We start from the raw sequence: 112,653 nt of genomic DNA, 5'->3' as shown, positions 1-112,653 counted from the left end.
GTCGGGCGAGTTCAGCGGAATCTCGATCGCCTCGAACCCCGCTTCCATCAGCGTCGCCACGGCGGGCTCGATCTCGTCCGGGCCGATGCCCCGCAGGATCGCAACGAGCGAGCGCTTCAGCGTCGGCCAGGGAACGGTTGCGGTGAAGCTCATGCGGGCGTTTCCGTCGAGGCGAGCGAGAACAGGGTGCAAGCGGCGGCGTGCAAGCCATGGCGCACGCAGCGGTCGGCGTCGAGTGGCCGGAAGGTCCCGAACCCGGCCACCGCGAAAGCGGCATCGTAGAGCGCGGCGATCGGCCCCGAAGCGAGCAGCGCGGCGCCTGTCAGATCGCCGTAACGCGCCTGTGCACCCGCGATCTCCAGTCCGATGAGCGTCCCGGACAAGCGCGCCAGCTGATCCCCCGCAGAACGCCCGGCCAACAGCCAGCCGGCCCGGATCTGGAAGAGCCGGTTCGTCGCCAGCGCCGGCTCCTCGAGAACGTGGCGGACGGCCTCGGTGAAGGCGGGCAGCGTGGCATCCACCGCCGTCGCCGTCTCCACCGCCTGCCGCAGGATCGAATGGGTGCGCAGATGCTGGAACAGTTCCCCTGTCATGAAGGTTGAGAACGATTCGATCGTCCCGTCCTCGAGCCGCACCCATTTGGAATGCGTGCCGGGCATACAGACGAAGCCGGTGCGCAGCCCGTCGGCGACGACGCCCAGCAGTTGCGTCTCCTCGCCGCGCATGACGTCGGGCTCCACCGGGCTGCGCTGTGCAAGGCCTGGCAGGATGAAGACCGGGCGCGCCGAAGCCGGCACGGGCGTCGCCTGCGCGGCCAGTCCGTCCAGCCCGATCGGCGTATCGAGATAGGCGGCCTCGACCCAGCCGGTGCGCGAGCCCACCATGCCGCACATGACCACCGGCGCGGAGGAGCCGAGGCCGAGGGCCGAGAGATGGCCTTCGAGCACGGTCTCGAAGCCGCGATCGGCGGCCGAGATCAACCCGTCGGCGGCGCGACGCTCGCCGAGAACGGTGCCGTCCGCCGCGCAGGCCCAGGCCCGGAAGGAGGTCGTGCCCCAGTCGATCGCCGCATAGGCCGGTTCGCGGCTCACGAGGCAAAAGCCTTCACGCGCGCCTCGGGCTGGCCCCGAACCGGCAGATCGACGAGGAACGTCATCCCGCCCTGCGGATCGGCGCTTCGCTCCGCTTCGCTCATGCCTTCGGTGGCGGATGTCACGAGGATGCGGTCGAGCTTCGGCCCGACGAAGATCGGGCAGGTCGGGCGCGTGGCCGGCACGGGAATCGTTCGCAGGCGATCTCCTTCGGGCGAATAGACGTCGACGCAACCCGCGCCCCAGCGCGCGTTCCAGATCCGGCCCTCGGCGTCCACGACGGCCCCGTCAAGGCCGCCCACGCCGCCCCGATGATCGACGAGCGCCGTCGGCTCGCCGGTCGGCAGGCCGGTGAGCGGATCGAGCGGAACCCGGTAGAGGATGCCCTCATGCGTGTCGGCGAAGTAGCCGGTGCCGCCATCCGGCGAGAAGGAGATCGCGTTGGGAATGGTGATGCGCGAATAGAGGCGTCGCAACTCGCCCTCGCGGAACCAGTAGATCGAGCCTGCGCCCTCCTCGGCCTGGCGCCCCATCGTGCCGATCCACAGCGAGCCGCTGGGGTGCACCCGCCCGTCGTTCGAGCGCGTCGTGCCGTTGTCGTCCTCGAGGCGCGTGTGAAGCTCCATGCGGCCGGAGGCGACGTCGCGCACGTAGAGGCCGTCGGCGGTCGCCACGAGCTGACGGGCGTCGTCGATGATCGCGAGTTCGCTCGCCATCATCGGCAGATCGTGGATCTTCGTCTCGCCCGTGGAGACGACGGCTTCGAAGAGTTTCCTCTCCAGAATGTCGAACCACCAGGCCGTGTCCGTGCGAGCGTCGTAGGTCGGACCTTCGCCCAGATGGCAGCGGTGCTCCGACAGGACGCGGATGCGGACGTCGTCCATAGGCTATGCTCTCCCAGCAGCGCGATGGGCGCACGCGTCGCGTGTCGTCCGGCCATCGAGATGCCAGATCGTGCCCATGTTGAAAAGGGCCGGCGCGAGGCCGGCCCGGTTGGTCGCGGCTCAGTGATTGTCGCGCGGCACGCCCTTGGTCTGCGCCAGCCGCTGATACTGCACGGCGTTCTCGAGCACCGCGCCGGTTTCCATCTGGCCGACGAGCGTGCGCTGGATTTCCTGCCACGGCGTCTGGTGCTCGGGATACTTGTAGCCGCCCTCGCTCTTCAACGCCGCGCGACGTTCGTTCAGCTCCTCGTCGGAGATGAGGATGTCGGCGGTGCCGCGTCCGAGATCGATACGCACCCGGTCACCCGTCTTCAGCACGGCAAGGTTGCCGCCGGCGGCCGCCTCGGGCGAGGCGTTGAGGATCGAGGGCGAACCCGACGTGCCGGACTGGCGACCGTCGCCGATGCAGGCGAGCGAGGTGACGCCGCGCTTGATGAGGTAGTCGGGCGCCCGCATGTTCACGACCTCGGCCGCTCCGGGATAGCCGATCGGGCCGGCGCCGCGCATGAAGAGGATCGTGTGCTCGTCGATCGCCAGCGCCGGATCGTCGATGCGGTGGTGGTAGTCCTCCGGTCCGTCGAACACGACGGCGTTGCCCTCGAAGGCATTGAGGTCGGCCGGGTTCACGAGGTAGCGCTCGCGGAACTCGGGCGAGATCACCGAGGTCTTCATGATCGCCGAGGAGAACAGGTTGCCGCGCAGGACGAGGAAGCCGGCCCGGTCCTTCAGGGGGTTGTCGTAGGTGCGGATGACCTTATCGTCCTCGATCTTCGCGCCGCGGCAATTGTCACCGATGGTGCGACCGTTGACGGTCATCGCGTCCTCGTTGATCAGCCCCTGCTCCATCAGCTGGTTGACCACCGCGGGTACGCCGCCGGCATGATAGTAGTCCTCGCCGAGATACTCGCCGGCAGGCTGCAGGTTCACCAGCAGCGGGATCTCCTCGCCGTAGGTCTGCCAGTCGTCCACCGTCAGCTCGACGCCGATGTGGCGGGCGAGCGCGTTGAGGTGGATGGGCGCGTTGGTCGAGCCACCGATCGCGGAGTTGACGCGGATGGCGTTGACGAAGGCGTCCTTCGTCAGGATGTCCGAGGGCTTCAGGTCTTCGTTGACCATCTCGACGATGCGGAGACCCGTGCGGTACGACACTTCCTGCCGGTCGCGGTAGGGCGCGGGGATCGCCGCCGAGCCGGGCAACTGCATGCCCAACGCCTCGGCCAGCGAGTTCATCGTCGTCGCCGTGCCCATCGTGTTGCAATAGCCGGTGGAGGGCGCCGACGACGCGACCAGCTTGACGAAGCCGGCATAGTCGATCTCGCCCTTGGCCATCAGCTCACGGGCCTTCCAGACGATGGTGCCCGATCCCGTACGCTCGCCGCGGAACCAGCCGTTCAGCATCGGGCCGACCGAGAGCGCGATCGCCGGAATGTTCACGGTCGCCGCCGCCATCAGGCAGGCGGGGGTCGTCTTGTCGCAGCCGATCGTCAGCACCACGCCGTCGAGCGGATAGCCGTAGAGGATCTCGACGAGGCCGAGATAGGCGAGGTTGCGGTCGAGGCCCGCAGTCGGGCGTTTGCCGGTCTCCTGGATCGGATGCACCGGAAATTCGATCGCAATGCCGCCGGCCTCGCGGATGCCCTCGCGCACGCGGGTCGCGAGTTCCATGTGGTGGCGGTTGCAAGGCGAGAGGTCGGAGCCGGTCTGCGCGATGCCGATGATCGGGCGGCCGGACTGCAGCTCTTCCTGGCTCAAACCGAAGTTCATGTAGCGCTCGAGATAGAGCGCGGTCATGTCGGCATTGTCGGGATTGTCGAACCAGGCGCGCGAGCGCAGCGTCGTCGCCGCGCGTCCGTGGCCGCGATTGCCCTTCGGGCTCGTCAGGTCGCCCGCGACTTTCGTCAGGTCGTTGCCCATGGTCGTCTCTCCTCGTTCGGCCTCGAGCCCGAAGCGGGCGAGGCGGTGGATCTCAGATGGTGGAAAAGCGAAAGATCGAATGGTGGCGATAGACGCCGCCGGGGTCGAGACGGGCGGTCGGGAAATCCGGCCGGTTCGGCGTGTCGGGGTAGCCTTGCGGCTCCAGGCAGAAGGCGTCGCCCATCCGGTAGGACTGGCCGCCCTTGCCGGACACCGTGCCGTCGAGGAAGTTGCCGGAATAGAACTGAACGCCCGGCTGGTCGGTCAGGAGTTCGAGCACACGCCCGCTCGCGGGATCCTCGACCCGTGCCGCGAGACGCGGCTCGCCGCCGGACGTCCCGTCGACGCACCAGTTGTGATCGTACCCCCGTCCACGGCGGATCTGCTCGTAACCCTCGCGGATGCGCTCGCCGATCGGGCGGGCGGAACGGAAGTCGAAGGGCGTACCGGCGACGGGTGCGGGCCGGCCCTCCGGGATCGAAACGGCGTCGATCGGCAGGTAGGTCTCGGCCACCAGCGTGATGCGGTGGGAGAGGACGTCGCGAACGTCCGCAACGCCACCGAGATTGAAGAAGCTGTGGTTCGTCAGGTTCACCACGGTCGGGCGCGTCGTGCGTGCCTCGAACGCGATCTCCAAGGCTGCCTCGCCAGCGAGACGATAGGTCACGGAAACCGATAATTCGCCGGGGAAACCGCCCTCGCCGTCCGCGCTCGTCCGCTCCAGCCGCACGAAATCAGTGCCGGTCTCGGCAATCGTCCAAAGCTGGCGGTCGAAGCCGTCCGCCCCGCCATGTAGCGCGTTCGGACCGTCGTTCGGTTCGATCTCGACCGTCTGCCCATCGAGATCGAAACGCCCGCCGGCGATGCGGTTGGCATAGCGCCCGATCGTGGCGCCGAAGAAGTCGCGCGATGCGAGGTAGCCGGCGAGATCGTCATGGCCGAGCACGACGTCGGCCACCTGCCCGTCCCGATCCGCGACGTGCAGCGCCTGCAACACCGCGCCGTAGCTGATGACGCGCGCCTCAAACCCGGACGCCGACCGTAGGCTCACGATTTCGACCTCGCGGCCATCCGTGAGCCGTCCGAAAGCCTGTCGCGTGACCGCGGTGTTCATGCTCACGCCTCCACGAAGGCGTCGACAACGTGGCGGCGGCCGAGCAGGAAGGCGTCCGCCACATGCTGGAGCGGCGACAGGTCGACGTCGATGGCGCCCGTCTTCGTCAGCTCGACGAACCGGCGGTAGATGCCGGCGTATTCGGCATCAGGCTCGTTCACCATCGGCTGCCCGTCCAGCGCCAGCTTCTTGCCACCCTCGCTCAGCGTCAGCTTGCCCTTCGCCGTCTCGACATGGACGCTCCAGGTCTCGCCGCCGGTCTCGCGCCAGTCGAACTCGGCGCGCACGGCCAGACCCGTGGCATCCGTGAATTCGAGATCGGCTGCGATCGGCGCCGCCCGGTTCTCCGGGAATTGCAGATCGGAGCGACGCAGGAACATCGGCCGTGGCAGAATGGCGGTCACGATCGACAGCGCGTTGATGCCGGGATCGAACACGCCAAGGCCCCCCGGCTCCCAGATCCAGGCCTGACCCGGATGCCACTTGCGCACGTCCTCCTTCCACTCGACGTGGACGGAGTGGATGTCGGTATCTGCCAGAAAGGCCCGTGCCGGCTCGACCGCGGGCGCAAAACGCGAGTGCCACGTCGCAAAGAGCGTGACGCCCTTCTCCTGCGCCAGTGCAACCAGCGGACCCATCTCGCTGACCGTAGCGCCCGGCGGCTTCTCCAGCAGCACGTGCTTGCCGGCCTGGAGCGCAGCGACGGCCTGGGCATGCCGGCCCTGCGGCGGCGTGCAGAGCGCCACCGCGTCCACCGCCTCGTCGGACGCGAGCAGCGTCTCGATATCGGGGAAATGCGACATGCCGTCGATCGAGGCGTTGCGGCTGGCGATCGACGTCAGCTCCACACCCTCGGTCTTGGCGATGGAGGGCACGTGCTGGTCGCGAGCGATCTTCCCGAGACCGACAATGGCGAGACGAAGGGTCATGCCGTTCTCTCTCAGAGCGCGCGCACGGCAACGGGCGCGGCCTCGGCCGTCGCCAGCGTGTTGACGAGCGGCAGGCGGAAGGGCCGCGCCTCGATCTCGAAGCGATCGCCATTCTGCGTCGTCACGCCGTGCGAGACCGACAGCGTCGCCGTGCCGAAGAAGTGGACATGCAGGTCTCCCGGGCGGCGGAAGAGCTCGTACTTGAAATGGTGGTGCTCGAGATTGGCGATGGAATGGCTCATGTTCGCCTCGCCCGACAGGAAGGGCTTGTCGAAGATCGTCTCACCGCCGCGCGAAATCTTCGATGTGCCCTCGACGCTCGCCGGGAGTTCGCCGACGAGAAGCTCCGGCCCGAGCGAGGCCTGACGCAGCTTGGAATGGGCGAGCCAGAGATAGTTGCCCCGCTCCGTCACGTGGTCGGAGAACTCGTTCGACAGGCAGTAGCCGAGCCGGAAGGGCGTGCCATCGGGGCCGATCAGATAGACACCCGCAAGCTCGGGCTCCTCGCCGCCGTCGAGCGCGAAGGCAGGCGAGGTCAGCGCCTCGCCGGGGCCGACGAGGCAGGAGCCGTCGCCCTTGTAGAACCATTCGGGCTGCACGCCGGCCTCGCCGTTCTCCGGCTTGCCGCCTTCGACGCCCATCTGGAACATCTTCATCGAGTCGGTGACGTGCTCGCCGGCCTGCGCCTTGTGCATCTTGTCGCGCCCGTCGGCGGAGCCGAGATGGGTCAACCCCGTGCCCGCCACCACGAAATGCGCGGGGTCGGCGTGGTGGATCGGCAGACCGATCCGGCCCTCCGCCAGCGCCGCGTCGAGATCGACCGCTTCGCCGCGTCCCGCCTTCGCCACGGCGTCGGCCAGCGAGTGCCCTGCGGCGATCGCCGACATCGCGAGATCATAGGTCGAGGCGACGCCGGGCAGCACGTGAGCCGCGCCGTGATCGTCGCTCGCGACGACCTGTAGCGTGCCGTCGCGGTCTTTCACCTGAAGAAGCCGAAGTGCCATGGGATGTCCGAACTCGTGCCTGACGGGAGGGCGGAACCGCGTCGCGCGGCGGGAGCATCGCCCCCTTCTCGAACGACTCCAAAGTGCCGGTCAATTGTCTGCTTTATTTCGAACGGCTCCGATCTTGTCAATCGGACGGGCCGCTTGTCACACCCCTTCTCGACACCGCAGCGCAGCACGATCCTGATCGCGCCTCGCCGAGCCGGACGCAGTTTGCAAGCCGTCATCGGCTGGACAAGTCGGCATGCTCTCACTACCCGTCACCGCATTCGACAGACCCGAACCATCATCGCCGGAGGAGGCGACATGACCACGCTCGCCGCCCCGCACGCCCGCTCGATCCCGCTCTCCTGGGCCGGCCATGCCAAGGCGATGATCCTCCTCGGTCTGCCGCTCGTCGGCGCGCAGCTCGCGCAGGTCTCGATCAACGTCACGAATACGGTGATCGTCGGGCAGCTCGGCACGGTCGAACTCGCGGCGGCGGTTCTGGCGACGCAGACCTTCTACCTGTTCTGGATGTTCGGCTCGGGCTTTGCCTATGCCGTGATGCCGATGGCGGCCAGCGCCAATGGGCGGGCCGACATTCGCGGCGTACGCCGCTCGGTACGCATGGGGCTGTGGGTCGTCTGCGCCTATGCCGCGATCACGATGATCCCGCTCTGGTTCACCGAGGCGATCCTCGTGGCGCTGCGCCAGGACCCCGGCGTCTCCGCGATGGCCGGCGACTACGCCCGCGTCCTGCAATGGTCGATGCTGCCGTATCTCTCGACCTTCGTCTTGCGGTCCTATCTCAGCGCGCTCGAGCGCCCACGCGCCGTTCTCGTCATCACCGTGCTCGGCGCGCTGGCGAATGCCGGCCTCAACTACGTGCTGGTGTTCGGCCATTTCGGCGCGCCGGCGCTCGGTCTCGCGGGATCGGGCATCGCCTCCGTCTCGACCGCGATCCTGACGGTCGCGTTGCTCGTCGCCTTCACGCTGCGCGACGGTGCGCTCCAGCGCTACGATATCTACGTGCGGTTCTGGCGTCCGGACTGGAGCGCCTTCCTCGAAGTGGTCCGCCTCGGCTGGCCGATCGGCGCGACGATTCTCGCCGAAGTCGGGCTGTTCACCGCCGCCTCCGTCATGATGGGCTGGATCGGCACGGTGGAACTCGCCGCCCATGGCATTGCCCTGCAGATCGCCTCCGTGTCCTTCATGGTGCCGCTCGGCCTTGCCAGCGCTGCGACCGTTCGGGTCGGCACCGCTTATGGCCGCGACGACCGGCTGGGCGTCGGCCGCGCCGCGCGAACCGCGCTCGTCGTCGCCACCGCGATCTCCACCGGGGCCGCCCTCCTGTTCTGGACGATCCCCGTTCCGCTGATCTCGCTCTATCTCGACCTGCGCGCACCCGACGCCGAACGCGTTCTCCAGGCCGCGGTGCCGCTTCTGGCCATCGCCGCGGCCTTTCAGATCGTCGATTCCATCCAGGTCACGTCGAGCGGCATTTTGCGGGGGTTGAAGGACACGCGCACCCCGATGATCTTCGCCGTCCTGTCCTACTGGGCGGTCGGCATGCCCGTCGCCTACACGCTCGCCTTCGTCTTCGAATGGGGCGGGGCCGGCGTCTGGTGGGGCCTCGCCATCGGCCTCGGCGTCGCCGCCGTGCTGATGACAGGCCGCTTCTTCGTCAAGGAGACCCACGGACGGACGGTCATCGACGCGTGAGTTTCGCTGGCGCGGACGGATCGGCCGGGTCGGGATGTCGAGCCCAACCCGACGTCCACCGGCAGGCGCCCCGGACGCCCCGTCTCCCTTCAACCGCGAAACGTATGCGCCTCGATCGAGGCCTGCTTCATCGCGATCGAGAAGCCGGGCGCGCGCGGCGGCATGTAGCGCCCGCCGCGCACGTCACAGGGATCGACGAAATGCTCGTGCAGGTGATCGACATACTCGGCTACCCGTCCCTCCATCGTGCCGGAAATCACAAGATAGTCGATCATCGACAGGTGCTGGACGTATTCGCACAGGCCGACGCCGCCGGCATGGGGACAGACCGGCTTGCCGTATTTCGCGGCCATCAGCATGATCGCGAGGTTCTCGTTGAGACCGCCGACCCGCGCCGAGTCGATCTGCACGACGTCGATCGCGTCGGCTTGGAGGAACTGCTTGAAGAGGATGCGGTTCTGGCACATCTCGCCCGTCGCGACCTTCACGGGATGCACGCCCTCGCGGATCGCCTTATGGCCGAGAATGTCGTCCGGTGAGGTCGGCTCCTCGATGAACCAGGGCTTGAACTCGGCAAGACGGTTGACCCACGGAATGGCCTCGCCCACCTCCCAGACCTGGTTGGCGTCGATCATCAGCGTGCGGTCCGGGCCGATCTCCTCGCGCACGATGCGGCAGCGGCGGATGTCGTCTTCGAGGTCGCGCCCGACCTTCAGCTTGAAATGGGTCCAGCCCTCGGCAATGCCGTCCTGGCAGAGGCGGCGCACCTTTTCGTCGGGATAGCCGAGCCAGCCGGCGGAGGTCGTGTAGGTCGGGTAGCCCTTCGCCTCGAGGATTCCGCGCCGCTCGGCCTTGCCCTCGGCCGCGCGCACGAGGATCTCGCGCGCCTCCGCCTTCGTCAGCGCGTTCGTCAGGTAGCGGAAATCGAGGAGCGCCAAGATCTCGTCCGGGGTCATGTCCGCGACGAGCTGCCAGACCGGTTTGCCCGCGGTCTTGGCCCAGAGATCCCACACCGCATTGACGACGGCGCCGATCGCCATGTGCATCACGCCCTTGTCGGGCCCGAGCCAGCGCAGCTGCGAGTCGCCGGTCATCTCGCGCCAGAAGCCCCCCATGTCGGCGGCGATGTCCTCGATCCGGCGGCCTACCACGCGCTCGGCCGCGGTGGCGATCGCCTGCGTCACGAGGTCGTTGCCGCGCCCGATCGTGAAGGCCAACCCATGGCCGGCCAACGCGTCGTCGCCGGTCTCCAGCACGACATAGGCCGCGGAGTAATCCGGGTCCGGGTTCATCGCATCCGATCCGTCGAGCTTCTGCGAGGTCGCGAAGCGGATGTCATGGGTGCGGAACGACTGAATGGTGGTGGACATGGCGGCGATCCTGTTCATATATGAAACGAGAAATCATGGACACGAGACCCTGTCAATGAGCGAACGCGGTCCCCCTTCCTCAGACGGCGCGGCCGGGCGCTACGCGGCGCCGGCGTTGGAGAAGGGCCTCGACATTCTCGAACGCCTGTCCGACGAGCGGCGCCCGCTCTCGCTCGGCGACCTCGCCGACGCCCTCGGTCGCACGCGTAGCGAGATCTTCCGCATGGTCGCGGTGTTGGAGGCCCGGGGCTACATCGAGCGCGAGGATGCCGACCGCTTCGTGATCGCCGACAAGCTCTTCCGCCTCGGCCTCAACCGGCCTCGTCATCGCGGCCTCGTCGAAGCGGCCCTGCCGGTGATGCGCGGCTTTGCCGAGAGCACCGGCTATTCCTGCCATCTGGCGGTGGCGAGCGAGACGCAGATGGTGGTGATCGCCCGGGTCGAAAGCGTCTCGCATATCGGCTTCTCGGTGCGCATCGGCTACCGGCAACCCCTCGCCCTGACCGGCTCCGGCCACTGCCTCCTTGCCTTCATGAACCCGCGCCGGCGCTCGCGCATCCTCGTCGCCATCGCCGCGGAAGAGCCGCTGCGCGACCTCGAGACGCTGGCGGCCGATCTCGACGGGTTCCGCGCCGCCGGGCGTGTGGTTCGGGCCTCCCGCATTGCCGAGAGCGTGACCGACGTGTCGGTGCCGATCCTGAGCGCGGGCGAAAACGGCGCGGTCGCCGCCCTCACCTCGCCGCACATCCGCATGCGCCAGTCGCCGACCGAGCCGGACGCGCTGGCCGATCACGTCGCGGCCGCCGCACGCCAGATCGCCGAGACGATTGAATTCGACTGACGCGATCCGTATGAAACCGGAGTTCGCTGATGAACTCAGCTGGGAGGACGAGCATGGCAGGACGCCTGGACGGACAACGCGCGGTGGTCACCGCGGCGGCACAAGGCATCGGACGAGCGACGGCTCTGGCGTTCGCCGCCGAGGGTGCCGAGGTGATCGCCTGCGATATCAACGAGGCCAAGCTCGCCGAGTTCGACGGCGCCGCGGGCATCAACACGCGCGTGCTCGACGTGCGCGACGCCGCCGCGATCGCGGCCTTCGTCGCCGAGGCGGGTCGCACCGACATTCTCTTCAACTGCGCCGGCTTCGTGCATGCCGGCACGATCCTCGAATGCGACGAGGCGGCGTTCGACTTCTCCTTCGATCTCAACGTGAAATCGATGTACCGGATGGTCCGCGCCTTCCTGCCCGGCATGATCGAGGCCGGCGGCGCGTCGATCGTCAACATCGCCTCGGTCGCCTCCTCGCTCATCGCCGCGCCCAACCGCTTCGTCTACGGCGCCTCGAAGGCCGCCGTGATCGGGCTCACCAAGTCGGTGGCGGCCGATTTCGTCGGGCGGGGCATTCGCGTCAACGCGATCTGCCCCGGCACGGTGGAGAGCCCGTCGCTGGAAGACCGCATGCGCGCCACCGGCGATCTCGACGCCGCCCGCCTCGCCTTCGCCGCCCGCCAGCCGATGGGCCGGCTCGGCAATGCCGAGGAGATCGCCGCGCTCGCCGTCTATCTCGCCTCGCGCGAATCGGGCTTCGTCACCGGCCAGGCCATCGCCATCGACGGCGGCTGGACCAACATCTGATCTCTTGAGGGGAACGAGTTCATGAAGCTTCTGCGCTGGGGCGAGAAGAACCACGAAAAGCCGGGCATCCTGGCGGCGGACGGAACGATCCGCGACCTGTCCGGCCATGTCGACGACCTCGCCAGCGACTGGCTGACGGATGCGGGCCTCGCGAAGATCGCCGCCATCGACGTCGATGGTCTGCCGAGCGTTCCCGCAGCCACCCGCATCGGCCAGTGCGTCGGGCGCGTCGGCAAGTTCATCTGCATCGGCCTCAACTATGCCGACCACGCGGCCGAGACGGGAGCGGCGATCCCGGCCGAGCCGATCATCTTCATGAAGGCGACGAGCGCCCTCACCGGCCCGAACGACGGCATCGTCATTCCCCGCAACTCCGAGAAGACCGACTGGGAGGTCGAGCTCGGCGTCGTGATCGGCACCGAGGCCCGCTATGTCGAGGAGGCCGACGCGCTGAACCACGTCGCTGGCTATTGCGTCATCAACGACCTCTCGGAGCGCGCCTTCCAGACCGAGCGCGGAGGCCAGTGGACGAAGGGCAAGTCGGCCGACAGCTTCGGCCCGATCGGCCCCTGGCTGGTGACGCGCGACGAGGTGCCGAACCCGCAGAACCTGAAGATGTGGCTGTCGGTCGACGGCGTGATGCGCCAGGACGGGTCCTCGAAGACGATGATCTTCGGCGTCGCGCATGTGGTCTCGTATCTGTCGCAGTTCATGAGCCTGCAGCCCGGCGACGTCATCTCGACGGGAACGCCGCCCGGCGTCGGCATGGGCATGAAGCCGGAGGCGGTCTACCTGCGGCCAGGCCAGGAGGTCCGCCTCGGCATCGAGGGCCTCGGCGAGCAGACCCAGAGCGTCAGCGCCGCGCGCTGAGGTTCACGTGGCCGGCGGGTCGGCGGCATCCGCCGCTCCGCCGGGGATCGACTGAAGCAACGTCTCGCGCGCCGAGCGCAGGTGGCGGCGGCAGTAGAACTCCGCCTCCATCGCGTCGCGCGAGCGCAGCGCCGCGATATAGCGGAGATGCTCTTCCAGGGCCGCGCGGTTGCGCTCCCTCTCGCCGGTCTTGTTCCACTGGTAGTGGTAGTGGAAGATCATTGCGATGACGTCGTAGAAATCGATCACGAAGCGGTTGGCGGACGCCTGGTGGATGAGCCGATGAAACCGCTCGTCGAGTTCCGAGAAGGTCGTGTAGCGCCGGTCGATGGCCGCCAGCATCGCGTGATGCTCGGCCTCGATCGCATCGAGCGCCTCCCAGGCGGGATGGGCGGCGCCGAGTTCCACGAACCGCTGCACCGAGCGCAGTTCGAACATCTCCCGCACGTCGTTCAGTTCGAGGGCGAAGTCGCGCGTGAAGCCCTTGAGCACCCATTGGCTGTTGCGTCGCTTCTCGATGAGTCCGAAGCGGGAAAAGCGGATGAGGAACTCGCGGACGGCCGAAACGCCGACGCCGAGATCGCGTGCGAGATCGGCCTCGCCGATCATGTCGCCGGGTTCGGCGCCGCCTGCGAGAATGCGGCGCATGAAGCCGCGCTCGATGATGGCGTCGAGACTGTCCGTCTCGTCGGGCGGATAGGCGTCCGACGCGCCTGGCATGCGCAGAACGAGTTTGGTCCGGTTCTCCCACCGGATGAGGCCGATGTCCTGCATGCGTCCCAGCACCGCGCGCACGGTGGTGCGGCTGACGTCGAGCCGCGTCGCCAGTTCGCTCTCCGAGGGCAGCGCCTTCTCCTGCGCGAGCAGATCCAGCGCCCGGTTGAACGCATCCTTGAACAGGGTTCTGGGCTTGGACATCGCTTCTCCGTCCGTCTCGGCACGGCCGTGGACATGCCCCTTGTACCGACAAACTTTGTTTCTTGTCGATGAGAGACGGCCGACGGCAGCGCGAACTGGCATCTCTGCCTAGGTAGGCGGAATCATTTCGTCATGGCCAGCGAACGAGGGAACCAGAAGTCTGGGACAAGGCTACCGTCGGGACCCGCTGCGCCGCCAGCCTTCGTAAGCGCAGCGTTCCGAAATCGACTGTTAATCTCCGTTGGTTGATCACGCCGACGAAGAGTGCGGCCATCGCCAAGGCTCGGATTTGCGGCGATAGGACAGGAAGATTCCCGCTAAAAATCGGCGAAATTCGGCGGCCGCGTTCTGAAAATTTCGAAATCGAATAGACATTCCATCGTATTTAATCTTCACTGTTGCAACCCGACGCAGGATTGGCTAGCGTGCTCTGTATCAAATCCAGAAGAAACCGGATCAACCGGTCTGTCGTCAACGACGGGAGGACCCCCGATGCATAGCCTTTCCACCACACGCCGCCTCATGCTCGCGGGCATCGCCCTCGCCGCCGGCTCATTCGCGTTCCCGTCGCTTCCCGCGATGGCGCAGACGACGACCATCCCGATCATCGTCAAGGACACCACGTCCTTCTACTGGCAGATCGTGCTCGCCGGCGCCCGTCAGGCTGGCAAGGATCTCAACGTCCAGGTGCCCGAGCTCGGCGCGCAGGCCGAAACCGACATCAACGGCCAGATCTCGATCCTCGAGAACGCCGTCGCCGGCAGCCCTGCCGCCGTCGTCATCGCGCCGACCGAGCGCTCGGCGCTCGGCGCGCCGATCACCGAGGCCGCAAAGTCCGTGCCGATCATCGGCATCGATTCGTCTGCCGAATCGGACGCCTTCACCTCGTTCCTCACCACCGACAACGTGCAGGGCGGACGCATCGCGGCCGATGGTCTCGCCGCGGCGATCAAGGCCAAGACCGGCAAGGAAGAAGGCGAGGTCGCGCTCATTACAAACGCGCCGAACGCCGGGTCGTTGGAAGAGCGCAAGAAGGGATTCGTCGAGCAACTCGCCAAGTATCCCGGCCTCAAGCTCGTCGCCGACCGCTACGCCGACGGCCAGGCCGCGACCGGCCTGAACATCACCACCGACCTTCTCACCGCCAACCCCAATCTCGTCGGCATCTTCGCGTCGAACCTGATCATGGCGCAGGGCGCAGGCCAGGCCATCGCCGAGAACGGCGCGAAGGACAAGGTCGCCCTGATCGGCTTCGACAGCGACGATCGCCTCGTCGGCTTCCTCAAGGACGGCGTCATTTCCGCCCTCGTGGTGCAGGACCCCTACCGGATGGGCTACGACGGCATCAAGACGGCGCTCGCCGCCTCCAAGAAGGAGACGGTGGCCAAGAACGTCGACACCGGCGCCAACCTGATCACGACGGCCAACATGACCGAGGCCCGCTCGCAGGAACTTCTCAACCCCAAGGTGAAGTAGTCTCCCGCAGCGTCGCGGCAGCACCTCGCCGCCGCGACCGTCGATCTCGAAACCTCGGTCCGGAAGCGCAGTTTGCGGGTCCGGCCCGAGGGTTTGCGCGAAGGATTCCGCCGTGGCCTCCCCGTCTCTCGATGCCGTGATTCACCCGACCGACGATCCCCTGCCGCAGGCGGGCCAGCCGATCCTCGAACTGCGAGGGCTGGAGAAGAGCTACGGTCCGGTGCTCGCCCTTAAGCCCTCGACCGTCACCTTCCTCGCCGGCGAAGTTCACGCGATCGTTGGCGAGAACGGCGCGGGCAAGTCGACTCTCATCAAGCTGTTGACCGGCGTGATCCGACGCTCCGGCGGCGAGATCGTGTGGCAGGGCAAGCCCGTCGCGCTCGCCACGCCGCAGGAGGCGATCGACCACGGCATCAACGCGGTGCATCAGGAGGTCGTGCTTTGCCGCCACCTCAGCGTCGCCGCCAACATCTTCCTCGGCGACGAGACCGCGCGCTACGGCCTGCTTCAGAAGCGCGAGATGAACCGCGCGGCCCAGCGCATCCTCGACGACATGGGCTTCCAGCTCCCGGCGGAGGCCGAGCTTGGCTCCCTCACGATCGGCCAGCAGCAGCTCGTCGCCACGGCGCGCGCCTCCCTTCGCGGCACCCGCTTCATCATCTTCGACGAACCCACCGCCTATCTCACGCGCTCGGAGGCCGCACAGCTCTTCGCGCTCATCCGCCGCCTGAAGGCCGAGGGAGTGACGATCGTCTACATCAGCCACCGGATGGAGGAGATCTTCGAACTCGCCGACCGGGTGTCCGTGCTGCGCGACGGAACGCATGTCGGCACGCGGCTGATCGGCGAGACCGACGACGCCGAACTCGTGTCGTTGATGATCAATCGTTCGCTCGACCAGATCTACCACAAGGAAGAGATCCCGATCGGCAAGCCGCTGATCGAGACGCGCAACCTTTCGGGCAAGGGGTTCGAGGACGTCTCGCTCACTGTGCGCGCCGGCGAGATCGTGGGCCTCTACGGGCTGATCGGCGCCGGACGCTCGGAATTCGCCCTCAGCCTGTTCGGCCGCAACCCCAAGACCGGCGGCGAGATGCGCTGGAAGGGTGCCCCGATCGACGTTTCCAGCGAGCGCCAGGCCATCGACCTCGGCATCGCGCTGGCACCCGAGAGCCGTCGCGACCAAGGCCTCGCGCTCAACCTGCCGATCGGCCTCAACCTCAATCTGCCGATCTACGACCGGCTGACGAAGGGCATCACGCTCAGCCGCCGCGAGGAGGCCGAGCATGCCGACCGCCAGATCAAGGACCTGCAGATCAAGACGCCGAGCCGTCGCTCGCTCGCCTCCTCCATGTCCGGCGGCAACCAGCAGAAGATCGTGATCGGCAAGTGGCTGAACCACGGCGCCGAGCTGTTCATCTTCGACGAGCCGACCGTCGGCGTCGACGTCGGCACCAAGGCCGAGATCTACCGTCTCTTCGCCAAGCTCCTGAAGAACGGCGCCGGCATCCTGCTGATCTCGTCCTACCTGCCGGAGGTCTACGAGCTCTCCGACACGCTGCACGTCTTCCGCAGCGGCCGCCTCGTCGGCTCGAGCGGTTTCCACCAAGCCACCCACGAGGACATCCTCGCGCAGGCCATCGGCGTTTGAGCCGTCCGCCCGTTTTCTTCGTCGCGCCAACGCACCGAGGCGATCCATGACCATCGAGAGCAACAACGCCGACACGCTCGCCAAGGCCGTTCGGCCGAGGCGAAACTTCGGTTTCCTCTTCGCCTTGACCCTTCTCGGGCTTCTCGTGGCGTTGTGGGTCTTCCTCGCCTTCGCGACGCCGACCTTCGCCACCGGCAACAACGTGACGAACCTGCTGCGGCAGGGCTCGATGATCGCGATCCTGGCGATCGGACAGACCTTCGTCATCATCACCTCCGGCATCGACCTTTCGGTCGGCGCTGTGGTCGGCTTCTCCACCACCGTCATCGCCTACCTGCTGCAGGCCGGCTTCCCGGTGTGGGCCTCGGTGATTCTGACGCTGGTGATGGGCCTCGCCATCGGCATGTTCCACGGCTTCGGCATCGTGCGGATGGGGCTACCGCCCTTCATCATCACGCTGGCGACGCTGACGGCGCTGCGCGGCATCGGCCTCGTCATCACCAACGGCTCGACGATCTCGATCACCAATCAGGCCTTCAACGAGTTCTCGCGCAACAGCTTTCTCGGCATCCCCAACCTGTTCTGGATGGTGATCCTCGTCGCCGTGCCGGCCTTCGTCTTCCTCCATATGAGCCGCTGGGGCCGCTACCTCTTCGCCGTCGGCTCCAACGCGGAGGCGGCTCGCCTTTCCGGCGTCAACGTGCCGAAAATGATCTATCTCGCCTACTCGTTGTCGGCGATCTGCGCCGCCTTCGTGGGCGTGCTCCTCGCCGCGCGCATCGGCGTCGGCAACGCCACGCAGGCCGAGGGCTGGGAACTCCAGGCCATCGCCTCCTCGGTCATCGGCGGAACCAGCCTCTTCGGCGCCGTCGGGTCGATCCACGGCCCGCTGATCGGAGCGTTCATCCTCGCCACCATCAACAACGGCGCCAACCTCTTGAACGTCAACTCGTTCTGGCAGCGCATCATCACCGGCGGGCTGATCATCGTGATCGTCTATTTCGACCAGTTGCGTCGCCGCCGTCAGTAGCGGCCAGATCGGCCCGACCCTCCGAAGGCCGGCCCGAGCGGCCGGTCTTCATCGCTTGTCCAAGGGAATTCGCATGAGAGCCGTCGTCTGCACCGCCCCCGGCCATCTCGAACTGACGACGCGGCCCGACCTCGCGCCGCCGGCGGAAGGCTGGGTCGCCGTCGATATCCGCCATGTCGGAATCTGCGGCACCGACTATCATATCTTCGAGGGCAAGCACCCGTTCCTCGCCTATCCTCGCGTGATCGGGCACGAACTGTCGGGCGTTACCGTGACGGCGGGTGCATCGATCGCCGCCGGCACACCGGTCATCGTCAATCCCTACCTCGCCTGCGGGCGATGCGCCGCCTGCCTCAAGGGCAAGCCCAATTGCTGCATGGCGATCGAGGTGCTCGGCGTCCATCGTGACGGCGGTCTGTGCGACCGAATCCACGTGCCCGAGGGCAATCTGTTTCCGGCCGATGGGATCTCGCTGCGCGACGCCGCGATGGTCGAGTTCCTCGCCATCGGCGCCCATGCCGTGCGCCGTTCCGGCCGCACCGCCGGCTCGGCCCTCGTGGTCGGCGCCGGCCCGATCGGGATCGGCGTCGCGATCTTCGCCCGGCTGGCCGGGCTCGACGTGACGATGATGGACACGAGCGACGAGCGTCTCGCCTTCATGGCGGATGCGCTCGGCTTCCCGTCGCATCTGAAAGCCGGACCGGAGCGCAACCGCTCGGTCGCCGACGTCACGGCGGGCGACGGGTTCGACGTAGTGTTCGACGCCACAGGCAACGGCGCCTCGATCCAGGACGGCATCGTCGATGTCGCCCATGGCGGCGTCTACGTGCTCGTGAGCGTGGTGAAGGACGCGATCAGCTTCGCCGACCCCGAGTTCCACAAACGTGAAATGCAACTCATCGCCAGCCGAAACGCACTGCGCGAGGATTTCGAGACCGTCGTCTCGGCGATCCGCAACGGCGACGTGCGAACTGACCGCCTCGCGACCCACAGCGCCACACTGGACGAAGCCCCGGCCGGGATCGAACGCTGGGCGCATGACAAGGCAGGGCTGGTCAAGGCCATCATCGATCTCTGATCGGCGAGCGAACTATCTCTCCTCAACGGGACTTGATCGCGTTCGGGCTTCGACAAGGTTGTTCTGCGAGGATGATCGGTGGAAAGAATGCAACGGCGATGGCACCCTTTCGCCGTGCCATGCGTTCCATCGTCGGTATTGCGTAACTCGAGGATCCCATCGCATGGTGAATGGCAAGGGACTGGCCGGAAAGAAGGTTCTCGTCGTCGAGGACGAATTTCTGGTCGCGCTCGACCTCGAGACCGAGTTGGAGGAATACGGCGCCGACGTGACCTGCGTCAGCACGCTGTCGCAGGCGAAGGGGATCGCGGAGCGAGGGGGCTTCGACGCGGCCGTCCTCGACCTCAATCTGCATGGCGAACCGTCCTATCCCGTCGCCGACCTTCTCCGCGACCGATCGGTCCCGTTCCTCTTCCATACCGGCCAAGGCGAGAAGTCCGATCTCATGCGCCGCTACCCTGGCGTCGTCGTTTGCAACAAGCCCTGCGACGGCCAGCGCCTCGCCGCCAACCTGCGCGACGTCATCGAACGCAACTGAAGATCGAAATCACCGCCGGCCTCATGCCGGGGCGACGTCCTTCTCGGTGAAGTGCGCGAGGACGGTGCCGTCGCCCGGTAGCCGTCCCCCATCCTGCTTTCGCAGTTCCACTCGTCGGATCTTTCCGGATACGGTCTTTGGCAGCTCGGTGACGAAGACGATGTCGCGGATACGCTTGAACGGCGCCAGTCGCTGCGCTGCGTGCTCGAAGATGGACCGAGCCGTCGCGAGATCGGCGACGCGATCGGCCGCTAGGGCCACGAAGGCGCGGGGCACTGCGAGGCGCAAGGCATCCGGCAGTGGTACCACCGCCGCCTCCCGCACCGCTTCATGCTCCACGAGAACGCTTTCCAGCTCGAACGGGCTGATCCGGTAGTCCGACGACTTGAAGACGTCGTCGGCACGACCGACGAAGGTGACGCTGCCGGCGGCGTCTCGAAAAGCGACGTCGCCGGTGTGGTAGTAGTCGCCATCGGCGCCGGCGAGAACGCCGCCGTCGCGTAGGTAGCCCGCCATCAGGCCGGCGGGCCGCTCACCCGTCAGACGCAGGCAGACCTCGCCCTCGGGCGCCGGCCGGCCGTCGGCATCCAGCAGTTCGATCTCGTATCCCGGTAGCGGTCGACCCATCGAGCCGGGAATGCCGGCCGAACCCGGCGTGTTGGCGATCTGTGCCGTGGTCTCGGTCTGGCCGTAGCCGTCGCGGATCGTCAGGCCCCAGGCGTCGCGCACGCGCTCGATCACCTCCGGGTTCAGCGGCTCGCCGGCCCCGCAGACCTCGCGCAGCGTCTGCGGAACGGCGTCGAGATCCTCCTGCACGAGATGACGCCAGACGGTGGGCGGAGCACAGAGCGTCGTGATCTCCAGCACCGAGAGCTGGCCGAGAAGGGCTCGGGCGTCGAAGCGGGGCTGGTTGACGATCACCACCGTAGCGCACGCATTCCAGGGTGCGAAGAACGAACTCCAGGCGTGCTTGGCCCAGCCCGGCGACGACACGTTGAGATGCCGGTCGCCGGGGCGAAGACCCAGCCAGTACATCGTGGAGAGCGAGCCCACCGGATAGGAGCGGTGCGTGTGGAGCACGAGCTTGGGCTTGGCGGTGGTGCCGGACGTGAAATAGAGGAGCAGCGGGTCGTCGGGTCCGGTCGGCCCGTCCGGCTCGAAACGGCTGTCGCAGCCGTCGCGATCGGCGAGCCGCGCCCAGCCGGCGAGCGGCGCGGCACCGCAGAGGATGCGGATGCCCTCGAACCCCGCTGCGTCGAGCTTGGGTGCCTGCGACGCGTCGGTGACGACTGCGCGTACCGCGCCGCGCTCGATGCGATCGCGTAGCTCCTCCGGGGTCAGAAGAACCGTTGCGGGAATGACCACGACGCCCAACTTGAAGGCACCGAGCATCGTCTCCCACAGGGCCACCTCGTTGCCGAGAAGCAGCAGGAGGCGGTCGCCGCGCACGAGCCCCAGCGATCGCAGATGGTTCGCGGTGCGGCTGGACCGCTCGGAGAGATCGGCGAAGCTGTAGTAAGAGTCGGTGCAGCCTTGTGGATCGACGATGCGAAGGGCTGCCTGATCGCGGGTCTCGGGGTCGCGCGCGAGATGGGCGTCGAACCAATCGAGCGCCCAGTTGAAAGCAACCGGATCGGGCCAACGGAAGCCCGCACGGGCGGCTTCGTAATCCGTGCGGTGCGCCAGCAGGAAGTCGCGGGCGGTTCGGAAGTCGTTCATCGCGCCGTCCCTTGCGTTTCGGGCGCCGACCGAGCCCGCAGGAATTCCACCATGGCCGAGAAGTCGCGCCCACCTTCTCCGGCTTCGACAAGCGCCGCGTAAAGATCCAGCGCCGCTCGCCCGAGAGGCGTCTCGGCGCCCGCGTCGCGCGCCGCTTCCTGCGCGAGCGTCAGGTCCTTCGTCATCAGTGCCGACGCGAAGCCCGGCCGGTAGTCGTTGTTGGCGGGCGAGGTCGGCACCGGCCCGGGAACCGGGCAGTAGGTGCTGAGCGACCAGCACTGGCCGGACGAGGTGGACGCGACGTCGAACAATGCCTGATGCGAAAGCCCGAGCTTCTCGGCGAGCACGAAGGCCTCGCAGACGCCGATCATCGAGATGCCCAAGAGCATGTTGTTGCAGATCTTGGCCGCCTGCCCCGAGCCGCCGGCGCCGCAGGGGACGATACGCCGCCCCATGCGCTCCAACAGCGGCATCGCCTGCGACACCGCAGCCTCGGTGCCGCCGAGCATGAAGGTGAGCGTCGCGGCCGCGGCACCGCCCGTGCCGCCGGAGACCGGCGCATCGACCGACAGAAGGTCGCACGCGGCGGCCCGCTCGTGAAGCAGCCGAGCGCTGGCGATGTCGATGGTGGAACAGTCGAGATGCAGCGCGCCCGCGGGCAGAAGCGATGCCGCCTCCTCGAACACTGCCAAGACGTGCCGACCGGCCGGCAGCATGGTGACGAGCGTGCCCGCGCCGTCGAGCGCCTCGGCCAGCGAGCTTGCGACGTCGACGCCGCCGGCGCGGGCCGCCTCGCAGGCTGCCGGCGAGAGATCGAAGCCACGAACGTCCCACCCGGCGCGAACGAGGTGGCCGATCATCGGCGCTCCCATGTTGCCGAGGCCGACGAAGGCCACCCGTGCCGTGTCGCTCATGCGTCCTGTCCTTCTGCGTGTCGGCGGTCGAAATCGTCGAGGAAGGCGTCCCAGTCGGCCGCCCTTTCCGGCGTCCACGGTGCCCAGCGGGGATCGCGGTCCTTGTCGATCAGCGCGGCGCGCACGCCCTCGCGAAAGTCGGCCTCGCGGTGAATGCGCAGCGCCGACGCCAGCTCGCGCTCGAGGCAGGCCGCGAGGTCGGGCGAGCGAGCGCCTCGCTCCAGCAGGTGGCGCGTGACATAAAGGCTGGCCGGCGAGCGCGTCGCGAGCGTCGCCAGCGTCTCGCGCGCGAAGGGGCGATCGTCGGCACGCAGCCGCTCCATGATCGTCTCGAGCGATCCGTCGGCGAACGCCGCGGCGATGAGGGCGCGCGCGTCTCGCAGCCGTCCGGCCGGCGCGGGCAAAGCCTCGCTCACGATCGCCGCCCCGACCTCTGCGCTGCCGACGCCGAGCGGCAGCTCCGAGAGCGCAGTGCGAAGAGCAGAGAGGCGATCGGCCGACACCATCGCATCGGCCAGTCCGGCAAGGATCGCATCGTCGGCGTTCACCGTCTCGCCGGTCAACGCCAACCAATCGCCGATCCGGTCGGGCGCCTGCGGCAGACGCCAGGTCGCGCCGACGTCCGGGAGAAAGCCGATGCCGGTCTCAGGCATGGCGAGGCGCGTCCGCTCGGTGACGACGCGGTGCGAGGCATGCATGGCGAGGCCGACGCCGCCCCCCATCACGATGGCGTCCATCAGCACCACGACGGGCTTGGCGAATGCCTCGATGCGTCGAAGAAGGTCGTATTCGGCTCGCCAGAAGGGTTCGGCGATCTCCTCGCCCGACGCCAGCCCCTGCGCGATGGCGCGAATGTCGCCGCCGGCGCAGAAGGCCCGTTCGCCCGCGCCGGCGAGAATGACCAAGGCGATGGACGAATCGTTCTCGGCGAGACTGAAGGCGCGATCGAGCGCCTCGATCATCTCGAGGTTCAGCGCGTTCAGCGCCTGCGGGCGGCGCAGCTCGACATGAAGAGCATGGCCGGTTCGCGACACCGAAACGGACGCCGGCATGTCCGGCGACGTCGTCATAGCCGGTTCTCCAAAAGCCGGCGGGCGACGATGACGCGCATGATCTCGTTGGTTCCCTCCAGGATCTGATGCACACGGAGATCCCTGACGATCTTCTCGATCCCGGTGTCGTGCAGGTAGCCATAGCCGCCATGCAGTTGCAGCGCCTCGTTGGCCACCGCGAAGCCGGCATCGGTGACGAAGCGCTTGGCCATGGCGCAGAGCATGGTCGCCTGCGCCTCGCCGGCGTCGAGCGAAGCGGCGGCGCGCCAGAGAATGGAGCGGGCCACCTCCAGTTCGGTCGCCATGTCGGCGACGCGGAACTGCAGGGCCTGGTAGCTGTCGAGCGGCTGGCCGAATGCCCGCCGTTCGCGCAGGTACAGCAAGCTGCGCTCCAACGCGTCCGTGGCGCCGCCGAGCGAGCAGGCGGCGATGTTGAGCCGCCCGCCGTCGAGACCGCTCATGGCGATGCGGAAGCCCTCGCCTTCGGCGCCCAGACGGTTGGCGACGGGCACGCGGCATCCGTCGAAGATCACAGCGCGGGTCGGCTGGGCGTTCCAGCCCATCTTGCGCTCCACCTTGCCGAACGACAGGCCGGGGGCGTCGGCCGGAACGAGCACGGTGGAGATACCACGTGGGCCGGCCTCGCCGGTGCGCACCATCGCCACGTAGGCGTGCGCCACGCCCGCGCCGGAGATGAACTGCTTGGCGCCGTCGATCCGGTAGTCCTCGCCCTCGCGCACCGCCCTCGTGGTCAGGGCCGCGGCGTCCGAACCCGATCCCGGTTCGGTCAGCGCGTAGGCTGCGATCGCGTCCATCCGGCAGAGCGACGGCACCCAGGTTTCCCGCAAGGCGGGCGAACCGAACCGGTCGATCATCCAGGTCGCCATGTTGTGGATCGACAGGAAGGCGGCCACCGTCGGGCAGCCGGTCGCCAGCGCCTCGAAGATCAATGCCGCGTCGAGACGCGACAAGCCGGACCCACCGAACGCCTCGCCGACATAGATTCCGCCCATGCCGAGCCCGGCGGCCGTGCGCAGGGTCTCCACCGGAAAGGTGCACTCGCGGTCCCATTCGAGCGCGAACGGTGCGATGCGCTCATTCGCGAAGTCACGCGCCATGTCGCGAATGGCCACCTGCTCGTCGGCCAGCGAGAACGCCGTCATCCGTTTCCTCCCGGCCATCGCACGCCAGCTTCTACGGCCGGTCGGTCGATGTGATTCGATATTCAGACTATCGGGGACTTGCCGCCGTTGCCAGCGAACGATCCGCCTCCTTCTTGGTCTCGAAGAGGGGTCGCGATCACCATCCGGCGATGTCCGGTAAAACTCATCAAGAAAGATGGCACACGACCGGAACTTCCCGTTCATGTGCGTGTTGAGAGGCATCACAGCTTGCGAAACGAGTAGAACGGTTCGCGGATGTGCCAACGCCATTCACCGTTCAGGAGTATCTCATGACCCGCATCGCACTGGCAGCCGCCGCTTCGCTTTCGCTCCTCGTCTCGTCGGTCGCGTTCGCGCAGACCGCCCCAACCGCGACGACCGGCGCAGCCACCCCCACCGTTCCCGTTCCCGGCAACAACTCGTCGATCGACAGCACCATGCCGGCCGCAGCCGCCAGCACTGTCATTACGACCACCGACGCGCCGAGCGTCACGAATGGTCAGAGCACGAGCGCCGTGCCGGTCCCCGGCAACAATTCGGGCATCGACAGCACCATGCCGGCAGCCGCCGCCAGCACGGTCGTGACGAATTCGGACGCCGCGAAGGTGCCGACGAACATGCAGTCGCCCGTTCCCGGCACCAAGGCTGGTGAGACCGCCATCGCGCCTGCCAAGTAACGATCTCAATCCTATGACGATGGGCGTCGCCTTCTGGCGGCGCCTATTTTTTTGCTGGCAACTCGCCGTGTTCCCGGATCCGACGGCGAGCCGTCGCCCTCAAACCTCAGCCGCCGGACGAGCCCGCTCTTCGATTTCGATGAGCGTTCCCCCACAATCCTTGGGGTGAAGGAAGACGACGGGAAGCCCGTGCGCCCCGGTCTTGGGACGACCGTCGCCGAGAATGCGGATGCCACGTTCAACCAACTGGACGAGCGCCGCGTCGAGATCGTCCACCTCGTAGCAGACGTGGTGAAGGCCCCCTGTCGGTTGCCGCAGCAGGAAGTCGGCCAGCGGCGATGCCTCGCCGAGCGGCGTCACCAGTTCGATCCGGGAATTGTCGAGGAGAACGAAGGCGACACTGACGCCATGCTCGGGTAGCGGCTGAACGCCGGAGACGGTGGCACCCAGAATGTCGCGATAGAAGGCGATGCCCCTCGTCAAGTCGGGAACGGCGATCGCGACATGGTTGAGACAGCCGATCATGCCTTGCCCTCCGGTACGGCTTCGTAGGCGTCCGGCGACTTCTGGCGAAAGCCGAGATGGACCTGCAGACGTTCGAGAAGGTCCACGGCCGATCGGGCGATCGGCGTTCCCGGCGGAACGATCAGCACCGCACCCGCTTTCCGCAGCACCTCGTAGTCGCCCTCCGGCACCACCCCGCCGACGACGATGAGGATGCGTCCGCCGCCGCGCCGCTCCAGCGCCTCGCGAAGCGCGGGCACGAGCGTCAGATGCCCCGCCGCGAGCGACGAGACGCCGACCACATGCACGGCCTCGTCGACCGCTTGCGCCGCCGTTTCCTCGGGTGACTGAAACAGAACGCCGGCCACGACCTCGAAGCCGAGATCGGCAAAGGCGGAGGCCACGACCTTCTGGCCCCGGTCGTGACCGTCCTGCCCCATTTTCGCGACGAGAATCTTCGGCTGGCGCCCTTCGGCCTCGCGGAAGGCCCGCGTCAGGTCTTCGGCTCGCGCGACCGCGACGTCTCCCGCCGGCATGGCCGCGCGATAGAGACCCGCCTGCAGCTCGACCGTTGCGGAATGGCGACCCCAGACGCTCTCGATCGCCGCCGACATCTCGCCGACGCTGGCATGGGCACGGGCCGCCTCCACCGCCAGAGCCAGTAGATTGCCACCGCCCTCCCGCGCACCGGCCGCCAGCCGTTCGAGGGCTGGACCGACTGCGCTCTCGTCGCGCTCATGGCGCAGTTGCGCGAGCTTGGCGAGTTGCGCGGCGCGCACGGCGGAATTGTCGACCTTGAGCGTCTCGATCGGGTCGCTCCCCTCCGGCGCATAGCGATTGACCCCGACCACCACCTGCTCGCCGCCGTCGATCCGGGCCTGCGTGCGTGCGGCCGCCTCCTCGATACGACGCTTTGGCAACCCTGCCTCGATCGCGTTCGCCATGCCGCCGAGCGCCTGGATCTCGGCGAGATGGGTGCGCGCCCGCGCCGTCAGCTCGGCGGTGAGCGATTCCAGATAGAAGGACCCGCCCCAGGGATCGATGATCCGGGTCGTGCCGCTCTCGCGCTGCAGCAGGATCTGCGTGTTGCGGGCGATGCGGGCGGAAAATTCGGTCGGCAGAGCCAGAGCCTCGTCGAGCGCGTTGGTGTGGAGAGACTGCGTGCCGCCGGCGGTCGCCGCCATCGCCTCCACGGTGGTTCGCGCGACGTTGTTGAAGACGTCCTGCGCCGTCAGCGACCAGCCGGATGTCTGCGAATGCGCGCGCAGGGCCCGGCTCTTCTCGCTCAACGGCGAAAAGGCGCCGACGAGCTCACTCCAGAGGAGGCGCGCCGCCCGCAGCTTGGCGACCTCCATGAAGAAGTTGGTGGAGATCGCCCAGAAGAACGAAAGGCGCGGCGCAAAGGCGTCGATGTCGAGGCCGGCCGCGAGACCTGCGCGAATGTACTCGACCCCGTCGGCGAGCGTGTAGGCGAGTTCGAGGTCGGCCGTCGCCCCGGCCTCCTGCATATGGTAGCCGGAGATCGAGATCGAATTGAAGCGCGGCATATGCTCGGCCGTGTAGGCGAAAATGTCCCCGACGATCCGCATCGACCCCGCCGGGGGGTAGATGTAGGTGTTGCGGACCATGAACTCCTTGAGAATGTCGTTCTGGATGGTGCCCGACAGGCGCTCCGGCGCGACGCCCTGTTCCTCGCCCGCCACGATGTAGAGCGCGAGGATCGGCAGCACCGCGCCGTTCATCGTCATCGACACGCTCATCTCGCCAAGCGGGATGCCGTCGAAGAGCTGGCGCATGTCGAGGATGGAGTCGATCGCGACGCCGGCCATGCCGACGTCGCCGGCGACGCGACGATGATCGGAATCGTAGCCCCGGTGCGTCGGAAGGTCGAAGGCGACCGACAGGCCTTTCTGGCCGGCCGCGAGATTGCGCCGGTAGAAGGCGTTCGACGCTTCGGCCGTCGAGAAGCCGGCATATTGCCGGATCGTCCAGGGCTGGTTGACGTACATGGTGGGATAGGGGCCGCGCAGGAACGGCGCGAGACCGGGCCTGCCAAGTGGGGGCGTGCCGGCGCGGTCCGCCTCGCCATAGGCGGGGCGCAGCGCGATGCCCTCCGGCAGCGGAACCGGATCGCCCTGCGGCAGAGGCACGGACGCTTCGGAAGGCGGGAGCGACCAGCGGGAAAAGTCCGGAATGCGGCTCATGACGAGTTCTCCCCTCCGCCATTCGGCGTCGGTTGCGCTAGATTCTCGTCGCGGCACGGCGGCCATGGATCGGCGTCCGCAGGGTCGGATCTCACGACGTCGAGGATGCCGGCCGGACGCTCGACTGCGGGCGGAAACAGCGTGACGCCGAGAAGAACGCGCGATCCCGCCGCGAACTCCGCCGCCCGCCGCGCGCGGCTTACCGCCAGACGCTGGCTCCAAGCTTCGCGAGCGTTGGCCCTGCCGAGGCCGCCGCCCTGCTCGATCTCGTTGAGGATCGCCGTCGCCCGCTCGGCCAGCGACTGAGTCAATGCCTCGAACGCTCCCGAGCCGGCCGCGGGATCGCCGACCACGGCCAGCCGGCATTCGTCGACGAGAATGTGCTGGAGGTTGCGCGCGAGCCGGCGGGCGAACGCGTCGGGAAGCCCCGCCGCCGCCGAATGCGGCAGCAGCGAGAGGGCATCGGCGCCGCCCATGCCTGCCGAGAAACCTGCAAGCGTCAGCCGGAGCAGGTTGGTCTCGCCGTCGCGCGTCGTCATCATCCGGCGTGAGGAGCGCGCGTCGAGACGAAGCGGGCGAGGCACCAGCCCGCAGGCGGTCTCCACGCCGGCCCAGACCTGCCGCAGGGCCCGCAGCTTGGCGATGCCGAGGAACTGGTCCTGATCGACCGCCAGGCGAAAATCGAGCGCGGCATTCGCCGCCTCCAACGGCATCCCGGCCGCCTCCAGCATGCGAAGGCCGCAGAGCGCGCTGGAAACCGCCGCCGCGATCTCCTCGGCCTCGGTCGCGCCGGCCTCGTGATGCCGCGCCCCGTCGGCGCGTAGGAGCCCGTTCGCGAATCCATCCTCGTAAAGCCGCCGCGCGAGCATGGCGATCCCGTCCTCGGAAGAGAGCGGATCGAGGCCGAACCGAATGTCGAGCCGGTCCGGCGTCAGCCGCCGCTCCGCTGCGAGCGACCGCAAGGCCTCGACCGTCTCGCGCGCACCACCCGGCGCGGGGTCCAACGCCAGCGACACGAGATCGAGTTCGACACCGGCCATGGCTCCAGCCAGGGCGTCCGCATCGCGAAGGCCGAAGCCGAAGCTGCCCGGCGCGCCGGCGAACACCACGTTCAGCCCGTCTGCGCCGCCTTCGAGATCGGCGAGCGCCAGTTCGTTGGCCGGGCCCGCCTCGGGATGATCGACGCGCTGGACGATGCGCCAAGGGCGATCCGTCCGCTGGCGAAAGGCGCGCGGGCCCGGCGAGACAGTTGGGTAGAGCGGCTCGATGCGCAGATCGTCGGCGGTCCGCGAGACCAGCACCTCATCGAACGAAGCGCCCTTCAGCACCCGCTCGACGCTGGCGCGCCATCGACGGTCGAGATCCGGTTCGTCCTGCATTCGGCCCTCCCTACCGTTTCCCCGACGCGTCAAGCGAAGTCGAGGATCGCTTCGTCCACCGCCAGCACGTCGCCCTCGCGAACATGGACCTTCGCGACCACGCCGTCGCGCTCGGCGCGCAGCAGGTTCTCCATCTTCATCGCCTCCACGACGGCCAGCGCGTCTCCGTTGCGCACGGCCTGGCCTTGCGTGACGAAGATGGAGCGCACGAGACCGGGCATCGGGCAGAGCAGGTGCTTCGACAGGTCGGGCGCGAGCTTCACCGGCATCAGCGCTGCCAGCTCGGCATGGCGGGGCGTCAGCATGCGCAGCTCGGCACTGAAGCCGCCATGCGACAGCGCCACGCCGTTGAGGATCGGGCGGACCTGCATCGCGACCTCCTCTCCGTCGATCGTGCCGCGCCAGACGGGCTCGCCCGGTCGCCAGGTAGAGCGCAGGCGCATCGACGCCGCGCCGTCTGTGATCACTTCGCATTCGCTCCCCTCGCCGTCGTCGCGCCAGACGACGCCGACGGGATGCGGGTCCAGCCCGACGAACACAACCTTTTCCTGCCGCGCGTCGTCGATTGCACGAGGGCGCAGTTGGCCCGACAAGCCGTGCGCCCGCCGCTGAAGTTGTCCGTCGATCGCAGCGGCGACCGCCAGGAAGGGCGCGAGCGCCTCGCCGTACGGTACTGCCTCCGCGAACCCCTCCGGGTAGGCCTCGGCAATGAGGGCCGTCGACAGTCGGCCCGAACGCCACCTCTCGTTGGCCATGAGCGCCGAGAGAAACGGAATATTGTGGCGGATGCCTCGCAAGGCGAAGCCGTCGAGCGCCTGCGCCTGCGCCCTCACCGCTTCGGCTCGGCTCGGTGCGTGGGTGACCAGCTTGGCGATCATCGGGTCGTAATGGACCGAAATCTCGCCGCCCTCCTCGACGCCCGTATCGATGCGAACCGTGACGCCCTCCGTCGTGCCCTCCTCAGGCGGGCGGTACGTCACCAGCCGGCCGGTGGAGGGCACGAAGCCACGTGAGGGGTCTTCGGCATAGACGCGCGATTCGACGGCCCAGCCATCGAGCCGCACGTCCTCCTGCCGGAGCGTCAGCCGCTCGCCGGCGGCGACGCGGATCATCTGCTCCACGAGGTCGATGCCGGTGACGAGCTCGGTCACGGGATGCTCGACCTGCAGCCGGGTGTTCATCTCGAGGAAGTAGAAGCTCTTGTCCTGGCCCGCGACGAACTCGACCGTGCCGGCCGAATCGTAGCCGACCGCCTGTGCCAGCGCGACCGCCTGCCGGCCCATGCGCTCGCGCGTTTCGGGGTCGAGCAGCGGCGACGGCGCCTCCTCCAGCACCTTCTGGTTGCGCCGCTGCACCGAGCATTCGCGCTCGCCGAGATGGATGACATGCCCGTGCTTGTCGCCGAGCACCTGGATCTCGATGTGGCGGGGGTCGGTGATGAACTTCTCGACGAACACCCGGTCGTCGCCGAACGAGGACGCCGCCTCCGAGCGCGCCCGCTCGAAGCCCTCGCGCACCTCGCTGCGCGAATGGGCGATGCGCATCCCCTTGCCCCCGCCCCCGGCGGACGCCTTGATCATCACGGGATAGCCGATCTCGTCGGCGATACGTTCGGCCTCGTCGGCACTTTCGATGACGCCGATATGGCCCGGCACGGTCGAGACGCCCGCCGCCTTCGCTGCGAGCTTAGACTGGATCTTGTCGCCCATGGCGGCGATCGCATGCGGGTTCGGCCCGATGAAGGCGATGCCGGCGGCGGCGAGCGCCTCGGCGAAGGCCGCGCGCTCCGACAGGAAGCCGTAGCCGGGATGCACCGCCTCGGCCCCCGTGGCGCGGCTGGCGGCGACGATCTTGTCGATCACGAGATAGCTCTCGGCCGCGGCGGCCGGGCCGATCGCCACGGCTTCGTCGGCCATGCGCACGTGCAGCGCGCCGGCATCGGCCTCGGAATGGACGGCGACGGTGGCGATGCCCATGCGACGCGCGGTCTTGACGATGCGGCAGGCGATCTCGCCGCGATTGGCGATCAGGATCTTGGAGAACACGGGCGTCAGGTCTTTCGCTCGAGCGCGAGGGTCACAGCGGGATGTTGTCGTGCTTGCGCCACGGCTGCTCGGAGGCCTTACCGCGCAGCATCGCCAGCGCCCGCGCCACCCGCCGCCGGGTGGAATGCGGCAGGATCACCTCGTCGACATAGCCGCGCTCGGCGGCGACGAAGGGCGACATGAAGCGGTCTTCATATTCCTTGGTCTGGCGCGCGATCGTCTCGGCGTCGCCGCCGCGGAAGATGATCTCGACGGCGCCCTTGGCCCCCATCACCGCGATCTGCGCCGTGGGCCATGCATAGTTCACGTCGGCGCCGATATGCTTGGAGGCCATCACGTCGTAGGCACCGCCATAGGCCTTGCGGGTGATGATCGTGACCAGCGGCACGCTCGCCTGACTGTAGGCGAAGAGCAGCTTGGCGCCGTGCTTGATCAGCCCGCCATATTCCTGCGCGGTGCCGGGCAGGAAGCCGGGCACGTCGACGAAGGTGACGATCGGGATCTCGAAACAGTCGCAGAAGCGCACGAAGCGCGCCGCCTTGCGCGAGGCGTCGTAATCGAGAACGCCGGCCAGCACGGTCGGCTGGTTGGCGACGACGCCGACCGTTCGCCCCTCCAGCCGGATGAAGCCGGTCACGATGTTGCGGGCGAAATCGGCCTGGATCTCGAAGAAGTCGCCCTCGTCGGCGACCTTCAGGATCAGTTCCTTCATGTCGTAGGGCTTGTTGGCGCTATCGGGCACGAGCGTGTCGAGCGAGGCCTCGTGCCGCGAGGCCAGATCCGCCGTCGGCCATTCCGGCACGCCCGAGCGGTTGTTGGCGGGCAGGAAATCGACAAGCCGGCGCATCTGCAGCAACGCCTCGACGTCGTTCTCGAAGGCGCCGTCGGCGATCGCGGATTTGGTCGTGTGGACGCGGGCGCCGCCGAGATCCTCGGCCGTGACGCTCTCGTTCGTCACGGTCTTCACCACATCCGGTCCGGTCACGAACATGTAGCTGGTGTCGCGCACCATGAAGATGAAGTCGGTCATGGCCGGTGAATAGACGTCGCCGCCCGCGCACGGCCCCATGATCACCGAGATCTGCGGGATGACGCCGGAAGCTTCCACGTTGCGCCGGAAGATCTCGGCATAGCCGCCGAGCGCGGCGACGCCCTCCTGGATGCGCGCGCCGCCGGCGTCGTAGAGACCGATGATCGGCGCGCGGGCGCGCAGCGCCATGTCCTGGATCTTCTGCACCTTCTCGGCATGCGCCTCCGAAAGCGAGCCGCCGAAGACGGTGAAATCCTTCGCGAAGACGAAGACGAGACGGCCGTTGATGGTGCCCCAGCCGGTGACGACGCCGTCGCCGGGAATCTTCTGCCGCTCCATGCCGAAATCGGTGGAGCGATGCTCCACGAACATACCGAATTCCTCGAAGGAGCCGGGGTCGAGCAGCAACTCGATGCGCTCACGCGCCGTCAGCTTGCCCTTGGCGTGCTGCGCGGCGACGCGCCGCTCGCCGCCGCCGAGCCGCGCCTGTGCACGCCGCTCCGCCAGCCCCTCGATCACAGTCCGCATGCACTGCTCCCGGCTTCGGCCCGAACGCTCAGCGTGTTCCCGCCGGTGTCGTCCACACCTCGGAATCGATCGATTCCACATCGCTGGCGGAAGACAAGCACCCCGCGCGCGATTTGCAAAGCCCGCTTCGAACGGATGGTCGGGTCAGCGAACCAGACGCGCTCGCCCGCACCTCATTCCATGTTGGTGTGATTGGCGCGCATGGCCTCCGGCGACACAGCCAGCCGCTCCTTCAGCTTGAGGATCATCACCTCGAACAGCACGAACAGAGCGCCCTCGAAGAGCGAGCCCATCGGCAGAACGGAACTCGCGGCCGGCCCCTGATCGTCGGCCATGGTCTGCGCGGGAATGGTCACGACGTGGTCGGCCATGCCGGGCACGCGCCCGCCCGGCTGCGCCGTGACGACGACGACCCTGGCGCCCGCGGCCTTCGCGACGCCCACCAGAGCGACGGCGGTGGAGATCTCGCCGGGGCCGCAGACCACGAAGAAGACGTCGCCCTCACTGAGCGCCGGCATGGTCATGTCGCCGACGACCCCGACCTGTCGGCCGAGATGGAAGAGGCGCATGGCGAAGCCCTTGACGGCCAAGCCCTCGCGCCCGCCGGCATAGACGCCGACGCGGCGCGCCGCGGTCACCATGCGGCACGCCTCGTCCACCGACGCGTCGTCGATCCCGTCCATGGCGCGGCCGAGTTCGTCGAGCGCCGTGCGGTAGAGCGTGGTCATCGGGTGGTCTCCGTCAAACGATGCCGCCGCCCGAACCCTTCACGGCCGGCCGCTCGCCCGCCACCTTGGCGCGGTAGCCGCTGGCGCGGAAGGCCGCGATCGGATCGATGGCGCCGCCGGCTTCCAGCCGCGCCTTGGCGAGGATCGGCTCGACGTCGAGCCGGAAGCCCGCCTTCAGCGTCTCCGACGCCATCATCGCGTCGTTGTTCTCCTGATGGCCGTGCAACGCCGCGCGGTCCACCAGCAGCGCCTGCGCGTAGGCGCGGCGGATCTCGTTGGCCGAGCGGATCAGGCTCTCGATGGGGTCGGTGACGTTGTGCGACTGGTCGATCATGTAGGAGGGGTTCAGCGCGTCGAGCCGGACGCCGGCCTCCACCAGTTCGTTGAAGACGAGGAAGAGGCGGAACGGATCGATCGTCCCGGCATCGAGATCGTCGTCGCCATATTTCGAATCGTTGAAGTGGAAGCCACCGAGCTTGCCGGTGCGCACCAGCCGCGAGACGATCTGCTCGATGTTGACGTTCGGCGCATGGTGGCCGAGATCGACGAGGCAGAAGGCCTTGTCGCCGAGCTCCACCGCGGTCAGGTAGCTCGTGCCCCAGTCCTGCACCACCGTCGAGTAGAAGGCCGGCTCGTACATCTTGTGCTCGGAGAAGATGCGCCAGTCCGCCGGCAGGCCGCGGGTGATCTCCTTCATCGCGCCGAGATAGCGCTCGAAGGCTCGGCCGAGATCGCTCTGGCCGGCGAAGTTGGAGCCGTCGCCGATCCAGACCGTCAGCGCCTTGGAGCCGATGGCCTCGCCGATCGCGACCGTCTCGAGATTGTGCTCCACCGCCTGCCGGCGCACGGCGGCGTCGGTGTGCGACAGGGAGCCGAACTTGTAGGAGAGCGGCTGACGCGGATCGTCCGGGTGGTCCTGAAACGTGTTGGAGTTCATCGCGTCGAAGGCGAGTCCGAGCGCCTCGGCCTTCGCCTTGAGATCGGCCGGATCGGCCTTGTCCCACGGGATGTGCAGCGAGACGGCGGGCGTCGCGCGGCCGAGATCGTTGATGACGGCGCAGTCGTCGAGCTTCTCGAAGATGCCGCGCGGCTCGCCGGGGCCGGGGAAGCGGGCGAAGCGCGTGCCGCCCGTGCCGACGCCCCAGGAGGGCACCGCCACGGCGAAGGCCGCGACCTGGCGCGTCACCGCGTCGATCGAGACGCCGCGACGATCGAGCTTCTCGCCGAGCGTGGCGTAATCGCGATCGAGCGTCTCGCGCAGCGGCGCGTTGTGTCGTTCGATCAGGCCGGAATCGATCGAAGATGGCATGGCAGTGCTCCCGGAAACGATGGGGAAGGCATCGAGCCTTCCATGGCGACGCCCTCTCCCTTTCCGGCTGGAAAGGAAGAGCGGCCGCAGGCGTCGATCAGCGCGTGAACGAGATCGGGTTGCCGGCGTCGACGTTGATGATGTTGCCGGTGGACTTGGCCGAGAGGTCGCTCGCCAGGAAGTAGACGGCCTCGGCGATGTCCTCGGGGAAGACCGAGCGCTTCAGCATCGAGCGATTGCGGTAGTGCTCCTCGAGCTGATCGGTCTGCAGCCTGGAGGAGGCTGCGCGCTGCTCGCGCCACTCGCCGCTCCAGATCTTCGAGCCGCGCAGCACCGCGTCCGGGTTCACAGTGTTGACGCGGATGCCGGCCTCCGCCCCCTCCAGCGCGAGGCAGCGCGCGAGATGGATCTCGGCGGCCTTCGCCGTGCAATAGGCGGCGGCGCCGGCCGAGGCCGCGAGACCGTTCTTCGAGGCGATGAACACCACCGCGCCGCCGAGCTTCTGGCGCCGGAAGAGGCGGAAGGCCTCGCGCGAGACGAGGAAGTAGCCGGTGGCGAGAATGTCGATGTTGCGGTTCCAGACCTCCAGCGTCGTCTCCTCGATCGGCGAGGCCGAGGCGATGCCGGCATTGGAGACGAGGATGTCCAGCCCACCGAACTCGGCCACCGTCTCCGCGAAACCGCGCTCCACCGCGCTCTCGTCCGTGACGTTGACCACGACGCCGCGCACCTGATCGGCGCCGAACCCCTGGGCGAACTCGGTTACCGCGCCGTCGAGCGCGCCCTGGTCGATGTCTGCGAGCACCACGCAGGCGCCCTCCTGCAGCAGCCGGCCCGCGGTCGCGCGGCCGATGCCGCCGGCCCCGCCGGTGACGAAGGCGACACGCCCCGCCAGGGCCTTGGGCTTGGGCATGCGCTGCAGCTTGGCCTCTTCGAGCAGCCAGTACTCGATGTCGAAGGCCTCCTGCTCGTCGAGCCCCTGATAGGTGTCGACGCCGGACGCCCCGCGCATCACGTTGATCGCATTGACGTAGAATTCCGAGGCGATGCGCGCGGTCGCCTTGTCCTTGGCGAAGGAGAGCATGCCGACGCCCGGCACGAGATAGATCACGGCGTTGGGATCTCGCATAGCCGGGCTGTTCGCGCGCCGGCAGCGCTCGTAATAGGCGCGATAGCCGTCGCGATAGGTCTCGATGGCGCCGTCGAGGCCGGCGAGAAGCCCGTCGACGTCACCGCTCGCGGGATCGAAGGCGAGCACGAGCGGGCGGATCTTGGTGCGCAGAAAATGGTCGGGGCAGGACGTGCCGAGCACCGCCAGCGGCTCCAGATCGGCCGAACCGACGAATTCGAGCACGGCCGGCGAATCGTCGAAATGGCCGATCTTGCGCTCGTCCATGCCGATGCGCGCGCGGATCTCCGGCATCAGCTTGGCGGCGATGTCACGGCGCGCCGCCGGCTCCAGCGCCTGGACCGTCTCGCCGCCGAAGGCCGTCTTGCCGGCGAGCTGAACGTCGAACCAGGCGATCGCCTTGTTGATGATGCGCAGCGTCGTCTCGTAGCAGTCCTTCGCCGTGTCGCCCCAGGTGAAGAGCCCGTGGCTTTCCAACACGACACCCTTGGCGCCGGGGTTCTCGGCGGCGAACTTCGAGAGGTCGAGACCCAGCTCGAAGCCGGGCCGGCGCCAGGGCAGCCAGCCGATCTCGTCGCCGTAGATCTCCTTGGTGAGTTCGCGCGAGCGCTTGGTCGCGGCGATGGCGATCACCGCGTCGGGATGCATGTGATCGACATGGCGATAGGGCACGTAGGCGTGCAGCGGCGTGTCGATCGAGGCGGCGCGAGGGTTGAGGTCGAAGGTGCAGTGGCTGAGCAGCCCCACCATCTCGTCCTCGTGCTCCAGCCCGCGATATATGCCGCGCAGCGCTTCGAGCTTGTCCTGATAGAGCGTCGCGAAACCGTCGAGCTTCATCGTGCCGACGTCGCCGCCCGAGCCCTTCACCCAGAGCACCGTGACGCTCTCGCCCGTCAGCGGATCGCGCGCCTCGACCTTGGCCGAGGTGTTGCCGCCGCCGTAATTGGTAATGCGCTTGTCGCCGCCGAGAAGGTTGGAGCGGTAGAGCAGCCGCTCCGGCTCGGTCATCGCCGCGGCCTTGGCCTCGTCCCAGCGATTGTCCAAGAGCTTCGTTCCGGGGGTGGCCGACATCGCTTGCGTCCTGAATGGGAGGGAGGCGGGCCGTGACGTCACGTCCCGGTGCCCATTGGGGCCGGACCATCTCGCAGCCGCCGAAACCTGTCAATCGATTTGCTCATTCCCGGTCATGTTGCATCGCATCACGACAATTCATGATCGAACTTGATTGACAGGCCCGCGAGGTTGGCCGACGCTGCGTCTCGGGAGGAACCGGATGCACGAGCGCGAACGCCATCGCATGATCCTGAGCGCCGTGCAGGTGCGCACCGTCGCGACCGTGCAGCAGTTCGCCGAACTGACGGGCGCCTCGGAGGCGACGATCCGTCGCGACATCACCGTGCTCGCGGGGCTGCGCAAGCTGCGCAAGGTGCGCGGCGGCGCTGAGGCGATGACGGCGCCGATGCCCGGCACCGTGGCGGGCGAGGATTTCGGCGCGGCCCGAGGGCGCAACGCCGAGCAGAAGCGCGCCATCGCCCGCGAGGCCGCGCGTCTCTGCGAAGACGGCGACGCGGTGATCCTCAACGGAGGCTCGACGACCTTCGAGATGGTGCACCACCTGACGGCGCTTCGCTTCTCGGTTCTGACGAATTCGTTTCCGATCGCCGACCATCTGCTGCGCCATTCCAAATGCACGGTGCTGCTGCCGGCCGGGACGGTCTATCGCGAGCAGGGGCTGATCCTTTCGCCCTTCGAGGCCGACGGCATCGCGCATTTTCGCGCGCGGCGCATGTTCATGGGCGCGCAGGGCATCTCCGCGGTGGGCATTGCCGAGGCCGACCCGCTGATCGTCCAGTCCGAGCAGCGGCTGATGCGCCAGGCGGACGAACTCGTGCTGCTGGCGGACAGCTCGAAATTCTCCAACCGCTCGTCTTTCGTGATTGCGCCGCTGGAGCGGGCCGACATCCTCGTCACCGACGAGGGAATCAGCGACGCCGACGCCGCCATGGTGGAGGCCGCCGGCGTGACGCTCAAGGTTGCGAGCCGAGAGTCGAGGAACGAAGCATGACGGACGAAACGCTGGAAACCTACGCCTTCCGCATGGTGCTGCATCCCGGCCAGGCCGACGAATACCGGCGCCGCCACGACGCGCTACCGCCCGAGCTCGGCGCCCTGCTGCGCGAGGCCGGGGTGCGCGACTATTCGATCCATCTCGACCCCGAGACGAACCACCTCTTCGCCATCCTGAAGCGCCCGCGCGACCACGCCATGGCCGCCCTGCCCGAGCATCCTGCCATGCAGCGCTGGTGGGCCGCCATGGCGGACATCATGCAGGTGCACCCCGACAACGAGCCGGTTGCCGTGCCGCTCGTGACGCTTTTCCACTTGGCTTGAGAGATGAGCATGCCGCGCCTCGTCGCCGTCGTCGACATCGGCAAGACCAACGCCAAGGTCGCGATCCACGACTTGGTCGGGCAGCGCGACGTCGCCCATCGCTCCACGCCGAACGACGTGTCGAACGACGGCCCCTACCCGCATTTCGATACCGACCGGCTCTTCCGCTTCGTGTGCGACTCGCTGCGCGATCTCGGCCGTGACCACCCGATCGACGCGATCGCGATCACGACGCACGGCGCCTCGGCCGCGCTCGTCGGCGACGACGATCTGGCGCTGCCGATGCTCGACTACGAGCACGATCTCTCGGGGCCGGAGACCGAGGCTTACGAGCGCTTGCGCCCGCCCTTCGCCGAAACCCTGTCGCCGCGCATGGCGAACGGGCTCAACCTCGGCAACCAGATCTACTGGCTGCAGGAGCGCTTTCCCGCCGAGTTCGCCCGCGTGCGCCACATCATGACCTATCCGCAGTACTGGGCGCGACGGCTCACGGGCGTCGCCGCCTTCGAGCCGACCTCGCTCGGCTGCCACACCGATCTCTGGGCGCCGGAGCGCGGCGACTTCTCGATGCTGGTGGACGCGCAGGGTTGGCGGGCGCTGTTCGCGCCGCGCCGCTCCGCCTTCGACGTGCTCGGGTCGCTGAAGGATTCGGTCGCGCGCGAGACCGGGCTGGACGCGCGCGGACTCATCCCGGTCTCCTGCGGCATCCACGATTCCAACGCTTCGCTGCTGCCGCACCTCCTCGCGATGCCGGCGCCGTTCACCGTCGTCTCGACCGGCACCTGGGCCGTCTCCTTCGCCATCGGCGGGCGCACGGCCGGGCTCGACGCGGCGCAGGGAACGCTCGCCAATGTCGACGCCTTCGGCCGGCCCGTCCCCTCCGGGCTCTTCATGGGCGGTCGCGAGTTCGATCTCTTGACCGACCGCGCTCCGGCGACGCCGGGCGAGGCGGACATCGCACACGTGGTCGAGAGCGGCGCGATGGCCCTGCCGAGCTTCGCGCCCGGCAGCGGCCCCTTCCCGTCCGGCGCCGGCCGCTGGACCGTCGCGCCCGAAACGCTGACGGCGCCGGAGCGCACAGTCGTCGCCAGCCTCTACACGGCGCTGATGACCGACACCGTGCTCGGCCTCGTCGGGGCCGACGGGCCGACCATCGTGGAAGGCCCGTTCGCCCGCAACGCGCTCTACGGCCGGGCGCTCGCGATCCTCACCGGGCGCCCGGTGACACCGGCCCTCGGCGGCACCGGCACCAGCGCCGGCGCGGCGCTCCTTGCGCTCGGGCCGCCCGGCGCATCGCCCCTCTCCCGCTCGACGATGGCCCCGGCCTCGGCAGCGCCCGTGATCTACGGCCTCGCGGCCTATGCCCGGCGTTGGCGCGCGTTGGCGGCGCAGGGCGCGGCGCCCGTCGCCGAGGTCGCCTCGTGATCGTCAATCTCGCCCCCCCGCCGCGCCGATCGCCGGAGCGCGCCGCGACGTCCGGCGATCCCGCGCAGGAGGTGGTGATCTGCGGGCCGCGCGAGTCCTTCCGCTGGGCCGTCCACGACTATCCCCATCACCTCGCCAAATGGCACTGCCACCCCGAATACGAGCTGCATCTCGTGCAATCGACGGGCGGCCGGATGATGATCGGCGATCACGTCGGGCCGTTCGAGCCGGGCTGCCTGGTGCTGACGGGCCCGAACCTCCCGCACAACTGGGTGAGCGCCATCGCGCCGGATGTGCGCGTGCGCGACCGCGACATGCTGGTGCAGTTCACCAGCAGCTTTGCCGAGACGCTCGGCTCCGGCTTCGCCGAGTTCGCGGAGATCCGCACGCTCCTCGCCGAAGCCGCGTTCGGCGTCGAGTTCACCGGAGGCACGGCCGAGGCCGGACGCAGGAAACTTTGCGAGATCGGCGAGGCCCACGGAGCGCGGCGCCTCCTCCTGTTCCTCGAGATGATGGCGGATCTCGCGGCGGACCGCAGCGAGCGACGCACGCTCTCGCACTGCGCGCCGGCGCTTGGTCTGCACACGCCCTCGTCCCGGCGTCTGGACCGTGCGATCGCCTTCATCGGCGCCCACTACCTCGACGACCTCGCGCTTCCCGAGGTCGCCGCCGTCTGCAACATGGAGGCGACGGCGTTTTCGCGCTTCTTCAAACGCCAGACCGGGCACAATTTCTCGTTCTTCGTCAACCAGCTTCGCGTGCAACGCGCCTGCACTCTGCTCGCACAAGGCGATCGAACGATCACCGAGATCTGCTACGATGCCGGCTACAACAACACCGCCAACTTCAACCGCCAGTTCACTCTCGTCTGCGGACAGACCCCTTCGGCCTATCGCGAGACGGCACGGGGCATTCGACGCGCCACCGACGTGACAGCCAAGAAAGTTTGGACGATGGCCGCGAAAGGCGTCGCGGCCGGAGCCATCGACGCCTAGCCTCGCCTCGAAATGACGCATGCCGGGACAGGGAGGTCCCGCACCATGGATCACATCGAAAGCCTCAAGACCTCGACCGCCGGCGACCAGCGCGCCCTCGTTCTCGAAGCGAAGGACCGGCTGACGCTGCGCGACTTCGCGATGGACGAGCCGCTCGGCCCCCACGACGTGCGGATCGCCATCCACACGGTCGGCATCTGCGGCTCCGACGTTCATTACTACACGCATGGCGGCATCGGCCCGTTCATCGTCAACGAGCCGATGATTCTCGGCCACGAGGCGTCCGGCATCGTCACCGAGATCGGCAGCGCCGTATCGACGCTGGAAGCCGGCGACCGCGTCTGCATGGAGCCGGGCATTCCCGACCCCAACAGCCGCGCTACCCGCCTCGGCCTCTACAATCTCGACCCCGCCGTGCAGTTCTGGGCGACGCCGCCAGTGCACGGCGTGCTGCGCCCCTCGGTGGTTCACCCGGAGGCCTTCACCTTCAAGCTGCCGGACACCGTCTCCTTCGCGGCCGCGGCGATGGTGGAGCCGCTGGCGGTGGGCGTCCACGCCGTGACCAAGGCGCGGGCCGCACCCGGCAACGTCGCCGTGGTGGTCGGCGCCGGCCCGATCGGCCTCGTCACCGTGCTGGCGGCGCTGGCCGGGGGCTGCGCCCATGTCATCGTCTCCGACATCGACGACACCAAGCTCGAGATCGCACGAAAGCTCGGCTCGGTCTCGACGGTCAACGTCGCCCGCGAGGATCTGGCGGAGGCCGTGAAGGCACGCACGGAAGGCTGGGGCGCCGACGTGATCTACGAGTGCGCGGGCTCGGAGCGCGCCATCGCGTCGATCTTCGAGCCGCTCTGCCCCGGCGGCGTGGTGGTCTTCGTCGGCATCCCGCTGAAGCCCGCGAGCTACGACGTTTCGGCCGCCATGCTGAAGGAAGCGCGCGTCGAGCACGTCTTCCGCTACGCGCACGTCTTCCCACGCTGCATCGCCATGCTGGCGTCGGGCTCGGTGGACGTCTCGTCGCTGATCACACGCACCTTCCTGTTCGAGGAGAGCGTCAAGGCCTTCGAGATCGCCGCGAGCGCGCCGAAGGGCGAGGTGAAGATGCAGATCACGATGGGCCTCGACGGCTGACGCCGCCGGACCACACCGACGAACGGCCGCGGGAGGGGCATCACGTCATGGACTTCACAGGCAAGACGGCGCTGGTCACGGGCGCCGGCAAGGGCATCGGCCGCACGGTGGCGACGCTTCTCGCCCAACGCGGTGCGCATGTCGTGGCGCTGTCGCGCTCGCAAGCCGATCTCGACAGTCTCGCAGCCGAGATCGGCAGCGGCAGCATCGTCGTCGATCTCTCCGATGCGGCGGCCACCCGGCGGGCAGCGCAGGATGCGATGCCCGCCGACCTTCTCGTCAACTGCGCGGGCATCAACATTCTCGAGCCGTTCCTCGAGATGAAGGACGAGTCCTTCGATCTCGTGCAGGCCGTGAACGTGCGCTCGGCCGCCATCGTCTCGCAGGTCTTCGCCCGCGATCTCATTGCCAGGGGCCGCAAGGGCGCGATCGTCAACGTCTCCTCGATCTCCTCCTTCGTCGGCTTCGGCGACCATGCCGCCTATTGCGCCTCGAAGGCCGGGCTCGACGCGCTCGGCCGGGTCATGGCGCGCGAGCTCGGGCCGCACGGCATCCGGGTCAATTCGGTCAATCCCGGCATCACTCTCACCGATCTCGCGCGCGTCGCCTGGGAGGCGCCGGACAAGGCAGGGCCGATGATGTCGCGAACGCCGGTCGGCCGCTTCGCCGAGACGGCGGATGTCGCCGAGGTCGTGCTGTTCCTCCTCTCCGACGCCGCGGCCATGGTCCACGGCATCGCCATGCCGATCGACGGAGGCTTCCGTGCCAGCTGAGACGACACGGGACACGGCGGGAGAACCGATCATCGCCCTGCGGAACGTCGAGAAGGCGTTCGGCCCGGTGAAGGTGCTGCGCGGCGTCGATTTCGACCTGCGCGCCGGCGAGGTTCATGCCCTGATGGGCGAGAACGGCGCCGGCAAGTCCACCATGATCCGCATCATGTCGGGCGCCCACCAGGCCAATACTGGCACCGTCGAGGTCGACGGGCGCACCACGCGCTTCGTCGGCCCACGCGAGGCGCAGGCCGCCGGCATCGCCGTGGTGCATCAGGAGCTTCTGCTGTTTCCTGCGATGACGGTGGCCGAGAACGTCTTTCTCGGGCACCAGCCGAAGACGTCGCGCGGCCTTCTCGACTGGAGCGCCATGCGCACCCGCGCCCGCGCCATTCTCGATCGTCTCGACTGCCCCGATCTCGACGTCGACGAGCAGGTGGGGCGTCTGTCGGTCGCCAACCGGCAGCGCGTCGAGATCGCCCGCGCCCTGTCGCGCGACGCGCGCGTCCTCATCATGGACGAACCCACCGCCGCTCTCGCCGAAGCCGACGTAAAGCGCCTGCTCGACGTCGTGCGCTCGCTGCGCGCTTCAGGCGTCGGCATCGTCTATGTCAGCCACCGCATGAACGAGATCTTCGAGATCTCCGACCGCGTGACGGTGCTGCGCGACGGCAAGACGATCGACACAAGGCCGACGGCCGAGGTGACCGAGGCCTCCCTCGTCTCGATGATGGTCGGCCGCGATATCGACCAGCTCTTTCCGAAGGAGGACATCGCGCTCGGCGAGACCGTGCTGGAGGTCAAGAACCTCTCGCATGCCGGAAAGGTGGAAGGCGTCTCGTTCTCGGTGCGCGCCGGCGAGATTCTCGGCATCGCCGGCCTCGTCGGCTCGGGCCGGACGGAACTCGCGCAGACGATCTTCGGCGTGACGCCGGCCACCTCCGGCGAGATCCGCATCGACGGCCAGCTCGTGACGGTGGGCAGCGTGCGCGAGGCCATCGCTCACCGCATCGCCTACGTGCCGGAAGACCGCGCGCAGCATGGGCTGGTTCGTCCGCAGTCGATCCGCGAGAACGTCTCGATGGCGATCCTGCCGCGCCTCGTGAAGAGCGGCGTGATGGACACCAAACGCGAATGGGCGATGGCGCTCGATGCGATCCAGCGCTTCGCCATCCGCGCGCGGGGCCCCGGCCAGGTCGTCGCGCAGCTGTCGGGCGGCAACCAGCAGAAGGTGGTCATCGCCAAGTGGATCGCCACCGATCCGCGCATTCTCATTCTCGACGAACCGACGCGCGGCGTCGATGTCGGCGCCAAGACGGAAATCCACAAGCTGATGAACCAATTGGCGCGCGAGGGCCTCGCGATCGTGATGATCTCCAGCGAACTGCCCGAGGTGCTCGGCATGAGCGACCGGGTGCTGGTGATGAACGGCGGCCGCATGTCGGCCATCCTGCCGCGCGCCGAGGCGACGCCCGACCGCGTCGGCACCGCCATGATGACGGGACATGCGGCATGAAGGGCCCGACGCTCTCGCGCCGCCTCTCGGCCTCGGGGCAGGAGCTCCTGCTGCTCGCGGCGCTCGTCTCGCTGTTCGCCGTGGTCGGCTGGATCAACCCGCGCTTCGTCTCCACCAACAACCTGACGTCCATCTTCGTCGGCAACGCCTATATCGCGGTGGCCGCCATCGGCATGTCGATGGTCATCATCTCCGGCCATATCGACGTGTCCGTCGGCGCGCTGATCGGCGTTCTCGCGACGATCTCTGGGCTTCTCGTGACCAACGGCTATCCGATCTGGCTGGCTTGGCTCGGGCCGGTGCTGATCGGCGGGCTGATCAATGCGGGCCTCGGTGCGCTCATCGCCTATCTCAAGGTGCCCTCCATCATCGCGACGCTGGCGATGCTCTCGATCCTGCGCGGCGGGCTGATCACGCTCACCGGCGGCGCCTGGATCTCGGGCCTGCCCGCCGGCTTCCAGCTCGCCCAGTTCCGTCTGCTCGGCGTGCCCTCGCCGGTCTGGTTCATGGTCGGGTTGACCATCCTCGCCGCCTTTTTGCTGCGCTCCACCGCCTTCGGCCGTTCGATCTACGCCGTCGGCGGAAACCCGGAGGCCGCGGAAGCCTCCGGCATTCCCTACAAGGCGACGATCGTTAGGGTTTTCGCGGTCCACGGGCTGATCGCCGGCATCGCGGCGATCCTCTTCGCGACACAGCTGCAGGTCATCCAGTCGACGGTGCCGAACGGGCTCGAGCTCATCGTCATCACCGCCTCGGTGGTGGGCGGCGTGTCGATCCTCGGCGGCATCGGCACGGTGACGGGCTCGACGCTCGCCGCGATCCTCTTCGCTGCCATCGGCTCCTCGCTGATCTTCCTCAACGTCTCCGCCTACTGGCTGCGCGCCGTGCAGGGCATCCTCATCCTCGTCACCGTTCTCGCCGACATGGCGCGGCGCGGGCGAGCGGGCTGAGAGAGGAGCTGACCCCATGACCCTTCGCACGCTCCTTCGCCACGAAGCCATTCTCGCCCTCATCCTGGCCCTCGCGCTGGCGCTGCTGGCCAGCGAGAACGAGCGCTTCTTCACCGCCGCCAACCTGCTCAACCAGGGACGGCTCCTCACCGAAGTCGGGCTCATCGCGGTCGTGATGACCTTCGTCATCATCACCGGCGGCATCGACCTCTCGGTCGGCTCGATCCTCGGCCTCTGCGCCATTCTCGTCGGCGTCTTCTGGAAGACGCTCGACCTGCCGCTGCCGGTGGCGATGGGCCTCTCGGTCGTCGTCGGCACGCTCGCGGGCTTCCTCAACGGGCTGATCATCACGCGCTTCCGCGTGCCCCCCCTCATCGCGACGCTGGCGACGCTGGCGCTCTATCGCGGCCTGGCGGAGGGCATCAGCCAGGCGCAGTCGATCCGCGGCTACCCGAAATGGTTCTTCACGCTCGGCCAGGGCAGCTTCGCCGGCATTCCCACCCAGCTCTGGCTGCTCGCCGTGGTCGCGCTCGTCGGGTTCTTCATCCTGCGCTTCACCGCCTTCGGACGCGCCACCTACGCCATCGGCAGCAACGAGGCCGGCGCCGCCTTCTCGGGCATCGACGTGACGCGCACCAAGCTGCTGATCTACTCGGCGTCCGGCTTCGTCTCGGCGCTGGCAGCGGTGGTCTTCGTCAGCCGCGTCTCCACCACGCGCTCGGACATGGGCTCGGGCATCGAGCTCGACGTGATCACGGCGGTGGTGCTCGGCGGCACGTCGATCTTCGGCGGGCGCGGCATGGTCGTCGGCACGCTGCTCGGCCTCTGCCTCGTGCAGGTGCTGAAGAACGGCCTCGCGCTTTCGGGCGTCAAGGGCGACGGCACCATCGTCATCATCGGCTTCGTGCTGATCGTGGCGGTGCTCATCTCGAATTTCCTCAGCCGCTACTCGAACGACTGAGGAGAGACCGGAGCGCCCGGGAGGGGCGTCGCCGGTTCGCATCATCTCAACGGAGGAACATCCATGCGCACCCTGTTCGCCCTGCTTCTGGGCACCAGCCTTCTGACCGCACCCGCCATGGCGCAGAGCGCCTGGACCGGCGGCGACGACCTGCCCACCAATCCGCTGGCCTGCGACGCCAGCGTCACGCCCGTGCCGCCCGGCGAGTACAACGGCGGCATGCCGACGGGCGCGCCCGACCGCAAGGGCAAGCCGCTGACGGTGGTCGACATTCCGAAGCTGGTCGGCGTCGGCTACTTCAACTCCACCGCCTCCGGCATCCAGGAAGCGGCGAAGGAGACGGGCTCGATGACCGTCACGACCGACGGTCCGACGAAGGCGAATATCGACGAGCAGATCACCTTTATCGACAACTACATCACCTCGGGCGTCGACGGCATCCTGTTTGCTGCCAACGATCCGGTCGCCATCGCGCCGGTGCTGAAGCGCGCCTTGGAGGCCGGCATCAACGTCGTCGGCTACGATGCGGACGCCGAAGCCGACGCGCGCCAGTGGTTCGTCAACCAGGCCGAGCCCAACGGCGTCGCCAAGTCGATGATCGACCAGCTCGCCTCGGAGATCGGCGCGGACGGCTCCTTCGCCATCGTGACCTCCACCTTCACGACGCCGAACCAGTCGCGCTGGATCAGCGAGATGGCCGCCTATGCCGAGAAGTGCCACCCCGGCATCAAGTTCCTGGAGACGGTGGAAGCGCAGGAGGACAACATCCTTTCCTTCAACCAAGCGCAGACGCTCATCAACAAGCATGGCGACGATCTGAAGGGCATTCTCGGCATGACCTCGGTGGCGACGCCCGCCGCATCCGAGGCCGTGCAGCAGAACAAGCTCTGCGGCAAGGTGGCCGTGGTCGGCCTTGCCCTGCCGAACGCCATGAAGCCCTACGTCAACGGCGACTGCATCAAGACGACCATCCTCTGGTCGACGGTGGATCTCGGCTACGCCGCGGGCCTTGCCATGCGCGCCGTCGCCGACGGCACGTTGAAGCCCGGCGACACGTCGTTCAAGGCCGGTCGCCTCGGCGACCTGCAGATCGTCAACCAGAGCCAGATCCTGCTCGGCGCGCCGAAGGTCTTCACCAAGGCCGACATCAACGACTTCGACTTCTGATCGAAGGTACATGACGACGGGCGGTGCGGGATCCAACCCGCGCCGCCCGTCGTCGCATTCTGACGCCGGTGCGGCTCTTGATCGCGCCGGCGCTTCCCTGTCATGTCGGCGCACCGCAGATCACCCGAAGGATCCGGCATCGTGACCTCGTCTCCCGTGCCCGCTCGCCCCCGCGCCAATCGCCGGCTCGCCGCCGTCTCGGCGCCGCCCGTGGCGCAGGCCGCCGAGTGGCTCGGCCGCTACGCAGGCGCCGCCGGCCCGCTCGTCAATCTCAGCCAGGCCGTGCCCGGCTATGCGCCGCCAGACGATCTCGTGCGCGAGTTCCTCCATGTCGGTGCGCAGCCTGCCGCCGCGCGATACGGGCCGGTGATGGGCGACCCGACCCTGCGCTCGGCCTATGCCGACCACGTGTCGGAGCGCTACGGCGCATCGATTCTGGCGCGCGACGTCGGCATTACCGCCGGCTGCAATCAGGCCTTCTTCGCCGCGATGATCGCGCTGGCCGGCGAAGGCGACGCCGTGATCCTGCCGACGCCTTGGTACTTCAACCATCAGATGACGCTGGACATGCTCGGCATCGAGCCGCGGCCACTGCGCACCTCCGCGGCCTCGGGCTTCGTCCCCACCGCGGCGGATCTCGAAGCGGCGATCGACGAGCGCGTGCGCGCACTCGTGCTGGTGACCCCGAACAACCCGACCGGCGCGATCTACACGCCGGAGCGGATCGCGGAACTCTACGCCGTCTGCCGCCGCCACGGCATCGTGCTCGTTCTCGACGAGACCTATCGCGATTTCCGACCCGATCCTGACAGCGCGCCGCACGCGCTTTTCGCCGATCCCTCCTGGCGCGACGACCTGATCAGCCTCTACAGCTTCTCCAAGGCCTACGCCGTTCCCGGTCATCGGCTCGGCGCGCTCATCGCCGGCCCCACCTTCATGCCGGAGATCGAGAAGGTGGTGGACTGCATACAGATCTGCGCGCCCCGGCCGAGCCAGATGGCGATCGCGCCGATGATCGAGGGCACCGCGGGCTGGCGCAGCGAAAAGGCCGCCGAGATCCTCGCGCGGGTCGATGTGTTCCGCACGGCGATGAGCGCGGTTCCGGAGTGGGAGATCGAGCAGATCGGCGCCTATTTCGCCTATCTGCGCCATCCCTACCGCGGCCGCGGCTCGGCGGCCGTGTGCGAGGCGCTGGCGACGCGCCTCGGGCTCGTCACCCTGCCCGGCACGTTTTTCGGTCCCGACGGCGAGGACCACGTGCGCATCGCCTTCGCGAACGTTGATTCCGATGCGATCCGAACCTTCGCCGCGCGTCTCGCGGGGGTCAGCGAGACGCTTCTGTTTCCCGGCGAGAGCCCGTCGCGCCGGGCCGGTTGACCGACCTCAACTGCTCGGCTCCACCTGTCCGCGATGCTGCAGCCAACGGGCGGCGGCCCAGCAGATGAGCGCCCAGGCTGCGCCCGCGCACCAGCCCGCGAGCACGTCGGTCGGGTAGTGGACACCGAGATAGATCCGGCTGAGCCCGATGAGCAGCGTCAGAAGGATCGCGACGCCGACGAAATAGGACCGCACGACGAAGCGCTTCTCCGTGCGGGCGAGCAGCACGCCGAGCGTCAGGTAGGTGGCGGCCGACAGCATGGCGTGGCCGCTCGGAAAGCTCAGCGTGTGCACGTCCACGAGATGGGCCACGACATCGGGCCGCGGGCGATCGAAGCCGAGTTTCAGCAGGCTGGAGACGGCCACGCCGCCGAGAACGGCGACCGCCACCAGCAGCGCCGAGGCGTGCTTGCGGCAGATCAGCAGGTATCCGACGACCGCCAGGGTGATGAGGGCGAGAACCGTCATCCCGCCGAGAGCCGTGATGTCGCGAAACGCCATCTCGACCCAAGCTGGGCCAATCGGATCGGCCGTGTCGCCGGGCGTGCGGAACCAGAGCAGGATGGCGTCGTCGAACGCGTGGGTATCGCCTTCGCGCACCTCGCCGGCGATCGACAGAAAGGCGCCGAGCGAGCCCGAGGCGAGCAGCAGGATCACGAGGCCGCGCGCTTCGATGCGCGAGAACAGAGGCTTCCAGCGTTCGAACATCCGGGTGAGAGCGGGGGGCATCGGTCGATCGCTCCTGAAATGTGTGAGGCCAGAAAATAGCCGTGCCCCCGGCAACGGCGAGAGCGCGGTCGAAAGAAGCCGGCGACCTCTTCGGACGCCGGCCTCCCGGTCTCAGGCGACCCCGCGTCTCAAAGCGTCACTTCGCTTCGTTCCGCGCGATCCAATCCTGCAACGTCGCGATCTCGGCCTGCTGCGAAGCGACGATGTCGTTCGACAGCTTGGTGAGCACCGGATCGTTCTCGCCGCTCGCCAGATAGGCCTTCGCCATGTCGACCGCGCTCTGGTGATGCGGGATCATCATCCGGGCGTAGTCGAGCCCTGGTTTCCCGGTCATCGGCATCGAAGCCATGGCAGAATCCATAGTCTGCATCGCCGCCATGTAGGCCTGCGACGGGCTTCCGGGGGCGGCGGTGGTAGCGCCGTGCGCGGCGGGCATCGCATGCCCGCCGTGATCCTGTGCGAAGGCCGGACCGGCGGCGAGACCCCAGGTGAGGATGAGGCCGAAGAGCGTCTGGGACAGGTTCCGGGTCATCGTTCAGGCCGCCATGGCGCGGCAGGTTTCGGCGCAGGCGCGGCAGGCGGCCACGCACGCGTCCATGTCGCCGACACGTTCGCAATCGTCGGCGCAGGCACTGCAGATCTCGGCGCAGGCCCCGCAGGACTGGCGGTGCACGGAGGATCCCGTCAGCATGATATGGGCCGAGGCCCGGCACATCTCGGCGCAGGCCATCATCAGCCGCATATGGTCGGGCTCGGTGTGACGACCGCCCGCTTCCAGGCAGTGGTGGAGAGCGGTGGAGAGGCAGGTCTGGTAGCAGTCGAGGCAGGCGGCGATGCAGGCCTGCATGTCGTGAGTGTGGGAAGACATCGGGAGATCCTTTGACGTTCGGTCGAACGGATGCGGTCGCCGTATGGTCGATGCGTGCCGCGATGAGGGATTGAGACGGAAGCAGCGGCCGTCAGGCGCGCGGAGGCGGAACGACGATCGCCGGCGTCACGCCGCGCGCCCGCTCGTTCTCGCCGAGGCGGACCCGCAGCGATGGGCGCACCGGCTCGGCGACGGGTGCTGCCAGAAGCGGCACGGCGGGAATGCAGTGGAACAGGCAGCAGCTTGGCGCGTCTGGGAGGGGGGCGGCCCGTTGCGCGTCTCCGTCAGGCCCTGCGTGCATGGAAGCGCAGTCAACGGCGGGGGTTGCGGCGGCGGCGGCCGGCATCGGCGTGACGAACCCCGCGAAGCAGAGCGCGACGACCATGAGCGCGCACAACAGTCTCGTTGCCAGGGAGGGCGCGGCCGCGCGGGATCTGAATGGCAGGGATTCGCCGATGCTCATGGGATTGAAGATTTCGCGTGTCGCTTGAATTTCAAGCGGAGGCGACGAACGTTCGCCTTCGGCTTGGCACCGCCCGCACTCCGCCCCACCTCACCCGAGACCCACAGGAGTCCCCTCCCCATGACCGACGACAGCGAGCCCGCTCCCGACACCAAACTGACGCGAACGAAGGAAGGCTGGGCGCGGGAGGGCCGCTTCCTCACCGGCCGCACGAGCCGCCCGGAGACGGAGCGCCTGCCGCCGGGCCAGCATCTCGTGAAGAACTGGCCGGTGCTCGATCTCGGCCTGACGCCCGACGTCTCGACCGATCGCTGGCGGCTGACGATCAACGGCGCGGTGGAGGAGCCGCAGATCTGGGACTTCGCCAAGTTTCTGATGCAGCCTCGCAGCGAGGAGACGACCGACATTCACTGCGTGACGACTTGGTCGCGCTACGACAACCGATGGGGCGGCGTCGCCACGCGCGAACTGCTTGCCGTCGTCCAGCCGAAATCCGACGCGGCCTTCGTTGCCCTCTCCTCCTACGACGGTTACAGCACCAACCTCTCGATCGAGGATTTCGCGGCCGAGGACGCGATGCTCGTCCACGAGTGGGAGGGCCGGCCTCTCGATCGCGAGCACGGCGGCCCGGTACGGCTCATGGTGCCGCATCTCTACTTCTGGAAAAGCGCCAAGTGGCTGAAGGCGATCGAGTTCCGCACGAAGGACCAACCCGGCTTCTGGGAGGTTCGCGGCTATCACAATCGCGGCGACCCTTGGGCGGAAGAGCGCTATTCGGACTGACGCGGCGAACGTGCACCGACCCTCGACGGATGCGGCGACGAGCGACAGGATGGCGCATGGCTGCAAAGGCCGAGTCGTTGCGCCGTCCTGTCACCTCGGACCCATCTCATGACCGATTTCGTCGTTTCGCCGCCTCCCACACCCTTCCTTCCCATCGGCGGCGGGGGCCGGTTTCCGTTGCGCCGCATCTTCTGCGTCGGCCGAAACTATGCCGATCACGCACGCGAAATGGGCAGTGATCCCGATCGCGAACCGCCCTTCTTCTTTACCAAGCCCGCAGACGCCGTGCTGATCGCGGGTGCCGACATGCCCTACCCGCCGCAGACCGAGAGCCTGCATTTCGAGATGGAGTTGGTGCTTGCCATCGGCACGGGCGGCGCCGACATCGCCGCGGCCGACGCCCTCGACCACATCTACGGCTATGCCGCCGGGCTCGACATGACCCGGCGCGATCTGCAGGACGCCGCGAAGAAGACCGGACGCCCCTGGGACATGGCCAAGGGCTTCGACGCCTCGGCGCCGATCGGCGAAATCGCACCAGCCGCGCGCATCGGCCACCCTGCGGCGGGTCTCATCGAACTGCGCACCGGCGACGTGCTGCGCCAGTCGTCGGATCTCTCGATGATGATCTGGAGCGTGCCGGAGATCGTTTCCACTCTCTCCGGCCTCGTACGCCTCGAACCCGGCGACCTCGTGATGACGGGAACGCCCGCCGGCGTCGGCGCCGTGGCGCGCGGAGACCGGCTGGAAGGCCGCATCGAAGGCGTCGGCTCGGTGGTCACGACGATCGTCTGAGGTGTCAGACGGCGGGGCCGAGATAGGTGTCGACCAGCTGCTCGACCCGCGCGTCTCGTGCCCGGCCGCTGATGCCGCCGATCACCACCACGATGACGCCGCGCCCACCCCGCCGCGCCGATGCCACCAGGTTGAAGCCGCTGTCGCCGATGAAGCCGGTCTTCATGCCGTCGATGCCCGGCACTTTGCCGAGCAGCTTGTTGGTGGAGACGTAGTGCCGCCCCGCGTAGTCGAAGGCCGGCGTCGAAAAGAGCGAGACATATTGCGGGAAGCGGCGACGGATCTGCAGCCCGAGGATCGCCATGTCGCGCGCGGTGGTGATCTGCAGCGGATCGGGCAGCCCCGACGGATTATCGAAATTCGTGCGAGTCATGCCGAGCTGGCGCGCCTTGGCGGTCATCTGTCGTGCGAACGCCTCCTCAGAGCCACCAAGATTCTCGGCCGTGACCGAGGCGACGTCGTTGGCCGACTTCACCGCCATGGCGAACATCGCGTCGCGAACGCGGATCGTCTCGCCAGGGCGAAGGCCGAGCTTCGACGGCGGCTTGGCGGCGGCACCGGCCGAGACGACGAAGAGGTCGTCCATCTTGACCTTGCCGTCTTCGAGCGCCTCGAACAGGAGGTAGATCGTCATCAGCTTGGTGAGCGAGGCGGGATGGCGCAGGCCGTCGGCATCGTCGTTGTAGAGCACTTGGCCCGTATCGGCGTCGAGGACGATCGCGGCCGGCGTACGGATCGCCACCTCCTCCGCGCCGAGGGCGAGCACCGGCGCCTTGGAGAGCGGCAGCAGGTCGCCCTTCGAGAGATCGACCGACTGGCAGGCGGTGAGCGACAAGGCCAGCGCGGCGACGGCGAGGCGGTGCAGGATGCGCCCGGCGGCGCGTCGTTCCGTGAGGCGGAGGGACAAGGCGGGATCTCGACTGGTGGAGGAATGACGGGGGACGACGGTCCTGCGAGGCCGCCCGATCGGGAGGCCGACGACGGGTGTTTCGTCGGGGTTCATCGCGCGCGGGCCTTCTGCGGGCCTGTTCGCGGCGATCGTATGTCCCATTTAGCGGTGCGCGGCGGCCGGGAGGCGCTCGCCTCGACGAGGCGCGGCCGGGACGGTGCCGGTTGGAAAAGGATCATCGCATCATGGCATCGGACACCACGCCCGTCTGGTTCATCACCGGCTGCTCCACCGGCTTCGGCCTGGAACTCGCGCGGCTCGTTCTCGCCCGCGGCTGGCGCGCCGCCGTCACCGCGCGCGACAAGAGCCGCCTCGCCGACCTCGTGTCGGGCGCCGGCGACCGGGCGCTCGCGCTCAGCCTCGACGTGACCGACGCGATGGCGATCGACGCCGCGGTGAAGGCCGCGGAGGAGCGCTTCGGCCGGATCGACGTGCTCGTCAACAATGCCGGCTACGGCTACCAGGCCTCGATCGAGGAAGGCGACGACCGCGAGATCCGCGACCAGTTCGACGCCAACGTCTTCGGCCTCTTCGCGATGACGCGCGCGGTCTTGCCGCTCATGCGCCAGCAGCGCAAGGGCCATGTCATCAACCTGACCTCGCAGGCCGGCTTCATTGGCTTCCCCGGATCGGGCTACTACGCCGCCACCAAGCACGCGGTCGAGGGTTTCTCCGACGCGCTGGCCGCAGAGGGTAAGCCGCTCGGCATTCACGTCACCTGCGTGGCGCCGGGCCCCTTCCGCACCGACTGGGCCGGCCGCTCGCTGCGCCAGACGCCCAACCGCATCGAGGACTATGCCGACACCGCCGGCAAGCGCCTGAAGGGCACGTCCGATCTCAGCGGCAAGCAGGCCGGCGATCCCGTGCGGGCGGGCGAGGCGATGATCGCCATCACCGAGCAGGCGCAGCCGCCGCGCCATCTCGTACTCGGCAAGATCGCCTATGAGGGCGTGACGGGCAAGTTGAAGGAGCGCCTCGCCGAGATCGAGGGGTTGAAGGACATGAGCATCGGCACCGACTTCCCCGACGCCTGAGCGGCGCCGCGGCTGGGCAAGGCCAAAGGTCATGCTTAGCCGCCGTTCTGCGAGATGAGGTCTTCGATACTTGTCTCCTCGAGCCCGCCGGACCGCGGCGCGTTGGCCGCGATGCGGCTGGCGTCGAACGCCGGTTCGATGGGGGTTGACTGTCGCACCACGCGCGGCTGTGTTGCTCCCGCCACAACCGGCCGAATGGCGCGCGACTCCGAAGCGGCTGCGACGGCTACGGCGCGTTCGGGCGGCGAGAAAGGCAGGCGGCCTTCGCGCTCGGCCTTCTCTCGCTCGGCCACCATGGTCTGCGTCACCGTGGCGTTCTTGCGCTTCTCGTAGAACGCGTTGCCACCTTGGATCGTAAGGTACTGCATGTTGCTGTAGGGGTAGGAATACCCCGCCGTGTGAAAGAACATCGCCTTCTGCACGCGCGGATGGCGCTGGCCGCGCAGCACCTTGCGCGCCGACTCCACGGCGAGGTCCCGGCCCTTGCCGAGCGGCTTCGACAGGACGCCTGGGGCGAACTGGTTCTTCTGGCCGACGACGCCGCAGACGGATTTGGGATACTTCCCGGACTCGACCCGGTTCATCACCACCGTCCCGACCGCCATCATGCCCTCGGGGCTGGAGCGGTTGGACTCGAAATACATGGCTCGCGCCAGACACTCCTCGGAGCTCATCACTTTCACGCGGGCGCAGCCGCCAGCCAGAAGAAGGGTCGACAGCGCCACGAGGGAGAGGATGGCGCGGCAGGAGATCATCGCATTTCCGGGACTGGCGAACGTCGCCGAATTTTCGCAGGCGATGCTTAAGAGGACGTGAGCGCGCCCGATCTTTCGAGGCGATCCACGAAAAAGGCCGCTCCACGGTCATGGAGCGGCCTTTCGATCACTCGTGAAAGCGAAGGGCTAGAGAAGCGCCTTCACCGCCTCGCGCTCTTCGGCGAGTTCGCCCACCGTCTTGTCCAGCATCTCGCGGGCGAAGCCCTCGACCGTGAGGCCGGTCACCCGCTCGTACCGGCCGTTGGCGCAGGTCACGGGCACGCCGCACATCAGGCCCTCGGGGATGCCGTAGGAGCCGTCCGACGAGATGCCCATCGACACCCAGTCGCCGTTCGAGCCGGAGATCCAGTCGCGCATGTGGTCGATCGCCGCGTTGGCCGCCGAGGCCGCCGACGAGGCGCCGCGCGCCTCGATGATCGCCGTGCCGCGCTTGGCGACGGTCGGGATCAGCGTCTCCTTGTACCAGGCCTCGTCGCCGATGACCTCGGCGAGCTTCCGGCCGTCGGCGGTCGCGTTCGACCAGTCGGCGAACATGGTCGGCGAGTGGTTGCCCCAGACCACGAACTTCTCGATCGCATCGACGCCGACGCCAGCCTTCTTGGCGAACTGGGTCAGCGCACGGTTGTGGTCGAGGCGCAGCATCGCCGTGACGTTCTCGGTCGGGAAGCCCTTGGCGTTCGCCGCGAGGATCATCGCGTTGGTGTTGGCGGGGTTGCCGACCACGATCACCTTGGCGTCGCGCTTGGCCGCCTCGTCGAGGGCGCGCCCCTGCGTGCGGAAGATCTCGGCATTGGCGTTGAGCAGGTCGCGGCGCTCCATGCCGGCGGTGCGCGGACGCGAGCCCACGAAGAAGCCGGCGTCGATGTCGCGGAAGGCGGTGGCGGGATCGTCGGTGATCACCACGTCCTGCAGCAGCGGGAAGGCGCAGTCCTCGAGTTCCATGACGACGCCCTGCACGGCCTTCTGGGCCTGCGGCAGATCGAGAAGCTGCAGGATCACCGGCGTGTCCTTGCCGTAGACGTCGCCGTTGGCGATGCGGAACAGCAGGGAGTAGCAGATCTGGCCGGCCGCGCCGGTGACGGCGATGCGTTTGGGCTGGGTCATCGGATACCTTTCGCTCACGAAACGGGACCGTTTGGTCTCGACGGCTGGCACTACCGCGATTGCGAAGTCCGATCCACGACGAAATGCGGGAAGCGCCGGTGGAGGCTCGCCACGACCCAACTAAATCGATACGAGCGGACATGCCTTCCGGCCCGGACATCGCATGAGCATCGCCGCAGACGAATCGCAAGCCCGGACGGGGCTGAAGGAGACGCTGCGGCGCGTCTTCCGGCGCAGCGAGACGTGGTTCGTGCTGCTGGCGGCGCTCGTCGGCGCCGCGGCGGGCGGCCTCACCGTCGCGATTTCGCCCCTGGCGCATGGTCTGCAAGCCGTTCTCTTCGCGCTACCCGGCGACGCCCGCCTCAGCGCGCTGCCGGACCTGACCCCTTGGCAGCTCGCGGTGCTGCCGATCGGCGGCCTCGCGCTCGCCGGCTTCGGGCTGCTCGTGCGCTCGCGCCAGCGCCCGCTGGTCGATGCCGTCGAGGCCAACGCCCTGCATGGCGGGCGCATGTCGGTTCGCGACAGTCTGGTGATCACGGGTCAGACCGTGATCTCCAACGGGTTTGGCGCATCGGTGGGGCTGGAGGCCGCCTATGCGCAGATGGGGGGAGCGGCGGCCTCGGTCGGCGGGCGGGCCTTCGCGCTGCGCCGCGCCGACTTTCGCACGCTCGTCGGCGCCGGCGCCGGGGCCGGCATCGCGGCCGCCTTCGGCGCGCCGCTGGTCGGCGCCTTCTATGCGTTCGAGATCGTCATCGGCGCCTACACTCCGGCGGCGATCGCGCCCGTCGTGGCGGCCTCGCTGACGGGATCGCTCGTGGCGCAGGCGCTGGGCGCCGAGCCCTACCTCATTCCCGTGGCGCTCGGCTCGGCGCTTTCGAGCGTGGACTATCTCGTCTACGCGGTGCTCGGCGCCGTGGCGGCGCTGGTGGGTATCGCGCTCATGCGCTCGGTCGCGCTGGTCGAGGCGGCGACGCGGCCCGCTTGGCTACCGCGCCCGCTTCGGCCCGTCGTCGGCGGCGCGCTGCTGGTGCCGGTCGCGCTCGTCTCGCCGCAGGTGCTCTCCGCCGGGCACGGGGCGCTGCATCTCGACATCGGCGCCGGGGCCGGGCTCGGGCTGCTCGCGACCGTGTTTCTCGCTAAGTCGCTGGCCTCCGTGATCTCGCTCGGCTTCGGCTTCCGCGGCGGCCTGTTCTTCGCATCGCTGTTTCTGGGCACGCTGCTCGGCCATCTCTTCGCTGGGGCCCTCGCGCTGATGGCCGGAGCCCCCGTCGTGCCGGGCGGCGACGCCGCGGTGGTGGGCATGGCCGCCCTCGCCGTGTCGGTGATCGGCGGGCCGATGACGATGGCGATGCTCGTGCTGCAGACCACGCAGGACTTCGCGCTGACAGGCGCGGTGCTCGCGGCCTCCCTCGTCGCGTCCACCCTCGTGCGCGAGACGTTCGGCTATTCGTTCTCGACTTGGCGGCTGCATCTGCGCGGCGAGACGATCAAGAGCGCGCGCGACGTCGGCTGGGTGAAGACGCTGACGGCCGGCCGCATGATGCGGCGCGACGCGCGTGCGGCACCCGCCTCCACCACCGTCGCCGAATTTCGCCGGCGCTTTCCGCTGGGCTCCACCAGCCGCGTCATCGCGACGGCCGACGACGGACGCTATCTCGGCATCGTCACCACAGCCGCGATCTACGGCGAGGACGCCGAGCCGGACGAGACGATCGAGCGCTTCGTTGGCGCCAGGACCACCGCCCTGACGCCCGAGAGCGACATCGGCCGGGTGATGTCAACCTTCGACGAGACGGGAACGGACGAACTCGCCATTGTCGACCGCGACGGACAGGTTCTCGGCTTTCTCTCCGAAGCCCATGCGCGCAAGCGCTATGCCGAAGAGCTGGAAAAGGCGCAGCGCGACATCTACGGCGAACGCTGAGCCGTCGGTGTCGGCCGGCCACGGGCTTGTGATGACGGCCCGCAATCCCCATCCTGCGCCCCGATCGCCGCCGTCTCGGGACGACACGAGAACACCGAAAGGAACCCGTCGATGTCCGCCGCCCTGCCCCTCGCCGCCCGCTCGCAACTCACCCTCAAGGATCCGACCCTTCTTACCGACCGCGCCTTTCTCGGCGGCGAGTGGATCGCGGCGGGCGCCCGCTCCTTCGCGGTGACCGACCCCTATGACGGCGCGGTCATCGCCGATCTGCCCGATCTCGGCGTCGAGGAGACGCGGCGCGCGATCGACGCCGCCGCTGCCGCCTTGCCGGCCTGGTCGAAGACCCCGGCCAAGGTCCGCAGCGTCGTCCTCAAGCGCTGGTTCGATCTCGTGATCGAGAATGCCGACGATCTCGCCGCGATCCTCACCGCCGAGCAGGGCAAGCCGCTGGCCGAGGCCAAGGGCGAGGTCGTCTCCAACGCCGCCTATCTCGAATGGTTTGCCGAGGAGGCCAAGCGCATCGAGGGCGAGATCATTCCCGGCCCCAACCCGCAGCAGCGCATTCTCGTGCTCAAGCAGCCGGTGGGCGTCTGCGCCGCCATCACGCCGTGGAACTTCCCGAACGGCATGATCACCCGCAAGGTCGGCCCGGCGCTCGCGGCCGGCTGCACGATCGTGCTGAAGCCCTCTGAACTCACGCCGCTCTCGGCCTTGGCCCTCGCTGTGCTGGCCGAGCGCGCGGGCGTGCCGAAGGGCGTCTTCTCGGTGGTCACCACCACCGACGCCAAGGCCTTCGGCACGGAGGTCTGCAAGAACCCGACGGTCGCCAAGATCACCTTCACCGGCTCCACCCATGTCGGGCGCTGGCTGATGCGCGAGGGTGCCGAGACGATCAAGCGGCTGTCGCTCGAACTCGGCGGCAACGCGCCCTTCATCGTCTTCGACGACGCCGATCTCGACGCGGCGGCCGATGGGGCGCTCCTCTCGAAGTTCCGCAATGCCGGCCAGACCTGCGTCTGTGCCAACCGCATCTACGTACAGGAGGGCGTCGTCGAGGCCTTCACCCAGAAGCTGCTCGACCGTGTCGCCGGACTCAAGCTCGGGCGCGGGACGGATGACGGTGTGACGCTCGGCCCCCTCATCGACGAGCGCGCGGTCGCCAAGATGGAGCAGCATCTGGCGGATGCGACAGCCAAGGGCGCGAAAGTGTTGACGGGCGGGCATCGCTCCAAGCTCGCGCCGACGATGTTCGAGCCGACCGTCGTCACGGGCGTGACGCAGGACATGATCGTGACGAAGGAGGAGACCTTCGCGCCGCTGGCGCCGATCATCTCGTTCCGCGACGAGGCCGACGTGATCGCCATGGCCAACGCCTCCGAATTCGGCCTCGCCAGCTATTTCTACGCGCGCGACATGAAGCGCATCTTCACGGTGGCCGAAGCGCTGCAGTCGGGCATGGTGGGCGTCAACACCGGCGCGCTCGCCAACGAGATGGCGCCGTTTGGCGGCGTCAAGCAGTCCGGTCTCGGCCGCGAAGGCTCGCACCAGGGCATCGAGGGCTATCTCGAGGTGAAGTACGTCGCGCTCGCCGGTCTCTGACCGGCCTGCGCACCTCGGCGTTCGGGTTCAGCCGAACGCCGGCAGCGGCTTGGCCTTGCCGCTCAAGGCAGCGCCGAGCGTGAGGATCGGCGGCACCGCGGCGATGAGCCCGCCCGCGACGCAGGCAGTCGAGGGGCGGATCGCGAGCGCCGCGAAGACGCCGGCGGCGCGGATGCGCAGCGCGAACTGGCGCCGCCACGCCGCTTCGTAACGCCGCCCGATCGCGGCCCTCACCTCCGCGTTGCCCGGCGGTGCCGACCCAAGCGCTTCGGCCAGCAGCCAGCCGGACTGGACGGCCATCGAGATGCCCTCCGCGATGATCGGATGCGCTTCGCCTGCGACGTTGCCGACGCGGAAAATGTCGTCGCCATAGCCTGCCCGAAGACCCGGACGGATCGGACCCGCCGCCAGCCAGGGCCCCGCGAGCGTCGCATCGCCGATCGTGCGGGCGATGCCGATCGAGGAGTCCACGAGGTGGCCGTGCAGCGCGTCGGACGCGGATAGGCCGGGCCGGCACCGCCGAATGGCGGCGAGCGCGTCGCGCCGGATGCAGCAGGACAGCGACAAACGCTCGCCATCGGCCCAGACGATGCCGCCGTAGCCGCCGGGAAAGGCCAGCAGCGGCATCATGTCGGCAGAGAGGCTGGCGCCGTGGAAATGCGCCTTGAAGCCGAGAAAGTCGTGGGCGTCATGCTGCCGCGGCAGTTGGCTCGCGAGCTTTCCGGTCTCCCACGATCCATGCGCGGCGACGACCACGTGCGCGCGTAGCGTTCGTTCGCCGGCGTCGGAGACGATGTCGATCGAGGCCGCCTCGCCGTCGCGCCGATGCGCGACGACACGCGCCGGCTGGAACAACGCGACGCCCCGGCGCAGGGCCTCCGCCACGAGCCTGAGGTCGAGAACGTCGCGGCCGAGCGCGCGCCCGAAGCCCTCCCGCGCCGGCATCGACGCCTCGACCACCTGGCGGCCGGAAAACAGCGCCAACCGGCGAACCTCGGGGCCGGCGGCGCCCCGCCAGTCGGTGCCGATGCCGAGCCGATCGAGCACGGGAACGCTCGTCGCCGACAGGAACTCGCCGCAGACCTTGCGCCGCGGGAACACGGCCTTCTCGACCATCGCGACGCGCCAGCCCCGGTTTGCCAGCGCGATGGCGGTGCTCGACCCTGCCGGACCGCCGCCCATCACCACGGCGTCGAACGTCTCGGTCGCGCAGGTCATGGCCGCGCCGCTCCGTCGGTCGGCATAGCCGCGCAGAAGGTGTGGGTGAACAACCCGCGCCGGCGCTCGATCAGCCCGTGAGCGGCCGCTTCCGGCCAGAGCGCCGACAGTTCGGCCGCGCGAAAGCCCGCGCGCACGCTGACGGGCGCATCGTGCCGGGTGACGGCGTTGGTGCCGACGAGGCGCAGCGAGCGGCTGGCGAGGAGAGCGAAGGGCCGGCGCAAGGGCTCGGTGGCGACGAGGATCGGCGTGAGGGCGGCGAGGCGCACGAACAGGAGACGGATCGCGTCGTCGGAGAAATGGTGGAGGACGAGGTTCGCCGCGACGACGTCCTGGCTCGGTGCCGAAGCGGCCGCGGTCCAGTCGAAGACGTCGGCAACCACGGTCTCGACGGTCCAGCCGAGACCCTCGAAGGCCGCGCGGGTTTCATGGGAGACGAGATCCTGCCGATCCAGCAGGATCACATGCACCTGCGGCCAGCGCCGATGCAGCCTTCGCGCCACGCGCAGCATGAAGACCCCGTCGCCGCTGCCGATCTCGAGCAGACGGCGCGGCGGCGCTGGAACGTGATCGCGCAACAGCCCGGCGGCGATGGCGACCTGCCCCATCAGCCCGTTGAGAAGCCGCAGATCACGCCGCGAGGCTACCGCGCGCGGATCATCGGGTTCGAGATGGTCGAGGATTTCGGGCTCGACGTGGCGCTGGTCGAGAGACGTCATTCCACTTGCTCGAAACGCAGCGTCTCGGCGGTGAGGCCGGGACCGAAGGCCATGGCACAGCCGGCCCGCCCGCCGACTTTCTCATGCAGGATCGCTTCCAACACGAACATCACGGTCGCCGACGACATGTTGCCGTTGTCGCGAAGCACCTTGCGCGAACGCTCCAGCGCGTCCGGCTCGAGATCCAGCGCCCGTTCCACCGCGTCGAGAACCGAGCGCCCGCCGGGATGCACCGCCCAGACGTCGATCGCCCCGACGTCGAGCCCCCCCAGAACGGCGTCGCAACGGTCGCGCAACACCTCCTGAATGGCGTTCGGCACTTGGCCGGAGAGCACCATGTCGAAACCGTCGTCGCGCACGTTCCAGGTCATGAGATCGCGGCCACCCGATGCGAGCAGCGCATGGAACCGGTCGAGGCGCAGACCCTCTGCCTCGGCCGTCACCAGCGCGGCGGCGCAGCCGTCTCCCCAAAGGCAGAACGACAGCAACTTCTTCAGATCGTCCGACTCCTTCAGGTGCAGCGTGCAGAGCTCGACGTTGACGACGAGCACGCGAGACGCCGGCTCCGAGCGCACGATGTGGCGCGCCGCCTTCAGCGCATTGATCGCCGCGTAGCAGCCCATGAAGCCGATGAGCGTGCGCTCGACGGAACTTCGCAGGCCGCAGCGCGCAACGATCTCCAGATCGATGCCCGGCGCCGAGAAACCGGTGCAACTCGTGACCACCAGATGAGTGACGTCGCCGAGGCCGTCCCCGAGTCCAAGCCGCTCGATGGCGGCCATCGCCAGCGCCGGAGCGTTCGCCTCGAAGAGATCCATGCGCTTCGCGGTGCCGGGAAAGGCTCCCAGCCGGAAATCGCCGGCCTCGTCGAGACATGCTCCGAACGGGTCGGCTGCAGGGATGAGCGAGGTGTACCGGTGCTCGATGCCCATGCGGTCGGCCATGCGACGGAAGATCGCCTGCCGCCGGGGGTCGTTCGCCAGCCGCGAGGCTGCGAAATCGAGGACGAAGCGGTGAACCTCGTGATCGGGAACGGCAGTGCCGATCCGATTGATGTAGGCGTGCGTCAATGCGAGCCTCGACTGATCTGCAAGGGTTATAACTGGCGTCGGCATCGGGCGGCGCAATGCGCGTCAGGGAACCCTATTGTCGCGGACGTCGGTGCCCGAGAGGGCAGGCTCCTCATGCGCGCCCGAGCTGGAGGCCTGCCTGGGGGTTCGGCGAAGCCATTGCCGCGCCGGCTCCTCGACGCGCCGGTGCAGCAAAACCGACAGCGCCAGCACCGCTGAGATCATCGCGGCGAACACCGCGAGCGAGCCGCCCGTCCCGAGCGCCGCGCCAACGCGCTCGCCGATCAGGATACGGCTGGCGAGATCGACCGCCTCCAAGAGCAGGTAGTGGACCATGTAGACGGAATAGGAAACGAGGCCGAGCGTCACCAGCCACGGGCGCGACAGCGCCCGTGCCACCGCCCCGCGATTGCCGGCGACGAGAGGAACGAGCACCGCGAAGCCGAGCGGCGCCAGAAGATCCCAGGCTTCGAGATGGATGGCGAAAAGTGTTGCCGCCGCAACGCCGAGGATCACCCCGCTGCCGGAGGCACGTTGGAGGCGATCGCTCACGTAGACCCGGTGCGCGAGCATTCCGAGCACGAACTCGCCGCCGCAGCGTAGCGCCCCGAAGCGGGCGGTCTGGTCGAGATTGCGCCCGCCTTCCGAGATGACGAGAAGCAGCGCCACCGCCGCCGCGCCTGCCGCCCAGCACCGTGCCGCGCCGGCGCGCAGCATGGCCACCGACAAGAATGGAAACGCCAGATAGACCAGAAACTCGGCGCCGATCGACCAGGCCGGCCCGTTCCAGGTGGGAAAGGCAAGGATGCCGCTCGTCTGAAGCAGCAGGAGGTTCACGCCGAGCTGCCAGGGCCGCGAGGCCTCGTTGAATGGTGTGCCGACGTCGTGGCCGGCCTGCGTCGCCAGCCACTTGGCCGTCTCCAGCGCCACGAAACCGGCGAGAATGACGACGTGAAGCGGGTAGATGCGCGCGAAGCGGGCCCGCACGAACGAGCCCCAGGCGCCGCGCTCGACCCGAGCGGCAAAGACGGCGCCATAGGCATGGGCCATGACGAAGCCGCTGAGAACGAAGAACAGGTCGACGAAGAGATAGCCGCGCGCCACCAGGCCGGTGTGCGGCCCAAGGTTCAACGCCGGCAGGAAGCCGCCGGTGTAGTGGTAGAGAACGACCATGCCCGCCGCGATGCCGCGCAGCGACGTCAGCGGCTTCAGATCGACCCGTCCGGCAGTCTTCATGCGTGGCCCTGTGCGGATGGGGGAGACGCGCGTCGGCCCGTCGTCGCGACCGCTTCTGACGTGTCGCGGCGATCGCATCAAGCCCGCAAGCCCTAGCCTGTGGCGGAGCGGCAACTTCGGGCGACGATCCGAGGCAGCGAATGAAACATGACTGCAACGATCATGTTATATGCCTTACTGACGGTCTGTCCCTTGTTTCGGAGTCCGTCGATGCCGCGTCCCGCCTTCCCCCTTCTGGCCCTGTTGACCGCAGGGACCGCGCTCGGCGGCCTCTGCCTGCCGGCCGTCGCGCAGACCTCGGTCGTGCTCGACACGGTGACGGTGGAAGCCGACGGGGGTGCCGCCGAGGGCACGGGAACCGGAACGGGCACTGCCGAGAGCGCCACCGGACCGGTCAACGGCTACGTCGCCAAGCGCACCAGCACGGGCTCGAAGACGGACGCGCCGCTCGTCGAGGTTCCGCAGTCGGTCTCGGTGGTCGGCCGCGAGGAGATCGACGATCGCGGCGCGCAGAAGCTCGACGAGGTGCTGCGCTACACGCCGGGCGTGCTGGCCGGCGCCTTCGGCCCGGATTCCGATACGGACTGGATCTACATCCGTGGCTTCGACGCGACCCAGACCGGCATCTTCCTCGACGGACTGCAACTCTTCCAATACGCCTTCGCCGGCTTCATCGTCGATCCGTTCCTCTTGGAGCGCGTCGAGGTGCTGCGCGGTCCGGCCTCGGTGCTCTACGGCGGCTCGAACGCCGGCGGCATCGTCAACTCCGTCTCCAAGCGGGCCGACGGCACCCGGCACGCCTATGTCGAGGGCGGCCTGACCGACGATCCGAACGGCTATCTCGGCGTCGATCTCGGCAACCGCTTCTCCGAGGACAGCCCCTGGAGCTACCGCGTCGTCGGGCGCGTGAAGGGTGGCGACACGCAGACCGACACTGCCGACAACATCCGCGGCGTCATCGCGCCCTCGCTGCATTTCGCGCCGGATGCCGACACCAGCCTCGACATCTACGCGACCTACCAGGCCGACGAGCAGCGCCACACCAACGGCTTCTTTCCCTATGCCGGCACGGTGACGCAGGAGGCCTTCGGCCGCATTCCGCGCTCGCTCTACACGAACGAGCCCGATCTCGACCAGTTCAGCGCCCGTCAGGCGACGCTCGGCTACGATCTGGAACACCGGGTGGACGAGACGCTGACGCTGCGCTCCAACACGCGCTACGCCGACGTGACACGCAGCGAGTACGGCCCCTATCTCTTCGGCTACTACGACGCGGCAAGCGGCTTCGGCGGGTTCGCCGAGCCGGTGAACGGACTGGCCGCGCTCAACCGGCTGAACTTCTTCCACGACACGCAGGCCGGCCTCTTCACCACCGACAACCAGGCCGAGATCCATCTCGACACCGGCCCGCTCGAGCACACGCTGCTCGCCGGCATCGACTACAAGAACTACCGGATCTCGCAGGTCCAGGCGGTGGGCTCGGCCCCGCCGCTCGACATCGTCAACCCGTTCTACTCCAACACGCTGTCGCCGCTCTTCGCGCCCTATCTCGACGAAAAGGTCGAACTCAACCAGCTCGGCCTTTACGCGCAGGACCAGATCAAGTTCGGCGGGGGCTGGATCCTGACGCTGAACGGGCGCCACGATACGGTCTGGATCGACCGCGACGACCGCTCGGCGGGGGACAACGACTACGACGGCAACGACGATGCCCTCAGCGGCCGGGCCGGCCTCGGCTACGAATTCGCCAACGGCATCGTGCCCTACGTCAGCGTCTCGCGCTTCTTCAACCCGCAGGTCGGCACCGATGCCAACGGCAACGCGGTGAAGCCGCAAGAGGGCGAGCAGTACGAGGTGGGCGTGAAATACGCGCCGACGGACATCGACGTCGTCGTCACCGCCTCGCTCTTCGACCTCACCCGCCGCAACACGTTGCAGTCGGATGCGAACTTCGTGCCGCGGGCCGTCGGCGAGATCCGCTCGCGCGGCGTCGAACTGGAGGCCAAGGCCAACCTCACCGACGACTGGAACGTCGTGGGCTCGTTCACGGCCTACGATCTGGAGATCCGCGAGGACGCCAACCCCGCCATCGTCGGCAACCAGCCCTTCCTGGTGCCGGAGGTGATCGGGTCGCTCTGGCTGAATTACGAGGTGCCCACCGGCCAGCTCGAAGGCGTCGAGCTCGGCGGCGGCATCCGCTACATCGGCTCGTCCTACGCCGACAACGAGAACAAGCTGAAGGTGCCGGACGCCACGGTCTTCGACGCGCGCATCGCCTACGAGAAGGATGACTGGGGCGTCTCGCTCAACGTCAACAACGTCTTCGACAAGCGCTACGTCGCGGGCTGCCAGGGCGCCCTCACCTGCGGCTATGCCGAGGGCCGCTCCGGTCTTCTCAAGGCCAACTTCAAGTTCTGAAAGCTCATGAAGCCGATGCCGGGGTGTCCGGCGTCGGCTTCGCAAGACAAGCGACGGCGGCCTACTCGGCCGCCGTCTGCGTTTCGTCTCCGGCGCCGGCCGTCTGCGCCGCCACCAGCCGGCGATAGGCGCCGCCGCGGCGCATCAGCGCCTCGTGGCCGCCCTCCTCGACGATGCGCCCGTCCGCCACCACGACGATGCGGTCGGCATGGCGAATGGTCGACAGGCGATGGGCGATGATCAGCGTGGTGCGGCCCGCCGCGAGTTCGGCGAGCGAGGCCTGAATGGCGCGCTCGGTCTCGGTGTCGAGCGCCGAGGTCGCTTCGTCGAGGATCAGCACGGCGGGGTCCTTCAGGAACATTCGGGCGATCGAGAGCCGCTGCTTCTGGCCGCCCGAGAGCTTGACGCCGCGCTCGCCCACCACCGTGTCGAGCCCGGCGGGGAGCGCCGCGATCGTCGCCGTCAGATGCGCCCGCTCCACCGCCAGCGCGATGTCGGCCTCGCTCGCGCCGAGGCGGCCATAGGCGATGTTGTCGCGGATCGTGCCGGCGAAGAGGAACACGTCCTGGCTGACGACGCCGATGCGCCGGCGCAGCGATGCCTGCGTCGCCTCGCGCACGTCGAGCCCATCGATCAGCACGGCGCCGGCGGTGGCGTCGTAGAAGCGAGGCACGAGCGAGCAGATCGTGGTCTTGCCGGCACCCGACGGCCCGACGAAGGCCACCGTCTCGCCGGGCGCGATGTCGAGATCGACGCCGTCCAGCACCTTGCGCCCGCCGCCATAGGAGAAGCCGACGCCGCGAAACGAGATGGCGCCCGCCATCCGCGTGATCGCGACGGCCGAAGGCGCGTCGAGGATGTCCGGCGCGGTGTCGATGAACTCGCAGTAGCGGCGGAAGCCCGCGATGCCCTTCGGGTAGGTTTCGAGGACGGCGGCGATCTTCTCCACCGGGCGGAAGAAGACGCCGGTCAGCAGCAGGAAGCCGACGAAGCCGCCGTTGGAGAGGTCGCCCGCCATCACGAACCAGGTGCCGGCCACCATCACGAGCAGCTGCGTCAGACGCATCGACAGGTAGTTCAGCGACTGGCTGGCGGTGATGATGCGGTAGGCGTCGAGCTTGCGGGCGCGGTAGCTGCGGTTGTTGTCGGCGAAGAGCGCGCGCTCGTGGTCCTCGTTGGCGAAGGACTTCACCACCCGGATGCCGCCGACATTCTCCTCGATGCGGGCGTTGAAGTCGCCGACCGAGCCGTAGATCCGCTGCCAGGTGTTGGTCATCCGCGAGCCGTAGCGCGTCGTCGCCCAGGTGCCGATCGGCACCACGGCGGCGGTGATCAGCGCCAGCTCGACATGCACCGAGAGCATCAGCACGAAGGCGCCGAGAAACGTCATCACCGCGATGAATAGATCTTCGGGGCCGTGATGAGCGACCTCGCCGATCTCTTCGAGATCCTTCGTCAGCCGGCCGACGAGATGGCCGGTCTTCTGGTTGTCGAAATAGCCGAAGGAGAGCTTCTGCAGATGGTCGAACGCCTTGCGGCGCATCTCGGTCTCGATGTTGATGCCGAGCATGTGGCCCCAATAGGTGACCACCGCCATCAAGCCGGTGTTGAGCACGTAGATCGCCAGAAGGCCGGCGGAGGCGAGAAGGATCAGGCCCATGTCGCGGCCGGGCAGAAGGTCGTCCACGAACACCTTCACCGCGATGGGGAAGCCGAGTTCGAGGAGACCGGCGAGCACGGCGCAGGAGAAGTCGAGAACGAAGAGCCCGCGCCAGGGCGCGTAATAGGCGAAGAAGCGGCGAAGCATGGCATCGGGTCCCGAGGAGACCGGGCACGGCCCGGCCTCGAATGACGTTCGGGCCGGGCGGCAGGCGCCGCCGATCGGCCGGGATATCGCCGGACGCGGCAATACATGAGCGGCAATATCAAGTTTCGTCGCGGCGCGCCACGACGGCGGCGGCGGACGGGCGACCGACGCCCGTCCCCTCTCGCGATCAGCCGAAGATGACGCCCTTCTTGAAGATGAAGCAGCCGTGCGGGCGCGCCTCGCCGGTGCGCACCACCGCATAAGCCGTCTTCGCGGCCTCGTAGAAGGCGAAGCGCTCGACGCCCTCGATGGTCACGGGCTGTCCCTCGGCTGCGTCGCAGGCCTCCTGCATCTCGCGATGCACGTCCGGCACCGCGGTGGGGTCGCCCACCACCTGCATCAGGCGCACCGGCGCGTCGACGTAGCTGTCGAGCGGCAGCAGCGAGAGGATGGCGCGGGCGGCTTCCGTGGTGCCGACGCCGGTGAGCTGGATGCACTGGCCGCTGACGGTCTCGGCGGCAACCGATTCGGCCGGAAAGTTGCGATCGACGAGCACGAGATCGTCGCCGTGGCCCATCTCGGCGAGGATGGACAGGAGGTCCGGCGTGATGAGCGGATGGATGGTCTTGAGCATGGGGCGATCCTCTAGCTGCGGGAAACGGGTTGAGAGCGCATGCGGCCGACCGTCTCGCGTTCGGCGCGCTTGGCGCGCATGGGCGGCAGGCCGGCATCCATCAGCGCGAAATCCTCGAGCACCATCTCACCCATGCGCTGGAAGACGATGTCGAGCGCGCCGGCGCGATGGGCGGAGAGAAGCGTGTTCGGGGTCAAGCGCACCGGATCGTCCGCCGCCACCGGCTCGCTCGGGAAGACGTCGGTGCCGACCTTGATGCGCCCGCTCGCGGCGGCCGCAAGCATGGCCGGGAAATCGACGATGCCGGCGCGGCTGAGCAGCACGAAGGCCGCGCCCTCGCGCATGCGGGCGAAGGCCGCTGCGTCGAAGAGGCTACCGTTCTCGGCGGTGATCGCGGCGGTGACGAAAATCGTGTCGGAGCCCTCCAGCACTTCGTCCAGCGAGGCCGGCGCGACGCCATGCCCACGCAGGATCGAGGCGGGCAGCCAGGGATCGTGGACGGTGACGCGGGCGCCGAAGCCGGCGAGCAGCCGATGCACCGCGCGGCCGAGATCGCCGAAGCCGACGATGCCGACCGTCGAGCCTGAGATCAGCCGAGCCGAGCCGTTGCCGTCGAGGCCGTAGCGCTCGGTTCCGTTGCGAAAGGCGGCGTCCGATTCGGCAATCGAGCGATGCAGCGACAGCGCGATGCCGAGGCCGAGTTCCGCTACCGGCTCGGCGAAGACCGCGCTCGTCACGAGCACGTGGATGCCGCGCTCGAAGCAGCGCTCATACGGCATGTTGTCGAGGAAGTTGCCCTCGACGTTGACGATCGCCCGCAGCGAGGTCATCGCCGCCAGCGTTTCGTCGCCGATCGCAGGCTGGCCGACGAGGTAGCGGGCGCGCGCCAGCACTTCGGGCGCCAGCGACGCCAGCGCCTCCGGCGTCGACTCCAGCACCTCGTAACGCCTTTGAAACTCAGCGAGCGACTCGGGCGCGAAGATCGTGTCGAGCGTGCGCGGCTGCGGCACAGCCAGCACGAGCGGGAGATCGACCATGGACCCTCCTCCGTCCGGCCTTGCCGGAGATCGATGTTCGACGTCGCCATAGCGCCGTTCGCGATCTCGTCCTACCCGGAAACGACACCGACACGGTCCGGCCGATGCTGCAGCGCAGCGTAGAGGTGGACTGCCAAGGTGCAATTGCCGGTTGACGAACGGCGGAGAGCGTTTCACAAACGGTGAATTGGTCAGATCAATTGGCCAGTCGGGATGCTTTGGGAGGGGCAGAACGACACTATGCCCCTTGCTACCATCCAACCCCGGCGCCTCTACCGGCAGGTCGCCGATCAACTCCGCGGCCTCATCGATGGCGGCGAATATGCGCTGGGCGACCGGCTGCCGACCGAGCGCGAGCTAGCCGAGAGCCTCGGCATCTCGCGCCCGACCGTGCGCGAGGCGCTGATCGCGCTGGAGGTGGAGGGCCGCATTCGCATCCGCGTGGGATCGGGCATCTACGTCACGACGCCGCCGCCGCCGCAGATCGTCCCGCCGGACGTGATCGAGGGTCCGTTCGAGCTTCTGCGGGCTCGCGAGCTCATTGAGAGCGCCGTGGCCCGCGAGGCCGCCACGCGCGCATCCGCTGCCGATATCGCAACCCTCGACGTCGTGCTCGCGCAGATGGAGGACGGCACCCATCCCTCACCCGAGACGATCGCGCTTGACCGCATGTTCCATGTCACCGTCGCCGCGATCCTCGGCAATGCGGTCGTGGTGCGCTTCGTCGGCGAACTCTTCGACCAGCGGATGACGCCGTATTTCGAGCGCCTCTCGTCCTATTTCGAGACGGGCGAAAGCTGGCGCATCGCCCACCACGAGCACCGCGCCGTGCGCGACGCCATCGCGGCGGGCGATCCCGCCGCGGCCGACGCCGCGATGCGCCGCCACCTGCAGCGTTCGGCCGAGCGCTTCCAGCGTGGCTTCGGCGAAGCCGCGAACCCCGCGCCGAACGACCTCGCAACACCCAAGAAGCCGCGGCGCCCCGCCGAAGGCTCGAAGTTCCAAGACCGGGAGGATATGAGATGACGACGACGAAATGGATGCTGGGGGCGCTCGCCGCCTTCGCGATGACGCCGGGCCTCGCGCAGGCGCAGACGAAGCTCACCTGGGCGCATGTCTACGAGGTGACAGAGCCCTTCCACACCGAATCGGTCTGGGCGGCCGAGGAGATCAAGAAGCGCACCGAGGGGCGCTACGAGATCACCGTCTATCCCGCCTCGCAGCTCGGCAAGGAAGCCGACCTCAACCAGGGCCTGACGCTCGGCACCGCCGACATCATCATCTCCGGCTCGTCCTTCGCCTCGCGCGAGTACCCGCCGATCGGCGTGACCTACTACCCTTACATCTTCCGCAGCCCCGACCATCTCCTCGCCTACACGAGGAGCGACGTCTTCAAGACGCTCGCCGCCGGCTACGAGGAGGCCTCCGGCCATCACATCGCGGCTGTTACCTACTACGGCACGCGCCAGACCACGGCGAACAAGCCGATCAAGACCTGCGCCGATCTCGCGGGCGTGAAGATGCGCGTGCCCGACGTGCCCGCCTATCTCGCCATGCCCCGCGCCTGCGGCGCCAACACCGCGCCCATCGCCTTCGCCGAGGTCTATCTGGCGCTGCAGAACGGCACGGTCGAGGCGCAGGAGAACCCGCTGACGACGATCGAGGCCAAGAAGTTCTACGAGGTGCAGAAGTACATCGCCCTCACCGGCCACATCGTCGACCACCTCAACACCGTGGTCTCGCAGACGCGCTGGGCCTCGCTCTCCGACGCCGACAAGCAGATCTTCTCGGATGTGATGCTGGAGGCGGCGGCGCGCGCCACGAAGATCGTCGAGGAGCGCGAGGCTGCTCTCGTCCAGACCTTTAGGGATCGCGGCGTCGATGTCGCCGAGGTCGACAAGGCCGACTTCGAGAAGACGGTGCGCGAGAAGGCGCCGCTCGAAACCTATGGCTACCGCCAGGCCGACTACGACGCGATCCGCGCCGTTCAGTAGACCGCAGCGCATCAGGCTTCGGGCGCTCCGTGCCCGAAGCCGCCCGTCCCGAAGCGTTTCCCATCGCCTGCTCCGCCCCGGCCGACCGTCGTGTCTCCGGCCTGCCGGAGGCTTGCGCCCGGAAGGACCATCGCCATGGCAGCAGAGCATCACACGCAGGTCACCACCGAAGAGATCGCGCAGGCATTCGACGAGGACACTGGCCCCGCCGACCTCTCGCCCTTCTCGGTCGAGGACTGGGTGGCGCTGGCCGTCTTCTGGGGCATGGCGCTCTGCGTCTTCCTGCAGTTCTTCACCCGCTACGTGATGAACGACAGCCTCGCCTGGACCGAGGAGATCGCGATCAACTGCCTGGTGGTCGTCGTCTTCCTCGGCGCGGTGATGTGCGTTCGCATGTCGCGGCACATCCAGGTCGACGTGCTCTACCACTACATTCCCGCCCGCCTCGGCCGCGCGCTCGCCATCATCGTGGACGTGGTGCGCATCGCCTTTCTCGCCTACGCCGTGAAGCTGCTCTGGCGCTATGTCGGCATCGTCTCGCGCGAGCGCATGGTCACGATCGACCTGCCGCGCTCCATCGTCTTCTACACCGTCTTCGCCGCCTTCGTGCTCATGCTGCTGCGCGCCCTGCAGGTGGCCTGGGGCAACTGGCGCCGCGGCTATTCGGTGCTCGAACGCCCCGGCGCGTTCGACGGCTTCGGAGAATAAGGGCCATGCTGCTTCTCATCGGATCGTTCCTCGGCTTCATGGTGATCGGCGTTCCCGTCGCCATCGCCATGTTCGTGGCCTCCGGCCTCTATCTCCTCGTCTACGGCATCGCCCCCGACATCATCATCGCGCAGCGGATGATCGCCGGCGTCGAGAGCTTCCCGCTGCTCGCCGTGCCGTTCTTCATCCTCGCCGGTAACCTGATGAACATCGCCGGCGTCACCGGCCGCATCTACGCCTTCGCCGTCGCGCTGGTCGGCTGGATGAAGGGCGGCCTCGCGCAGGTGAACATCATCGGCTCGGTGATCTTCTCGGGCATGTCCGGCACCGCGCTCGCCGACGCCGCCGGCATCGGCACGATCGAGATCAAGGCGATGCGCGACCACGGCTATCCCGTGGAGGCCGCCGTCGGCGTCACCGCGGCCTCGGCGACGCTCGGGCCGATCTTCCCGCCTTCTCTGCCCTTCGTCATCTACGGCATGATGGCCAACGTCTCGATCGGCGCCCTCTTCATGGCCGGCATCGTGCCGGGCGTCGTGATGACGCTCCTGATGATGATCACCGTCGCGATCATGGCCTATCGCAAGGGCTGGGGCTCGGACGCGCCCTTCGAGGTGCGCAAGCTCTTCGCCGCCTCGCTCGAGATCGTCGTCGTGCTCGCCGTGCCGCTCTCCATCTGGCTGCTGACGCTGACCGGCCTGTCGCTGAACCTCTCGGTCGGCGTCGCGCTTCTCGCCCTCATCGCCGTCGACTGGTATTTCGACTTCTCGGCCGTGATGGCGCTGATGACGCCGGTGATCCTCATCGGCGGCATGACGATGGGCTGGTTCACGCCGACGGAAGCGGCCGTCGCCGCCGTCATCTGGTCACTCTTCCTCGGCCTCGTGCGCTACCGCTCGATGACCTTCCGGGGCCTCGCCAAAGCGAGCTTCGACACGATCGAGACCACCGCCTCGGTGCTCTTCATCGTCACCGCCGCCTCGGTCTTCGCGTGGCTGCTGACGGTGAGCCAAGCCGCGCAGCTGCTGTCGGACGCGATCCTCGCGGTCACCGACAATCCCTGGATGTTCCTCCTCCTCGTCAACATCCTCGTCCTCATCGTCGGCTGCTTCCTCGACACGATCGCGGCGATCACGATCATCGTGCCGATCCTCCTGCCGATCGCCCTGCGCCTCGGCATCGACCCCGTGCATTTCGGGCTCATCATCACGCTCAACCTGATGATCGGCCTCCTCCACCCGCCGCTCGGCATGGTCCTCTTCGTCCTGTCGCGCGTCGCCAAACTCTCCGTCGAGCGCACCACGATCGCGATCCTGCCGTGGCTGATCCCGCTCTTCGTCGCGCTCTTCGTCATCACCTTCGTTCCCGCCGTCACGCTCTGGCTGCCGACGCAGATGGGGCTGATCCGATGAGCGGCGCGAGCGCACGAGCCGCGACGATCTTCGCGGCCGAAGACCTTCGCGTGGTGGAGCGCGAACTCGGGGATCTCGCCCCCGGCGCGGTACGCGTGCGCTTCGGCGCCGGCGGCATCTGCGGCTCCGACATGCACTACTTCCGCCATGGGCGAACCGGTGACTTCGTGGTCAAGGAGCCGCTGATCCTCGGCCACGAGGTGGCGGGAACGATCGATGCGGTGGGCGCCGACGTCTCGGGCCTCGTGGTCGGGCAGCGCGTCGCCATCAATCCCGCTCGCGCCTGCGGCCATTGCCCGCGTTGCCGCGAGGGCCGCGCCAACCTCTGCGAGAACGTCTTCTTCATGGGCTCGGCCTCGAAGGATCCGCACATGCAGGGCGGCTTCGCCTCGCTCTTCGACACGACGCCCGGGCAGTGTTTCGCCGTGCCGGACACCGTGCCGGTCGAGGCGGCGGCGCTCGCCGAGCCGTTGGCGGTCTGCCTGCATGCCGTCCATCGCGCCGGCGACCTCGAAGGCCGGTCGGTGGCGATCGTCGGCGCGGGGCCCATCGGCCTCCTCACGTTGCTGGCCGCCCGGCTCGAAAGCGCCGCATCGGTCGCGATGATCGACGTCGCCGCCGCGCCGCTCGCCTTCGCCGCCCGCCTCGGCGCCGATCGTACGATCGACCTCTCGGCCGAGCCGGACGGGGTTGCGACGCTCGGTGCGCCCGACATCGTCTTCGAGGTGTCCGGCACGGCGGCGGGCCTCTCCTCCGCGATCACTGGGGTCCGGCGTGGCGGCATCGTGGTGCAGGTCGGCAACCTGCCGGGCGGGGCCGTTCCCGCGCCGATGAACGCGGTGATGGCGAAGGAGCTCGACCTTCGCGGCACGTTCCGGTTCGATCGCGAGTTCGCGGAGGCCGTCGAGCTCATCGTCTCGGGCCAGGTCGACGTTCTCGCCATCGTCACCGCGCGTCGTCCGCTCGACTTGGCGCCCGACGCCTTCCGTCTGGCGCTGGATCGGACGCGGAGCGTCAAGGTATTGCTGACGGCTGGCTGACACCGCCCTTGCAAGAGAAAGACGAATGATGCCCGAGACATCCGAGCGAGACCTGCGGCAGACGATCATCGACCTCTGCCGCGAGATGAACGCCAACGGCCTGAACCAAGGCACCTCCGGCAACATCTCGCTGCGGCTCGGCGACCGCATGCTGATCACGCCGACGGCCACGCCCTACGATTCGATGACGCCCGAGATGATCGTCTCGATGCCCATGTCCGGCGACGGATCGGACTGGCAGGGGCCGATCGCGCCCTCCGTGGAATGGCGCTTCCACCGCGAGATCCTGCGCCGCCGGCCGGACATGAACGCCGTCGTCCACGCCCACTCGACCTTTTGCACGGTGATGGCCATCGCCCGGCGCGACATTCCGGCCTGCCACTACATGGTGGCAGCCTTCGGCGGCAGCGACGTGCGCTGCGCCGGCTATGCCCGCTATGGCACCGCGGAGCTTTCGCAACTGGCGCTCGAAGCGCTGGAGGGGCGCACGGCCTGCCTCCTCGCCAACCACGGCATGATCGCGATGGGCGAGACGCTGGACAAGGCGATGTGGCGCGCGGTGGAACTGGAGACGCTCGCCAGGCAGTATTTCCACAGCCTGCAGATCCCCGGCGGCCCGGTGATCCTCTCCGAAGAGGAGATCGCCGAGACGCTGCAGGGCTTCGGCACCTACGGCTTCCAAAGCGACGCCGCCTAGCCGGTCCGCCGCGCCCGTTCGCGAAGCGCCGCGCTCGACGAGAATGCCCGTCCGGCTGCATCGGGTGAACGCGTTCCTCCTCGCTGTCGGCCGTCGAGTGCGGCTTCGGGACCGTGCGGCGGCTTGCCGAGCCAAAACGTAAGAAAAATCTTTCGTTTACTATGGCGTGCTGACGGATTCGCATTCTAGGATGGGCTCCGAGGGGGAGCCGCCGTGAAATCCAGCCTTGAGCGAAGAGATGCGGTGGTCGCCGTTCTGGCCCGGCAGGGCCAGACGCGGGTCGAGGATCTCGCCGACCGCTTCGGCGTCTCCACCGTCACCATCCGATCCGACCTGAACGTGCTGGAGCGCTCGGGCCATGTTGTGCGCCGGCATGGTCAGGCGCTGCTGTCGAACCTCGCGGCGGCCGAACTTGCCTTCAACGAGCGTCGCAAGCTCAACATGGAGGCCAAGGCGCGGATCGGTGTCGAGGCCGCCCGGCGCGTCAAGGACGGCGACACGATCCTTCTCGACGCCGGCACCACGACCCATCAGATCGCGCTGAACCTCAAGGACCGCCGCGAACTCGTGGTGATGACCAACGGGCTCGACATCGCGATGGAACTCTCGCATTGCCCCGGCATCGACATCATCCTCCTCGGCGGGCACCTTCGAAAGTCCGCGCTTTCGCTTTCGGGGTCACAGGCCGAGCGGAGCTTGCGGGAATATCGCTTCGACACGCTTTTTCTCGGCGTCGACGGGTTCGATTCGCAGATCGGCATCACGACCTTCAACGAGCGCGAGGCCAGCCTCAACCGGATCATGTGCGAGGTCGCGCGCCAGATCGTCGCGGTCACCGATTCCTCGAAGTTCGAGCGCGGCGGCCATCATCTCGTCTGCGAACTCCGCCGGCTCGACGTGCTCGTCACCGATGCCGGCCTGCCGCCCGCGCTGCGATCGACGCTCGCCGCTCAATCCCATCCCCATCTCGTCGTCGTCTGATCGAGACCCCAGCGAAAGCTTCCGCCATGACGCATTTCACCGGCCTGTCGAACGAGGAACTGGAGGCGCGCAAGGCCGGCTGGACGGCACGCGAGATCGCCCAGCAGCCGGGCGTCTGGCGGCAACTGGCGGGAGCGCTGGCGGGCGAGCGCTCCCGCATCGAGGCCTTTCTCGCGCCCCTGTTGGCGCAGCCGAATTTGCGCCTGATCCTTTCGGGGGCCGGCACGTCGGCCTTCGCCGGCCAGATGCTGGCGCCGCTTCTGGCCGCATGGCTCGACCGGCGCGTCGAGGCGATCGCCACCACCGACATCGTCGCCTGCCCGCAGCAGGTCTTTCCGCAGGACGAGCCGGTGCTGCTCGTCTCCTTCGCCCGCTCGGGGTCCAGCCCCGAGAGCGTGGCCGCGACGCAGATCGCCGATGCCCTGTCGCCGGACGTCCACCACCTCGTCGTCACCTGCAACGCGGACGGCGAACTCGCCCGTCGCCACGCGGCGCGCGACGATTCGCTCGTGCTGCTGATGCCCGAAGCCACGAACGACCGCGCCTTCGCGATGACCTCGAGCCTCACCACGATGATGCTGGCGACGCTGCTCGCCTTCAGCGGCGGCACCGACGACGCGGCGCGCGTGGAGCGGCTGGCAGCGGCAGCGGAGGCGGTGATCGCCACGCAGGGCGAGGCGATCCGCCAGCTCGCCGAACGGCGCTTCGCGCGCGTCGTCTATCTCGGCAGCGGCGCGTTGAAAGGCCTGGCACAGGAGTCCGCGCTGAAGCTCCTCGAACTGACGGCCGGCCGCGTCGTCTCCTATTTCGACACGCCGCTCGGCTTCCGGCACGGGCCGAAATCGATCCTCGACCGCGAGACCCTCGTCGTCGTCTATCTCTCCAACGACGCGGCGACGCGCCCCTACGATCTCGACCTCCTCGCCGAGCTTCGGGGGGGCGGGCTGGCCGGCGCGGTGCTCGCCATCTCGGGCGGCGAGAGCGGGCCGGGCGAGGGCTGGGCGCTGCCGGGGCTCGGCGATCTCGACGACGGCGAGATGGCGCTCGTCGCCGTCATCCCCGCGCAGATGCTGGCGCTCGCCCTCTCGCTCGGCCACGGCCTGACGCCCGACAATCCCTTCCCCGCCGGCGAGGTCAACCGCGTGGTGCAGGGGGTGACGATCCATCCGACGCCCGCCCGGACGAAGGGCTGAGACCATGGCGTCGACCGTGTTCCTCGGCGTCGACGGCGGTGGCACGAAGACCGCCTTCTGCCTTCTGGACGGCGACGGGAACCGTCTCGCCGCGATCGAGACGCGCAGCTGCTACTACTTCTCGGCGGGCATCGGCCTCGTCGCCGAGGTGCTGCAGGACGGCGTCTCGCAGGTCTGCGACGCCGCCCGTCTCGCCCCCGCCGACATCGCCTTCGCCTTCTTCGGCCTGCCCTCCTATGGCGAGGTCGCCGGCGACGTCGCGGCGCTCGACGAGGCGCCGGCCGCCGCCCTCGGGCACCGGCGCTATCGCTGCGACAACGACATGGTCTGCGGCTGGGCGGGATCGCTCGCCATGGACGACGGCATCAACGTCATCGCCGGAACGGGCTCGATGACCTACGGCGAGAACCGGGGTCGCAAGGCGCGCTGCGGCGGCTGGGGCGAGGTCTTCGGCGACGAGGGCTCGGCCTACTGGATCGCGATCCGAGGCCTCGGCGCCTTTACCAAGATGAGCGACGGACGGCTTCCCGAAGGACCGCTGATGGCGCTGATGCACGGGCGCCTTTCACTGGCCGACGATCTCGAGGTCGTCGACATCGTGCTCAACCGTTGGAAGGGCGAGCGCGGCTCGATCGCCGCCCTGTCGCGCACCATCGCCGAGGCGGCCGAGGAGGGAGACGAGGCCTGCCGCGCCATCCTGCAGGCGGCTGCCGACGAACTGGCGCTCGTGGTGGAGGCGACGCGCCGGCGCCTCGGCTTCGCCGACGAGGAGCGCGTGCCCGTGTCCTATTCCGGCGGTGTGTTCTCCGCCGGCGCCGCTCTGATGGACCGGTTCCGCCGCGGGCTGGACCTCGCGCCGGGCGCCTACGAACTGCGCAAGCCGCTGTTCGCGCCCGTCATCGGTGCGGCGCTCTACGCCGCCGGCCTCGCCGGCACACCGCTCGGGCCGGCCGCCCTCGACCATTTGAAAGAGACCGCAAGCCGCAGCTGACACGCGGCACGACACGGGAGGACCAACCATGACAACGAGGCCGAACGGCAGCTGGATCTTCTACACCTTCATGCTCGTGCTGTTCTGGGGCGTCTGGGGAGCGTTCTCGGCGCTGCCGACGCAATGGTACGGCTATCCCGACCAGATGGTCTACGTCGTCTGGGCCTTCACGATGCTCATCCCCTGCGCCGTCTCGCTGCGCGGCGTCGCCCTCGATCGCCGCGCCGTCGCGGCGGGCTACGGGCTCGCGACCGGGCTGACCGGCGCAGGCGGCCAGTTGCTGCTCTTCAAGGCGCTGACGGTGGGGCCGGCCTATCTCATCTTCCCCGTCATCTCGATCTCGCCGGCGATCACGGTGGTGATGGCGTTCCTCATCCTGCGCGAGCGCATCGTCCCGCTCGGCCTTCTCGGCGTCGTGCTGGCGCTGGTGTCGATCGTGATGTTCTCGATCTCCGGCGGCGACGCCAACACGGCCGACACCGGGGTCTGGCTGCTGATGGCGGTGGTGATCTGCCTCTGCTGGGGCGTGCAGGCCTTCCTCATGAAGAAGGCGGCGCTGGCCGGCGTCAACGACGGCACGACCTTCGCCTACATGACGCTGAGCGGGCTGCTCCTCGTGCCCGTCGCGCTCGCGATGATGACCGCGCCCGCCACCGGCTACCCTTGGGCCGCCATCGGCCTCACCACGGCGACGCAGCTTCTCAACGCGGTCGGCGCGCTCTTCCTCGTGATGGCGCTCAGCCGCGGCAAGGCCGTGATCGTGGCGCCCTGCACCAACGCGCTGGCGCCCGTGCTGACGATCGTGCTCTCACTCGCCTTCTACGGCACCCTGCCCTCGCTCGCGAGTTTCGCGGGCATCGTGCTGGCGCTCATTGGCTCGACGCTCATGGTCTACAGCGAGGAGCGCAGGGCTTGACGATCATTCGTGATCGTCGGCCTCGTCGTCGCCCTGCAGCCGGCCCCGCCGCCAGTAGGCGACCGCTAGATGCTGGCCTTTCTTGAGGCCACGCTCCTTGCGGCAGTGATGCCGGATCTCCTTGAACGCCGCGAACTCCGCGGCCGCCCAGACATAGACGCCGCCCTCGTCCGGCCACGCCGCCGAGCGAGCGGCCTCGATCAGGAGATCGGTGGTCCCAGGCGGCCGGTCGCCGCGATGCAGCCAGTGCACCTCGAATCCGGCGGGATGGCGCAGCGCCTGCTCCTCCCCGGCGTCGGCGACCTCCAGAAAGGCCTGTCCGCGAGCATTGGCCGGCAGGGTCTCCAGCATCCGCGCGATGGCCGGCAGCGCCGTCTCGTCGCCGAGCAGCAGCGTCCAGCCGGCCGGCTTGGTTCCGTCGCCGCCCGGCCCGAGAATGCCCACGCGATCGCCCGGCCGGGCCTCGCAGGCCCAGCGGCAACCGACGCTCGGCGGCTCGTGTAGCGCGACGTCGATGTCGAGATGCCCTGCATCCGGGTCGATCGCCCGGATCGTGTAGACGCGCGTCGCCAGCGTATCCTCACCCGTCGGCCAGACCGGCAGCGCGGCGGCGCCCGCATGCGGCCAGACGGGTGCACGTCCCGCCGGCGGAATCGCCAGCCGGACGTGCAGGCCGCCGGTCGCGAATCGCGCGAGCTCGGCACCGGCCAGCCGCACGCGGCGCATGCGCGGCGTCACGTCGAAGGCCGAGACCACGCGCATCTCGCGAAAATGGGCGAGATCGCGCGTGCCGGCGCCGTCGCCGCTCCAGCGAAGGTCCGGGCACCGGTCGCCGAGAATGTGCTGCACGTAATAGGCGGCGGTTCCCTTGGCGATGCCGAGCGCCCCGGCCTCCTCGCCCTCCACGTCGATCCGCAGCACCGAGCCGCGAAAGTCCAGCCGGGTGCGCGCGCCGTAGAGATCGATCACCGTCGCCTCGCCGAGGACCGCATCCGTCGGGATCGCGTCCGGCAGATGCGCCTTCAGGTGTTCGAGAAAGCCATGAGGGTCGTCGAGCGGCACATCGAGCCGCGAGGTCAGCACGCCCATTCGCCGTCTCCTTCCCCGCGGCCGCCGTGCCGTTCGTCGATCCGCAGGCCTCGCTGTGACATCGCTGTTCCTCGCTCGCTGCTCTGCTCGTAATCAAACATGACCAGCTCCGTCAACAATCACGCCCGCCCGGCGCAGAACCGTTCGGCCTCGACAATCGCGCCGGGTTATGATGGCTAGGCGCGCCTTCGGGCCTCGCGGCCCAGATGGTCCGCCCTTTCTCGACGACGGAGTCGCCCTCGATGCGCCAACATTTGCGAACCGCCCTCGTCTCGGCATGCTTCGCCCTCGCGACCATGGCGGCAGGCGTCCCGGTTCCAGCCGCAGCAGCGCCGCGCGACGACGTGACGATCGGCATGGGCATCGAGCCCGCCGGCCTCGACCCGACGATCGCGGCACCCGCAGCCATCGGCCAGGTCGTCTGGCAGAACGTCTTCGAGGGCCTGACGCGCATCGACGAGAGCGGCGCGGTGCGCCCGCAGCTCGCCCGCGAGTGGACGGTTTCGCCGGACGGACGCACCGTGACCTTCCGGCTCGTGGAAGGCGCGATCTTCCACAATGGTGCGGCCTTCGATTCCGCGACGGCCAAGTTCTCGCTCGACCGGGCGCGCGGCGAGGCCTCGACCAACCCGCAGAAGCAGTTCTTCACGGGCATCGAATCGATCGAGACGCCCGACCCCGCGACGCTGGTGCTGCAGCTGAAGGCGCCCTCCGGCAACCTTCTCACCTGGCTCGGATGGCCCGCGAGCGTGATGGTGGAGCCCGGTTCGGCCGAGACCAACCGCGCGCAGCCGGTGGGCACCGGCCCCTTCCGCTTCGCCGAGTGGCGGCAGGGAGACCGGGTCCGCCTCGTGCGTAGCGAGACCTATTGGGACAAGTCGGCGGCCCCGGTGCTGGCGAGCGCAACGTTCCGATTCATCACCGATCCGCAGGCGCAGGCCGCCGCCATGCGCGCCGGAGACGTCGATGCCTTTCCCGAGTTCGGCACGCCCGAACTCTTCGCCGCCTTCGAGACGGACGGGCGTTTCGCCGCCGTCGCGGGCAACACCGAACTGAAGGTCGTCGCCGGCCTCAACGAGCGTCGCAAGCCGTTCGACGATCCGCGCGTGCGCCGCGCGCTGATGATGGCGATCGACCGGCAGGCGCTGGTGGACGCGGCCTGGGGCGGCTACGGCACGCCGATCGGCAGCCACTACACGCCGAACGGTCCAGGCTTCCGCGACCTCACCGGCGTCGCCCCCTACGACCCGGACGCCGCGAAAACCCTGCTGGCGGAGGCCGGCTATCCCGATGGCTTTACGATGACCATTCGCAGCCCGCAGATGGCCTACGCCACACGGTCGGCCGAGATCCTGCAAGGGTTCCTCGCCGAGATCGGCGTGACGCTGATCATCGTGCCGACCGAGTTCCCCGCGGTCTGGGTCGATCAGGTGCTGAAGGGCCACGACTTCGACATGACCATCGTCGCCCATGCCGAGCCGATGGACATCGGCATCTACGCCCGGCCCGACTATTATTTTGGCTATCGCAATCCCGAGTTCGACGCGCTGATCGCGCAGGCCGAGGCCAGCGTCGACGAGGCCCGTCGGCTGTCGCTCTACGGCGAGGCACAGGCGCGTCTCGCCCAGGATCTTCCCGCCCTCTACCTCTTCGTGATGCCGAAGCTCGGGCTGTGGGACAAGCGGCTGGACGGGCTCTGGCACGACGAGCCCATCCCCTCGAACGACCTCACCGACGTGCGCTGGCGCGAATAGGCGCCACGGGTGGCTTCTCGCGCATGATGGCCTCGCTCGCGCGGCGAACGGCGATCCTCCTCGCCCTTCTCGTCGCGGTCTCTGCGATCGTCTTCGCGGTGATGAACCTCCTGCCGGGCGATCCGGCGGCGGTGATGCTCGGCACCGCCGCCCGCCCCGACACGCTGGCGGCGCTTCGCACCGAGCTCGGCCTCGACCAACCCCGCGTGCTGCGCTGGCTCCGATGGCTGGCGGGGGTGGTGCACGGCGACTTCGGACGCTCGATCACCTACGGCGTGCCGGTGTCCGACCTCGTCGCCCAGCGACTGGTGGTGACGCTGCCGCTCGCGGCCTCGGCGCTGCTGCTCGCGGTCGGCATCGGCCTGCCGCTCGGCATCCTCGCAGCGTCGCGGCGCGGGTCGCCGAGCGATCACCTCGCCGCGGTCTTCGCGCAACTCGGCGTCGCACTGCCCAACTTCTGGATCGGGCTTCTGCTCGTCCTCCTCGTCTCGTCGCATCTCGGCTGGCTGCCGGCGGGGGGCTTTCCCGGTTGGAGTGCCGGAGCGTCCGCCGTCTCGTCGCTCGCTCTGCCGACGCTCGCGCTCGCGCTGCCGCAGGCGGCGGTGCTGACGCGCGTCACGCGCGCCGCCGTGCTGGATACCGCCGGCGAGGATTTCATGCGCACGGCGCTCGCCAAGGGCCTGTCGCGACGCGCCGCGCTTCTGCGTCACGGCGTGCGTAACGCCCTCATTCCCGTGGTCACCGTGATCGGCCTGCAATTCTCCTATCTCCTCGCCGGAACGGTGCTGGTGGAGAACGTCTTCGCCCTGCCCGGCCTCGGGCAGCTCGCCTATCTCGCTCTGCAGCAGCGCGATCTCATGACGGTTCAGGCCGTGGCCCTGCTGTTCGCCGGCAGCGTCGTGGTGGTCAACGGGCTCGTCGATCTCCTCCATCTCTGGATCGACCCGCGCCTGAGGTCGCAGGCATGAGCCGCCGGCTCAACGCCCGCCTCGTCGCCGGCGGCGGCCTCGTCGGGCTGCTTGCCGCGGTCGCGCTTCTGGCGCAGGTCTGGACGCCCGTCGCCCCGCCGCTGCGCATGCGCCTCGCCGCCCGCTTCCACGCTCCGATCGAGAGCGGATGGCTCGGCACCGATCAGCTCGGACGGGACATCCTGTCGCTCGTGATGCTCGGCGCCGGAAACTCGCTGCTCGTCGCGGTTCTCGCGGTGTCGGCGGGGGCGCTCGTCGGTTGCGCGGTCGGGCTCCTCGCCGCCGAGCGGCCGGGCTGGGCAGATGGGCTTGCGATGCGCTGTATGGACGTGCTCTTCGCCTTTCCGCCTGTGCTCTCGGCGATGATGCTCGGCGCGGCGCTCGGCACGGGGTTCGCCAGCGCGGTGACGGCCATCGCCGTGTTCATCGTGCCGGTCTTCGCGCGCGTGACGCGGGCCGGCGCCCGGCGCATCCTGGCGCGGGATTTCGTAGCCGCCGCCCGCTCTCTCGGGGTCGGCGGCGCCGCCATCGCGCGCCGGCACGTGCTGCCCAACATCGCGGGAGATCTTGCGGTGCAGGCGTCGATCCAACTCGGCCTCGCCATCGTCACCGAGGCGGGCCTCGGCTTTCTCGGCCTCGGCCTGCCGCCGCCCGCGCCCTCCTGGGGCCGGATGCTCGCGGACTCGCAGACCTATCTCGCCAGCGCACCCTGGCTCGCGATCGTGCCGGGCTGCGCCATCGCCCTCGCCGTGCTCGGCTTCCAGCTGCTCGGCGACGGCCTGCGCGACGCGTTCGACCCCCGCCAAAGCGGCGGGCGTCGCTAGTTGCTCGTGCGGCGCAGATCAGCGATGACGGGCCAATGGTCGGATGCGGCGCGGGCGCCAACGGGCGGCGCAACGGCCGTGAGTGAAAGGCCGGCGCTCGCATAGATCCGATCGAAGGCGACGAGCGGACGTCGCACCGGCCAGGTCAGCGACCGCAGCGACACCGGGAAATCTTGCGCAAGACGCCGGTGGACGCCGCCGTCGCTGCGCCATTCGTTGAAGTCACCCAGCGCGACGGTTGCGCCGCCGCCGCGCGGCAGCGACAGCAGGAAATCGGCCTGCGCCCGCCGCGCGGCCGGCCTCAGGCCGAAATGGGCGGCAAGCACCCGCAGCGGGCCGATCGGCGTGTCCACCGTGGCGTCGATCAACGCACGCGGCTCCAAGCCCGGTCCGGGCAGCAACCGAACCTCGGCGCCGAGGATGGGCCAGCGACTCCACAGGGCGTGGCCGTAGGCTTTCTCGCCCGAGCCGAAAAGCCGGGCCTCGACGATCCCTTGCGGCCATCGCCTCGCCAAGCGCTCGAACGCGCCCGGCAGGCGCCCGAGATGCGAGCGCCCGTCCACCTCCTGAAGCGCGACGATGTCGGCACCGAAGCCGTCGATCAGATCGAGCGTGCGGTCGGGGTCGGGCCGCCGGCCCTCGCCCTTGAAGCCATGAATGTTCCAGGTGGCCAGTCGAATGGCCGGCCCATCGTCAGCGGGCGACATGGTCGCCGACGCCGCGCCCCGTCACCGTCTGCAGGATCAGGACGAGATCGCCGAGGAAGGAGCGCTCGGCGAGGTAGCGGGCATCGGCCTCCGCAAGGCGCCGGGGATCGGCCATGTCGATGTCGTGCACCTGCGCCAATCCCGTGATGCCCGGCCGCAGCGCGTAGACCCCGCGCGCCGCCCGCTCATGGATCACCTCGGCCTGCATGGGCAGGCTCGGTCGAGGGCCGACGAGGCTCATCTCGCCCTTCAGGACGTTCCAGAGCTGCGGCAGCTCGTCGAGCTTCCACTTGCGCAGGGTCGTGCCGAGCGGCGTCACGGCCGAACTCGGCGTGTCGTGCGTCGCGGCATTGGCCGTGTCGGCGCGCATGGTGCGCAGCTTGTAGCAGACGAAGATCCGCTGGTGCCGGCCGACGCGCGCCTGCGCGAACAGGCCCGGCCCGTCGCTGTCGCGGCGGATGCGCCAGGCGAGGATGGCGATCGGCAGCGCGAAGACCAGGAGGCCGCCGAGACTTGCCACGATGTCGAACACGCGCTTCATGGCGCCAGCGATTGCAGCAAGAACGCCGCCGGGGCAAGCGCCGGCGCAGCGAGGACCAGTCGACCCATGCGCATTCTCGTCTCCGGCGCAGCCGGCTTCGTCGGCCGAACGCTCGTTCCCACCCTCCAAGCGCGCGGCCACGAGGTCGTGCCGCTGCGCCGGGGCGAAGGCGGCGTGCCGGCAGATCTCGCCGAGATCGGTGCCTGGACGGGCTGGCCGACCGGGATCGACGCGGTGGTGCATCTGGCCGCGCTCAACCCGCAACGGGGCGAGCGCGCGGCCGATGACGACGCCGCGCTGATGCGCGCCAACGGCGCGGGCACGAAGGCGCTGGCCGCGCGCGCGGCTCGCGAAGGCGTCGGGTGCTTCGTCTTCGCCTCCACCAATCTCGTGCACGCGCCGAGCACGGCTCCGGTCGACGAGGACGCAAGGCTCGCGCCGCAGAACGCCTATGCCGCCTCGAAGCGCGCGGGCGAAGAGGGCCTTCGACAGGCGCTGGCGGGCACGCCGACGCACGCCGTGGTGCTGCGCCTGCCGCCGGTCTACGGGCCGGGCGGGCGCGGCGGGCTGGCGATGGTGCTCAAGCTCGCGCGCAGCCCGCTGCCCCTGCCCTTCGCGCGATCCTCGGCCCGGCGCTCGCTCCTCTCGGTCGCCAACGCCGCGGATGCCCTCGCGATCGCCGTCGAGCACGAGACGCTGGCGGGCACGTTTCTCGTCGCGGACGGCCCGCCGTGGCGGATCGGCGATCTCGTCGCCTACGTTCGCCAGCTGAAAGGGCGCTCGCCGCGGCTGGTCGGCGCGCCGCTGCCGCTGCTGCGGGCCGCCGCCGGCGCCCTCGGTCAGCGCGCCACGTTCGATCGGCTGTTCGCCGACTTCGTGATGGACGACCGGCGCTTCCGTGCGGCCACCGGCTGGCATCCCCCGCAAAGCGTCGAGACGGCGCTGCGAGAAACGGTGCGAACGCCTTGAACCCGCCTGCGTCCCTTCGGTATCCTGCTGCGATGAGCGACCACGCGCCGATCGACCCCGCCAAGCTGCAGCGCCAGAAACGTCTGGAAGAGACGCTGAAGGAGAACCTGAAGCGCCGCAAGCAGCAGGCGCGCGCCCGCTCGGACGCCCCACCCGTCGCCCCGGCCAACGAGGTGCCCGCCGGCGAAGACGAACGTTGAAGGCCGCGAGCCATGCAGTCTCCGCAAGGCAGGCGCAGCAGGCTCGCCGCAGGCTTGGACATTCTGTCCGTGGACTTTGGAAACGCTCGATCTTAGAACGCTTCTCACGAAGGAGTTCTGGATGATCGACTATCAATCCCACTTCGAGTCCGCGATCGAAGCGCTGCATGCCGAGCGTCGCTACCGCGTCTTCGCCGAGCTCGAACGGATCGCCGGCCGCTTTCCTGCCGCGCTCTGGCACCATGACGGCGGAACGCGCGAGATCACCGTCTGGTGCTCGAACGACTATCTCGGCATGGGCCAGCACCCGTCCGTCATCTCGGCGATGACCGAGACTGCGCAGGGCATGGGCTCGGGCGCCGGCGGCACGCGCAACATCTCCGGCACGCACCATCCGATCGTCGCGCTGGAGCGCGAGCTCGCCGATCTCCACGGTAAGGAAGCCGCGCTCGTCTTCACGTCCGGCTTCGTGTCCAACGAGGCGTCGATCTCGACCATCGCCAAGCTGCTGCCGGACTGCCTGATCCTCTCGGACGAGCTGAACCACGCTTCGATGATCGAGGGCGTGCGCAAGTCCGGCTGCCGCAAGCAGGTGTTCCGGCACAACGATCTCGGCCATCTCGAAGAGCTGCTGAAGGCCGCCGACCCCGCGCGGCCGAAGCTGATCGTCTTCGAGAGCGTCTATTCGATGGACGGCGACATCGCGCCGATCGCCGAAATCTGCGATCTCGCCGAGCGCTACAACGCGATGACCTATATCGACGAGGTGCACGCGGTCGGCATGTACGGCGCGCGCGGCGGCGGCATCAGCGAGCGCGACGGCGTGGCGCATCGGCTCGACGTGATCGAGGGTACGCTGGCCAAGGCCTTCGGGGTTCTCGGCGGCTACATCGCGGGCTCGCGGGCGCTGGTCGACTCCGTGCGCTCCTACGCGCCGGGCTTCATCTTCACCACCGCGCTGCCGCCGGCGCTCGCCGCCGCGGCGGTCGCCTCGATCCGCCACCTCAAGGCCTCCGGCACCGAGCGCGAAGGCCAGCAGCGACAGGCCGCGCAGGCCAAGCGTGCCTTCGCGGTCGCCGATCTGCCGGTGATGGCGTCCGACACGCATATCGTGCCGATCCTCGTGGGCGATGCCGAGCTCTGCAAGAAAGCCAGTGACCGGCTGCTCGAAGTTCACGGCATCTACATCCAGCCGATCAACTACCCCACCGTGCCGCGCGGCACCGAGCGGCTGCGCGTGACGCCGACGCCGCTCCACGACGACGCGCTGATCGCGGCACTGACGGCGGCGCTGGTCGAGACCTGGAACGCCGTGGGAATTCCCTTCGCCAGCGAACAGCAGCCCGCCGAGACGCAGCGCGAGCGCACGCCTGCGCTTCTGGTGGCGCAGGCCGGCGGCTGATCGCCTTTACGGCGATCGGGATGAGGCACGAGGGCCGGACGTCGTCCGGCCCTTTTTCGTTCAGCGCGGCGGATCGCCGTCCTCGGTATCGCGCGCCGCTTCCGCCGGGGCCCCCTGCCGGGCGACGATGCTGGCATTGCTGACGGTGCGCGGCAGGCGCCGCGCCAGCACCGGCACGAGCAGGGCGAGCGCGACGAAGCGCACGACGTGGTGGGCCGCGACATAGGCGGGATCGAGATCGAACTGAAAGGCCAGCACCGTCAGCGCCTCCAGCGCGCCCGGCGCGTAGGCCAGCGCGATCTTGCCGAAGGAGATGCCAAGAAGGGCCAGCGCCGCCAGCCCGGCCAAGCCCGACAGCACGATGCCGATCGCGAAGGCGCCGAGCGAGGCCGGCAGCAGTTCCACCATGGCGCGCCGATCCTCGCGCCGCAGCCGGCCGCCGATGGTGCAGCCGAGCACCACGAGCGCGGGAATGGCGATCCATTGCGGAATGGCGACGGGCGCGATCTCGGTGCCGTGCAGCAGCGCGCTGCCGATGAGCGCTCCGAGGATCAGCCCGCCGGGCACGCGCGAGCGGATGCCGATCCACGCGAAGGCGAGGCAGACGCCGACCAGCGCCGCATATTGCCAGGGCGCGCCCACGATGCCGCCGCGAAGGCCGGTCTGCAGCGCCTCGCCGCCCTCCAGCCAGCCGAGAAGTGGCGTGAGGACGCCGATGAGGAGCAGGAGGCGCGTCGATTGAACCACGATGATGCGGGTCATGTCGGCCCGCGTCTCGGTGGCGGCCGCCAGCACGAAGGACATGGCGCCCGGCAGCGACGCGAAGAGCGCGGTCTCGCGGTCCCAGCCGAAGACGCGCTGCAGGAAGAGATTGGTGGCGACCACCACGCCAGCGACGCCGATCATCTGGATGGCGAAGGACAGCGGCCAGAGCGTCAGCTGGTTCACCACGTCCGGCGTGACGCCGGATCCCGCCTGAATGCCGAGCACGAAGAACGTCGCGTCGCGCACCCGCGCGGGAATGTGGATCGGCACGCCCGCGAGGCTCGCGGCCGCCACGGCGACGGTGGCGCCGAGCAGCCAGGCGACCGGCAGGTCCACGAAGGCCGCAAGCGCGCCGCCAGCGCCGCCAAGCACAAGCGTCAGAGCCAGACGACCGAGGGAAGCGACGGCCGGCTTCACCCCTGGCGCCCGATCCAGTCCGCGATGCGCCGGGCGGCCTCCTCCACCTCGTCCAGCCGCCGGTGGAAGCAGGCGCGCAGGTAGCGCCCCGTCGTCGGCGCGAAGGCGGTGCCGGGCGCGAGGCCGACGCCGGCCTCGTCCACCAGCCGGAAGGCCGCGGCATAGCCGTCCTCGATCCCGTCGATCGCGAAGAAGGCGTAGAACGCGCCTTCGGGCCGGGAGATCTGCACCCGGTTGGTGGCGAGGAGGATGTTGCAGAAGATGTCGCGCGCCTTGTGCGCCCGCGCGATCTGCTCTTCCACGAAGGCCTCGCCGCCCTCGACCGCCGCCACCGCGCCGCGCTGCATGAAGGCCGCGACGCCGGAATTCGAATACTGAATGAGGTTCTCGATGAGATTGCCGAAGCTCTCCGGCGCCTCGATCCAGCCGATCCGCCAGCCGGTCATCGCCCAGTTCTTCGAGAAGGAATTGATGAAGATCAGCGGATCGCCGTCCTGCATCTCGTCGTGGAACGACGGCGCGCGGGCGCCTGCATAGTAGAAGCGGGAGTAGATCTCGTCGGCGATCACGAAGATGCCGCGCTCGCGCGCCAGTTCGAGGATCGCCGCGATGGTGGCCCGGTCGGCGGTCCAGCCGGTGGGGTTGTTCGGCGTGTTGACGAAGATCGCCTTGGTGCGCGGGGTGACGGCGGCGCGCAGCCGGTCGAGATCGAGGCTCCAGCCGGCCTCGCCGAACTCCAGCGAGACCTCGACGGGCGTCGCGCCCGACAGCCCGGCGGCGGCCGCGAAATTGGGCCAAAGCGGCGCGACGAAGAGGATCTCGTCGCCCTCTCCCACCAGCGCGGACACCACCGTCTGGATCGCATGCATGCCCGATCCCGTGACGAAGATCCGCTCGGCGCTCGTCTCGCGGCCGTAGAGCCGCGTCGTATAGTCGGCCAGCGCACCGCGCAGCTCGGGAATGCCGCGCTGCCAGGTGTAGAAGGTCTCGCCGCGCTTCAGCCCCTCGGCGGCGGCATCCGCGATGAAGGCGGGCGTCGGCAGGTCGCCCTCGCCCGCCCAGAGCGGGATCAACCCTTCGCGCAGGCGGCCGTGGTTGATCACGGCGACGATGCCGCTTTCCGGCGCTGCGAGGGCGCCGGGACGAAGTCGATGCAGATGGCTCATCCCTAGGGGTCTCACAGATCGTTCGCGCCGCCGACGATCCGGTGGCCAATGACGCTCCGACTCGATCTTTCAAAGGCGTGCGTCAACCCCTCGCGGACGATGCATGACGATCGGCGAGGCGCCGTCAGAAGTCGGTGCCGGGCACCTGACCGGGCCGCGCGGTGCCGCCCTTGGCAAGGAGATCGCGGATCTCTTCGAGGAGCTTTTCCTCGCGCGGCACGTCCTTGGCCTCGGGGGGCTTGGCCTCCTCCTTGCGCTTCAGGCGGTTCATGCCCTTCACCACCATGAAGAGGACGAAAGCGACGATGAGGAAGTTGATGAGCAGCGTGAGGAAGTTGCCGTAGGCCAGGACCGGACCCTGCTCGCGCGCCTGCGCCAGCGTCGCCGCGGTGACGCCCCCGCCGAGGCCGACGAACTTGTTGGTGAAGTCGACGCCGCCGGTGGCGAGCCCGACGATCGGCATGATGAGATCGGCGACGATCGAATTGACGAGCCCCGAGAAGGCGGCGCCGATGATGATGCCGATCGCGAGATCGACCATGTTGCCCTTGAGGGCGAATTCCCGGAATTCCTTCAGCATGGATCTCGCTCTCCTCGCCCCGTCGCATCGTCACGACGGCGTGAGGATGCCGCCGCTTCACACGCGCCGCAACCAGCACGAGCGCGCGCCACGCCTCAATCGCGTGCCGTCCCCAGGTAATGCAGCACGACGTCGCGCACATGGCGCCGGGAGCGATGCTCCACGACGTAGAGCCCCTGCCAGGTCCCGAGCACCATGCGCCCGCCCTCCACGGGAATCGACAGGCTGGTGTCGGTGAGTGCGGTCTTCACGTGCGCCGGCATGTCGTCCGGTCCCTCGATCGTGTGGATGTAGGGAGCGTCGGCCGGCGCGAGCCGGTCGAGGGTGTCGAGAAGATCGACCCGCACGTCCGGGTCGGCGTTCTCCTGGATCGTGAGCGAGGCCGAGGTGTGCCGGATGAAGACGGTGAGCAGCCCGTCGCGGGCGCCCTGTCGCCGCAGCACGTCGGCAACAGTGGAGGTGATCTCGCGCATCTCGCGCCCGCGCGTCTCGATCGAGAGCCGCTCGAGGAACTGGCGGTCGGGTGTCTGCATGTCGCTCTCCGGTTCGGCGCGCAAGGCGGCTTCGCTGCGCCGCGCGTGCTGCTACAATGCGCCGAACGCCGAGAGCGTTCACGAAAGAGACCTACCCGATGCCGACCCCCGACGCCTTCGGGCCCGACGACCCGGAACTCGCCGCCATGAACGCCGAGATCGCCGCCTTCCAGGCCGCTCGCCCCTCGCCCTGGAGCCTGCCGCTCGACGTCGTGCGCCAAGCCCGCCGCGAGGGCCGCGGCGTCTTCCCGGCGCTGGTGCCCGATCCCGCGGCGTGCGAGAGCCTTCTGCGTGGGCGCGGCGGGCATTCCATTCCGCTGCGCGTCCTGCGGCCCACGTGCCGGCCCGAGCGCGGCACCTATCTGCATTTCCACGGCGGCGGCTGGGTGTTCGGCGAAGCCGTCGAGAACGACCCGCGCCTGCGGGCGCTCGCGGAGGCGACGGGCCTCGCGGTGGTGTCGGTCGATTATCGCCTCGCACCCGAGCATCCCTTTCCGGCCGGACCGGACGATTGCGAGGATGCCGCGCTCGCGCTCGCCGCCGGGAGAATCGACGATCTGCCCACCGGCTTCCTGGCGATCGGCGGCGAATCGGCGGGCGCGCATCTGGCCGCCGTCACGCTCCTGCGTCTGCGCGACCGGCACGGACTGACCCCCTTCGCGGGCGCCAATCTCGTGGCCGGCTGCTTCGACCTGTCGATGACCCCAAGCGTACGCCGCTTCGGCGGAGAGCGGTTGATCCTGAACACCGGCGACGTCGAGGCCTTCGCCACGCGCTTCGTGCCGCCCGAGTTCGACCGGCGCGACCCCGCCGTCTCGCCGCTCTACGCGGATCTAACCGGCCTGCCGCCCGCACTTTTTACGGTGGGAACGCGCGATCTGCTGCTGGACGACACGCTGTTCATGGCCTCCCGCTGGCAGGCGGCGGGGAACGGGACGACGCTCTCGGTCTGGCCCGGCGGATGCCATGTGTTCCAGGCCTTCGCCTCGCGGGCCGCCGATGCGTCGATGGGCGAGATGAACCGCTTTCTCGCCGCGAGCTGCGACGCCCATGCGACACGTTCGGCCGCAGCGCCCGCGGCGGCGCCGCGAGATTGATTTTCGCGTCCGTCTCTGGCACGCGAATCCCATGGTTTCACACGCTCCCATCTACAAATTGACGCCGCGCGCGGATTGGCTCGAAGCCGAGGCGACGGGCCGCTTCGAGGGGGCGCCGGTCGATCTCGCCGACGGCTTCATCCATCTCTCGACCGGCGCCCAGCTGCGCGAGACGGCGCGGCGCCATTTCGCTGGCGTCGTACCGCTCGTCATGGTGGCCGTCGATCCGGCGCCCCTGGGCGAGGCGCTGCGCTGGGAGCCCTCGCGCGGCGGCGACCTCTTTCCGCATCTCTACGCCCCCCTGCCGCTCGATGCCGTGCTCTATGTCGAGGACATTCCGGTGGATGCGGACGGCGCGCATGTGTTTCCTGCGAGCGTTCGATGAGCCGGCTCTACCGGGCGGCCCGCCCGCTGCTCTTCAAGCTCGACGCCGAGCGCGCGCACTGGCTCTCGGTCGAGGCGTTGAAGCGCGGGCTGGTGTCGCGCCGCGACATTCCGCTCGATCCGCGTCTGAGGGTGAGCGTGGCCGGCCTCACCTTTCCCAATCCGCTCGGGCTCGCCGCAGGTTACGACAAGAACGCCGAGGTGCCCGATGCGGCGCTGCGGCTCGGCTTCGGCTTCGTGGAGATCGGCACCGTCACGCCCCTGCCACAGGAGGGCAACGCCAAGCCGCGGGTCTTCCGGCTGCCGGAATCCTTCGCCGTCATCAACCGGCTGGGCTTCAACAACGAGGGCCATGCCGAGGTCGCCGAGCGGCTGGAGGCACGGGCGCGCAAGGCCGGCATCGTCGGCATCAATGTCGGCGCCAACAAGGATTCGACCGACCGGGTGGACGACTACGTCACCGGCATCCATCGCTTCGAGGCGCTCGGCAGCTACCTGACGATCAACATCTCGTCGCCCAACACGCCGGGCCTGCGCAACCTGCAGAAGGGCTCGGACCTCGACGACCTGCTGAAGCACGCCGTCGCCGCGCGCGACGGCGCCGCCGCGATCGCCGCGACGGAGCGCAAGCCGCTGTTCCTCAAGGTCGCGCCCGACCTGTCGCTCGACGACGTCGCCGCGATTTCGGAGACGGCACTAAAGCGCGGCGTCGACGGGCTGATCGTCTCCAACACGACGCTCTCGCGCCATGGCGTCGAGGGCCGGCGCAACGCCGACGAGCAGGGCGGCCTGTCGGGCCGGCCGCTCTACACGCGCTCGTCCTATGCCGTGGCCGCCTTCCGCCGGGCGCTCGGGCCGGACTTCCCGATCATCGGCGTCGGCGGCGTGGAGAGCGCGCGCACGGCGCTCGGCAAGATGGAGGCGGGCGCCGATCTCGTGCAGCTCTACACTGCGCTCGTGTATTCCGGGCCGGAGCTGCCGATCCGCATCCTCGACGGCATGAGCCGCTATCTCGACAAGTCCGGCGCCGACACGATCCGCGAGATCCGCGACACGAAGGTGGACGAGATCCTCGACCGCGAGCCGCCGCTCGGCTGGGAGGTCGCGCGCGCCTGACCGCCCGACAATCCAGATGAAGCGACTGGGCTTCATACCGGAGACGGCGGACGAGATGGTGCGAACTCGCTGTCTCGCCGGGCGGGGGTCATCGCCAACAGGAAAAGACCGCGCGCGCCAAGAAACAAAGTCAGCGCTGCCCACAGCCCATGATTGCCGAGGATCGGCACCAGCAGATAGGCCGCCGCGACGAAGACCGCGACGGAGGCAAGCATCATGTTGCGCATCGTGCGAGACCACGTGGCGCCGATGAACACCCCGTCCATGACAAAGGCGAGGGCCCCCGCCAGCGTCGCCGCCGCCGTCCACGCGACGAAGGGCGCCGCGCCCTCGCGCAGCGTCTCGTCGGTAGTGAGAAGCCCGACGAAACCGGGACCGCCTGCGAAAAGCAGCAGGCCGATGGCCGCTGCAAACGCGATGCCCCAACCGATCGAGAGCTTCAGCGCCCGGTCGAAGGCGGGGCGCCAGAAGGCCCCGACCGCGCGCCCCACCAGTTGCTCGGAGGCCGTCGCCAAACCGTCGAGGAAGTAGGAGCCGGTCATCAGCAGGTTGAGAAGGATGCCGTTCACCGCAAGCGTCACCGCACCGAGCCCGGCCCCGAAGCGGGTGAACAGCGCGTAGGTGCCGACGAGGCAGAAGGAGCGGATCATGATATCGCCGTTCAGCGCCAGCATGCGAGTAAAGCCCGCGCGACGCAGGATGTCGGCCCGCCCGACGCTCGGACGCCGCCGAAAATCCGCGACGACCAACATCAGCCCGAGCACCGCGCCGATCGCCTCGCCGGCCACGGCACCGAAGGCGACGCCGCGCACGCCCCCGCCGAGCACGAGGCCGAACATGATGGCGAAGCCGATATTGCCGAGATTGATGGCGATCTGCAGGCCGAGCCCACGCCCCGAGCGGCCGAGCCCCAGGAGATGGCCGAGCAGCACGTAGTTCACGAGGGCGAAGGGCGCCGCGAGAAGGCGGATCTCGACATAGGCGCGCATCGCCGCGGCCACCGGCGGCTCCGGCGCGATGGCGAGAAGCCCGAGCGCGATCACCGCCGGCGCCGCGACGACAAGCGCGAGGCCGATCAGCCCGGCGAGCACGAGCGCCCGCCAGAAGACCGCGACGATCTCACGCTCGTCGGCTTCGCCCAGCGCCTGCGCCGTCAGGCCGGTGGTGCCCGCGCGCAGGAAGTTGAAGCTGGCGAAGGCGACATCGAAGACGATGGCGCCCACCACGAGGCCGCCAAGCGCCGCCGCATCGCCCATGCGCCCGACCACGGCCGTGTCGACGATGCCGATGAGCGGCGTCGTCAGGAAGGCCAGCGTCATCGGCAGGGCGATCCGCCAGATCTCGGCATGCGTCACGTCGAAGGGGCGCGCGATCCGGGCCGTGTCCTGCACCTGCATTGCCGATCTCGACTCACGCTCGGTTGTTCCCGATACGTTCTTGCCACCGACCGCCGCGACATTCAAGCCGTTGCCGGTTCGCCGCGCCATGCCCTATTTCCTGCCGGCATGGCCCTTCCCCTCGTCCACCATTCCGCCTTCGACGCGCAGTTCAGCGCCGCGCACCGGTTTCCCATGTCGAAATTCACGCGGCTGGCCGAGATCCTGGTGGCGGACGGGCTGGTGCCACATGGCTTTCACGTGCCTGCGCCGGCGCTCGTCGGCTGGCTGGAGCTGGCCCACGACCCGCGCTACGTCGAGGCCGTGCTGACCCAGACGGTGGAGGCCGCGACGGAGAAGGCGATCGGCTTTGCCGTCGACGATCGCGTCGCCATGCGCTCTCGCTGCGCCACCGGCGGCACGCTTCTCGCGGCGCGCCTCGCGCTCGACGGCGGCATCGCCTGCAACACGGCGGGCGGCAGCCACCATGCGTCCCGCGAAGGCGGCGCCGGCTTCTCGGTGTTCAACGACGTCGGCGTGGCCGCGAGCGTGCTGCTGGCCGATGGCGACGTCGGCCGCGTCCTCGTGTTCGACTGCGACGTCCACCAGGGCGACGGCACGGCGCGGATCTTCGCCGACGATCCGCTCGTCTTCACGCTGTCGATGCACGGCGAGAACAACTACCCGACCGAAAAGGCGCGCTCCGATCTCGACGTGCCCCTGCCCGACCGGATGGAGGACGCCGCCTATCTCGCCCTCCTGCCCGCGCTTCTCGAAGAGGCGCACCGCGCGGCGCGGCCGGACGTCGTGTTCTACAATGCCGGCGTCGATCCGCATGCGGACGATCGCCTCGGTCGGCTTTCGCTGACCAACGAGGGGCTCGCCGAGCGCGACAGGCGGGTCATCGGCTTCTTTCGCGAGCGCGGCATCCCGGTGGTCGGCGTGATCGGCGGCGGCTATTCGCGCGACATCGAGACCCTGGCACGGCGCCATTCCATCCTGCACCGCACCGCCGCCGAGTTCGTCTGATCGGCGGTCAGCCGCGCGAGGACTTCAACAGCCGCGACAGGAAGAAGATGGGCACCACGATCACGGCGCCGAGAATGAAATAGTCGAGCGCGCGGTTGAGCGAGCCGAAGACGCTGAACCAGGCCCAGCGGACGAGATCGACAGCGCCGTCGATCAGCTCGGCGGGTCGAATGTCGAGCCACGACAGAAGCACGCCGACGAGCAGCGAGATGACGACGAGGCGCACGGCCACCGACAGCGGCGACCCGCCCAGAAAACTCGAGACCCGACCGGACATCCGCATCCTTTCCGACGTTCGACGGACCCGAGTTAGGACGGCGATCCCGGCGACACAAGGGCGGAGGATCGCCGAGGCCGGGCTCGCGACAGCCTCGGGCCCGGCTCAGCCGAGCATCGCCTGCAGCGTTTCCAGCCGGTCCGCCTCGAAGGCCGGCTTGTCCCAGCGAAGGCGCGAGACCCGCGGAAAGCGCATCGCGACGCCCGACTTGTGCCGCGTCGAGCGCGCCAGCCCCTCGAACGCCACCTCCAGCACCAGCCCGTGGTCCGGTTCGGCGCGCACCGAGCGCACCGGCCCGAAGCGCTCGGTGGTGTTGTCGCGCACGTATTTGTCGAGCAGCTTCAGCTCCTCGTCGGTGAAGCCGAAATAGGCCTTGCCCACCGGCACCAGCTCGGGGTGATCCTCCGGCCCGGTCCAGACGCCGAACGTGTAGTCGGAATAGAAGCTCGACCGCTTGCCGTGGCCGCGCTGGGCATACATCAGCACGGCGTCGATGAGATGGGGGTCCTGCTTCCACTTGAACCACGGGCCCTTCGGCCGACCGGGCACGTAGGTCGAATCCCAGCGCTTGAGCATCAGGCCCTCGATCACCGGATGCGGCGGCTCGCGGCGAAAGGCGGCGAGGTCCTTGAACCCTTCGAACGCGACGAAGGGCGAGATGTCGAAGCGTGTCGGCTCCAGATGCGCGACGAACGCGTCGAGCCGTTGGCGCCTTTCCCGAAAAGGCAGCGTGCGCAGGTCCTCCGCGCCGTCCTGCAGCAGGTCGTAGGTGCGCATAAAGACCGGATGCTTCTTCATGACGGCCGCCGACACCGCCTTGCGGTTGAGCCGCTGCTGCAGGTCGGAGAAGGTGCCGACCACGATGTCGTCTCGCGGCGGCCCCTCATGCGCGGCCACCTTCGGCGCCCCTTTGGCCGAGGACGGCCGGGCCACCAGAAGCTCGCCGTCGAGCGAACCCTCGAAGGTCATGACATCGAGAAGGTCGGGGAAGGCGCCGGAAATGTCGTCGCCGGTGCGCGAATAGAGCCGCCGCACGCCGCGCTCCACCGTCGCCTGCACGCGGATGCCGTCCCACTTCCATTCGGCGGCGTAGTCGGCGGCGGTGATGCGGCCGTAGTCGGGCTCCTCCAGCGGCTGCGACAGCATCACCGGACGAAACGGCGAGGCGGCGGCCGAGACCGGCTTCTCCGCGCGGCCCTCCAGCCAGGCGAAGAGCATCTCGTAGGGCGGCGAGAGCCCGTGCCAGAGCTCTTCGATGCCGGTGATGTCGGTCTCGCCAAAATCGGCCAGCGCCTGCTTGGCGAGGCGCGACGAGACGCCGATGCGAAGCCCCCCCGTCACCAGCTTCAGAAGCGCGTAGCGGCCGGAGGAATCCAGCCGGTCGAGCCACTCCTCCACCAACCTAGGCCCTTCCGCCCGCGTCGCGGCGTCGAGTTCCGTCACCACGTCGGCGAGCGTCGGAACGTCGTTGCGCCCGCGCGCCTCGCCGTCGTGCGGCGAGGGCCAGACGAGCGCGATCGTCTCGGCGAGGTCGCCGACATAGTCGTAGGAATAGCCGAACAGCACCTCGTCCATGCGCTCGACCATGAGAGCGCGCAGCATGGCCGGCTTCACCGAGCGGATGTCGAGCCCGCCGGTGATCGCCGCCAGCGCATAGCCGCGCTCGGGATCGGGCACGGCGCGGAAATAGTCCGCCATCAGCTTGAGCTTGCCGTTGCGCGACGGCGTCAGCACGAGGCGGTCGAGAAGTTCGGCGAAACGCTGCACGAGATCCCAGCCCTGCGATCGCCCGCCCCCATCGGCGGACCCGCTCGCAGATAGGGGCCAGGCGGCGGCGAACCAGCGGCCAGCCCGTCAGACCGTCGCGGGCATCGGCCGGGCGATGGCGTCGATCTGGCGCTGGGTGCGCCGTTCGAGATGATGGCGGGCCGTGTAGAGGGCGTCGACGTCCATGTCCGGTTCGCGCACCAGCCATTCGAGATAGTCGGTCGGCACGTCGCGGATCGGCACGCCCTTGTGCTTGCCGAAGCGAAGCCGGGCGAGCAGCGCCGGCTCGTTGGACACGCGTTCTGCGCGCGCCAGGAAATCCGCGAGATCGGCGCATCGCGGCATCAATTCGGCCGCCGTGCGGCGCAGGAGCACCGCGGTGCAGAGCGCGTCGAACAAAGCGCGGTGCGGGTGCAGCCCGGCGAGATCGGGCGCGACGTCCGAAAGGTCGAGCGGCACGTATTTCACGAGGGATTGCAGCCCGTGCGCCCGCACCTCGGGAAAGGCGCGCAGCGCCAGCTTGTAGGTGCAGAGCCAGGTGCCGGCGAGCCGCAGCCTGGACCGATCGAAGCTCGCGCGCTGCGCGGCGAAGAGGCGCGACGTCGCGAACGGCCGGACGGCCTCGGCGAAGGGCGGCGCCCCCTCCAGCATCTCGTCGCTGATCTTGTGCACACGGCGGGCGTGCGGGTTGATCTCGACCCCGCCGGGGCTGGCGAGGCTCTGCATCGGATTGAAGATCCGACCCGTCGCGAGATCGAGATCCACCGATCCGATCTCGATCACCGCATCGTCCTCCAGCCGATGGCCGGCCGTTTCCGTGTCGATGACGCGGACGACCGATTCGGGGACGACGGGGAACAATTGGGGGGCGACCGGCGCGGCAGGGAAAAGCTCGTTCATCTCAGGCGAAGATCGGCGAGCGGGGCCCATCTGGCAAGGGTGCGCGCGGTGCGCCCCCTCGTCTCAGGTTCCGGAAATGGTGAGGATCGAAAAGAACGTGTCGTCCGCCGGTTGCATGCCGAGTTCGGCGCCGCCGAACAGGTGGATCTGCCCGCCCGAGCGCGTCGCGAGCCCCACGACGTTGCCGAAATTGCCGTTGCCGGCATTCAGGGGCGCCTCGAGGTCGTAGGCGCGCTCGGGCTGATCGGCGAGGAACGACCGTCCGACCGTGAGGGAGAGGCGATCGTTGAGCGGCAGAAGGCGCAGGCGCAACCGCTCCCCCGTCAGCTTCTCGATCGTCACCGACCCGTCTGCGGCGGCGGCGACGGTGCAGCGATGCGTGCCGACCGTCTTCGCGGATTCATCGAGGAAGCCGAACCATCGAAGGGTGCACTCGGCCTCGACGGGCGTGACGTTGACCGGCGCCACCAGTGCCGGCGCGTTCGCAGCGTCGGAGCCTGCCACGCTCGCAGCGACGTCCAGTGCCTGACGCGTGCCGCCATCGGTCTCGGTGCCCTCGAGCGCCGCCAGCGTGCGCGCGATCCTCGTCGGCAGGCCGATCACCGCTTCGCGGTCGCCGTCCGAGAGCGTCGAGAGAGCGGCCTCGCACTCCTCGGCGCAGCGCCCGCCGAAGGGCGCCGCGAGGTCGCCGGTCCGCGACGCCTCCCGCGCGCCGGTCGGCATCGCCTGCGCCAGTTCGAGAGCGCCGCCCACCTCGGCGCGGCCCGACGCCTTGTCGTAGGCGCAGATCACGCTGCGCGTCGCCGTGCCGCCCGGCTCGCGACCGGCGAGGACCGCCAGGCCGAAATGCGCCGAACCGAACGGATCGACCGTCGCCGTGGCTCCATCGAGAAGCGGTGCGGCCGCTGCGAGACAGCTCGTGCTCACCGCCGCTCGAAACGTCGCCCACGCCTCGTCCGAAGACGCCATCGCCGGGCCCGCGGCCAGCGTCGCCGCCAAAAGAGCGGTAGCCGCGAGGGCACGGGCGGGCATCGGACGATCGAAGGGAATCATGAGGGCGGTCCTTTCGGGAGCGAGGATCGAACGGCTACCCCGAAACTGGGGTGAGAGCGCGGCGTATCGTCCTCACCCGCTCCTTGTCGAACACACCGCCGCTCGACAAGCGCCCCCACCGCAAACCGTTGACTGCGGGTAGGCCGTCCGTGCATCTTACGTCAACGTAAAATTTCAAGGGAGACCGCGATGACCATGCCCGCCGTGATGGATCGCCGGCTGCGCCTGCCCGCGATCGCCGCTCCGCTCTTCATCATCTCGCACCCGCCGCTGGTGGTCGCGCAGGCGAAGGCCGGCATCGTCGGCTCCTTTCCCGCCCTCAACGCCCGGCCCGTGGGGCAGCTCGACGACTGGCTGGCGGAAATCGGCGAGGCGCTGGCCGCGCATGACCGAGCGCATCCGGAGAGGCCCGCGGCCCCCTTCGCGGTCAACCAGATCGTCCACAAGTCGAACACCCGGCTGGAGGCCGACCTCGCCCTCTGCGTGAAGCACAGGGTGCCCGTGGTGATCACCTCGCTCGGCGCCGTCGCCGAGGTGAACGACGCCGTGCATTCCTACGGCGGTATCGTTCTGCACGACGTCATCCACGACCGTTTCGCGCACAAGGCCATCGAAAAGGGCGCCGACGGGCTCATCGCCGTGGCAGCCGGCGCCGGCGGCCACGCGGGCACGCTTTCGCCCTTCGCGCTCGTCGCCGAGATCCGCCGCTGGTTCGACGGCCCCCTCTTCCTCTCCGGCGCCATCGCCACCGGCCGCGCGGTGCTCGCGGCGCAGGCCATGGGCGCGGACGGCGCCTATATCGGGTCGGCCTTCATCGCCACAGAGGAAGCGCGCGCTTCGGAAGGCTACAAGCAGGGCATCGTCGAGGGACAGGCGTCCGATATCGTCTACACCAGCCTCTTCACCGGTGTTCACGGCAACTACCTCAAGGCCTCCATCCTTGCCGCCGGGCTGGACCCAGAGAACCTCCCGACGGGCGATCCGAAGGCGATGAACTTCGGCGGGGACTCGGCCGCCAAGGCCTGGCGCGACATCTGGGGCTCGGGCCAGGGCATCGGCGCGGTCGACGACGTAGTGCCCGTGGCCGCGCTCGTCGATCGCCTCGTCGCGGAATACGAGGCGGCGAAGACCCGCCTCGCCCTTCCATCGCCGGCTGCCTGATCCCCCCGAACCATCCCCAGCCTCGCGCCAGCCTCGACGAAACTTCGCGGGATGAAGGCTTGAACTGCCCGACGTTTGCCGGTATCAGGACGCCATCGCTCGAACGAAACCCGTTCGAGCCGGGCCGCTTTAGCTCAGTCGGTAGAGCACATCATTCGTAATGATGGGGTCAGGTGTTCGAGTCACCTAAGCGGCACCATTTACCACTATATTGTTGGACAACCATAAGTGGCTCCGATCGTCGCCTGATGGGCTGTGCGGTCGCTCGGGGTTTTCGCCGCGGGCATCGCTGTTGCGGTCCTATTCGAAAGGACCGGGCTTGAAGGAATCTCCTGCGCCGATCGTGGCCTACCTGCTTTGCGTAGCCCTAGCGCCGATCGTTGTCGCGGGGCTGGGCGGCCGTCTTTACGGTTTCCGCAAAGAGTGGCAGATTATTATATTATCATATATATTTACTCCAATATTCTTCCTGATTATTGCTTTATCTGAAATATCCCTCTTGGGTCACGCATCGCTAGATTATATAGGCAGCATTTTTGACATTACCTATCTTCTTGCCCTCTTCGTGATTCCGCTCGGATTAACCGTGCTCCACATCCGGGATCCGCACAAAGGCAGTTGACGCGGACGGTCGTAGGCCCCTGCGAAGCGGGTCCAGTGGGGTTTGCCGGAAGCACAGATGCGATCCGTTGCCTGCCCGTGCAGAAGGGCCGAGTTCGACAGTAGTCCCGCCTTCCCCAACCGCTGGCCTGGCTGCGTAACGCATCGTTAAGCAGCGGCGCCTAGCGTTCGGCGCATGACAAGGTCCGTGCATCGCCTTCTCCCGCTCGTTGCCGTTCTGGCTCTCTCGAGTTGCGCGTCAGCGCCGAAGAACACCGCCAACACCTGCGCGATCTTCGAACAGCGCGAGGGCCTGTTCACCAACTGGCGCCGCGATGCCGAGCGCGTGTCGGCCGAGTTCGGCGTTCCCGTGCCGGTGCTGATGGCCACGATCCAAGCGGAATCGAACTTCGATCCGAAGGCCCGCCCGCCCCGGCGCTGGATCCTCGGCTTCATACCGGGCAAGCGCGCGTCGAGCGCCTATGGCTTCGCGCAGGCCCTCGACGGAACCTGGGCGGAATATCAGCGCCGGACCGGCCGTTTCGGTGCGCGCCGCGACCAGTTCGCCGATGCCGTCCACTTCATCGGCTGGTACCACGCCGACAGCCATCGCCGCACCGGGATCGACCGCACCGATGCCTACAGCCTGTATCTTGCCTATCACTCGGGCCATGCCGGCTACGAGCGCGAGGTCTGGCGAAACCGGCCGGAGGCGCTTCGCGGCGCCCGCCGAGCCCGCGACATGGCCGCTCGCTACGCGGCGCAGTTGAAGCGCTGCTGAAGCTCAGCGCCCCAATTCCTCCCGCCACGCCGACACCGGCACCGCCAGCGCGACGTCTCGATCGCCCACCCGCGCGGTGGCGACGGAAATGCCGAGCAGCCGGCCGTCGGCATCCACCATCGGCCCGCCGGAATAGCCCTGGATGATCCCGCACGACGCGGCGATCAGCCTTGCGTCCGGCGCCGCGAGCATCCGGCAGTCGGCGGCCACCGTCAGTGCGAAGGCGCGATCCCGGCCGAAGCCGGCGGCGAAGAACGCCTCGCCCGCTGTGGGCAAATCGGCGGCGAGCGGCATCGGCTCGATCGAGGTCGGTGCGGGCTCGGCAAGGTCGAGCAAGGCCCAATCGCGCGGCGCGGCCTGGAAGGTGCGCTCCCCCTCCTGCGCCGGATCCATGCGGATGCCGCGCGCGACGGTCTGGAAGGCGTAGCGCCCCCGGTCGTAGCCGAGCACGAAGTGGACGGAAGTCGGCGCCAGAAAGCGCCCGGTCGCGCGATTGAACAGGCAATGCGCCGCGGTGACCGCAAGTTGGCGCCCGACGAGCACCCCCGTGCACCGGGTGTAAGCCTCGGTGTTGACCTGCCCGACCGCCGTCCAGGGCTTCGCCGCGATATCGACGCGCTGGCGAGTGGATATCGCGGCGTCCTCCGCATCCGCAGGCCCGGCCATCGCCAGAAGCGCAAGCACCGCAGCGACAGGTCTCATCGCGATCATCCCGTCTCGTGCTCTTCGGTTCATGTGCGGGCGGCACCGGGCACCGCCGACCGCCAGCCGCCGACCGATCCCCGGCCACTCACCTGAAACCAAAATCCCGCCCATGCGGACGTCTCGTCAGGCGGCAACGGCAAGCCGTGGGCGCAACTTCATCTGCAGCAGCGGACGCTCCATCAGGTGCCACGAGAGGATCGCCAGCGGCACCGAGAAGGCGAAGGTGACGACGAGATTGGACCAGGGCGAGAGGCCGCCGACGAAGCAGAGCGCAGCGATCGGGAAGTGGTAGAGATAGAGGCCGTAGGAGATGCGGCCGGTTTCCACCAGCCACTCCACCGAGAGCGATCGGTTCAGCAGCGTCGATCGGCTGGTGACGACACCCCAGACGACCAGCGCGGCCAGAAGGTTCGAGGCGTAGAGTTCGCCCTGAACCGGGAGGAAGGCGATGGCGACGAAGCCGCAGACCGCCACCAGCAGAACGATCTTCGGGATCTGCAGCGAGGGACGCGCGCGCAGCGCGATCGACAGGATGCATCCGTAGAGCAGTCCATCGCCGCGCGCATCCAGCGAACGCCACGACCACATGCTCCCCATCGTCTCGTAGCGCACGAGCCAGACCGCGAGCACACCGGCGCCGAGGACCGCGAGCAGCGAGGTTTCCCGCTGCGTGAACGATCGAACGCCGAAATAGACGAGGGGCCAGACGAGGTAGAACTGCCACTCGGTCGCCAGCGTCCAGGTGTGGCCGAAGGCCATTGGAAAGCCGTAGCCGAGGGCCTGCGTGTAGTTCGAGACCATCGTCAGCGACGCGACGATCGAGATGAATGTGGTCTGGTCGAGCCACGGGAAGATGCCGGTAATCACCGCCAGTAGAAGACAGGCGGCGAGAAGCGCCGGATAGAGCCGAATGATGCGACGCTGGTAAAAATGGGCGAAGAACGGGGCACCCCTCGCGTGGCCCGCGGCGATGATGTCGGTGATGAGGAAACCGCTGAGGACGAAGAACAGATCGACGCCGACGCGACCCGCCTCGGGAATGGCGGCGGTGTGGTAGGTGAGGACCGCGAGGACCGCGACGCCCCGCAGCCCGTCGAGCGGGCGGAATCGCTTGTCGTCATTCCCGTGCACGCCCTGCCCTCCACCGTTTCGACGTGGATACGCGGGGGAAGCGAGACACCGCAAGCGTGGGCTACTCGGATTTGCAAGATTGCTGCGACGATCGGGCGAGCGGGAAGGGCGCGCCGTCGCCCGCTCGCCATTCCGCCGTCCTCCCGGACCGGTTCTTCAGGCACAGATCCAAGCAAAAGAGGGCGGCGATCGCCTCGTCGAGCGAGGCGATCGCCACCGACATGAGTGGCCGCGTGTTCAGGCAGCCGTGGCGCTCTGAGGGAAGAGGCGCCACCGCGTCGGACGCAATGTCACGGCTCGCCCCTGCTGCGCGTCGGCGTCGGCCGACAGTTCCACCTCGATGCGCGGCCCGCCGCCGTCGAGCTCGATCTCGGCGACGCGCGAGCGACCGGCGCGGCGTGCCCCGAAGAGCGAACCCGCCAGACCGGGCTGCCCTGTCTCGGCCAGCGCGAGGTCGTGCGGCCGCACGAACATGCGCCAGTGCCCGTCCGCCTCTTCGGTGCGGCCGAGAACGGCGCCGCGATAGGCGATCTCGCCGCCGCGCACCTCCACCGGCACCTCGTTCGACTGGCCGATGAAGGAGAAGACGAAGGGCGTCGCGGGCTCGTCGTAGATGTCGTCGCCCGAGCCCACCTGCTCGATCCTGCCCTGGCTCATCACCACGACGCGATCGGCGAGTTCCACCGCCTCCTCCTGGTCGTGCGTGACGAAGACGGTGGTGTGGCCGGTGCGCTCGTGCAGCTCGCGCAGCCAGCGTCGCAGGTCCTTGCGCACCTTGGCGTCGAGCGCGCCGAAGGGCTCGTCGAGCAGCAGCACCCGCGGCTCGATGGCAAGCGCCCGGGCCAGCGCCACGCGCTGGCGCTGGCCGCCGGAAAGCTGCTGCGGATAGCGCCCCCCGAGGCCCGGCAGTTGCACCAGCTCCAGCAGTTCCTCGGCCCGGCGCCGGATCTCGGCGCGCGCCGGACGCGTCCCGGCAGGGCGCACGGTGAGGCCGAAGCCGATATTGTCGGCCACCGTCATGTGCTTGAACAGCGCGTAATGCTGGAACACGAAGCCGACGTTGCGCTCCTGCACGCTCTTGGCGGAGGCATCCTCGTCGCCGAAGAGGATCTTGCCGGAGGTCGGGAACTCCAGCCCGGCGATCAGCCTCAGCAGGGTCGTCTTGCCCGAGCCGGAGGGTCCGAGCAGCGCGATCAACTCACCCGAGGCGATGTCGAGCGAGACGTCGTGCAGCGCGGGATAGAGGTCGAAGGTCTTGCGGATGTTGCGAACGCTGATCTTCATCGTGTCTGCTTTCAGTGTCCGCCGCGCGTCGCCTTGATGTCGCCGGAATAGCGCCATTCGAGCAGCGTCTTGAGGACGAGGGTGACGAGGGCGAGCATGGCCAGAAGCGTCGCGACGGCGAAGGCCGCCGAGAAGGCGTACTCGTTGTAGAGGATCTCGACATGGAGCGGCATGGTCGCGGTCTCGCCGCGGATCTTGCCGGAGACGACGGCGACGGCGCCGAACTCGCCCATGGCGCGGGCGTTGCACAGGAGCACGCCGTAGAGCAGCGCCCAGCGCACGTTCGGCAGCGTGACGAGGAAGAACGTCTTCCAGCCGCGCGCGCCGAGCGAGATCGCGGCCTCCTCGTCGCCGGTGCCCTGCTCCTCCATCAGCGGAATGAGCTCGCGCGCCACGAAGGGCAGCGTCACGAAGACGGTGGCGAGCACGATGCCGGGCACGGCGAAGATGATGGGAAAGCCGAGCGCCTGAACCACCCAGTGCAGGCTGCCCTGCGCCCCGAACAGGAGCACGAAGACGAGCCCCGCCACGACCGGCGAGACCGAGAACGGCAGGTCGATGAGGGTGATCAGCAGCGTCTTGCCGCGGAACTCGAACTTCGCCACCGTCCACGCCGCCGCGAGGCCGAACACGAGGTTGAGCGGCACCGAGATCGCGGCCACCGTCAACGTCAGGCGGATCGCGGCCAGCGCGTCGGGCTCACGGATCGCCTCGAAATAGGCCGACAATCCGTTGCGGAAGGCCTCGACGAAGACCGCCACGAGCGGCATGAACAGGACGAAGCCGAGAAACGCCACCGCGATCGCGATCAACGTCCACTTCACGGCGGGGCTCTCGCTCGTCGGCGAGCGGGGCTGGCGCGCGGGACGGGCGTGCTCGCCCTCGCCGGCCTTCAATGCCAGAACGGCCTCATGCACCATGGCCATACCTCCGCCGGCTCCAGGATTGGATGAGGTTGATCGCGAGCAGCATCAGGAACGAGATGATCAGCATCAGCATCGCCACCGCCGTCGCGCCGCCATAGTTGAACTCCTCCAGCCGGATGACGATGAGGAGCGGCGCGATCTCCGAGACGTAGGGGATGTTGCCGGCGATGAAGATCACCGAGCCGTATTCGCCGACCGAGCGGGCCAGCGCGAGCGCGAAGCCGGTGAGAAGCGCGGGGGCGAGCGTCGGAAGCACCACGCGGCGCACCGTCTGCCAGCGGCTGGCGCCGAGCGTCGCGGCGGCCTGCTCCCATTCGGGATCGATCTCCTCCAGCACCGGCTGAACGGTGCGGACCACGAAGGGCAACGAGACGAAGGTGAGCGCCACCACGATGCCGATCGGCGAATAGGCGATGCGCAGGCCCTCCGTCCCGAAGAGCGGCGCGAAGACGCCGCCTGACGCAAAGGCCTGACCCACCCAGCCGTTCGGCGCATAGAGCGCGGTCAGCGCGATGCCGGCGACGGCCGTGGGCAGGGCGAAGGGCAGGTCGATCGCGGCGTCCACGAGCCGGCGGCCGGGAAAGCGGTAGCGCACGAGCACCCAGGCGACGAGCAGGCCGAACACGGTGTTGATGAGCGCTGCCGCGATCGAGGCACCGAAGGAGAGCTTCAGCGCGGCGAGCACGCGGCGGTCGCCGGCGAGCGCCAGGAACTCGCCGAAGCCCAATCCGGCGGCGCGCACGGCCAGCGCCGCGAGCGGGATCAGCACGACGATGCCGAGATAGGTCAGCGTGAAGCCGAGCGCCAATCCGAAACCGGGCACGACGCTCGGCGCTCGAAAGGCAAAGGGTTGGCGCTGGGGTGGCGCAGTCATCGAGGATCCTTATGCGTCGACGCCTCTCCGATGGGGAGAGGCGCGGGCGGTCGGCCGCCGAAGGGCGGGCATGAAAGCGGCCGGCATCAGGGTGATGCCGGCCGCCGCGCGAGTGCAAGCGTTTAGTTGGCGGGTTTGTAGATCTGATCGAAGATGCCGCCGTCGCCGAAATGCTCCGGCTGGGCCTTCGCCCATCCACCGAACTGCGCGTCGTCGATGGTCACGAGCTGCACCTCGGGAAAGCGCTCGAGCAGCTTGGCGTCGGAGACGCGGGTCGGTTCGGACGGGCGATAGTAGTTCTTCGCCGCGATCGTCTGGCCCTCGTCGGAATAGAGGTAGTTCAGATAGGCGTTGGCGACTTCCGTCGTGCCCTTGGCGTCGGAATTGCCGGGCACCACGGCCACCGGCGGCTCAGCCTTCACCGAAATGGACGGCACGACGATCTCGAACTTGTCGGGACCAAGTTCCTCCAGCGCCAGGAACGCCTCGTTCTCCCAGGCCAGCAGCACGTCGCCGATGCCGCGCTGCACGAATGTCGTGGTGGAGCCGCGCGCGCCCGTGTCGAGGACGGGCACGTGACGGTAGACGTCGCCGACGAAGGCCTTCGTCTTCTCCACGTCGCCGCCATAGGCCTTGTTGGCCCAAGCCCAGGCGGCCAGATAGTTCCAGCGCGCGCCGCCGGAGGTCTTGGGGTTCGGCGTGATCACCTGGACCCCGTCCTTCACCAGATCGCCCCAGTCGGCGATCGCCTTCGGATTGCCCTTGCGCACGAGGAAGACGATCGTCGAGGTGTAGGGCGCCGAGTTGTGCGGCAGGAGCGTGCGCCAGTTGGTGGGGATCTTGCCGGTGGCCTTCGCCACCGCGTCGATGTCCGCTTCGAGCGCCAGGGTCACCACGTCGGCGTCGAGCCCGTCGATCACGGTGCGGGCCTGCGCGCCCGAGCCGCCATGCGACATACGAACGCTCACCTTGTCCTTACCCTCGGCCTGCCAGTGCTTGTCGAAGGCGGCGTTGAACTCGCGATAGAGCTCACGGGTCGGGTCGTAGGAGACGTTGAGAAGGGTCTGCGCACCGGCAGGCGCCGCGAAGGCGAAGAGGCCGAACGCCGCCAGCGCCGTGGACGCGCTTCGCAGGCGCGACGCCATCGAACGGCGAAACGAGGTCTTCGCGTGGGCTGCGATCGTCCCGGCTGTCTGCGGCATGAAGAACCTCGCTCGATAGGCCGACGCTTCGGCCCGATGAGAGGCAGACTACGCGAGGCCGGTGATCGATGCCCCGCAAATCTCTTCTAAAAAGACCGTCTTAATAGACAAATTTGCCCGGGCGTCCTCGCCGCGACGCTGCGCGTCGCGGACTTGCCCTGGCCCTGCTGCGATGGGCTTGGCGATCGATGCTGGAACCGCACCACCGCAGCGACGCGAACCGCCCTTCCCCTCGTCGAGGATCCGATATATCCCATCGAACATATCGCCTCTTTCAGGAGCCTGCCGATGACGAACCGCCGCACCCTTCTCGCCCGCTTCGCCGCGACGGCCCTGGTGGCCCTCGTCGCCGGGCTGCCCCTGCGGCCCGCATCGGCGCAGGACGGCGGCCCGGTCGTCTTCGCGGCGGCAAGCCTCAAGAACGCGTTCGACGAGATCAACGCCGCCTGGACGTCCGAGACCGGCAAGTCGGCCACCATTTCCTATGCGGCAAGTTCCGCGCTCGCCAAGCAAATCGAGAGCGGCGCGCCGGCCGACCTCTTTGCCTCCGCCGACCTCGCCTGGATGGACGAACTCGCGAAGAAGGACCTGATCCAGCCGGCGACGCGCACCGAGCTTCTCGGCAACGAGATCGTGCTCGTCGCCCCCGCCGCCTCGGCGAAGCCCACCACGATCGAGCCGGGCTTCGCGCTGAAGACGATGCTCGGCGACGGCAAGCTCGCCATGGCCAACGTCGATTCGGTGCCGGCCGGCAAGTACGGCAAGGCGGCGCTCGAAAAGCTCGGCGTCTGGGCCAGCGTCGCCGGCGACGTCGCGCAGGCCGAGAACGTGCGCGCGGCGCTGCTGCTCGTCTCGCGCGCCGAGGCCCCGCTCGGCATCGTCTACAAGACCGACGCGGCGGCCGATCCGCAGGTTGCCATCGTCGGCACGTTTCCGGCCGATTCGCACGAGCCGATCGTCTATCCGGTGGCACTGACGAAGGACGCGAAATCGCAGGACGCCGCCGCCTTCCTCGACTATCTGAAGACCGACAAGGCGAAGGCCCTGTTCGAGAAGCAGGGCTTCACCGTCCTCGGCAACCGCTGAGCGTTCGGACGGAGGCGGGATGACCGGGGCGACGATCCGTCGATGATGGGAGACTGGCTGGCGCTCGGCCCGCAGGAATGGGACGCCGTGCGCCTCAGCCTGCTCGTGTCGGTGGTCGCAACGCTGGCGAGCCTGCCGCTCGGCCTTCTCGTCGCCTTCGTTCTGGCGCGGGCGCGGTTTCCAGGCCTCGCCATTCTCAACGGCCTCGTGCACCTGCCGCTGGTGATGCCGCCCGTCGTCACCGGCTATCTCCTGCTGCTGGCCTTCGGACGGCGTGGACCGATCGGCGCCTTTCTCGACCAGCATTTCGGCATCGTCCTCTCGTTCCGCTGGACCGGCGCGGTGCTGGCCTGCGCGGTGATGAGCTTTCCGCTGATGGTGCGGGCGATCCGCCTGTCGATCGAGACGGTGGACCGGCGGCTGGAGGCGGCGGCGGGAACGCTCGGCGCCCCGCCCCTCGCGGTCTTCGCCACGATCACGCTGCCGCTGATCCTGCCGGGCATCATCGCGGGCATGATCCTCTCCTTCGCCAAGGCGATGGGCGAGTTCGGCGCCACCATCACCTTCGTCTCCAACATTCCCGGCGAGACGCAGACCCTGCCCTCGGCGATCTACACGTTCACGCAGGTGCCCGGCGGCGACGCCGGCGCCCTGCGCCTGACGCTGATCTCCATTGCGATCTCGATGGGCGCGCTCATGGCGTCGGAATGGCTGGCGGCGCGCGTCGGCCGGCGCGTCGAGCCATGACCGGGCTCGAAATCGACCTGTCGCACCGGCTCGGGGTCTTCCAACTCGACGCGCGCTTCACCGCGAAGGGCGGCCTCACCGCCCTGTTCGGCCCCTCGGGATCGGGCAAGTCTTCGCTGGTCAACCTCGTGGCGGGCCTCGTCCGGCCCGACCGCGGCCGGATCGCGGTCGGCGACCGCGTGCTCGTCGACACCGAAGCCAACATCTTCGTGCCGCCCCATCGGCGCCGCGTCGGCTACGTGTTCCAGGACGCGCGGCTGTTTCCGCATTTGAGCGTGCGCCGCAACCTCCTCTACGGCCGCTGGTTCACGCCCGCGGCGGAGCGCCGCGGCGCGATCGACGACTTGATCGACCTCCTCGGCATCGGCCCGCTGATGGAGCGCCGCCCCGCCGGCCTTTCGGGCGGCGAGCGCCAGCGCGTCGCGATCGGCCGCGCGCTTCTCGCGAGCCCTCGTCTGCTCCTGATGGACGAACCGCTCGCCGCTCTCGACGATGCGCGCAAGGAGGAGGTGCTGCCCTACATTCAGCGCCTACGCGAGGGCATGGACGTGCCCATCCTTTACGTCAGCCATTCCGTGCCCGAGGTGCTGCGGCTCGCCCACCATCTCGTGGTGCTCGACGCCGGACGGGTCGTCGCCGACGGGACGCCCGAAGACATCTTCCGCCGGCTGGATCTTCACCCGACCACGGCAGAACTGGAGCCGGGCCATGCCCTCGACACGCGCATCGCCGGCCATGACGAGCGCTTCGGCCTGACGCTTCTCGACGCGCGAGGCGGCCGCCTCGCCATTCCCATCGTCGCCGGCGGGATCGGCGCGCCGCTGCGCATCCGCATCCGCGCGCGCGACGTGATGATCTCGATGCAGCCGCCCGTGGGTCTCAGCGCCCTCAACGGCCTCGTCGCCCGCGTCACGGCGATCCACCGGGAGGGGCGGACCCATGCCGACATCCAGCTCGACTGCGGCGGCGACATGCTGGTGGCGCGCATCACGCAGCGCTCGTTGGAGACGATGGGGATCGCGATGGGATCGCAGGTCCATGCCGTGATCAAGGCCGTCTCGTTCGAGCGCGACGGCCCCGTCTCGGCGGGCACGACCACCCTCGTGGACCTCGGCTGACGACCCGAACGGCGAAGCGTTTCAGTTCCAGTCGTCGCCGCGCAGGTCGTCCACGCCGACGGCGTAGCAATCGTCCTGCTCGTATTCCCAGCCGCCCTCGATCCGCCGACGCCAGATCTGGCCGCCGCCGATGGAGCTCGTGCGACCGTCGCGCAGCATCACGGGCCGGCAGGGTGAGGCCTGATGCCAGCGCGACAGGCGGCCCATGTCCGGGCGGGCCATGACCCAGGCCATCATCCGTATGCCGATCTCGCCGAGCATCCCGATTCTCCCTCGCCATCCTTCGCGGGCCTGCCCGCGCGCCGTCCCTGCACAGCCGATAGCCTCGCGCGATGAAGCTTTTACGACGCCGGCGCGCGCGTCTCGGGCGGATGGCCGAGGGCGTGGAGGATGCCGCGAAGCTCGGCGAGGCCGCGCATGCGCCCGATCGCCGGATAGCCGGGGGTCACCTCCTTGTGGAGGTCGTCGAGCATCCGGTGCCCATGGTCGGAGCGGAAGACGATCGTCTCGCCCGGCGCCCGGCGCCGATCGGCGGCGACGAGTTCGCCGAGCACCGCCACCATGTCCACGTCACCCTCCAGATGCGCCGATTCGTGGAAGGTGCGCGGATCGGCCTCGCGCTTCGTCGCGCGCAGATGCGCGAAATGGATACGGTCGGCGAAGCGCCGCGCGATGGCCGGCAGATCGTTGTCG

108 protein-coding genes, 1 tRNA gene and 1 pseudogene (2 of these 110 cut by a window edge) are annotated in these 112,653 nt (G+C 68.6%); 54 read left to right on the top strand and 56 right to left on the bottom strand.

Going from position 1 to position 112,653, the window contains the following annotated elements:
• From GGR04_RS09455 to araD1, 7 genes are all read right to left on the bottom strand, one after another.
• Positions 1-153, bottom strand: partial view of a 2-dehydro-3-deoxy-6-phosphogalactonate aldolase gene (locus GGR04_RS09455; RefSeq protein ID WP_183199607.1) — the 5' portion only. Its footprint begins 492 nt before the window's first position; the window shows 153 of its 645 coding nt (coding positions 1-153); it begins with the start codon at positions 151-153; its stop codon lies off the left edge, out of view.
• Positions 150-1,091, bottom strand: a complete 942-nt coding sequence (locus GGR04_RS09450; RefSeq protein ID WP_183199606.1) for a 2-dehydro-3-deoxygalactonokinase — start codon at positions 1,089-1,091, stop codon at positions 150-152. The genes GGR04_RS09455 and GGR04_RS09450 overlap by 4 nt, the downstream gene beginning before the upstream one ends.
• Positions 1,088-1,975, bottom strand: a complete 888-nt coding sequence (locus GGR04_RS09445) for an SMP-30/gluconolactonase/LRE family protein (protein ID WP_183199605.1) — start codon at positions 1,973-1,975, stop codon at positions 1,088-1,090. Before GGR04_RS09445 ends, GGR04_RS09450 begins: the two co-directional genes overlap by 4 nt.
• A gap of 120 nt (positions 1,976-2,095) precedes the next feature.
• Positions 2,096-3,949, bottom strand: a complete 1,854-nt coding sequence (locus GGR04_RS09440; protein ID WP_246393042.1) for an IlvD/Edd family dehydratase — start codon at positions 3,947-3,949, stop codon at positions 2,096-2,098.
• Between the two features lie 52 nt (positions 3,950-4,001).
• Positions 4,002-5,063 carry an aldose epimerase family protein gene (locus GGR04_RS09435; protein WP_183199604.1) on the bottom strand — a complete coding sequence of 354 codons (1,062 nt, stop codon included), beginning with the start codon at positions 5,061-5,063 and terminating at the stop codon, positions 4,002-4,004.
• A 2-nt stretch (positions 5,064-5,065) separates the two neighbouring features.
• A complete protein-coding gene (locus GGR04_RS09430; RefSeq protein WP_183199603.1) occupies positions 5,066-5,992 on the bottom strand; it encodes a Gfo/Idh/MocA family protein in 927 nt (308 codons plus the stop codon).
• 11 nt (positions 5,993-6,003) lie between these two features.
• On the bottom strand, positions 6,004-6,996 hold the full coding sequence (gene araD1 / locus GGR04_RS09425) for an AraD1 family protein (RefSeq protein WP_183199602.1): 993 nt from the start codon (positions 6,994-6,996) through the stop codon (positions 6,004-6,006).
• A 306-nt stretch (positions 6,997-7,302) separates the two neighbouring features.
• On the opposite strand from araD1, the gene GGR04_RS09420 reads away from it, so the two are divergent.
• Positions 7,303-8,700 (top strand): MATE family efflux transporter, encoded by a 1,398-nt coding sequence (locus GGR04_RS09420; protein ID WP_183199601.1) that lies wholly within the window; start codon positions 7,303-7,305, stop codon positions 8,698-8,700.
• An 89-nt stretch (positions 8,701-8,789) separates the two neighbouring features.
• On the opposite strand, the gene GGR04_RS09415 is transcribed toward GGR04_RS09420, so the two are convergent.
• Positions 8,790-10,070 carry an L-fuconate dehydratase gene (locus GGR04_RS09415; RefSeq protein ID WP_183199600.1) on the bottom strand — a complete coding sequence of 427 codons (1,281 nt, stop codon included), beginning with the start codon at positions 10,068-10,070 and terminating at the stop codon, positions 8,790-8,792.
• A 55-nt stretch (positions 10,071-10,125) separates the two neighbouring features.
• Here GGR04_RS09415 and GGR04_RS09410 point away from each other — a divergent pair, with 55 nt between their 5' ends.
• Genes GGR04_RS09410 through GGR04_RS09400 form a run of 3 tightly spaced genes read left to right on the top strand, consistent with a single transcriptional unit; the run spans position 10,126 to position 12,578 of the window.
• Positions 10,126-10,911, top strand: a complete 786-nt coding sequence (locus tag GGR04_RS09410; RefSeq protein ID WP_183199599.1) for an IclR family transcriptional regulator — start codon at positions 10,126-10,128, stop codon at positions 10,909-10,911.
• A 53-nt stretch (positions 10,912-10,964) separates the two neighbouring features.
• A complete protein-coding gene (locus GGR04_RS09405; protein WP_183199598.1) occupies positions 10,965-11,708 on the top strand; it encodes an SDR family oxidoreductase in 744 nt (247 codons plus the stop codon).
• A gap of 21 nt (positions 11,709-11,729) precedes the next feature.
• The gene (locus GGR04_RS09400; RefSeq protein WP_183199597.1) at positions 11,730-12,578 is read left to right on the top strand and encodes a fumarylacetoacetate hydrolase family protein; all 849 of its coding nucleotides are present in this window, start codon (positions 11,730-11,732) and stop codon (positions 12,576-12,578) included.
• A gap of 3 nt (positions 12,579-12,581) precedes the next feature.
• Here GGR04_RS09400 and GGR04_RS09395 read toward each other — a convergent pair whose 3' ends face one another.
• Positions 12,582-13,496, bottom strand: a complete 915-nt coding sequence (locus tag GGR04_RS09395; protein WP_183199596.1) for a GntR family transcriptional regulator — start codon at positions 13,494-13,496, stop codon at positions 12,582-12,584.
• 492 nt (positions 13,497-13,988) lie between these two features.
• On the opposite strand from GGR04_RS09395, the gene GGR04_RS09390 reads away from it, so the two are divergent.
• From GGR04_RS09390 to GGR04_RS09370, 5 genes are all read left to right on the top strand, one after another.
• Positions 13,989-14,972, top strand: coding sequence for an ABC transporter substrate-binding protein (locus GGR04_RS09390; protein WP_376769850.1), 984 nt, complete (start codon positions 13,989-13,991; stop codon positions 14,970-14,972).
• Positions 14,973-15,084: 112 nt separating this feature from the next.
• Positions 15,085-16,623, top strand: coding sequence for a sugar ABC transporter ATP-binding protein (locus GGR04_RS09385; RefSeq protein ID WP_183199595.1), 1,539 nt, complete (start codon positions 15,085-15,087; stop codon positions 16,621-16,623).
• Positions 16,624-16,669: 46 nt separating this feature from the next.
• Positions 16,670-17,653 carry an ABC transporter permease gene (locus tag GGR04_RS09380; protein WP_183199594.1) on the top strand — a complete coding sequence of 328 codons (984 nt, stop codon included), beginning with the start codon at positions 16,670-16,672 and terminating at the stop codon, positions 17,651-17,653.
• A gap of 73 nt (positions 17,654-17,726) precedes the next feature.
• A complete protein-coding gene (locus GGR04_RS09375; RefSeq protein WP_183199593.1) occupies positions 17,727-18,731 on the top strand; it encodes a zinc-binding alcohol dehydrogenase family protein in 1,005 nt (334 codons plus the stop codon).
• 163 nt (positions 18,732-18,894) lie between these two features.
• Positions 18,895-19,269, top strand: a complete 375-nt coding sequence (locus GGR04_RS09370) for a response regulator (protein ID WP_183199592.1) — start codon at positions 18,895-18,897, stop codon at positions 19,267-19,269.
• A 21-nt stretch (positions 19,270-19,290) separates the two neighbouring features.
• On the opposite strand, the gene GGR04_RS09365 is transcribed toward GGR04_RS09370, so the two are convergent.
• Genes GGR04_RS09365 through GGR04_RS09350 form a run of 4 tightly spaced genes read right to left on the bottom strand, consistent with a single transcriptional unit; the run spans position 19,291 to position 24,117 of the window.
• Positions 19,291-20,988, bottom strand: coding sequence for an AMP-binding protein (locus GGR04_RS09365; protein ID WP_183199591.1), 1,698 nt, complete (start codon positions 20,986-20,988; stop codon positions 19,291-19,293).
• Complete coding sequence (gene mmsB, locus GGR04_RS09360) at positions 20,985-21,902, bottom strand: 3-hydroxyisobutyrate dehydrogenase (RefSeq protein WP_183199590.1); 918 nt, start codon at positions 21,900-21,902, stop codon at positions 20,985-20,987. Before mmsB ends, GGR04_RS09365 begins: the two co-directional genes overlap by 4 nt.
• Complete coding sequence (locus tag GGR04_RS09355) at positions 21,899-22,972, bottom strand: enoyl-CoA hydratase/isomerase family protein (RefSeq protein WP_183199589.1); 1,074 nt, start codon at positions 22,970-22,972, stop codon at positions 21,899-21,901. The genes mmsB and GGR04_RS09355 overlap by 4 nt, the downstream gene beginning before the upstream one ends.
• Positions 22,969-24,117, bottom strand: a complete 1,149-nt coding sequence (locus GGR04_RS09350; protein WP_183199588.1) for an acyl-CoA dehydrogenase family protein — start codon at positions 24,115-24,117, stop codon at positions 22,969-22,971. The genes GGR04_RS09355 and GGR04_RS09350 overlap by 4 nt, the downstream gene beginning before the upstream one ends.
• Positions 24,118-24,407: 290 nt before the next feature.
• Between GGR04_RS09350 and GGR04_RS09345 the strand changes: the two genes are divergently transcribed.
• Entirely contained in the window at positions 24,408-24,794 is a 387-nt protein-coding gene (locus tag GGR04_RS09345) for a hypothetical protein (protein WP_183199587.1), read from the top strand.
• Positions 24,795-24,893: 99 nt separating this feature from the next.
• Here GGR04_RS09345 and mce read toward each other — a convergent pair whose 3' ends face one another.
• From mce to GGR04_RS09305, 8 genes are all read right to left on the bottom strand, one after another.
• Positions 24,894-25,319 (bottom strand): methylmalonyl-CoA epimerase, encoded by a 426-nt coding sequence (gene mce, locus GGR04_RS09340; RefSeq protein ID WP_183199586.1) that lies wholly within the window; start codon positions 25,317-25,319, stop codon positions 24,894-24,896.
• Entirely contained in the window at positions 25,316-27,502 is a 2,187-nt protein-coding gene (scpA, locus tag GGR04_RS09335; RefSeq protein ID WP_183199585.1) for a methylmalonyl-CoA mutase, read from the bottom strand. Before scpA ends, mce begins: the two co-directional genes overlap by 4 nt.
• The gene (locus GGR04_RS09330) at positions 27,499-28,881 is read right to left on the bottom strand and encodes a methylmalonyl-CoA mutase family protein (protein WP_183199584.1); all 1,383 of its coding nucleotides are present in this window, start codon (positions 28,879-28,881) and stop codon (positions 27,499-27,501) included. Before GGR04_RS09330 ends, scpA begins: the two co-directional genes overlap by 4 nt.
• A gap of 29 nt (positions 28,882-28,910) precedes the next feature.
• On the bottom strand, positions 28,911-30,926 hold the full coding sequence (locus GGR04_RS09325; protein WP_183199583.1) for an acetyl-CoA carboxylase biotin carboxylase subunit: 2,016 nt from the start codon (positions 30,924-30,926) through the stop codon (positions 28,911-28,913).
• Positions 30,927-30,957: 31 nt separating this feature from the next.
• Entirely contained in the window at positions 30,958-32,484 is a 1,527-nt protein-coding gene (locus tag GGR04_RS09320; protein ID WP_183199582.1) for an acyl-CoA carboxylase subunit beta, read from the bottom strand.
• Positions 32,485-32,657: 173 nt separating this feature from the next.
• Entirely contained in the window at positions 32,658-33,212 is a 555-nt protein-coding gene (locus GGR04_RS09315; RefSeq protein ID WP_183199581.1) for an SIS domain-containing protein, read from the bottom strand.
• Between the two features lie 13 nt (positions 33,213-33,225).
• The gene (gene rhaI / locus GGR04_RS09310) at positions 33,226-34,521 is read right to left on the bottom strand and encodes an L-rhamnose catabolism isomerase (RefSeq protein ID WP_183199580.1); all 1,296 of its coding nucleotides are present in this window, start codon (positions 34,519-34,521) and stop codon (positions 33,226-33,228) included.
• Positions 34,522-34,618: 97 nt separating this feature from the next.
• On the bottom strand, positions 34,619-36,721 hold the full coding sequence (locus GGR04_RS09305; RefSeq protein ID WP_183199579.1) for a bifunctional rhamnulose-1-phosphate aldolase/short-chain dehydrogenase: 2,103 nt from the start codon (positions 36,719-36,721) through the stop codon (positions 34,619-34,621).
• A gap of 202 nt (positions 36,722-36,923) precedes the next feature.
• Between GGR04_RS09305 and GGR04_RS09300 the strand changes: the two genes are divergently transcribed.
• From GGR04_RS09300 to GGR04_RS09250, 11 genes are all read left to right on the top strand, one after another.
• The gene (locus GGR04_RS09300) at positions 36,924-37,715 is read left to right on the top strand and encodes a DeoR/GlpR family DNA-binding transcription regulator (RefSeq protein ID WP_183199578.1); all 792 of its coding nucleotides are present in this window, start codon (positions 36,924-36,926) and stop codon (positions 37,713-37,715) included.
• Positions 37,716-37,726: 11 nt separating this feature from the next.
• Positions 37,727-38,041 (top strand): L-rhamnose mutarotase, encoded by a 315-nt coding sequence (locus GGR04_RS09295; protein ID WP_183199674.1) that lies wholly within the window; start codon positions 37,727-37,729, stop codon positions 38,039-38,041.
• Positions 38,042-38,050: 9 nt separating this feature from the next.
• On the top strand, positions 38,051-39,466 hold the full coding sequence (locus GGR04_RS09290; protein WP_246393039.1) for an FGGY-family carbohydrate kinase: 1,416 nt from the start codon (positions 38,051-38,053) through the stop codon (positions 39,464-39,466).
• Entirely contained in the window at positions 39,463-40,461 is a 999-nt protein-coding gene (locus GGR04_RS24415; protein ID WP_183199576.1) for an AraC family transcriptional regulator, read from the top strand. The genes GGR04_RS09290 and GGR04_RS24415 overlap by 4 nt, the downstream gene beginning before the upstream one ends.
• 45 nt (positions 40,462-40,506) lie before the next feature.
• Entirely contained in the window at positions 40,507-41,592 is a 1,086-nt protein-coding gene (locus GGR04_RS09280) for an NAD(P)-dependent alcohol dehydrogenase (RefSeq protein WP_183199575.1), read from the top strand.
• Positions 41,593-41,639: 47 nt separating this feature from the next.
• Positions 41,640-42,365 (top strand): SDR family oxidoreductase, encoded by a 726-nt coding sequence (locus tag GGR04_RS09275; protein ID WP_183199574.1) that lies wholly within the window; start codon positions 41,640-41,642, stop codon positions 42,363-42,365.
• The gene (locus tag GGR04_RS09270) at positions 42,355-43,881 is read left to right on the top strand and encodes a sugar ABC transporter ATP-binding protein (protein WP_376769849.1); all 1,527 of its coding nucleotides are present in this window, start codon (positions 42,355-42,357) and stop codon (positions 43,879-43,881) included. Before GGR04_RS09275 ends, GGR04_RS09270 begins: the two co-directional genes overlap by 11 nt.
• Positions 43,878-44,831, top strand: a complete 954-nt coding sequence (locus GGR04_RS09265) for an ABC transporter permease (protein WP_183199572.1) — start codon at positions 43,878-43,880, stop codon at positions 44,829-44,831. Before GGR04_RS09270 ends, GGR04_RS09265 begins: the two co-directional genes overlap by 4 nt.
• 16 nt (positions 44,832-44,847) lie before the next feature.
• A complete protein-coding gene (locus tag GGR04_RS09260; RefSeq protein ID WP_183199571.1) occupies positions 44,848-45,792 on the top strand; it encodes an ABC transporter permease in 945 nt (314 codons plus the stop codon).
• Positions 45,793-45,855: 63 nt separating this feature from the next.
• Positions 45,856-46,959, top strand: a complete 1,104-nt coding sequence (locus GGR04_RS09255) for a substrate-binding domain-containing protein (protein WP_183199570.1) — start codon at positions 45,856-45,858, stop codon at positions 46,957-46,959.
• A 141-nt stretch (positions 46,960-47,100) separates the two neighbouring features.
• A complete protein-coding gene (locus tag GGR04_RS09250; protein ID WP_312857431.1) occupies positions 47,101-48,336 on the top strand; it encodes an aminotransferase in 1,236 nt (411 codons plus the stop codon).
• Positions 48,337-48,342: 6 nt separating this feature from the next.
• On the opposite strand, the gene GGR04_RS09245 is transcribed toward GGR04_RS09250, so the two are convergent.
• From GGR04_RS09245 to GGR04_RS09230, 4 genes are all read right to left on the bottom strand, one after another.
• The gene (locus GGR04_RS09245; protein ID WP_183199568.1) at positions 48,343-49,065 is read right to left on the bottom strand and encodes a phosphatase PAP2 family protein; all 723 of its coding nucleotides are present in this window, start codon (positions 49,063-49,065) and stop codon (positions 48,343-48,345) included.
• Between the two features lie 136 nt (positions 49,066-49,201).
• Positions 49,202-49,597 (bottom strand): DUF305 domain-containing protein, encoded by a 396-nt coding sequence (locus tag GGR04_RS09240; protein WP_183199567.1) that lies wholly within the window; start codon positions 49,595-49,597, stop codon positions 49,202-49,204.
• Positions 49,598-49,600: 3 nt separating this feature from the next.
• Entirely contained in the window at positions 49,601-49,933 is a 333-nt protein-coding gene (locus GGR04_RS09235; RefSeq protein WP_183199566.1) for a four-helix bundle copper-binding protein, read from the bottom strand.
• Positions 49,934-50,024: 91 nt separating this feature from the next.
• A complete protein-coding gene (locus GGR04_RS09230; protein WP_183199565.1) occupies positions 50,025-50,396 on the bottom strand; it encodes a hypothetical protein in 372 nt (123 codons plus the stop codon).
• 120 nt (positions 50,397-50,516) lie between these two features.
• Between GGR04_RS09230 and GGR04_RS09225 the strand changes: the two genes are divergently transcribed.
• Both GGR04_RS09225 and GGR04_RS09220 read left to right on the top strand, forming a co-directional pair.
• The gene (locus GGR04_RS09225) at positions 50,517-51,179 is read left to right on the top strand and encodes a sulfite oxidase-like oxidoreductase (protein WP_183199564.1); all 663 of its coding nucleotides are present in this window, start codon (positions 50,517-50,519) and stop codon (positions 51,177-51,179) included.
• Between the two features lie 108 nt (positions 51,180-51,287).
• A complete protein-coding gene (locus tag GGR04_RS09220) occupies positions 51,288-51,974 on the top strand; it encodes a fumarylacetoacetate hydrolase family protein (RefSeq protein WP_183199563.1) in 687 nt (228 codons plus the stop codon).
• Between the two features lie 4 nt (positions 51,975-51,978).
• Here GGR04_RS09220 and GGR04_RS09215 read toward each other — a convergent pair whose 3' ends face one another.
• Positions 51,979-52,881, bottom strand: coding sequence for a D-alanyl-D-alanine carboxypeptidase family protein (locus GGR04_RS09215; RefSeq protein ID WP_246393037.1), 903 nt, complete (start codon positions 52,879-52,881; stop codon positions 51,979-51,981).
• Between the two features lie 227 nt (positions 52,882-53,108).
• On the opposite strand from GGR04_RS09215, the gene GGR04_RS09210 reads away from it, so the two are divergent.
• Positions 53,109-53,957: an oxidoreductase gene (locus tag GGR04_RS09210; protein WP_183199561.1), complete on the top strand. Its 849-nt coding sequence runs from the start codon at positions 53,109-53,111 to the stop codon at positions 53,955-53,957.
• A gap of 284 nt (positions 53,958-54,241) precedes the next feature.
• Here the strand turns inward: GGR04_RS09210 and GGR04_RS24710 are convergent.
• A pseudogene (locus GGR04_RS24710) lies at positions 54,242-54,619 on the bottom strand (cell wall hydrolase); the annotation flags it as partial.
• A gap of 240 nt (positions 54,620-54,859) precedes the next feature.
• Positions 54,860-55,837: a malate dehydrogenase gene (locus tag GGR04_RS09200; protein ID WP_183199560.1), complete on the bottom strand. Its 978-nt coding sequence runs from the start codon at positions 55,835-55,837 to the stop codon at positions 54,860-54,862.
• 163 nt (positions 55,838-56,000) lie between these two features.
• On the opposite strand from GGR04_RS09200, the gene GGR04_RS09195 reads away from it, so the two are divergent.
• On the top strand, positions 56,001-57,761 hold the full coding sequence (locus tag GGR04_RS09195) for a chloride channel protein (RefSeq protein WP_183199559.1): 1,761 nt from the start codon (positions 56,001-56,003) through the stop codon (positions 57,759-57,761).
• 111 nt (positions 57,762-57,872) lie between these two features.
• Positions 57,873-59,360, top strand: a complete 1,488-nt coding sequence (locus GGR04_RS09190) for an NAD-dependent succinate-semialdehyde dehydrogenase (protein ID WP_183199558.1) — start codon at positions 57,873-57,875, stop codon at positions 59,358-59,360.
• A gap of 27 nt (positions 59,361-59,387) precedes the next feature.
• Here GGR04_RS09190 and GGR04_RS09185 read toward each other — a convergent pair whose 3' ends face one another.
• The 4 genes from GGR04_RS09185 to GGR04_RS09170 form a co-directional block, all read right to left on the bottom strand.
• Entirely contained in the window at positions 59,388-60,578 is a 1,191-nt protein-coding gene (locus tag GGR04_RS09185; RefSeq protein WP_183199557.1) for an NAD(P)/FAD-dependent oxidoreductase, read from the bottom strand.
• Positions 60,575-61,297 carry a methyltransferase domain-containing protein gene (locus tag GGR04_RS09180; protein WP_183199556.1) on the bottom strand — a complete coding sequence of 241 codons (723 nt, stop codon included), beginning with the start codon at positions 61,295-61,297 and terminating at the stop codon, positions 60,575-60,577. The genes GGR04_RS09185 and GGR04_RS09180 overlap by 4 nt, the downstream gene beginning before the upstream one ends.
• Positions 61,294-62,367, bottom strand: a complete 1,074-nt coding sequence (locus tag GGR04_RS09175) for a type III polyketide synthase (RefSeq protein WP_246393036.1) — start codon at positions 62,365-62,367, stop codon at positions 61,294-61,296. The genes GGR04_RS09180 and GGR04_RS09175 overlap by 4 nt, the downstream gene beginning before the upstream one ends.
• A 63-nt stretch (positions 62,368-62,430) precedes the next feature.
• A complete protein-coding gene (locus tag GGR04_RS09170) occupies positions 62,431-63,603 on the bottom strand; it encodes an acyltransferase family protein (protein ID WP_183199554.1) in 1,173 nt (390 codons plus the stop codon).
• Between the two features lie 210 nt (positions 63,604-63,813).
• On the opposite strand from GGR04_RS09170, the gene GGR04_RS09165 reads away from it, so the two are divergent.
• Positions 63,814-66,021 (top strand): TonB-dependent siderophore receptor, encoded by a 2,208-nt coding sequence (locus tag GGR04_RS09165; RefSeq protein WP_183199553.1) that lies wholly within the window; start codon positions 63,814-63,816, stop codon positions 66,019-66,021.
• A 61-nt stretch (positions 66,022-66,082) separates the two neighbouring features.
• Here the strand turns inward: GGR04_RS09165 and GGR04_RS09160 are convergent, their stop codons facing one another.
• The 3 genes from GGR04_RS09160 to GGR04_RS09150 form a co-directional block, all read right to left on the bottom strand.
• Positions 66,083-67,828 (bottom strand): ABC transporter ATP-binding protein, encoded by a 1,746-nt coding sequence (locus GGR04_RS09160; RefSeq protein ID WP_183199552.1) that lies wholly within the window; start codon positions 67,826-67,828, stop codon positions 66,083-66,085.
• A gap of 187 nt (positions 67,829-68,015) precedes the next feature.
• Positions 68,016-68,462, bottom strand: a complete 447-nt coding sequence (locus tag GGR04_RS09155) for an RbsD/FucU family protein (protein ID WP_183199551.1) — start codon at positions 68,460-68,462, stop codon at positions 68,016-68,018.
• 11 nt (positions 68,463-68,473) lie between these two features.
• Positions 68,474-69,499: a hydroxyacid dehydrogenase gene (locus tag GGR04_RS09150; RefSeq protein ID WP_183199550.1), complete on the bottom strand. Its 1,026-nt coding sequence runs from the start codon at positions 69,497-69,499 to the stop codon at positions 68,474-68,476.
• Between the two features lie 240 nt (positions 69,500-69,739).
• Between GGR04_RS09150 and GGR04_RS09145 the strand changes: the two genes are divergently transcribed.
• The 10 genes from GGR04_RS09145 to GGR04_RS09100 all read left to right on the top strand — a co-directional run bounded on the left by GGR04_RS09145 (position 69,740) and on the right by GGR04_RS09100 (position 79,431).
• Entirely contained in the window at positions 69,740-70,525 is a 786-nt protein-coding gene (locus GGR04_RS09145) for a FadR/GntR family transcriptional regulator (protein WP_183199549.1), read from the top strand.
• Entirely contained in the window at positions 70,522-71,493 is a 972-nt protein-coding gene (locus tag GGR04_RS09140) for a sialic acid TRAP transporter substrate-binding protein SiaP (protein WP_183199548.1), read from the top strand. The genes GGR04_RS09145 and GGR04_RS09140 overlap by 4 nt, the downstream gene beginning before the upstream one ends.
• Positions 71,494-71,628: 135 nt before the next feature.
• Entirely contained in the window at positions 71,629-72,201 is a 573-nt protein-coding gene (locus GGR04_RS09135; RefSeq protein ID WP_183199547.1) for a TRAP transporter small permease, read from the top strand.
• Between the two features lie 5 nt (positions 72,202-72,206).
• Entirely contained in the window at positions 72,207-73,613 is a 1,407-nt protein-coding gene (locus GGR04_RS09130) for a TRAP transporter large permease (protein ID WP_183199546.1), read from the top strand.
• The gene (locus tag GGR04_RS09125) at positions 73,610-74,653 is read left to right on the top strand and encodes an L-idonate 5-dehydrogenase (RefSeq protein WP_183199545.1); all 1,044 of its coding nucleotides are present in this window, start codon (positions 73,610-73,612) and stop codon (positions 74,651-74,653) included. The genes GGR04_RS09130 and GGR04_RS09125 overlap by 4 nt, the downstream gene beginning before the upstream one ends.
• A gap of 28 nt (positions 74,654-74,681) precedes the next feature.
• Positions 74,682-75,350: a class II aldolase/adducin family protein gene (locus tag GGR04_RS09120; protein ID WP_183199544.1), complete on the top strand. Its 669-nt coding sequence runs from the start codon at positions 74,682-74,684 to the stop codon at positions 75,348-75,350.
• Between the two features lie 213 nt (positions 75,351-75,563).
• Positions 75,564-76,331: a transcriptional repressor AgaR gene (gene agaR, locus GGR04_RS09115; RefSeq protein WP_210291720.1), complete on the top strand. Its 768-nt coding sequence runs from the start codon at positions 75,564-75,566 to the stop codon at positions 76,329-76,331.
• Positions 76,332-76,357: 26 nt separating this feature from the next.
• Positions 76,358-77,524 (top strand): SIS domain-containing protein, encoded by a 1,167-nt coding sequence (locus tag GGR04_RS09110; RefSeq protein ID WP_183199542.1) that lies wholly within the window; start codon positions 76,358-76,360, stop codon positions 77,522-77,524.
• A 4-nt stretch (positions 77,525-77,528) separates the two neighbouring features.
• Complete coding sequence (locus GGR04_RS09105; protein WP_210291719.1) at positions 77,529-78,515, top strand: BadF/BadG/BcrA/BcrD ATPase family protein; 987 nt, start codon at positions 77,529-77,531, stop codon at positions 78,513-78,515.
• A gap of 28 nt (positions 78,516-78,543) precedes the next feature.
• On the top strand, positions 78,544-79,431 hold the full coding sequence (locus tag GGR04_RS09100) for an EamA family transporter (RefSeq protein WP_183199541.1): 888 nt from the start codon (positions 78,544-78,546) through the stop codon (positions 79,429-79,431).
• Positions 79,432-79,434: 3 nt separating this feature from the next.
• Here GGR04_RS09100 and GGR04_RS09095 read toward each other — a convergent pair whose 3' ends face one another.
• The gene (locus GGR04_RS09095; protein WP_183199540.1) at positions 79,435-80,520 is read right to left on the bottom strand and encodes a siderophore-interacting protein; all 1,086 of its coding nucleotides are present in this window, start codon (positions 80,518-80,520) and stop codon (positions 79,435-79,437) included.
• Positions 80,521-80,762: 242 nt separating this feature from the next.
• On the opposite strand from GGR04_RS09095, the gene GGR04_RS09090 reads away from it, so the two are divergent.
• The 3 genes from GGR04_RS09090 to GGR04_RS09080 are packed head-to-tail and all read left to right on the top strand — an operon-like array spanning position 80,763 to position 84,066.
• Positions 80,763-82,274 carry an ABC transporter substrate-binding protein gene (locus GGR04_RS09090; protein WP_246393034.1) on the top strand — a complete coding sequence of 504 codons (1,512 nt, stop codon included), beginning with the start codon at positions 80,763-80,765 and terminating at the stop codon, positions 82,272-82,274.
• A 23-nt stretch (positions 82,275-82,297) separates the two neighbouring features.
• Positions 82,298-83,242 carry an ABC transporter permease gene (locus GGR04_RS09085; RefSeq protein WP_183199538.1) on the top strand — a complete coding sequence of 315 codons (945 nt, stop codon included), beginning with the start codon at positions 82,298-82,300 and terminating at the stop codon, positions 83,240-83,242.
• Positions 83,239-84,066 (top strand): ABC transporter permease, encoded by an 828-nt coding sequence (locus tag GGR04_RS09080; protein WP_183199537.1) that lies wholly within the window; start codon positions 83,239-83,241, stop codon positions 84,064-84,066. The genes GGR04_RS09085 and GGR04_RS09080 overlap by 4 nt, the downstream gene beginning before the upstream one ends.
• Here GGR04_RS09080 and GGR04_RS09075 read toward each other — a convergent pair.
• The gene (locus GGR04_RS09075; RefSeq protein ID WP_183199536.1) at positions 84,063-84,773 is read right to left on the bottom strand and encodes an endonuclease/exonuclease/phosphatase family protein; all 711 of its coding nucleotides are present in this window, start codon (positions 84,771-84,773) and stop codon (positions 84,063-84,065) included. The genes GGR04_RS09080 and GGR04_RS09075 overlap by 4 nt on opposite strands.
• The gene (locus GGR04_RS09070; RefSeq protein ID WP_183199535.1) at positions 84,760-85,314 is read right to left on the bottom strand and encodes a sugar transferase; all 555 of its coding nucleotides are present in this window, start codon (positions 85,312-85,314) and stop codon (positions 84,760-84,762) included. Before GGR04_RS09070 ends, GGR04_RS09075 begins: the two co-directional genes overlap by 14 nt.
• A gap of 66 nt (positions 85,315-85,380) precedes the next feature.
• On the opposite strand from GGR04_RS09070, the gene GGR04_RS09065 reads away from it, so the two are divergent.
• From GGR04_RS09065 to hemA, 3 genes are all read left to right on the top strand, one after another.
• Positions 85,381-86,283, top strand: a complete 903-nt coding sequence (locus GGR04_RS09065) for an NAD-dependent epimerase/dehydratase family protein (RefSeq protein ID WP_183199534.1) — start codon at positions 85,381-85,383, stop codon at positions 86,281-86,283.
• 32 nt (positions 86,284-86,315) lie between these two features.
• Positions 86,316-86,483 carry a hypothetical protein gene (locus tag GGR04_RS09060; RefSeq protein ID WP_183199533.1) on the top strand — a complete coding sequence of 56 codons (168 nt, stop codon included), beginning with the start codon at positions 86,316-86,318 and terminating at the stop codon, positions 86,481-86,483.
• A gap of 124 nt (positions 86,484-86,607) precedes the next feature.
• Positions 86,608-87,885: a 5-aminolevulinate synthase gene (gene hemA, locus GGR04_RS09055; protein WP_183199671.1), complete on the top strand. Its 1,278-nt coding sequence runs from the start codon at positions 86,608-86,610 to the stop codon at positions 87,883-87,885.
• 60 nt (positions 87,886-87,945) lie between these two features.
• Here hemA and GGR04_RS09050 read toward each other — a convergent pair whose 3' ends face one another.
• The 4 genes from GGR04_RS09050 to GGR04_RS09035 form a co-directional block, all read right to left on the bottom strand.
• The gene (locus tag GGR04_RS09050) at positions 87,946-89,067 is read right to left on the bottom strand and encodes an AbrB family protein (RefSeq protein ID WP_183199532.1); all 1,122 of its coding nucleotides are present in this window, start codon (positions 89,065-89,067) and stop codon (positions 87,946-87,948) included.
• Entirely contained in the window at positions 89,064-90,233 is a 1,170-nt protein-coding gene (locus GGR04_RS09045) for a pyridoxal phosphate-dependent aminotransferase (protein ID WP_183199531.1), read from the bottom strand. Before GGR04_RS09045 ends, GGR04_RS09050 begins: the two co-directional genes overlap by 4 nt.
• Before the next feature lie 124 nt (positions 90,234-90,357).
• Positions 90,358-90,813: a large conductance mechanosensitive channel protein MscL gene (gene mscL / locus GGR04_RS09040; protein WP_183199530.1), complete on the bottom strand. Its 456-nt coding sequence runs from the start codon at positions 90,811-90,813 to the stop codon at positions 90,358-90,360.
• A gap of 95 nt (positions 90,814-90,908) precedes the next feature.
• Positions 90,909-91,346: a secondary thiamine-phosphate synthase enzyme YjbQ gene (locus GGR04_RS09035; protein WP_183199529.1), complete on the bottom strand. Its 438-nt coding sequence runs from the start codon at positions 91,344-91,346 to the stop codon at positions 90,909-90,911.
• Positions 91,347-91,444: 98 nt separating this feature from the next.
• Between GGR04_RS09035 and GGR04_RS09030 the strand changes: the two genes are divergently transcribed.
• The 3 genes from GGR04_RS09030 to GGR04_RS09020 are packed head-to-tail and all read left to right on the top strand — an operon-like array spanning position 91,445 to position 93,943.
• Positions 91,445-92,443: an alpha/beta hydrolase gene (locus GGR04_RS09030; RefSeq protein ID WP_183199528.1), complete on the top strand. Its 999-nt coding sequence runs from the start codon at positions 91,445-91,447 to the stop codon at positions 92,441-92,443.
• A gap of 31 nt (positions 92,444-92,474) precedes the next feature.
• Complete coding sequence (locus tag GGR04_RS09025; RefSeq protein ID WP_183199527.1) at positions 92,475-92,828, top strand: DUF952 domain-containing protein; 354 nt, start codon at positions 92,475-92,477, stop codon at positions 92,826-92,828.
• Positions 92,825-93,943: a quinone-dependent dihydroorotate dehydrogenase gene (locus tag GGR04_RS09020; RefSeq protein WP_183199526.1), complete on the top strand. Its 1,119-nt coding sequence runs from the start codon at positions 92,825-92,827 to the stop codon at positions 93,941-93,943. The genes GGR04_RS09025 and GGR04_RS09020 overlap by 4 nt, the downstream gene beginning before the upstream one ends.
• A gap of 32 nt (positions 93,944-93,975) precedes the next feature.
• Here the strand turns inward: GGR04_RS09020 and GGR04_RS09015 are convergent, their stop codons facing one another.
• The gene (locus GGR04_RS09015; protein ID WP_312857430.1) at positions 93,976-95,430 is read right to left on the bottom strand and encodes an MATE family efflux transporter; all 1,455 of its coding nucleotides are present in this window, start codon (positions 95,428-95,430) and stop codon (positions 93,976-93,978) included.
• 18 nt (positions 95,431-95,448) lie between these two features.
• Between GGR04_RS09015 and GGR04_RS09010 the strand changes: the two genes are divergently transcribed.
• Positions 95,449-96,348 carry a histone deacetylase family protein gene (locus GGR04_RS09010; protein WP_183199525.1) on the top strand — a complete coding sequence of 300 codons (900 nt, stop codon included), beginning with the start codon at positions 95,449-95,451 and terminating at the stop codon, positions 96,346-96,348.
• Between the two features lie 7 nt (positions 96,349-96,355).
• Here the strand turns inward: GGR04_RS09010 and GGR04_RS09005 are convergent, their stop codons facing one another.
• From GGR04_RS09005 to GGR04_RS08990, 4 genes are all read right to left on the bottom strand, one after another.
• The gene (locus GGR04_RS09005; RefSeq protein ID WP_183199524.1) at positions 96,356-96,625 is read right to left on the bottom strand and encodes a DUF6460 domain-containing protein; all 270 of its coding nucleotides are present in this window, start codon (positions 96,623-96,625) and stop codon (positions 96,356-96,358) included.
• Positions 96,626-96,730: 105 nt separating this feature from the next.
• A complete protein-coding gene (locus GGR04_RS09000; RefSeq protein WP_183199523.1) occupies positions 96,731-98,392 on the bottom strand; it encodes a cisplatin damage response ATP-dependent DNA ligase in 1,662 nt (553 codons plus the stop codon).
• Between the two features lie 87 nt (positions 98,393-98,479).
• The gene (locus GGR04_RS08995; protein ID WP_183199522.1) at positions 98,480-99,292 is read right to left on the bottom strand and encodes an exonuclease domain-containing protein; all 813 of its coding nucleotides are present in this window, start codon (positions 99,290-99,292) and stop codon (positions 98,480-98,482) included.
• Between the two features lie 63 nt (positions 99,293-99,355).
• The gene (locus GGR04_RS08990) at positions 99,356-100,345 is read right to left on the bottom strand and encodes a hypothetical protein (RefSeq protein ID WP_210291717.1); all 990 of its coding nucleotides are present in this window, start codon (positions 100,343-100,345) and stop codon (positions 99,356-99,358) included.
• A 189-nt stretch (positions 100,346-100,534) separates the two neighbouring features.
• On the opposite strand from GGR04_RS08990, the gene GGR04_RS08985 reads away from it, so the two are divergent.
• From GGR04_RS08985 to GGR04_RS08970, 4 genes are all read left to right on the top strand, one after another.
• A complete protein-coding gene (locus GGR04_RS08985) occupies positions 100,535-101,506 on the top strand; it encodes an NAD(P)H-dependent flavin oxidoreductase (RefSeq protein WP_183199520.1) in 972 nt (323 codons plus the stop codon).
• Positions 101,507-101,629: 123 nt separating this feature from the next.
• Positions 101,630-101,705 (top strand) — tRNA-Thr (locus GGR04_RS08980).
• A 120-nt stretch (positions 101,706-101,825) separates the two neighbouring features.
• Positions 101,826-102,128, top strand: coding sequence for a hypothetical protein (locus GGR04_RS08975; RefSeq protein ID WP_183199519.1), 303 nt, complete (start codon positions 101,826-101,828; stop codon positions 102,126-102,128).
• Between the two features lie 186 nt (positions 102,129-102,314).
• Entirely contained in the window at positions 102,315-102,887 is a 573-nt protein-coding gene (locus GGR04_RS08970; protein WP_183199518.1) for a transglycosylase SLT domain-containing protein, read from the top strand.
• A 3-nt stretch (positions 102,888-102,890) separates the two neighbouring features.
• On the opposite strand, the gene GGR04_RS08965 is transcribed toward GGR04_RS08970, so the two are convergent.
• The 7 genes from GGR04_RS08965 to GGR04_RS08935 form a co-directional block, all read right to left on the bottom strand.
• Entirely contained in the window at positions 102,891-103,589 is a 699-nt protein-coding gene (locus GGR04_RS08965; RefSeq protein WP_183199517.1) for a trypsin-like serine peptidase, read from the bottom strand.
• Positions 103,590-103,715: 126 nt separating this feature from the next.
• The gene (locus tag GGR04_RS08960) at positions 103,716-104,723 is read right to left on the bottom strand and encodes an acyltransferase family protein (RefSeq protein WP_183199516.1); all 1,008 of its coding nucleotides are present in this window, start codon (positions 104,721-104,723) and stop codon (positions 103,716-103,718) included.
• A gap of 61 nt (positions 104,724-104,784) precedes the next feature.
• Positions 104,785-104,946 carry a hypothetical protein gene (locus GGR04_RS08955; RefSeq protein WP_183199515.1) on the bottom strand — a complete coding sequence of 54 codons (162 nt, stop codon included), beginning with the start codon at positions 104,944-104,946 and terminating at the stop codon, positions 104,785-104,787.
• Between the two features lie 14 nt (positions 104,947-104,960).
• Positions 104,961-106,007: a sulfate/molybdate ABC transporter ATP-binding protein gene (locus tag GGR04_RS08950; RefSeq protein WP_183199514.1), complete on the bottom strand. Its 1,047-nt coding sequence runs from the start codon at positions 106,005-106,007 to the stop codon at positions 104,961-104,963.
• Between the two features lie 11 nt (positions 106,008-106,018).
• Positions 106,019-106,933: a sulfate ABC transporter permease subunit CysW gene (gene cysW, locus GGR04_RS08945; protein WP_376769847.1), complete on the bottom strand. Its 915-nt coding sequence runs from the start codon at positions 106,931-106,933 to the stop codon at positions 106,019-106,021.
• A complete protein-coding gene (gene cysT, locus GGR04_RS08940) occupies positions 106,917-107,807 on the bottom strand; it encodes a sulfate ABC transporter permease subunit CysT (RefSeq protein ID WP_183199512.1) in 891 nt (296 codons plus the stop codon). Before cysT ends, cysW begins: the two co-directional genes overlap by 17 nt.
• Positions 107,808-107,929: 122 nt before the next feature.
• Positions 107,930-108,952: a sulfate ABC transporter substrate-binding protein gene (locus GGR04_RS08935; protein ID WP_183199669.1), complete on the bottom strand. Its 1,023-nt coding sequence runs from the start codon at positions 108,950-108,952 to the stop codon at positions 107,930-107,932.
• 345 nt (positions 108,953-109,297) lie between these two features.
• Here GGR04_RS08935 and modA point away from each other — a divergent pair, with 345 nt between their 5' ends.
• Genes modA through modC form a run of 3 tightly spaced genes read left to right on the top strand, consistent with a single transcriptional unit; the run spans position 109,298 to position 111,960 of the window.
• Positions 109,298-110,095, top strand: coding sequence for a molybdate ABC transporter substrate-binding protein (gene modA / locus GGR04_RS08930; protein WP_183199511.1), 798 nt, complete (start codon positions 109,298-109,300; stop codon positions 110,093-110,095).
• Positions 110,096-110,140: 45 nt separating this feature from the next.
• On the top strand, positions 110,141-110,842 hold the full coding sequence (gene modB / locus GGR04_RS08925; protein WP_183199668.1) for a molybdate ABC transporter permease subunit: 702 nt from the start codon (positions 110,141-110,143) through the stop codon (positions 110,840-110,842).
• Positions 110,839-111,960, top strand: coding sequence for a molybdenum ABC transporter ATP-binding protein (gene modC, locus GGR04_RS08920; RefSeq protein WP_183199510.1), 1,122 nt, complete (start codon positions 110,839-110,841; stop codon positions 111,958-111,960). The genes modB and modC overlap by 4 nt, the downstream gene beginning before the upstream one ends.
• A 21-nt stretch (positions 111,961-111,981) precedes the next feature.
• Here the strand turns inward: modC and GGR04_RS08915 are convergent, their stop codons facing one another.
• Positions 111,982-112,221, bottom strand: a complete 240-nt coding sequence (locus GGR04_RS08915) for a hypothetical protein (protein WP_183199509.1) — start codon at positions 112,219-112,221, stop codon at positions 111,982-111,984.
• 80 nt (positions 112,222-112,301) lie between these two features.
• Positions 112,302-112,653, bottom strand: partial view of a mannonate dehydratase gene (uxuA, locus tag GGR04_RS08910; RefSeq protein WP_183199508.1) — the end only. It continues 854 nt past the right edge of the window; 352 of the gene's 1,206 nt are visible here — the last part of the coding sequence; the start codon falls outside the window, past its right edge; its stop codon occupies positions 112,302-112,304.

It is taken from the genome of Aureimonas pseudogalii (assembly GCF_014196835.1).
Taxonomy (GTDB): domain Bacteria; phylum Pseudomonadota; class Alphaproteobacteria; order Rhizobiales; family Rhizobiaceae; genus Aureimonas; species Aureimonas pseudogalii.
This window is presented reverse-complemented; position numbering and strand designations above follow the sequence as displayed.

Coding starts and splice junctions, on each gene's coding strand:
- GGR04_RS09420 (WP_183199601.1), top strand. CDS start 7,303: ATGACCACGCTCGCCGCCCCGCACGCCCGCTCGATCCCGCTCTCCTGG.
- GGR04_RS09220 (WP_183199563.1), top strand. CDS start 51,288: ATGACCGATTTCGTCGTTTCGCCGCCTCCCACACCCTTCCTTCCCATC.
- GGR04_RS09245 (WP_183199568.1), bottom strand. CDS start 49,065: ATGCCCCCCGCTCTCACCCGGATGTTCGAACGCTGGAAGCCTCTGTTC.
- GGR04_RS09025 (WP_183199527.1), top strand. CDS start 92,475: ATGGTTTCACACGCTCCCATCTACAAATTGACGCCGCGCGCGGATTGG.
- GGR04_RS09020 (WP_183199526.1), top strand. CDS start 92,825: ATGAGCCGGCTCTACCGGGCGGCCCGCCCGCTGCTCTTCAAGCTCGAC.
- GGR04_RS09390 (WP_376769850.1), top strand. CDS start 13,989: ATGCATAGCCTTTCCACCACACGCCGCCTCATGCTCGCGGGCATCGCC.
- GGR04_RS09035 (WP_183199529.1), bottom strand. CDS start 91,346: ATGCAGACACCCGACCGCCAGTTCCTCGAGCGGCTCTCGATCGAGACG.
- GGR04_RS08915 (WP_183199509.1), bottom strand. CDS start 112,221: ATGCTCGGCGAGATCGGCATACGGATGATGGCCTGGGTCATGGCCCGC.
- GGR04_RS09170 (WP_183199554.1), bottom strand. CDS start 63,603: ATGAAGACTGCCGGACGGGTCGATCTGAAGCCGCTGACGTCGCTGCGC.
- GGR04_RS09160 (WP_183199552.1), bottom strand. CDS start 67,828: ATGCTTCGCCGCTTCTTCGCCTATTACGCGCCCTGGCGCGGGCTCTTC.
- GGR04_RS09375 (WP_183199593.1), top strand. CDS start 17,727: ATGAGAGCCGTCGTCTGCACCGCCCCCGGCCATCTCGAACTGACGACG.
- GGR04_RS09445 (WP_183199605.1), bottom strand. CDS start 1,975: ATGGACGACGTCCGCATCCGCGTCCTGTCGGAGCACCGCTGCCATCTG.
- GGR04_RS09200 (WP_183199560.1), bottom strand. CDS start 55,837: ATGACCCAGCCCAAACGCATCGCCGTCACCGGCGCGGCCGGCCAGATC.
- GGR04_RS09440 (WP_246393042.1), bottom strand. CDS start 3,949: ATGGGCAACGACCTGACGAAAGTCGCGGGCGACCTGACGAGCCCGAAG.
- GGR04_RS09290 (WP_246393039.1), top strand. CDS start 38,051: ATGCCGCGCCTCGTCGCCGTCGTCGACATCGGCAAGACCAACGCCAAG.
- modC (WP_183199510.1), top strand. CDS start 110,839: ATGACCGGGCTCGAAATCGACCTGTCGCACCGGCTCGGGGTCTTCCAA.
- GGR04_RS09015 (WP_312857430.1), bottom strand. CDS start 95,430: ATGGCGCGGCGAACCGGCAACGGCTTGAATGTCGCGGCGGTCGGTGGC.
- GGR04_RS09225 (WP_183199564.1), top strand. CDS start 50,517: ATGACCGACGACAGCGAGCCCGCTCCCGACACCAAACTGACGCGAACG.
- GGR04_RS09045 (WP_183199531.1), bottom strand. CDS start 90,233: ATGAGCCATCTGCATCGACTTCGTCCCGGCGCCCTCGCAGCGCCGGAA.
- GGR04_RS08955 (WP_183199515.1), bottom strand. CDS start 104,946: ATGTCGGTGGCGATCGCCTCGCTCGACGAGGCGATCGCCGCCCTCTTT.
- GGR04_RS09395 (WP_183199596.1), bottom strand. CDS start 13,496: ATGTCCAAGCCCAGAACCCTGTTCAAGGATGCGTTCAACCGGGCGCTG.
- GGR04_RS09260 (WP_183199571.1), top strand. CDS start 44,848: ATGACCCTTCGCACGCTCCTTCGCCACGAAGCCATTCTCGCCCTCATC.
- rhaI (WP_183199580.1), bottom strand. CDS start 34,521: ATGCCATCTTCGATCGATTCCGGCCTGATCGAACGACACAACGCGCCG.
- GGR04_RS08990 (WP_210291717.1), bottom strand. CDS start 100,345: ATGATTCCCTTCGATCGTCCGATGCCCGCCCGTGCCCTCGCGGCTACC.
- GGR04_RS09140 (WP_183199548.1), top strand. CDS start 70,522: ATGACGACGACGAAATGGATGCTGGGGGCGCTCGCCGCCTTCGCGATG.
- GGR04_RS09410 (WP_183199599.1), top strand. CDS start 10,126: ATGAGCGAACGCGGTCCCCCTTCCTCAGACGGCGCGGCCGGGCGCTAC.
- GGR04_RS09280 (WP_183199575.1), top strand. CDS start 40,507: ATGGATCACATCGAAAGCCTCAAGACCTCGACCGCCGGCGACCAGCGC.
- modB (WP_183199668.1), top strand. CDS start 110,141: ATGGGAGACTGGCTGGCGCTCGGCCCGCAGGAATGGGACGCCGTGCGC.
- GGR04_RS08965 (WP_183199517.1), bottom strand. CDS start 103,589: ATGAGACCTGTCGCTGCGGTGCTTGCGCTTCTGGCGATGGCCGGGCCT.
- GGR04_RS09345 (WP_183199587.1), top strand. CDS start 24,408: ATGACCCGCATCGCACTGGCAGCCGCCGCTTCGCTTTCGCTCCTCGTC.
- GGR04_RS09090 (WP_246393034.1), top strand. CDS start 80,763: ATGCGCCAACATTTGCGAACCGCCCTCGTCTCGGCATGCTTCGCCCTC.
- GGR04_RS08950 (WP_183199514.1), bottom strand. CDS start 106,007: ATGAAGATCAGCGTTCGCAACATCCGCAAGACCTTCGACCTCTATCCC.
- GGR04_RS09330 (WP_183199584.1), bottom strand. CDS start 28,881: ATGCAGGACGAACCGGATCTCGACCGTCGATGGCGCGCCAGCGTCGAG.
- cysW (WP_376769847.1), bottom strand. CDS start 106,933: ATGGCCATGGTGCATGAGGCCGTTCTGGCATTGAAGGCCGGCGAGGGC.
- mscL (WP_183199530.1), bottom strand. CDS start 90,813: ATGCTGAAGGAATTCCGGGAATTCGCCCTCAAGGGCAACATGGTCGAT.
- GGR04_RS09315 (WP_183199581.1), bottom strand. CDS start 33,212: ATGACCACGCTCTACCGCACGGCGCTCGACGAACTCGGCCGCGCCATG.
- GGR04_RS09005 (WP_183199524.1), bottom strand. CDS start 96,625: ATGTCCGGTCGGGTCTCGAGTTTTCTGGGCGGGTCGCCGCTGTCGGTG.
- GGR04_RS09365 (WP_183199591.1), bottom strand. CDS start 20,988: ATGAACGACTTCCGAACCGCCCGCGACTTCCTGCTGGCGCACCGCACG.
- GGR04_RS09130 (WP_183199546.1), top strand. CDS start 72,207: ATGCTGCTTCTCATCGGATCGTTCCTCGGCTTCATGGTGATCGGCGTT.
- GGR04_RS09380 (WP_183199594.1), top strand. CDS start 16,670: ATGACCATCGAGAGCAACAACGCCGACACGCTCGCCAAGGCCGTTCGG.
- GGR04_RS09120 (WP_183199544.1), top strand. CDS start 74,682: ATGCCCGAGACATCCGAGCGAGACCTGCGGCAGACGATCATCGACCTC.
- GGR04_RS09320 (WP_183199582.1), bottom strand. CDS start 32,484: ATGCGGACTGTGATCGAGGGGCTGGCGGAGCGGCGTGCACAGGCGCGG.
- GGR04_RS09150 (WP_183199550.1), bottom strand. CDS start 69,499: ATGGTCGATCTCCCGCTCGTGCTGGCTGTGCCGCAGCCGCGCACGCTC.
- mce (WP_183199586.1), bottom strand. CDS start 25,319: ATGATCGGCTGTCTCAACCATGTCGCGATCGCCGTTCCCGACTTGACG.
- GGR04_RS08995 (WP_183199522.1), bottom strand. CDS start 99,292: ATGAACGAGCTTTTCCCTGCCGCGCCGGTCGCCCCCCAATTGTTCCCC.
- GGR04_RS09415 (WP_183199600.1), bottom strand. CDS start 10,070: ATGTCCACCACCATTCAGTCGTTCCGCACCCATGACATCCGCTTCGCG.
- GGR04_RS09350 (WP_183199588.1), bottom strand. CDS start 24,117: ATGACGGCGTTCTCGCTGGCCGACGAGCAGGTGGCCATTCGCGACATG.
- GGR04_RS09065 (WP_183199534.1), top strand. CDS start 85,381: ATGCGCATTCTCGTCTCCGGCGCAGCCGGCTTCGTCGGCCGAACGCTC.
- GGR04_RS09145 (WP_183199549.1), top strand. CDS start 69,740: ATGCCCCTTGCTACCATCCAACCCCGGCGCCTCTACCGGCAGGTCGCC.
- modA (WP_183199511.1), top strand. CDS start 109,298: ATGACGAACCGCCGCACCCTTCTCGCCCGCTTCGCCGCGACGGCCCTG.
- GGR04_RS09125 (WP_183199545.1), top strand. CDS start 73,610: ATGAGCGGCGCGAGCGCACGAGCCGCGACGATCTTCGCGGCCGAAGAC.
- scpA (WP_183199585.1), bottom strand. CDS start 27,502: ATGAGCCGCATTCCGGACTTTTCCCGCTGGTCGCTCCCGCCTTCCGAA.
- GGR04_RS09155 (WP_183199551.1), bottom strand. CDS start 68,462: ATGCTCAAGACCATCCATCCGCTCATCACGCCGGACCTCCTGTCCATC.
- GGR04_RS09300 (WP_183199578.1), top strand. CDS start 36,924: ATGCACGAGCGCGAACGCCATCGCATGATCCTGAGCGCCGTGCAGGTG.
- GGR04_RS09210 (WP_183199561.1), top strand. CDS start 53,109: ATGGCATCGGACACCACGCCCGTCTGGTTCATCACCGGCTGCTCCACC.
- GGR04_RS09435 (WP_183199604.1), bottom strand. CDS start 5,063: ATGAACACCGCGGTCACGCGACAGGCTTTCGGACGGCTCACGGATGGC.
- GGR04_RS09070 (WP_183199535.1), bottom strand. CDS start 85,314: ATGAAGCGCGTGTTCGACATCGTGGCAAGTCTCGGCGGCCTCCTGGTC.
- GGR04_RS09060 (WP_183199533.1), top strand. CDS start 86,316: ATGAGCGACCACGCGCCGATCGACCCCGCCAAGCTGCAGCGCCAGAAA.
- GGR04_RS09235 (WP_183199566.1), bottom strand. CDS start 49,933: ATGTCTTCCCACACTCACGACATGCAGGCCTGCATCGCCGCCTGCCTC.
- GGR04_RS08935 (WP_183199669.1), bottom strand. CDS start 108,952: ATGGCGTCGCGCCTGCGAAGCGCGTCCACGGCGCTGGCGGCGTTCGGC.
- mmsB (WP_183199590.1), bottom strand. CDS start 21,902: ATGAGCGACACGGCACGGGTGGCCTTCGTCGGCCTCGGCAACATGGGA.
- GGR04_RS09100 (WP_183199541.1), top strand. CDS start 78,544: ATGACAACGAGGCCGAACGGCAGCTGGATCTTCTACACCTTCATGCTC.
- GGR04_RS09240 (WP_183199567.1), bottom strand. CDS start 49,597: ATGACCCGGAACCTGTCCCAGACGCTCTTCGGCCTCATCCTCACCTGG.
- GGR04_RS09010 (WP_183199525.1), top strand. CDS start 95,449: ATGGCCCTTCCCCTCGTCCACCATTCCGCCTTCGACGCGCAGTTCAGC.
- GGR04_RS09080 (WP_183199537.1), top strand. CDS start 83,239: ATGAGCCGCCGGCTCAACGCCCGCCTCGTCGCCGGCGGCGGCCTCGTC.
- GGR04_RS09095 (WP_183199540.1), bottom strand. CDS start 80,520: ATGGGCGTGCTGACCTCGCGGCTCGATGTGCCGCTCGACGACCCTCAT.
- GGR04_RS09190 (WP_183199558.1), top strand. CDS start 57,873: ATGTCCGCCGCCCTGCCCCTCGCCGCCCGCTCGCAACTCACCCTCAAG.
- GGR04_RS09370 (WP_183199592.1), top strand. CDS start 18,895: ATGGTGAATGGCAAGGGACTGGCCGGAAAGAAGGTTCTCGTCGTCGAG.
- GGR04_RS09255 (WP_183199570.1), top strand. CDS start 45,856: ATGCGCACCCTGTTCGCCCTGCTTCTGGGCACCAGCCTTCTGACCGCA.
- GGR04_RS09195 (WP_183199559.1), top strand. CDS start 56,001: ATGAGCATCGCCGCAGACGAATCGCAAGCCCGGACGGGGCTGAAGGAG.
- GGR04_RS09230 (WP_183199565.1), bottom strand. CDS start 50,396: ATGAGCATCGGCGAATCCCTGCCATTCAGATCCCGCGCGGCCGCGCCC.
- araD1 (WP_183199602.1), bottom strand. CDS start 6,996: ATGGCACTTCGGCTTCTTCAGGTGAAAGACCGCGACGGCACGCTACAG.
- GGR04_RS09075 (WP_183199536.1), bottom strand. CDS start 84,773: ATGTCGCCCGCTGACGATGGGCCGGCCATTCGACTGGCCACCTGGAAC.
- GGR04_RS09030 (WP_183199528.1), top strand. CDS start 91,445: ATGCCGACCCCCGACGCCTTCGGGCCCGACGACCCGGAACTCGCCGCC.
- GGR04_RS09405 (WP_183199598.1), top strand. CDS start 10,965: ATGGCAGGACGCCTGGACGGACAACGCGCGGTGGTCACCGCGGCGGCA.
- GGR04_RS09275 (WP_183199574.1), top strand. CDS start 41,640: ATGGACTTCACAGGCAAGACGGCGCTGGTCACGGGCGCCGGCAAGGGC.
- GGR04_RS09305 (WP_183199579.1), bottom strand. CDS start 36,721: ATGTCGGCCACCCCCGGAACGAAGCTCTTGGACAATCGCTGGGACGAG.
- cysT (WP_183199512.1), bottom strand. CDS start 107,807: ATGACTGCGCCACCCCAGCGCCAACCCTTTGCCTTTCGAGCGCCGAGC.
- GGR04_RS09400 (WP_183199597.1), top strand. CDS start 11,730: ATGAAGCTTCTGCGCTGGGGCGAGAAGAACCACGAAAAGCCGGGCATC.
- GGR04_RS09085 (WP_183199538.1), top strand. CDS start 82,298: ATGATGGCCTCGCTCGCGCGGCGAACGGCGATCCTCCTCGCCCTTCTC.
- GGR04_RS09165 (WP_183199553.1), top strand. CDS start 63,814: ATGCCGCGTCCCGCCTTCCCCCTTCTGGCCCTGTTGACCGCAGGGACC.
- GGR04_RS09430 (WP_183199603.1), bottom strand. CDS start 5,992: ATGACCCTTCGTCTCGCCATTGTCGGTCTCGGGAAGATCGCTCGCGAC.
- GGR04_RS09110 (WP_183199542.1), top strand. CDS start 76,358: ATGACGCATTTCACCGGCCTGTCGAACGAGGAACTGGAGGCGCGCAAG.
- GGR04_RS09265 (WP_183199572.1), top strand. CDS start 43,878: ATGAAGGGCCCGACGCTCTCGCGCCGCCTCTCGGCCTCGGGGCAGGAG.
- GGR04_RS09180 (WP_183199556.1), bottom strand. CDS start 61,297: ATGACGTCTCTCGACCAGCGCCACGTCGAGCCCGAAATCCTCGACCAT.
- GGR04_RS09185 (WP_183199557.1), bottom strand. CDS start 60,578: ATGACCTGCGCGACCGAGACGTTCGACGCCGTGGTGATGGGCGGCGGT.
- GGR04_RS09355 (WP_183199589.1), bottom strand. CDS start 22,972: ATGACGACGTCGCCGGACATGCCGGCGTCCGTTTCGGTGTCGCGAACC.
- GGR04_RS08985 (WP_183199520.1), top strand. CDS start 100,535: ATGACCATGCCCGCCGTGATGGATCGCCGGCTGCGCCTGCCCGCGATC.
- GGR04_RS09135 (WP_183199547.1), top strand. CDS start 71,629: ATGGCAGCAGAGCATCACACGCAGGTCACCACCGAAGAGATCGCGCAG.
- GGR04_RS09105 (WP_210291719.1), top strand. CDS start 77,529: ATGGCGTCGACCGTGTTCCTCGGCGTCGACGGCGGTGGCACGAAGACC.